Genomic DNA, 111,757 nt, shown 5'->3' on the forward strand with positions numbered 1-111,757 from the left:
CGTTCCCGGTGAAAGAGTGTTCACTTCCGGGGAAGCTCCTGTTCCGCACCTCCGAGGAAAACATGCTCAAGGCCTCTCCGGCCTCCCGGCCCAGCTGGGCGTACCGCTTAACGAACCTGGGCACGAAGCGGTCAAACAGCCCCAGGAGGTCATGGATGACCAGCACCTGGCCGTCACACTCCGGGCCAGCCCCGATGCCGATGGTGGGAACCGGCAGTCTCTCTGTGATGATCTTCCCTAAAGGAGCAGGCACCGCCTCGATTACCACGGAGAAGACACCCGCATCCGCCAGGGCTACCGCATCATGGTAGATGCCCCTTGCAGTCTCCACGTCCTTCCCCTGGACCCTGAAGCCCCCCATGGCCTGGGCTGTCTGGGGTAGGAGTCCTATGTGGCCCATCACGGGAATACCCGCCCGGGTGATCTTCCTCACGGCCTCAGCCTGGTCCTGGCCGCCTTCGAGTTTCACGGCGTCTGCCCCGCCCTCCTTCACGAGGCGCCCGGCGTTCCGCAGCGCCTCCTCCGGGCTGACCTGGTAGGACATGAAGGGAAGGTCCGCCACGATCATGGTGTTCGGGGCACCTCGCCTTACGGCCCGGGTGTGGTAGATGATCTCATCGACTGTTACAGGTGTGGTGTCCGGGTTACCCTGGACCACCATCCCCAGGGAATCCCCCACGAGGATCATCTCAATGTCCACCCTGTCCACCAGGAGGGCAAAGGGGTAGTCGTAGGCAGTCACCATGCAGAGCCTCTTGGAGCCCTTGGATATCCTCACTTCCTGGGCTGATACCTTGCGCTTCTCCATAGTTCCATCTCCTTCAGAGTGACTCATCCCAGGAAAAGAGCCGCTGCCACAGCGAATATCTGGGATGCTTCTACCAGCTCCTGCACATCAACGTACTCGTCGACCTGGTGGGGGATGAGGCGCCCGCCGGCGCCTGTGGTGACGATGGGGATCCCTGCCACATGGAGGAATGTGCCATCGGTGGCTCCGGGCACCCCATTGTAGACGGGCGGCCTGCCCAGGACCCTCCTGGCTGCCTCGGATACTGACTTCACCAGTGGGTGATCCATGGGGGTTTCCGTCCAGGGCCTGCGCTCAATGATCTCCATGGTGGCATTGAACTTGGGGTCCGCGAAGGACTCCTTTTGCAGGATGGACCGGAGTCCGGATTCCAGGACCTCTTCAGACTGACCCGGAATGGTCCTTATGTCCAGCGTGGCGTAGGCCTCAGATGGAACCACGTTGATCTGGGGTTCGCCGGTTTGGGGAGCCTGGAAGATAGTGGGGGTCAGGCTGGGCCAGCCCAGGTGCGGGTGTTCCCCGTGTTCCCTGCACTGCCATTCCTCAATCTTCTCCACAGCCAGGAGGACCCGGGCCATGCGAGGTATGGGATTGATGCCCACCCGGGGGATGGCACCGTGGGCCATCTTCCCCTTTACCGTGATGGTAGCCCTCATGGCTCCCTTTTGTGAGACACAAACTTGGTTCTCCTCAGGCTCACATATGAGGGCGGCATCAACACCCGCCGCATGCCCCGCCTGGAGGAACCGCTTTATCCCCTTCATCATGCCTTCCTCGTCCACAGGGCAGCACAGGATAACCTTGCCCCGCCAGGAGTCCCTGTGGGCCGCCAGGGCCTTCACCGCCATGATGGCCGCGGCCAGGTTTCCCTTGGTATCCGCGGAGCCCCTACCATATATTCGCCCGCTTGCTAGCACCGCCTCAAAGGGAGGGTAGGTCCAGGCCCCGGGGTCTCCCTCGGTGACAACGTCTGTGTGGGCCTCAAGGAGCAGGCATGGGCCGGGAGCGTTTCCCCTAACCTCAGCCCACACATTGGGACGGCCGGGCTCAACCTCCTCCCACTGCGGTTCAAGGCCCATGCCCTTAAGGTAGTCCGCCACGAAACTGGCGACCTCTCCCTCGCCCTCTCCCTCGCCGCTTGCCCCAGGCCGGTAGACGCTGGGGATCCTGACCAGGCGGCGAGTGAGTTCTACCAGTGCCTTCCGGTCAATGGAACCTGCCAGGGAATCCAGGTCCACTTGCCATCACCCTCCATCGCTGCCGTGGAGGCTGGATGCAGAAGGCAGCCCCCCCGCGGGCTCCGCCTTCAGCACTGCCCTCTTCACCGCCTCCGCAACCGCCAGGGCCGCCACGGAACCGATGGTGCTCAGATCTGCCTGGGTTTTTCCCCGGGACATGACGAAGATCGTATCGCCGTCAAACATGGTGTGCACGGGCACAATAGACCGGGCCAGCCCGTCGTGGGCCATCTGGGCCACCTTGTTGGCGCCCTCCTTGTCCAGGACCGCGTTGGTGTACACCACGCCTATCGTGGTGTTGCTGGAAAAACCCAGCGCCCGCTGGCCCAGTTCCGTGGTCATGGCATTGAGGGTGTTGAGGAACCCTCCTACAAGGGGTTTCCTCGCGCCCGCCAGGATCCTCCCGCTGGCGTAGTCCAGGACGTCCCCAAAGGCATTCACCGCCACAATAGCGGCCACCTTCACCCCCCGGGCCAAGCGGGCGCAGGCCATCCCCAAACCTGCCTTCATGGCAAGGCCGGGCCCCGCTACCTTCCCCACGCTGGCCCCAGTACCCGCTCCAACGTTGCCTTCCTCCCCGGGTCTTTCCCGGGCCGCCTCACATGCCCTGTAGCCCATGGCCGCATCAGGCCTTGACTTAGGGCTCCCCAATCCGAGGTCAAAGAGCACCGCAGCAGGGACGATGGGAACCCTGGCAACCTTCGTGTCAAACCCTATGCCTCGCTCTTCCAGGAAACGCACGACCCCGGCGGCAGCGTCCAGCCCGAAGGCGCTCCCCCCTGACAGGAGCACCGCGTGTACCCTCTCCACCAGGTTCATCGGCCTAAGGAGGTCCGTCTCCCGGGTGCCGGGGGCCGCGCCCCGCACGTCCACACCCGCCACGGCTCCCTCGGCACACAGCACAACGCTGCAGCCGGTCAGGCCCTCTGGGTCTGTGGCGTGTCCCACCAGGAAGCCGCCGATCTCAGGCGTCACCCACTCCACGAAAAATCACCCCTTCAGGATGAGGCTGGCAGGTATCCGGCCAGCGAGGATCAGCACTCCAATATCGAAGAGTATGATGAGGAGCAACGCAATATAGTCCGCGGTTCCAAACCTCAGCTGCACCAGCTTGCTGCGACCCTTCCCCCCTGTGTAGCAACGGGCGTCCATGGCCAGGATGAGTTCCTCCGCCCGCTGGAAGGAATTGTAGAACAATGGGATTAAGAGCGGGAGGAGCTTCCGGGTCCGCCCGATGAAGTTGCCTGTCTCCAGGTCTGCACCCCTGGCGATCTGGGCCTTCATGATCCTCTCGAGCTCATCCACCAGTGTGGGCACAAAGCGCAGCGCAATGGTAAATACCATCGCCAGCTCATTGGCCGGCAGGCCCACCTTCTGGAAGGGGCGCATCAGGGCTTCGCCGCCGTCTGTGAGGTCCACAATATCCGTTGCCAGGGTGAGAATGGAGGTAAGCAAAACCAGGATAATCACCCTGAGGATGCTCATGGTCCCCCGGTGAAGGGCATCCAGCGTAGCCGTGATGAAGCTGAACTGGAACAGTATGGGGCTACCCTCGTGGGCGCTCCCGCCGAAGAGCAGCTGGAAGACCCACAGGATCACCAGGACGGGCAGCATGGGCTTCAGCCCCGAAAGGGTGTAGCCCAGGGGGAGCCGGGACGCCCTTATGAGCAGGAACACCAGGACGAAGAAGGTGAAGTAACCCAGGTATGTCTTGGTCATGAAGAGCCCAATTAGGAGAAGTATGAGAGAGACTATCTTCGTGCGAGGGTCCAGCCGGTGGACCTGAGAGTCCCTATCCACGAACTGCCCTATGGTTACGTTCTTCCCCAGTTCCATCCCGGTCCCTCCTAACCCGTCTTAGGTACAGCCCGCTCGATCTCCCGGACCGCCAATCCAGGGTCCAAGATACGGGTTTCCACGGGGTACCCGCCAGACCTCAGGGCCCACAGGACCTCGGTTACCTGCGGGATCCCCAGACTCATGGCCTTGAGCTCCTCTACCTTGGAGAAGATGTCGCCAGGAGGCCCGTCTAGGGCGATCCGCCCGGCCTTCATCACCACAACCCGCTGGGCCATGGCGGCCACATCCTCCATGTTATGGGACACCATGATCACGGTCATCCCGTCCCGGTGCAGGTCCCGGATAATCGAGAGGATCTCACGCCTCCCCCGGGGATCCAGGCCAGCGGTGGGGTCATCAAGGATTAGCACCTTGGGCCCTAGCGCGATTACGCTAGCCAAGGCTACACGGCGCTTCTGCCCCCCGCTCAGGGCGATAATATAGCGGTTTCTGAAGGTCTTGTAGTCAAGCCCGACGGTCTCCAGGGCAGCCTGGATCCTACCGTCCATCTCGTCTCTGGGGATGCCCAGGTTCTTAAGGCCAAAAGCGATATCCTCTCCTACCGTGTCAGCGAAGAGCTGGTGTTCAGGATACTGGAACACCAGGCCTACGGTGCGGCGGATCAACCTGAGATCCAGGTCCCTTCGGGAGGTATCCATCCCGGATACCCAGACCTTGCCACGCTTGGGCACATAGAGTGCGTTGAAGTACTGGATCAGCGTGGACTTCCCTGACCGCGTAGGGCCGATGATGCACACCATCTGCCTTTCCAGGATCTCCAGATGGATGTCAAACAGGACCTCCTGCTGGAAAGGGGTTCCCTCCATGTAGGTGTGACAGAGGTTCTCCGTCTTGATCACGGGGCTATACCTCCCTTCAACGTGCCCACCAGTTCCGGAATGGTGAGAACATCAAGGGGTACACGGTAGCCCTGAGCAGCCAGGCGCTGGCCCAGGTCAGTAACGGGCGGGACGTCCAGATCCAGTTGCCTTAGCCTCTCAGAATCCCGGAAGACTTGCCGGGGGGTTCCCTCCATGACGATCTCGCCCTTCTCCATGACGATTACCCTGTCCGCATTAACCACCTCCTGCATGAGGTGGGTTATGTGGATGACTGTGAGGCCCTCCTGGCGGTTCAGGCGGAGCACCGTCTTCATGACGTCCTCCCGGCCGCTGGGGTCTAGCATGGAGGTGGCCTCATCCAGGATCATGTACTTGGGGCGCATGGCAAACACCCCAGCCACGGCCACCCTCTGCTTCTGCCCGCCGGAGAGGAGATGGGGGGGGCACCTGCCAAACTCCGTCATACCCACTATGTTCAGGGCCTCCTCAAGACGCCTCTGCATCTCCTCCCTGGGAAGCCCGAGGTTCTCCATGCCAAAGGCCACGTCCCTTTCAACTGTGCTGGAGACCAGCTGGTTGTCGGGGTTCTGGAACACCATCCCCACACGCTGTCTCACCTGCTTGATGCTGCCCTTCTCCTTGGTATTCAGTTCATCCACCCATATGTGCCCCGAGGTTGGGGTAAGCAGTGCGTTAAGGCTCTTGGCCAGGGTGGACTTGCCAGAGCCGTTGTGTCCCACAATGCACAGGAACTCCCCTTCCCTCACCTTGAGGCTCACGTGGTTGAGGGCTGTCACCGGCGTTGGGGTGCTGGCCCCGTATTGGAACAACACATCCTCGACCTTGATCATGTCTACTCACCCCCACAAAGCGACGGACGTAGGCCGCGGGGCAAAAGCCCCGCGGCCCACCACTATCTCGGGCTATTGTCAGGACTTCTGCACTTTGCCAGTTGATCCGGTGAATCTCTTGAGGCCTAGGCCCACTGCCAAGACGATGATGGCTGCCACCACGATCTCGGGCACACCGTGGGTAATCCCTAAGGCAACAGACACATTGCCTGGCAGGTAGCCACGGACTGTGGCCATACCAAGCACCAGAATGGTGTTGGTGGCCGTGCCCACGACAGCCGCCACCACCAGGGCCAGCGCCTCATTGACCTTGCGAAGCGGGACGTAGACCAGGAAGGCCGTGATGCCGATGAAGATCCGAGGCAAGATGGCGACGAGCGGGTCTGCGAACAGAGGAGTGGTCGCCCTGAGGAAGCTGAAGAGTCCGAAGATGAAGCCCACTATGGCCCCGACAGCTGGGCCTTCCACCACACCGCCAATGATGGCGGGAACATGCATGATGGTGGCATGGGCTGCTGGCGTCGGCACCGGAATGAAGCCGAGGCCCGTGACACCCAGGAGAATGGCGATGGCTCCGAGAATTCCCGACATGACGATCTTTCTGACGCTGAGGGTCACCAGTTTTCACCTCCTTTTCTTGTTTCGCGATGCCCGTTCCGTATTGTGGTACGCCTTTCCGTATTATCGAGGATTGATTCTACGATACCAGATTAATTCCTCTTTCCCCAGGCAATATCCTTGGGGATTCTCGTGGCTCTTTGCAAGAGGGTTTGGGTGGCCTGTGCCGAATCAGGGAGGGTAACTTCCACAAAGGACGGTGTCGAGCAACTTGGTCCAGTCGGTGAAGCGTGCCCTCTCCATACTGGAAACCCTGGCTCAGAACAGAGCCGACCTGGGGGTTAGTGACCTGGGGAGGGCACTGGGCTTGAGCAAGAGTACCGTCCACCGTTTGCTGGCCACCTTGGAGGAGGGGGGTTACGTGCAGTCCTCCTCTCCAGGCAGGTACGCCTTGGGCATCAAGGCCTTCGAGGTGGGCAGCGCCGTGCTGAACCGGATGGGCCTGAGGAATGTCGCGCTGGGGCCCATGCAGGAACTGGCGGATCTCACCAGGGAGACCGTCAACCTTGCGCTCCTTGACGGCCTGGAGATCGTGTACATTGATCGTATCGAGTGCTCAGAGCCCCTGAGGATGGACCTCCAGATTGGAAGGCGCGTTCCCACGCATTGCAGTGCCCTGGGCAAGGCAATACTGGCCTTCCTTGATCCCCAGGAGTCTCGGGACATCATGAGGCGGCTGAGTTTTTCGCGGTACACAGCCAGGACTATTACCGATAGCGAAGCCCTGCGGAGGGAACTGCCGGTCATTCGTGAGCAGGGCTACTCCGTTGACGATGAGGAGTACATTGAGGGAATCCGCTGCGTGGCAGCACCACTCTTTGACTACCACAGCAGGCCTGTGGCCGCCCTGAGCGTCGCGGGGCCCTCCGTCAGGTTGACACCGGGCCGCATCGAGAGCGTGGCCCAGGTTCTGCTCACCGCGACCCGGAGCATCTCCCGGGGGCTGGGGTTCCGGGATGCGAACCTCAACACCCCCGGGATGGCGGGTTCTCGCTGACCCCTTGCCCCTCTCCCCGCTCATATCACACTGCTTCTCTGCCAGCGCATAACCCCGAAACTCCAGCCGCGTGCCCGCGTGAGCCCTCCCAGCCATTCCCTGAGCGGGTCTGCTGGCCGCACCCTTCCTCCGGCCTCCGGCCTGTACCACAGGGCCGCCAGCATCGCGGTGCGCCCCGGGGGAAAGATGGCCTCCAGCTCCCTGGCAGTGAAGAACCTGGCCTCAGCAAAGAGAGGGGCCTCTCCTGCCTCTGTAAGCCTGCGGTAGTGGACGGCCCAGGGCCCCTCGGCATTGAGGAATCCCACCACAACACGGCCCTGGGGGCGGGTAACCCGGCAGGCCTCCCGGAGAGCCGCCTTGGCATCCCTGGCAAACTCCAGGGACACCAGGGCGGTCACCAGGTCAAAGGCCCCATCCTCAAAGGGCACATCTTCCATGAACCCATGAACCAGTCTAACCCCGGGGTACCCAGCCAGCCTCCTCCAGGCCTGGGCCAGCATGGCTCCTGAGGCGTCGATCCCGGCAACCTCTAGGTCCAATCTGCACAGGACCTCCGTGAGATTGCCTGTGCCGCACCCAAGGTCCAGGGCCTTCTCCCCTCTGTTCGGCCTAGCCATCTTCATCATGGCCCTCTTCTGCACCCGGTCCACGTACCTGCCCATGGGGGTCTCGTACCAGCGGTCATACTCCGACGCAATGGAGTCAAATAGGGACTCCATGGTCAATTCTTCTCACGGACCTTCAGTCGTCTTGCCAGTATCATGCACACAATCGCCGAGAGCGCCGAGGCAGGGAGCAGGTGAGATAGGATGTAGGCCGACACGTAGTGCCACGCCGCCATCCCTTCGGGGGCAAAGTGGGCGAAGTACCACACACCCGAGATGTAGTGGAAAACGAACCGCCCGGCGGAGCCCAGGAGTATGCCCAGGGGGATGCTGCCGGGCAGGAACCCGGCCAAGCCCAGCGCTCCCCAGGCCAGGAAGTAGTCCAGGGTTACCTGGAGGGGGTGGACAAAGAATGGGTCCACCAGCATCTGCAGGGCACCGGCCAGCACACCTGTGGCCACCCCTGCGGCGGGACCCCGCCGGAAAGCAAGGACAAACACGGGAAGCATGGCCAGATTCACTGTTCCTCCCTGGGGCATCCGGTAGAAGTCGAACATGCTCAGCACGATGGAGAGGGCTCCAGCCAACCCTATCTCCGCCAAGACTCTCACGGAAAACCTCTTCATTCCTTTGGCACCTCCTGGCGCCCAGGAGCCGCTGGGTCGTGCCTCGGGCAAAAGGAAAAGCCGCCAGGCACGAGCGGGCGGCGGCCTTGGCCGGTCAATGATGAGACCGGCCGTGACTCACTCTGTCCCACTCCCTACGCTGGTATTACCCAGTTCAGGTTCCTAGGGTCGGGCTCCTTGTGAGCCCGTCTCAGCCTTGGCTCCCCTGTGGGCGCTATGCGTTATATGATACTGCCTCTTTTTATTCTCCATCTTTTCACTGGTTCCTTCGAACAGACTAAGGGTGCGGAAAAGAGCCTTTGCGGGGAACCCCCACGGGAGGCTTCTTGCCCGAAGCGAGGTGACTCGATGCCATACAGACCCAAGCGTCCTTGTTCACACCCTGGCTGTCCGAAGCTGGCAGACGGCAGGTTCTGCGGGGAGCACGCTAAGGAAGAAGCAAAATGATACGACGCTACCAGCGCAACCCTGCGACGCGTAAGCTCTACGGCCGGACGTGGCGAAAGGTGCGCGATTACTACCGCGTAGCGTATCCGCTCTGCGAACGTTGCTTAGAACAGGGGCGAGTTACACCAATTCAGGAAGGCCAACACACTAAGCCACTGGCGCAGGGAGACACCAACGATGACGAAAACCTCATGGCACTGTTACCTCCTGCCACTCCGAGCTTACTGCCCGTGAAAGCGGACGCTGGCAGAGAAAGTAATGACCGTTACAGAATCTGAAGCCAATCGCGCCTTGTGTATAGGATACGCTCAACGTCAACGACTTTGGCCTTTTCGTCAATTGTAAAGAAGGCAATATAGTTTTTTATAATCAGTTTGCGGTAGCCCATTGAGGCCAACCTTTCATCCGTAACAGGAGGGCAACTGTGTGGTATGTCAGCTAAACCTGTGATAGCTTCCTCAATGGTGTTCATTATCTTCAGATCAGTCATCGGAGCCGGCAATTGCGCGGAGATATAGCGGACGATATCTCGCAGGTCATTTTCGGCGGGTTCCGATACATCAACCCTATATTTTGCCATCGGGTATCTCTTGTCGAATGTAAAACTGCCGTTCTAAGCCCGTTCTTTGCGTATCGGGGTTAAGGTGGCATGCACTATATAGTAAACCCCCGCATGATACCGTCATGAGGCGAGCTTCTCCCCCAAAGCATCGTCTATCCCTGCAAGTACCTAGTGGTGCGCGCCCCAAGTACAAGTGCAATGTACTGTCCGTTCCCGCGAAATGCCGCCTGAAGGAGAGCATCTACAAGGTGGCAAAGGAGTGTTGGGCAAGGACCATTGAAATGGAGTATGCCGGACCATGTTCATCCCCTCGTGAGCGTCGATCCTCAGCGTGGCATCCCCGCCTGGTGAAACTGAAGGGGGTATCCCCGGCCCAGGATTTCTCGCCCAAGCTGCAGGCGGAGAAGCAGGGGGCGGCTGTGGCAGTCCTTCCCGGAACTGGTGAGATTCTGGCCATCTAGAGGAAGTGGATACCCCAGGGCGAAACCCTCTGGAGAAAGGGTCCCTGCGCCGGGGCTCTGGCGTTGTCTGCCCGGGTATCATAGACGTAGGATGTGTCTGTGAGGACTTCAAGGCACCCAGCCGCAATCAAGCACAATCAAGGGAGGGCCCAAGATGCTGGCTCCTGTACTCATCGGCCTCTTAATCCTCGCCGGACTCTACGTGATGGTTTCTTACAACGGCCTTGTGACGCTCAGGCAGAGGGTTAAGAACGCCTGGGCGCAGGTGGATGTCCAGCTCAGGAGGCGTTACGACCTCATACTGAACCTGGTGGAAACCGTCAAGGGATACGCCTCTCACGAGCGGGAGGTCTTCGAGAGGGTAACCGAGGCCAGGGCAAAGGCCATAGCCGCCAGCGGGGTGGAGGCGCAGTCTGGCGCTGAGAACATGCTTACCGGCACCTTGAAGAGCCTCTTCGCTGTAGCGGAGAACTACCCGCAGCTCAAGGCAGACGCCAACTTCCATTCCCTCCAGGAGGAACTCGCTAGCACTGAGAGCAAGATTGCCTTCGCCAGGCAGTTCTACAACGACACGGTCCAGAAGATGAATACACGGGTTGAGACCTTCCCCTCCAACCTGGTGGCCAGGGCCTTTGGCTTCGGCATGGCAGAGTACTTCAGCCTCGAATCTGAGCCTGAGGCCCGGGGGCCCGTGAAGGTCAACTTCGGGTAGGGGATATGCTGTGATGAAGGCTGCAATGCGGCTTAGGTGGGCGTTGCTCTTGATTTTGGCGTTCGCCCTGGCGAGTGCGGTGATGCCCGGGGCGGCAGTGTTCGCTGCACCCTCCTACAGGTTTCTCCGCCTGGAGATAGAGGCGGAGGTCCTGGAAGACGGGTCCATGACGGTATTGGAGCGCCGTACCGTCCAGTTCACCGGAAGCGCCCAGGGCATGTACCAGTGGATCAACAAGTCACCGGGCATGGAGGTCCTGGAAGCCCGCGTCGAGGAGGACGGGATCCCCTACGAGTATAACCCGGGATCCACGTACGGGCCTGCCAGAACCTACTTCACGAGGGACGAACCCGGCAGGTTCTACATCGACTGGAGCTTCCAGGCCTACTCTGAGACCCGGACCTTCGTGCTGAGCTACCGGGTGGCCAACGCCGTGCTGGTCCATGAAGACGTGGCGGAGGTCTACTACAAGTTCGTGGGGGACGAGTGGGAGGCCGGGACCGACCAGGTCCGGGTGCGTCTCACCCTTCCGCCAGGGACCCAGGGGGAGGACCTGCGGGCATGGGGACACGGCCCGCTGCACGGCGAGGTCAGCATCGTTGGGTTCCGGGAGGTGGTTTGGGAGGCAAACCCGCTTCCCGCCAACACGTTCCTGGAGGGTCGGGTCACCTTTCCCACCGGGCTGGTCCCCCTGAGCGATCACCATACTGGAGTAATGGCCCTCAATACCATCCTGGATGAGGAGGAAAGGTGGGCCTCCCAGGCCAACCGGCAGCGGCTCCTGGCGCGCTTCGACTGGGTTCTGGGGGCCCTGGCCCTCCTTGCCTGCGCCCTCCTGGCCTTCTATACCTGGCTCCGCTATGGAAAGGAACACACCCCGTGCTTCCAGGGAGACTACTACCGGGAACTCCCCGCCGACTACACCCCGGGTGAGCTGGGGGTGCTCTGGCGCTTCGGCGCTCCAGGTCCAGAGGACTTCACAGCGACCATCGTTGACCTGGCGCGCCGCGGCTGGCTCAGCCTGGAGGAGTTGCAGCCTGAGCCAAAGGGACTCTTCAAGAGAGGACAGGTGGACTACAGGGTTCATAGGCTTAGGAACGATTTTTCCGGGCTGAAGGTCCACGAGGCAGCGGTTATGGGCCTGCTCTTTGACCGGGTGACCCGGACGGATCAGGTGACCTTCGGAGAGATCGAGGGGTTTGCCCGGGCCCGTCACCATGCCTTTTTTGACTTCTGGAAGGGCTGGAGGGCCCTCCTGTCCGACCAGGGGAAGGCTCTAGGATTCTTCGATTCCAGCGTTAAGGCGATTCAGGTGCTCCAGGTGGCCCTGGGCGCGCTCCTGGCGATGCTGGCCTTGGGTGCCTTCGCCCTGGGAAGCCACGCCGCGGGAATAGGGCTGGTGGCGGGAGGCATCCTGCTGGCGGTGAGCGGCCTGTTCCTCCGGAGGCGGTCGGAGAAGGGCGCTGAGGACTTCGCCCGCTGGCGGGCCTTCCGCCGCTTCCTGCTCCATTTCTCTGAGATGAGGCGCCACGAGCTCCCCTCCCTGGTCATCTGGGAGCACTACCTGGTGTACGCTATTACCCTGGGCGTGGCGTCAGAGGTGATAAGGCAGCTAAAGGTAGTCTACCGCGACCTCCAAGATGGCACACATACTTTCGGGTATGGGTGGTACGCGCACGGAGCCGGAGCTGCTGGGGCGCCTGGCATTGGCGCCACGCTGGAGGCCTTGACCCAGCGGATGAACAGCGGCATCCAGCAATCTTTGCGCTTAGCTGCCAGCAAGTCCTCCTCCGGCCCTGGCGGGGGCGGTGGCTTCTCCGGCGGGGGCGGCGGCGGGATGGGTGGCGGCGGGGGCGGTGTAAGGTAGAGTGCCACGGTCCCACCCCTAGGGCCTAGCCATGGGCAGGTGATCCGCTGTGAGACGATGGTACCGGAAGGAACCCTCGGAGGACGACCCTCCACACTGGGATGAGTTGCAGGAGGGAGGGGGCGAAGAGGATGGGCTGCCCCCTCGTTATACCCCTGCCCGGCGAGGGATAGCGGCCCTTGTGGTCCTGGCTCTCGCACTGCTGGCTGCGGCGGGCCTCCTCAGGGCATACCCCTTCACCCTCCCACGCTTCGTCAGGGAGTCAAGGGAACTCGCGGCCGACCCCGTGATCAGGGAGGCCGGGCGTGCTGTGGTGCATGTCCGCGCACTCCCCGAGGGAACCGGCCCTGAGCGCAGGGGGAGCGGGTTCAATGTAGATGAGAGCGGCCTGGTAGTGACGAACCGCCACATCATTGATGGCGCAGCGGCTGTCATCGTCACCTTCCTGGACGGCCGTAGTCTCCCCGCGAGCACCTGGCTGATCCACCCCAGCGCTGACCTGGCCCTTCTTGGCCTGGAAGGCTCATCTCTCCCCACAGCCACCCTCAGCGTTGACCCCCCTTCCCCTGGCGAGGACGTGTTCATCGTTGGGAACCCCCTGGACAGCCGGGGCAGCGTGGTGCGGGGAACCCTGAGTAGCACGGTAACAGCCAGGGACTTCCCGGTAGTGGTCATAGAGACCTCGGTCTACCCTGGAAGCAGCGGGAGCCCCGTCTTCGCGCATGACGGGACAGTGGTAGGGGTGATCTTCGCCTCCAGGAGCGAGCCAGTGGCAGGGTTGGCAGTGCCTGTGGTGTGCGTGTGGGACCTCCTGGAGATGTGGGATGCCCAGTGACAAGCCCATAGAAAGGGCCTTAGCCCAAGCCCCGTGTGTCATCCCCGGCATCACGCGGCCGCACCCCCGCACGAGCGGAGCCCCAGGCTTGTCAAAGAGGCACACCTGGTGTACAGGTGTGCCGGGTTTGCCATGGATCCAGGCTAGCTCAGGTGTCTAGGCCCAACGAGCATCCTGGCACGCGCCTAATCCATCAACAGGCCTCCGTTTACGTTTAGGGTCTCGCCCACTATGTAGCGGGCATCATCCGAGGCCAGGAAGGCCACGGCATCCGCTATCTCCTCGGGCTCAGCCAGGCGTCCCATGGGGATGATCTTGATGGCGTCCTTCCAGCGCTCCCCTGAGAGTATGTTGGGGGTGCCCACCCATCCCGGGGCCACCGCGTTGACCCGGATGCCATATTCCACCATCTCCGCAGCCATGGACCGGGTCATGCTGATCACCACCGCCTTTGAGGCTGAGTAGGCGGTGATCCTTGGTCCTGGCTTCTTGCCGTCGCAGGAGGCGATGTTCACAACGGAACCGTGGATACCCTTGTCTATCATTTCCCGGAGCACCAGCTGGGAACAGTAGAGCACGGCCTTGACATTGACGTCCATGACCCGGTCCCATTCCTCGTCGCTGATGTCCAGGAAGTCTCCGGCAGGATAGATCCCGGCATTGTTCACCAGGATGTGAACGGGCCCCAGGGCCTCCATGGCGCCCTGGATCACCTTTCTTGCGCCTGGCCTAAGGGATATGTCGCCAGGGACCGCAACCGCCTTGCCCCCTAGAGACTGGATTTCCTGGGCAATCGCCGAGGCCCTCTCAGGCACCACGTCCACCACGCTTACCGGGCCTTCCTGGGCCAGACGCAGGGCTATTGCCCTGCCGATCCCGCTCCCAGCCCCTGTCACCAGGGAATGCCTGTCACTCAAGTCAAAGCACCTCCCCTATATACCCACGAACATCTGCCCGCCGCTAGGGCTGATGACCTGGCCGGTCAGGTAGTCGCACTTATCTGAAAGCAAGAACAGGACGTATCCGGCGATCTCCTCTGGTGTGGCGTACCGGCCCCAGGGGTGAGCCTCCATCTTTGCCTGGAGCACCTTGGGGTCCAGGTGATCCTGGAGGGGCGTCATCACGCTCCCCGGCGCCAGGGCGTTCACCCTCACCCTGTCAGGCAGCAACTCCTTGGCCAAGGCCTTGGTGAACCCCATCAGCCCCGCCTTGGCCGCGGAGTAGTGGCAGTATCTTGGGGCACCCACCATGCCGTAGATGGAACTCATGTTGACGATGGAGCCCCGGGTCTTCCTGAGGTGCGGGATGGCGGCCCGGCAACAGTAGAAGGCCCCTGACAGGTGGACAGCGATAAGGTGGTTCCAGTCATCATCACTCATCTCATCCAGGGCACTCTCGTGGCAAAAGCCCGCGTTGTTCACGAGGAAATCCAACCTGCCGCACCGTTTCAGGGCCTCTTCGAAGGCTTGGTCCACGGCAAAGGAGTCCGACACATCCACCTTGAAGGCCCTACCCCCGCGCTCCTCGAGTGGCCCAGCCAGGGCCTTTACCCGTTCATCACTGACGTCCAAGCCCGTTACAAGTGCACCCTCCCCTGCCAGGACCTGGCTCACAGCCTGGCCTATCCCGCTGCCAGCCCCCGTGACCACAGCAACCTTTCCCGCAAAGGACATTCTCTCCACCCTTTCAAGAGGGGGCGCCCACGCGGGGCGCCCCTGTGGCGGCCTGTTACTGTACCCAGGAGGCCAGCTGGCCATCTTTGACCACCAGCACAGCCTGGTCCTTCTCGGATACGTCGCCCCTCTCGTCGAACTTGGTGTAGCCGGTGGCTCCGGTGAACTCGATCCCTCTTAACACCTCGTGGAGGGTCTCCTTGGTGGCGCCCTCCTCAATAGCGGCCTTGAGGATGAAGGGGATCTCGTAGCCGTAGGCCTCACGCTCGTCTGGGATGGTACCGTGCTTGGCCTTGAAGGCATCTACGAAGGCCTTGACCTCGGGCACCGGGCGGAAGGGATCCCAGTAGGCCAGGATCAGCGTGCCCTCGGCAGCGTCAGCCCCTGCCAGCTCGATGAAGGTCTGGCTCTGCACTCCAGCAGCACCTATCCTGTCGATTTCCATGCCAGCCGTCTTCATCTGGCGCACTATCAAGCCAGCCTCGGTGTAGTCGCCCAGGATGAGCAGGGCGTCAGGGCCTGCCGCCTTGATCTTGGTGATCTGAGGGCTGAAGTCCTTGTCCACGTTGGGCACGTACGTCTCGGAGGCAACGAGCTCGGCCCCGTAGGTAGCCAGGGAGGCCTCAACCGACTCCATGAGGCCGCGCCCGTAGTCCGAGTTGGCGTAGATGGCTGCCAGCTTCTTATGTCCCAGGGTCTGGGCAGCCAGTTTCACCATCTGCGGTCCCTGCAGGTAGTCATGGGAGATGGTCCTGAAGAACTTCTGGTATCCTTGCTGGGTAATGGCCATGGCAGTGGAGCTTCCGGACACCACGGTGAGAGAAGCCTCATCGTAGATGGGAAGGCCCGCCAGGGTGCAGGAGCTGTTCACATGGCCTACCACGCAGAAGAGCCTGTCATCCCCGGCAAACTTCTGCGCGACGTTGGCGGCCTCTTTGGGATCACCCTTGTCGTCCTCTATAACGGCTTCAAACATCTTACCGTTCACGCCGCCAGAAGCATTGATCTCCTCTATCGCGAAGAGCACGCCGTTCCTCAGGCCCTCTCCGTAGACGGCACTGTCACCCGTGAGGGGTCCGGCCACACCGATGTAGATCTTCTCCTGAGCCTGCTCGCCGGGCATTTCTTCGGTGCCGCCGTTTTCTCCGGAAGGCTGCCCACCGCAACCTGCCAGGGACACCAGAAGCGATGCGATCAAGACGACTACTATCCATGTAACCTTCTTGTACACTTTCCAAGCCCCCTATCTGTTCTTGTGGATCGGCTCCCCAAGGCTCTCTTGACCCGAGCATCACCCCTTTCATCCTGGGAATCTCACTCTCCTAGGTAGGACTGTCGCACGAAGTCATCACACAGGAGTTCCTTGGCATCCCCTTGCCTGACGATCTCACCTGTCTCCAAGACGTAGGCCCTATCCGCTGTATTCAGGGCCATGAACGCGTTCTGCTCGACCAGGAGAATCGTGGTCCCCTCGTGCCGGATCTCCTCGATGATCTTGAAAACCTCTTTCACTATGGTGGGCGCCAGCCCCATTGAGGGCTCGTCCAGGACTAAGAGGCGCGGCCGGGACATCAGCGCCCGGCTGGTCGCCAGCATCTGCTGTTCTCCCCCGCTCAGGGTTCCTGCGATCTGGGCCTTCCGTTCCCTGAGGATGGGAAAACGGCACATGAACTTCTCGATGTCAGCCTTGACAGCCGTGGCATCGTTCCGGATATAGGCCCCCATGAGGAGGTTTTCGTAGACGGTGGAACGCGGGAAGACCTTTCGCCCCTCGGGGCAGTGACTGATGCCCATCCGGACGATTTCCTCCGGGGACTTCTTCTCAATAGGGCACCCCAGGTACTCTATGCTGCCCTTCCATGGTCTCAAGAGCCCCGAAATGGTCTTGAGGAGGGTGGACTTGCCCGCACCGTTTGAACCGATGAGGGCCACTATCTCTCCCTGCTTCACATCCAGGGAAACGCCCCTCAGGGCCTCGATGTTACCATAGCGGACTGACACGTCTCGTAGGGTAAGCATCGTCACCCCTCCGTCCCTAGGTATGCCTTGATGACCTGTGGATGCCGCTGTATGGTCTGGGGCTCTCCCTCGGCGATCCTCTTTCCCGCCTCCAGCGCTATGACTCTGTCAGATATGCCCATGAGCACCTTCATGTTGTGCTCGATGAGGAATACGGTGATCCCCCTTTGCCTGACACTGCGGATCATCTGCATCATCATGGCGGCCTCGTTTGGGTTCATCCCCGCTGTCGGCTCATCCAGGAGAAGTACCGCGGGCTGGTTCGCCAGGGCCCTGGCCAGCTCCAGCCTGCGCTGCTCGCCGTAGGCCAGGTTGGCCGCAACCTCGTGGGTCCGGTCGCCAAGGCCCATGAAGTCCAGGAGCTCCATGGCCCTCTGGACACCCTGACTCTCGCTCTCACTGTGCCTCTTGTTCCTGGCCAGCGCATCAGCAAGGGTGGCCTTTATCTGGCAGTGCATTCCCACGAGGACATTGTCCAAGACCGTCATGGTCCCAAAGAGCCGGATGTTCTGGAAGGTCCTGTTCATGCCCTTCTGGGTTATGAGGTAGGAGGGCAGGCCCCCTATGCTCTCGCCCTGGAATCTGATGCTCCCGCCAGTGGGTTTGTAGACCCCGGTGATCAGGTTGAACACCGTGGTCTTGCCGGAGCCGTTGGGGCCGATCATCCCAAGGATCTCCCCCTCGTTTAGCTGGAAAGAGACCTCCCACACGGCCTTAAGGCCGCCAAAACACTTGCAGAGACCTTCCACCCGGAGTATCTCCATCACCGTTTCACCTGCCCCGATGCGGCTCCCCCGGAAAACAGGGATGCCACCGTTTTCTGAAGAGCCTTCCCGGCGGAGCCAGCCTTCCTGGCGCCTCCCATGGTGCCCAGGAGGCCCTGGGGCCGCCATATCATCAGCGCCACCATGATCAAGCCATTGATGAGCATCCTGTACTCGTAGATGCCTCGGAAGACCTCGGGGATTACCACCAGGATGGCCGCCCCGAGGATTGAGCCGCTAATACTGCCAAGACCCCCCAGGATTATCATCTGGAACATGAGAAGGGACTCGTCCAGCGTGAAGTTCATGGGACCCACGAACTTGAGGTAGTGGGCAAGGAAACTACCGGCCATACCCGCGAAGAGTGCACCGGTGGCGAAGGCTATCACCTTGTAGTACGTGGTGTGGATCCCCATGGCGCTAGCAGCGGTCTCGTCTTCCCTGATGGCTATGAAGGCCCGCCCAACCTTGGAGTTCACCAGCCGGTGGATGGCCAGGACCGTGATGATGAGGGCCGCAAGGAACAGGTAGTAGTAGTGGGTGCCCGTCCGGAAGGTAAATCCCATTATGCTGACGCCAGGGATACCCGGGAGGCCCATAGGTCCCCTGGTCACTGATACCCAGTTGGTGAATACGATGCGGACGATCTCCGCGAAACCGATGGTGACTATGAGCAGGTAGTCACCGGATACACGCAACGTGGGCACACCCAGTATGAGCCCCCAGAGGCAGGCAAAGAGCGCCGACACCACCAGGGCCGGAAGGAAGGGCCAGCCCAGGTTCATGGTGAGCAGCGCCGAGGTGTAGGCCCCGATGCCGTAGAAGGCTGCGTGGCCCAGGGAGAGCTGCCCACAGTAGCCCCCCACCAGGTTGAGTCCCAGAGCCAGTATGCTGTAGAGCATTATCATGTTGATCACTCGGAGGGTGTAGGCGCTATTCACCACTTGGGGGATGGCGAGCACCAAAAGGAAGCATACAAGATAAGCGACGGTGTGCGCCTTGACCTCATGTCTTGGTGCATGGTCGTTCTGCTTCATTGGCTTCACCTACACCTTTTCCGATATTTGCGTGCCCAGGAGGCCTGACGGCTTGAGGATCAGCACGACGATGAGAACGCCGAAGCTGATGGCATCCCTGTAGGCGGAGGATATGAAGCCGGAGCTCATGGCCTCGATAACCCCCAGGAGGATGCCTCCCAGGCAGGCGCCGTAGATGTTGCCCAGTCCCCCAAGGAGCCCTGCTGTGAAGGCCTTCATGGTCCCCAGGAAGCCCATGCCGATGAACACGCTGTTGTAGTACGTGGCAAAGAGGATGCCTGCGGCGACACCCAGGGAAGCCCCGATGGCGTAGACCACGGTGATGATCTTGCTCACCGGTATACCCATGAGCAAGGCCGTGGGAATGCTCTGGGAGACGCACCTAACAGCCATGCCTATCTTGGTCTTCTGTACCGTGATACCTACAACCGTCATGAGAACCAGGGCTATCACGAAGATGGACACGGATAACGTGGAGACACCCACATCCCCTAGGTGTATGAACCTGGAGGGGAGCAGCGAGGGGAAGTGGTAGGTCTTGGTTCCCCACATCAGCTGGGCGCTGTTCCGCAGGATCAGGGCTGCCCCAACAGCGCTGATCATGGGCGCTGCCCTGTGAGCTGCCCTGAGCGGCCTGTAGGCCACCCTCTCAATGCTGGCGCCGATCATGGCCCCGGCCAGCGAAGCCAGCACCACGGTGACAAAGACACTCTGCGTGGCCACTATGAGGGATAGCGCGATGAAGGTGCCCACCATGTACACGTCCCCATGAGCGAAGTTCATCAGCTGCAGTATGCCGTAGATGATGCTGTACCCCACGGCGATCAGCGCGTACACGCTACCTATGGCCAAGCCGTTCACCAGCTGGCTAAGGAAATACTCCAATGCCTTCACCTCCTGTCCGGCCTAGGCCGGTTAAATGCGCTAGTTCCTGTGCTGGTGGGTGAAGTGTTGAATGGGGCGGGCGGCTCCGCTTCTGAAGCGGCCCGGGTCGAAGTCATCCATGGGCAGGGAGGGCCTCTCACCCATCAAGGCCTGGGCAATAAGCTGGCCAATCATGGGAGATATGGCAAATCCATGACCGGCAAAGCCCGTTGCCAGGAACAGCCCAGGCGCCTCCTCGGGTTCCCCAATGATGGGGATGTCGTCAGGGGTGAGATCGAGCACCCCTGCCCAACTGCGTATTACCCTTACCTTGGCCAGGCCCGGCAATACCTCCAGGATGTTCTTGGCGGACCGGAACATCTCTTTCAGTACCGTTTCTTTACCGAAGCCAGATACACCGGGGGGATCCACGTTGCCGATGTAGGCATTGCCGCGGGCCCCCTGGAGGCACACAGCCAGCCCGGTAAGGACCAAGGGCCGCACCATGTACCCAATGGGCTCGGTCACCATTATCTGGTTGGGCACCGCAGTGAGGGGGAGGTCCAGCCCCACCCACTGGGCCATGGGCTTTGCCCAGGGCCCAGCAGCCAGTATCACCTTCTTGGCTGTGACCCTCCCGCGGTTGGTCTCGGCGCCCTGGATCTCCCCCCCGGACGCGAGGAAGCCGTAGACCGGCGTGTGTTCCCGGATTTCGGCTCCCGCCTCCACCGCCATAGCGGCCAGCGCCCGGGTGGCCTTGATGGGATTGGCCTGGGCATCATCCGGGCAGTGAAGCCCTTGCAGGCTCCTTTCTGAGAGAGCCGGGAAGGTCCGCCTTAACAGGGCCCCGGATAATAGTTCGGATCTTACCCCCATATCCACCTGGAGCCTGTGAGCCTTCTCCTGGAGGCTCATCTCCATCTCCGAAAGGGCCACCCAGAGGTATCCCATGTGTCTCATCTCAATATCGTGGCGGTCCTGGATCTGGGCCCACATGCGCAGGCTCTCCCTGGCTATGGGCACCTCCGAGGGATGGCGTCCCAGCTGCCGGATTCCCCCCAGGTTGCGCCCGGATCCCTCCTGAGCCACCTCCGCCTGGTCTACCACCAGGACAGATTTGCCCCGCCTGGCTAGGTGGTAGGCCACGGAGCAACCGGTGGACCCGGCACCGATTACGAGGAAATCCACCTCGCGCTGGCTCCAGGTGACCCCGTCCCGGGGCGCCTGTGACTGAGGCGGAGCCGGGGGCGCAGGACAAGGGGCATCAATCTGCGGAAACCGTGCAAGGGTCTCCACAGTAACGGGCCTCAGGGGCGGGCGAGGGCTGTCGGGGAAGAGAAGCATTGGATGGACGCCCGAGTGCTTCGCCAGGAGGCGCTGCACCGTCCCCCCGCATACCTTCCCCTGGCAGACTCCCATCCCGGCCCTTGTCAGTCTCTTGACCCAGGGAACGCTGGCGGCCCCTGAAGAGATGGCTTCGAGAACCTCAGCCTCAAGAACCTCTTCACAGCGGCACACCAGGGTGCCCCCTTCCTCCCGCTCCCTCATGAGCGATCCTCCCTGGCAGCCGCACGGATGGCCTTCACCAAGCCCTCGCCGGGGGGCTTGAAGTATCCTGCAGTGCTCTTTCTAAGACCAACGGAAGACTCAAGATCCACGAGACCCTCAATGAGCTTGACGGCGCAAGCTCCAGGATTGACCAGAGGGACCTCGCCATCCATTCGAGTGATGCTGTTGGAGGTGAGGATGAAACCCATGTAGCCACACCCGATGAGGATCACCTCGGCTCCGTCCCTGACACACTCCCTGGCGGTCTCGAAGAAGGCCGGCACCAGCACACCATGGGGGTCTGTCATACCCTTCAGGTAGTGCTCCCGGGTAAAGGGCGGCCTCACCGCGCGTACAGGGCGGTAGATGGCCCTGTCCTCAAGCCCGTACAGCCTCACCTGCATGTCCATGTTGGGCACGATCGCATCGTCCACGGTTACCACAGCGAACCGGTATCCCAGGGCCAGCGCTGTCAACATGGCTGCCTCCCCGATCCCAACTACGGGGATGTTCATGACCTCCCTCAAGGCATAGAGCTGGGGGTCAGGGAAGCACCCGAGTATCACACCGTCATAGCCCTGTTCCTCCGCATCCAGCACCTGCTCCACCAGGCATGAGTTGTTCACGAAGTCCCCGTACCTGGACCTCACGTAGTTGGTGGAATGCCCTAGGTGCCGGACCTCGACCTGCGTCCCAGGCCTGGCTACCTTGTCCAGTTCCTGCTGGAGAAATCCCCAGAAGGGGCTGAAGGCCCGAAATCCTGGAATGTTTTCGCTGGTGTTGTTCTGCCAGAGAATTCTCACCTGAATGCGCCTCCCCAGGTCTAGGCCCCGGCAACCTTGCCGCAGGCAGCCACGATGTCATCCACCGTGGGCATAATGTGGTTCTCCAGGGGTTTGCTGAAAGGGGTGGGCACATCCCTGGTGGCCACCCTCAGCACCGGGGCGTCAAGGTAGTCGAAGGCCTCTTCCATGATGATGGCAGTGACTTCCGCGCCGACGCCTCCAAACTTGCAGTCGTCCTCCGCTATCACAACCTTGCCGGTGGCCTTGACGGATTCCAGCAGTGTCTCCCTGTCCAGGGGTGACAGGGTCCTCAGGTCAACCACCTCTGCCTCCACGCCCCTGGCGGAGAGCAACTCCGCGGCCTCCAGTGCCTTGTACACCATTGCTGAGTAGCTCACTATGGTCACATCGGTTCCGCGGCGCTTGACATCGGCCTTGCCCAGGGGGACGATGTAGTCTTCCTCAGGTACATGCCCCTTTGCGGTGAAGTACAGGAAACACTGTTCAAAGAAGATGACCGGGTTCGGGTCTCTTATGGAGGCCTTCAGGAGGCCTTTGGCATCGTAGGGTGTTGCTGGGGTGACGATCTTCAGGCCCGGGATGTGCATGAACATGGCCTCGGGTCTTTCATTGTGCTGCGCGGCGGTGGAACGCCCCAGGGCATTGACAGTCCTGATGACCAGGGGGACCTCTACCTGCCCGCCGCTCATGTAGCGGATCTTGGATATCTGGTTCCATATCTGTTCCATGCAGCAGCCCATGAAAGAGGAGAACATGACCTCTGCCACCGGGCGCATCCCCGTGATGGCGGCCCCCAGGGAAGCCCCCACAAATCCATCCTCGGATATGGGGGTGTCCAGTACCCTTTCGGAACCAAACTCCTCAAGGAGCCCCCGGGTGATCCCAAAGTTGCCGCCTATGAGTCCAATGTCCTCTCCCAGGACGAAAACCCGCTCGTCCCTGGCCATTTCCTCTTTGAGCGCCTCGTTCAAGGCCTGCTGGTAGTTGATCTCTCTCATCTAGTGCACCTCCGCGAACAGGTCGTCGAGTGCTTCCTCTGGCCGAGGGAAGGGACTTTGCCGGGCAAACCTCTCAGCCTCCATGATCTCCTGGACTATGGCTTTGTCCACGGCCTCGAACTCATCGCCGGTAAGCATGCCGGCCCCCAGCATGTAGGTCTTGAGCCCCTCTATGGGGTCCCGGCGCTTGGCTGCCTCAAGGTCGTCCTTGGGCCTGTAGTCCTGCGGGTCTCCCTCCTCATGCCCGCGAGCCCTGGGCGTATCGCAAACCAGCAGGGTAGGCCCTTCTCCCCGGCGTGCCCTGGCCACGACCGCGGCCGCGGCTTGGTGCACCGCCAGGATGTCGCTGCCGTCAACGCTAACCCCAGGCATGCCGTAGGATGAAGCACGCACACTGAGGTCTTCCAGCTTCGTGGACCGCCGCTTGGGCACGGAAATGGCCCACTTGTTGTCCTCGCACACGAATATGGCCGGGAGATCCCACAAGGCGGCCAGGTTCAGGCCCTCGTGAAACGACCCCCTGTTTGTGGCGCCATCCCCGAAGAAGGCCACTGCCACCTGGTCTGTGCCTCTCATCTTGGCTGACAGTGCCGCCCCCACCACGATGGGGATCCCAGACCCGACGATGCCGTTGGACCCCAGGATACCCTTGGAGAAGTCGATGGTGTGCATGGAACCGCCCTTGCCCTTGTTCAATCCTGTCTTGCGCCCCATGAGTTCCGCCAGCATCCTGTCAGAGGGCGCCCCCTTCGCCAGGCAGTGCCCGTGCCCGCGGTGTGTGCCGGCCACATAGTCATCCACCCTCAGGTTGGAGCACACCCCCACGGCCACCGCTTCCTCGCCGATATAGGTGTGGAGCACGCCCCCCATCAGGCCTTCGCTGAAGACCTCAATGGCCTTCTCCTCGAAGCGCCGTATCCGGAGCATGCTCCTGAGCATTTCGAGGCATTTTTCCTTATCCACTGTGGTCACCTCCGTCTCTCTGCCGCTAATCGGTGATTACTGTCACCCTGTAGGCCTCCAGGACCCTTCGAGCCCTCGCCAGGAAGTCTTCACCTGGAGTGGCCATGCCCTCCAGGGCATACTCCCTGCCGAGCCTGGGATACTTGGCCTCCCCCAACCGGTGATAGGCCAGGGGTTCCACACTGATACCAGGGCGGGCGTCCTCCAGGAAGGCACCGAGGGCCTCGAGATCTGCAGTGCTGTCGTTGCACCCTGGCACCAGGGGCACCCGTACCAGCACCTCAACGCTGGTTGCCAGCAGGGCAAGAAGGTTGTCCCTCACCAGCCTGTTCCGCCTGCCTGTGAGCCTGTGGTGAAGTTCGTCATCTACTGCCTTGAGGTCATAGATGACTAGGTCCGCTCCGGTGGCCACATGCCGGAGGTGTTCCTGAGGGGCATACCCTGATGTCTCTATGGCCGTGTGTACCCGAGCGCGGCGGCACACCTCAAGGAAGGCTCTGGAGAACTCCGGCTGGGCCAGGGGCTCACCCCCTGAGAGGGTGACTCCTCCACCGGACCTGTCCCAAAAGGGCCTGTCAACTACGATTTCCTTGAATAGCTCCTCAGGCTCGACGCGCCTCCCCATGAGTCTCACTCCACCCCGGGGACATTCCCTGGCGCATTCACCGCACCCTCGACACCTGGACCTGTCAAGAAACCGCCTCCCCTTCCTGAAGGACACAGCCCCGCTGGGGCAAGCGGTAACACAGCGCCCGCATAGGATGCATTCACCACTGAATAAGGCCACTTCGGGCTCAAAGCGCTGGGATTCGGGGTTGTCACACCAGATGCACTCCAGGGGACACCCCTTTAAGAACACGGTGGTCCTGATCCCTGGGCCATCGTGTATGGCATAGCGCTTGATGTCAAAGATCAGTCCTGATCCCCCGGCTACACTCATACCTCGTGCCCGGTCCTGGAGATGATCTCGTCCTGCACTTCCCTGCTAAGGCTGGCGAAGTAGTCGCTGTAGCCCGCCACCCGGACTATGAGGGATCTGTGGGCTCCTGGGTTCTTCTGAGCCTCCAGCAGTGTCTCCCGGGAAACCACGTTGAACTGGAGGTGGTGCCCCCCCAGGTCAAAGTAGGTCCGGATGAGGTCGGCGAACTTCCTCAACCCCTCCTCACCCTTGAGGGTGCCGGGAGTGAACTTCATGTTTACCAGGGTGCCTGCGCACCTGGCGTGGTCAATCCTCCCCAGGGATCTGAGGACCGCCGTAGGGCCCGAGGTGTCCTTGCCTTGGACCGGCGATATGCCTTCTGAGAGGGGGTCTCCGCATAGCCTGCCATCGGGCGTGGCGGCGGTCCCAGCCCCAAAGGGAATGTGTGTTGTTGTGGGTATCATGTTGGCAGCGTAGGGCGTACCCTCCTGGTTTTGCAGGGCTGACAGCGCCCGGCAGAACATGGCGACCAGCCTGGCCGCGAGGAGATCCACCCTTTCTATACCATTTCCGAACTTGGGTGCCCTGTTCCAGAGGAGATCCCGGACTTCCTCATGCCCCTGGAAGTTGGACTCTAGCACCGGGACCAACTCCTTGAGGGTGATCCTGCGCTGCTCGAAGACAACCCACTGGAGCGCTGCCATGGCATCTGTCACCGTACCCGTTCCCACCCCGCACATCATGGGCAGGTTATACTTGCAGCCTCCTTGATGGAAGTCCCTACCCTTCTTGATGCAGCCCTCCATGACAAGGGATGTGAAGACCACCGGGCAGTGACGGGCAAAGGCAGCCCTAGAAACCTCGTCGTAGATGTGCTTGAGACCCACAACATGCTGGACCTGGCTTTCCAGGGCAGTCCAAAGGGCCTCCATGTCATCTAGGGAGGACGGGGTACCGGTGGGCGGCCCCAGCCTCTTCCCCGTCGTCATGCTTACACCGTCATTCAAGGCCAGTTCCAGGCACTTGGCCAGGTTTATGTAGCCGGAGGAGGCCATGTGGTCGCAACCCTGGGCTACCGGCTCCACACAGCCATTGATCCCGCCGGTCCTGGCATCCTCCAGGGTCTTGCCCTTATCCAGCAGGCTCACCACCCGCTCGTCTTCATTGAACACCGCTGGCATTCCCGTGCCCATGCGAACGACCTCGGCCGTCCTGAGGAGGAAGTCATGACCGGTCTGCCGGCTGATGAGGGCCGAGAGCTGCGGCTGAGGGAGCCTCAGGTCCGCCAGGGCTTCAAGGCACATGAAGGATACGTCATTGGTCCCGTCACTCCCGTCGGCCCGGAGACCCCCGATGTTAAGGTTCTGGAAATCCACATAGGTGTTGCTAGCCTTGGCGGTGCCGCTCTCCTTCACCACTGTGAGCTCGTTGATCTTTACCCACAGGCAGTTGAGGAGCTCCTGTGCCCCTGGACGGTCCAGGTTCCCCTTCTCCAGGTCATCCTGAAGGTAGGGATTGATGTACTGGCAGAAACGTCCCGGGGAAATGGCGTAGGAGTTGCTCTCCAGGTTCAGAATTAGGTGGACAAACCAGAAGGATTGCAGGGCCTCGTGAAATGTCTCGGCAGGGTACTGGGGTACCCTGCGGCACACCCGGGCTATAGACAGCAGTTCATCCCTGCGCCGGGGGTCTCGGCAGCTGCCTGCTACTTCCTCAGCAAGGCTTGCATACCTGTGGGCGAAGGCCACTGAGGCATCAGCCACGACCAGCAAAGCCTCGTAGAAGGCCTTCTTGTCCAAGACGTCCCAGGCACCGTAGTCCAGGGCCCCAATGGCCTCTGAAACCTGCCGTCTTATGCCGCTCATGCCCAGGCGCAGGACCTTCCCGTAGTCCACGGTCAGGTGGCCGATGCTCCGGTTGAGGTAGTAGTGGAAGAAGAGCGCCTCGTCAACGCCCTCCAGGGCTCTAGGGGGGGTTGCCTCGACGATGGCGTCGTAAACCGTGCGACCCCTCCAGTAGGGGAGAACCTTTTCTCGCAACTCTTTTTTGGTCTCAGGGGAGACGTAGAAGGGCGTTTCGGCCCTGGAGGCCAAGGTGTCCAGCTCATCCTCGATCCACTTGGAGTTGAACTCGGGGTAAAGCGGCGAGCCCTTGGGAGAGGGTGTCTTGCACCCGACGATCAGCTCCCCATCTCTTATGAGGATGCTGCCCTTCCTGAGCACGCTATCCAGTGCTGCTGCTCTCCTGGTGGCAGCTGGCTGGCCCTCCGTGGCCATGTATGCCTCCGTCACCAAGAGCGCCCTCTCGGCAAACACCTCGGGCCTGGCAGATATCACGTGATCCCGCAAGGCCTTAACCCTATCCGTCAGCACTGGGGAACCCCCCTCCAGTTATGGTTGACCTTGGTAAAGACGTTGGTCTGACCATGGTAAGGTTCTACGTAATTGCGCAGATTCCTTTTTGTCTTGGCCGCAAAAATCTGAAATGGGAAAGAGGATTAACGAGAATAAAGGGCGAAGTCTTGCCGCGGTCTGACCACACTTCCCAAGAGGCAGGGGAACCCATGGTTGAGATATCGGACCTGAAGAGCAAGAGAAAGCACATCAGAAGCTACCGGGTCATAGTTGAGGAGATTCGCAAGCTCATACGAGAGGGGCAGCTCTCCCCCGGCGATCACCTGCTGCCCGAACGCCAGCTGGCGGAGAAGCTGCAGGTGAGCCGGCCGACCCTCAGGGAAGCCCTGACAGCCCTGGAGTCCATTGGCCTCGTGGAGATCACCCGGAACGGCGCCAAGATCAGCGAGACCAACATGGAGGACCTGGTGGAACCCCTGGCCCTCAGTATCGTGCGGGAGCGCGATAACGTGTTTCACCTCCTGGAGCTCAGGAAGATCCTTGAGATACAGATGGTTCGCCTTGCGGCGGAAAGGGCAACCGACATCGACCTGCTCCGGCTGCGTGAGCTCAATCTCACCATGAAGCACGATATCGAATCCAAGATGCCCAATGACGATTCGGACGTCGCCTTCCACCTGGCCATTGCGGCCTCTACGCGAAACCCGCTGATAACTGATGTCATGACCATGATCTCGGGATTGATGCGGGACTGCTACGGGCCCAGCCGGAAGAAGCTCGTTTCAGACCCCGGGAGAGCCGGGCTGTACGTGCGCCAGCACCTAGACATCTACGAAGCAATAGCCGCGGGAGACCCAGACTTGGCCGAAGAGATGATGAAGGATCACTTCTTTAGCGTGGACCAAGACCTGACCAAGATCATCGAGGAGGAAACCCTAACCGAGGGCGATGGCAGCGGAGGCGTCACCGTCTCTTGATGCTCCTTGCCTCGGCGGCCAGGGAGGGCGAGACCTCCACACCCACTACTCCGGTCTTATCATATGCCTTGGGCCTCACAGACTTCTTTACTATCCCTTCTCCTATCACCTCGCCCTGGCGGTTCACTACAAAGACACCTTCCCCCACCTCGGGAAGGGGCTGGTACTCGTAGGGGAACTCCACTACTGCCCCTTTTCCGTCTTCCCCTGTCAGATCCACTACGAAGATGGCAAGGCCCGGGCACTTGGCAACGCACAGGCCGCATCCCGTGCACTTGTCCACATCCAAGGAAGGCAGGGAGGTTATGGGGGTGCCTACGGTTATGGCTCCCTGCTTGCAGGCGGTTTCACAAGGATTGCAGGGGATTTCCTGGACGCACTCGATCACCGCGACCCTCCTGCCGGGGACTTTGCCACCCGGAGGGTAACCCGGAGAAGCCTCCAGCTCCTCCCAGGATGCCACCCCGTCAAAGGCTTGCCCCTTTGTCATGCCAAGATCCCCTCTCCCTCTAGGATGGCTGCCTTCGCCTGCCTGCGGGCCGCTCCAAAGGGCCCGCTCCGCAGGGCCTCAAGGCGCCCCTGGATGTCCCTGGCCTCAGCGTGGTAGCAGTCATCGCTGATCAAGCCCAGGGACCAGGCGGCGCTGAGACCTGCCAGGCGTCCTTCCTCCATAGCAGTGGATGCCTCTTCCACCCCGGCTACGTCTCCCGCCACGAAGACCCCGGGCACGCTTGTCTCCATCCTCTCGTTGTGGGCAGGGAAGTGCCCTCCCAGAGCGGGAAACCACGCAGCCCGGGAGCCCGCCATGAGGGCAACCTCTATCAAGGGTCTCAGTCCCACTGCAACACAGATGACATCGACCTCCAGGTCCACCTCTGTTCCGGGCACAGGCTTCCAGTCCTTGTCCACCTGGGCAACGGTGGCTCCCTCCACCTGCCTATCACCCCAGGCCCCCAGGATCGTGTGGGATGTCCTGATGGGCACCCCCGCCCTGGCCAGCTTGGCGGCGTGGACCCCGTAACCCCCGATGCGAGGTGCGGCCTCTATCAGCATCTTGACCTCACCGCCCGCCAGGAGCGCCTGGTAAGCAACGATGAGCCCGACATTTCCGGAACCTACCATAAGCATCCTCTTTCCCGGAAGGACCATGTGGACGTTCATCATGGTCTGGGCAGCGCCAGCCCCCATCACGCCGGGGAGAGTCCACCCGGGGAAGTAGAGGTTGTTCTCGTTTGCCCCGGTAGCCACAATGGCCCGCTGGGCCATGACCAGCAGGGGCTCCCCTCTGGTCACCGCGAAGAGCGTGTTGCCGTCACAGATGCCCTGTACCACCGTGTCCAGGAGGATTTCCACCCCAAGCCCTTGGGCCTCGGCCAGCATCTGCCTGCCGATGTCGAAGCCCCGGACACCAGCCAGGTGCTCCCGCGAGCCGAAGAACTTGTGAATCTGCTTATAGAGCTGCCCGCCGGGTTCCAACTGCTCATCCATGACCAGCACCTGGGCACCCTTGCGGGCAGCTTCGACAGATGCCGCCAGGCCTGCCGGCCCTGCTCCCACTACGGCGATCTGGACTTCACGCATGGTCATCACCGCATTTCTCCAGCCCCATTTGGGTTCTCACATCCATGCCGTCCCTGGCCGGGGTGACACAGGTCCTAACGTTAGAAACCCCGTCAACTATCATCACACAGTCAGTACACCTGCCAATAGCGCAGAAAACACCTCTTGGCTCCCCCCGGAGGGCAGTCTTGCGAAGCGCAAGGAATCCAGCGGCCATGAGGGCGGCTGCCACAGGCTCCCCCTCTAGGGCCGGGATCTCACGGCCGTCCCACCTGATGGTTATGGGTTTGCCCTTCTTGACTTCGAGGATAGGGTGTTGAGAGACTCTCAATTCGGCTCGGCGCCTCCTTATCAACATCAACAGTGAATGGCCTTCCCGTTGAAAAGCCCCATGCACTCCTTCACGGATTCGGAGACTGTAGGATGCGGGTGGATAAGGGTGGCCATTTCCTCGTAGGTAGCCTCCAGGGAAATCGCGGCAGTCACTCCGGCCACCATCTCGGTGACCGCAGGCCCAACCATGTGGACCCCCAGGATCTCGCCGGTCCTGGCCTCGCAGATGACCTTGATGAACCCGTCGGGCAATCCCATGGTCATTGCCCTGCCGTTCCTGCTCAGAGGGAAGCGGGCGACGGATATGTCCCTGCCCTTGGCAGCCGCTTCCTCAGTCAGGCCTACACAAGCCACCTCGGGGTGAAGGAACACACACCTGGGCACTGCCCTGTAGTTCATGCGGCTGGGAAGGCCCAGCGCGTTCTCCGCAGCAACCTGGCCCTCCTCCATGGCGACGTGGGCCAGCATGTAGTTGCCCGCCACATCCCCGACGGCAAAGGCGCCAGGGCGCTCCGTGCGCATGCTCGCATCCACCTTCAAAAAACCCTTGTTGTGGGTGGGTATGCCCTGGGGAGGCCTCGGCCGCCTGCCCACCGCCAGGAGGACGCTCCGGGCGTGCAGCACCTCACTGCCCCCGGTCCCCCCTAGCTCGACAGCAAGGCCCTTTGCCCCTGTCTTGATGCTCAGGAGCTGGGTTTTCGTGCGGACCTCTACCCCCTGTCGTCCTAGCAGGAAGGCAGTGGCATCCCCCACCTCTTTGTCCTCCAGGGGCAGGAGGTGTTCCACAAGTTCCACTACGGTAACCCTTGAGCCCAGGGCCGCGAAGAGCCCCGCATACTCCAGCCCTACCGCCCCGCCCCCCACTACCACGATGCTCTCCGGGATCTCCTCCAGGTCCAGGATATTATCGCTAGTGTATACCCCGGGGAGATTTACCCCTTCCACAGGTGGCACCATTGGCTCGGAGCCTGTGGCTATAATGAGCGAGGTATAGCTGATGGTATCTGTCCCCTGGCCCATTTCCACAGCCACTATGGCTCGCCCTGGCTCCAGGGCTCCCCTGCCCCGCACAAGCACAACGCCCTTTTCCTCCAGGAGCCTCTCCACTCCAGCCTTTAGGGACGACACCACATCATTCTTCCTGGCCACCATCTTCGGGAAGTCCGGGGCAACACCCTGGTTTTTCACACCGTAAGCCTGGGCGGTCCTGGCGATGTCCAGGACGTGAGCGCTCTCCAGCATGGCCTTGGTGGGAATACAGCCCCTGTTGAGGCAGGTCCCGCCGATGTCCCTCTCTTCCACCAGGCAGACACTGGCGCCCAAGGCCCTGGCCCTCAGGGCCGCGCTGTATCCTCCGGGTCCACCCCCAAGTACCACTACGCCTGTGTCCAAGGAGTTCACTCCTTTTCGCTAGAGCATCAAAGCGGGATTCTCCAAGAAGCCCTTGACAGTGCGGAGGAACCGGGCTGCTGTGGCTCCATCCACGCTCCTGTGATCCGCACTTAGGGTAAGCCTCATTGCCGGGACGAACCGCACCCCTTCCGGCGCTGGCCTGGCAACCTGGGCCACACGACCCACCGCCAGGATGGCGCTCTGGGGAGGGTTGAGCACAGCCGTGAAGGCATCGACCCCCAGCATTCCCATGTTCGATACGGTGAAGGTTCCGCCCGCAAAGTCATCAGGCATGAGACGGCCTTCTCGAGCCCTCTCCACCAAGTCCCGGCTGAAGGCGGCTATCTCCCTAAGGGACATGGTCTCGGCCTTGTGTACCACGGGAACCAGGAGTCCTCGTTCCGTATCCACAGCCAGGCCCACGTTGGCGTGCTGGTACACGCGGATCTCCCCGTCCTCGATGGTAGAGTTCACCTCCCTGTGGGCGCACAGGGCCTTGGAGCAGGCCATGACAATCACGTCGGTGATGCTGATCCTGACCGCGCCAGCGCTGGTCTTGAGGTCCTCCCTCAGCTGCAGCGTGTGTGTGGCCTCCACTTCCATCTCAACGTAGTAGTGGGGAGCCGAACGGAAACTCTCCGCCAGCCTTTCCGCGGTAACCCGGCGCGCTGCCGTCATTTCGATCACCTCATAGCCGCTTTCGGGGAACGCCTTTACTGGCTGAACTGTCTCCTCGCCTTGTCTTGCCCTGATAACGTCCTCCTTTGTTATCCGGCCGCCAGGTCCCGTACCCTGGACCCTGCTGAGGTCTACCCCCATCTCATCCGCGATCCTCCTGGCAAGGGGCGATGCCTTGATCTCTTCCCTCACAACCTTCGCCGCGGGGAGCCCAGGGGTCACCGGCCCGGGCTCCGGGGCCTTCTTCCCGCCAGGAACGGGTGGCAGGTCCAGGTTGGAGAGGTCTTCCCCCTCAGTGGCAATAACGGCGATGGTGGTACCCACCGGGACCGTCTCGCCCGCAGGGAACACCACCCTGCCCAGCACGCCAGACACCGGCACCTCGATCTCAATGGTGACCTTCTCCGTCTCTACCACTAGAAGGGGGGCGCCCTTCTCGACAGTGTCCCCCTCCTCTAACAGCCACTTCGCGATCTTCCCTTTTGACATGGTGAGTCCCAGCTGTGGCATTACCACGTTCTTAATCAAGCCTGACCCTCCCATCGCCGCGCATCGGATTCTTACCACTGGTCATTCCGTGGTCTTACCATCCTTCGCCGCAGCCCGCCGTTTTCCTCCTGGCCCAGCCAGTTCGGGAACACAATGGCCCGGCCCCGGCTTCTTTGTGCCTGCCTCCAAGTCTCAGGGCGGGCCTCTAATGGCAGGTAAAGGTCATTTGAGGGGGAAAGCCTGCCTGGCAGTACCCCCCCCGTCTACTACCATTACGCTACTAGGATGTGGGAGGCCTCATCCGAGGCGAGGAAGCCCACGGCCTGGGCCACCTCGGTAGTCATCCCCAACCTCCTGGCGGGTATGTAGCGTGAGGTCTCCTCCAGCATGCCGGCTTTGGTTAAATTGCCCACCACTTGGCCAGTATTCATGACTCAGGTGCTACCGCGTTTACACGGATACCCATGGGTCCGAGTTCAAAGGCCATGGCCCGGGTCAAGAGGTTGACCGCGCCCTTTGAAGCGCAGTATGCGGAGCGGTTCTCGAAACCAAGGGACCCGGAGATGGAACTGGCGTTGATGATGCAACCCCTGCCTCGCCTGGACATTCCCTTTGCTGCTTCCCTGCTCAGGCAGAACACGGCCTTCACGTTGGTCGCCAGGGTCTCCTCCAGGTCCTCGCCGGTGGTCTCCAGGAATGGCTTTCTTAGGACTATGCCCGCGTTGTTCACCAGTACCTCCAGGGTCCCAGCCCTTTTTTGCTTCCTCCACTAGATGCGCCGCCTCCGCCGCTTCGGTGAGATCGGCCTGGAGCACCAGGGCATCCCCTCCCCTCTCCTTTACCATGGCCTTGGTAACTCCAGCCCCTGCTTCATCTCGACAGTAGTGCATGATTACCATGGTCCCGGGCTGGGCCAGGACACCGGCGATGGCTTGGCCCAGGCCCTTGGAGGCCCCCGTTACCAGAAGCACCCTGGACAAGTCTTCTTTCCCCTTCTCCGCCCCTGGACTCCCTCGCCATGCGACAAGCCCCGGGGCGGTGTTCCCGCCTGTGTCCAGTCCCTCCAATAAAGCGTGTTTCCACGGAACCTCACGCAAAACCATCCCAGGGAGTGCCTGTGGGTGGTAAGGATGTGGCACTCCCCCTGACTGCCCGGAGATTCTCCGGACGGCGCCCGGGCCCTCCGGGGGCTCCCGTCCAGGGCCTTGCCACAGGGTCTCCTGAGGACAGAGAATCGCCCCCCTGTCATCCCGGGGGGCAGGTACAAGACCCATCGGGCCTCTTAATCTACTCCGTGCTTAGCCTGACCCCGTAGTGGGCTTCAGCCTCGTTGACGATCCCCCTCATACTCTGGGCAACGCCAGGCTCTATGGGCTCGACCTGGTAGGTCTTGTAGATGCGCTCGGCCTCTTCATAGGCCCTCTCCGTGAAGTCCTTCCCGCCTTCCGCCAGCCAGGACTCGCGGTTCTGCCGGTTAATCAGCTTGTTCATGGATAGCTCTTTCCGGAAGTTCTTGTAGGTGTGCTCATGACTCACGAACTCACCAGCGGCGCCTACCTGCCTGATGACCTCTAGAGCCAGAGTCTCCTCATTCACAGTGATCCCTGTGACGACTTCCTTGATCATGCGAGCTATCTCGTTATCCATTACCAGCTTGGCGTAGTCGAAGGTGATGCCCTGGCCCAACATTCCCAGGCCGTAGACGATGTTTACACCCGCGAGGGCAGCCACTAGGCCTGTGAGGGTCGTCTCGTGAGTTGCCTGGGCATCAGGAATGTGGCTGTCAGCCTACCCGCCCGCGGCCCAGCTGGGCAGGTTATAGTATTGTGCCATCCTCGCAGTGGCGGCGCTAAACAGTGCCAGCTGGGCGCTTCCCACCGGTGAGGTGGTATGCCGCAGGTCGAAGGCCAAGGATGACGAGCCATAGATCACGGGGTGCCCCTTGCGGGCCAGCTGGGCCAGCACTATGCTGGAGAGGAGCTCCGCGTTCTGGATCACGATGCCTCCCGCCAGGGTCACCGGGGCAGTGGCTCCCGTCATGCACATGTCTATGAAGAGGCAGGGGGCGCCCGCCCGGGAAGCCTCGATGATCACCCCGGTCACATCGGGGTTAAGTATCAAGGGGCTGTTAGGGCATATTGTGGCGCTGTAGATGGGCCTTTCAGCGAACTTGTCCCTGCCACCGGCAATCGCTGAGGCCAGTTCGATTATCTTCCGGGCATTATAGGGGTTACCGGAGCCAATGAAGCTATGCTTGGTTGTGTTGTGGAAGATGGCCTCGGCATTGTGTATGTGCTGGACCTCACCTGGCACGTCATTAGCGCCCACTGGTCTCTCCAAAACGGATATCTGGTCCATGGAATCGCACATACGAGTGGCGTTAGCCACGTCTTTCTTGGTTGTCCTCCGGCGCTTCCTCGTGAAGACATCGATAATGTCCACGGCTTCCCCGAAATTGGTGAAGACCACGTTCTTCCCAGACTTCAGCCAGATGTCGTCCTCCGTCTTTCTCCCAGCTAGAAGAATGGCACTGGGAGCATACCGCACTGCGTCCTCCACAAGATATGGCGGGATCTTCACGAGACTGCTCTTTGTGTCGATCCTGCATCCCCCGCCGTGGTAGATCTCCTGGGCCTCCTTATCCAGCACCCTCACTCCCACACCGTTGAGCACCTCCAGGGTGGCACAGTGTATGAGGTGCACCTCGTCATCGGTGAGGAAGTTGAGGGAAATGCCATCCAGGGACCCAAAGCCCGCCCTCATACCGGTTATCATCGCATCCTCTCCTAGTGGCGTATTCTGGGAAGCCTGCCTGGCAAAGACAGCCATCCCATCCGGAGACAGTGGTTACCGTCACGTCACTGGTCCCCTGACCAGAGGGCCATTTCCTGTGGCTCTCACCTCCTTGATGCAGGTATTCTTGGTGGCCCTTCCAGCGTCCTTCAAACCCAGGGTTCTATCCTCAGGGAAACGGCTCTTAGAGAAACCCTTGGAACTCAGGTAGGATTCCCGGGCCTTGGGGAAGGGGCGTGTAGCCTTGGCGCCCAGCCGGTTGACAGGAAAAGGCCTCAAATACCACGGGATGGCGAGCCTTCACCAAGGTCAGAAGGGCCCCTGACCTTCCAGGTGCTCCGGGCGACAGGCGTGCAGGGTTCGAGCTATTGTGTTCGAGAAGGATAGGGAACTGGTGGGGTACGCCCTAATCATCCCTTGCTGGAGCAACGAACGCCAGAAGGACGTCCTCTGGATAGATGAGTTCTATGTGGTCCCCGAGTGGCGGAACAGGGGCACCGGTTCTGCCTTCTTTGAGCACCTGGGCACCAGCGAGGCCGGAAGGGCTTATTCCCTGGAGATTGAGACCTACCCGTGGAACCAGAGGGCCCTGGCCCTCTACAGGAACCTGGGGTTCACAGGCAAAGGGCGGGTTCTTCTCGAAAAGACGCTTTGATAACCCGCCGCCTGGGATTGGCGCAGTCAGTATCACGGCAACCATGGCGTTAACCCGGCGTGGGGTCAGAGGACCCGGCCAGGCGAATTCCCTCAAGGTACCGGCGGAAGGAGGGGCCTATGTCCTCACGGTCCAGGGCCATTTCCACAGTGGCCCTGAGAAGGCCTAAGCGATCTCCTGTGTCGTAGCGACGGGCATCCACCTGTATGGCCCAGAGGGAAAGACCCATCCTCACCATCGACCTGAGGGCGTCGGTGAGTTCGATTTCTCCCCGCACTCCAGGCTCAGCGCCTTGAAGGGCATGGAAGACCTCGGGTTCGAGCACATAGCGGCCTGTTATGGCCAGGTTCGAGGGAGCCTTGCTGGGCCCGGGCTTCTCTATGAGGTCTGTCACCCGGGATACCCCCGGGGAGACCTGGACGGCGTCAACGATCCCATAGCGCCAGGTGTCCTCAGCACATACCTCCTGTACCGCCAGGACGCTGCCCCCCAGGATCGCCTGGGCTTCCATGACCTGCCTGATGCAGGGCACGCGGGAGCGGAATACCTCGTCCCCCAGAAGGAGGGCAAAGGCTTCATGCCCCACGTGGAACCTGGCTTGAAGCACAGCGTGGCCTAACCCAAGAGGCCTTGCCTGGCGGACGAAGTGGATGCAAGCCATCTCACCAAGCACACCGCGGGGACTGCCCTGGAGTGGCCCGGTACCTCCAGCCACAGAATCCAGGTGGTCCTCCAGGGCAGTCTTCCCCCGCCTTGTTACAATGAGAAGATCATCGAGGCCCGCTTCCAGAGACTCCTTTACAACGTACTGGATTACCGGGGTATCCACGAGGGGGAGCATCTCCTTGGGCAGCACCGTTGTGGCGGGAAGAAGCCTCGTTCCCAGGCCGGCCGCAGGTATAACTGCCTTTTTCACTGTCATTGCGCTACCTCCCCGGAAGTATCACAAAGACCTATGTTCCAGGGACCTCTCCTGGAGCACCTTAGCCCTATCCTCCCCGGTTGCCTGCGAGGGCCGAGGCTCGGGCATGACCTCCTCATACATCTGGGACACATCACTTGCCACCCGCCGCCAGCTGTACCTTTCGAGAGCCAATCGCCGCCCGGTCTTTCCCATCTCCCGCATGAGCCCCGGGTCTCCAAGGAGGTACCCCAGTGCGTGGACCCAGGCGGACACGCTGTTGTAGTCGTCCAGCACTATGCCGCAACCGTAGCCGCGCACTACCTCTGGGTTGCCTCCCCGGGCCGTGGTGACAATGGGAAGGCCTGATGCCATCGCCTCGTAGTGAGTGCGGGAGAGCGGCTCAGACCACTGGGAGGCACAGGCGAAGATGTCTGCCGCAGCATAGTAACGATGTATCTCTTGGGGTTTCACAAAACCCGTGAGGATAACGGGAACCGGCGCTTCCCCGGCCATGGCGTGAATCCTCTCCACGTAGCCGTCCTTCTCGTCCTTCCCATACCACTTGCTCCCTAGAACCAGCAAGGCCACGTCCGGGTGGCTGGCCGCCAGTTCGGAGGCGGCCTGGATCAGAAGGTGAGTGCCCTTCTTAGCATTTATCCGGTTGGAGTAGAGGATGACCCTCCGGTCCGGAAGCCCCAGGGCAAGGCGGGTCTCTTCCCTGTCCCGGGCGCCCCCCGGAGCCCAGCCCGGCTTGAAGTGTCCAGTATCAGCGCCCGAGTAGACGGTTCTAACCTTGGGTGCAGCCTGAGGGAAGCGCTGGACGAGGCGGGATGCCACGTACTGGCTCACGGTGTTGATGGCGTCTAGAGCCTCGATACACTCCTCACCCTTCTCTACGGAGATCTTGCCTTCTGCCATCATTTCGTTGTGGAGACTCAGGATCAGGCGGGTCCCAGGGAACTCCTCCCTGAGAGGGAGCACCCACTCCGGCCTGTTGAAGATGTGTATGAGTTCTGTATCCCGGTTTCTCAGGCTGGCCACCACCTGGTCCAGGTAGTGCCTCCGGCTCCGGGCGGGCACTCGGGTGAACTCCACCCCCTTCAGGACCTCGTGGTCAGGGAGCACGGGGTCATCCCGGCAAATGACGCTAATGTCGTACCGGCTTGCCAGGATGGAGCATATGCCCCAGATGTATTGTTGTATGGCCCCCCCCAGAACGGGTGGAACCGGTAGCATTTCCGTGCATATCATAGACACTTCCATGTTGGTACCTCCGGATGGCTGGTTTGTTGTTTCTATCCCAATAAAGGCAGGATTGCCTGGCGCTTGGAACGCTCAAGGGCAAAAGCTTCCTCAATCTTGGAGGCGCTGGTGGCCTTTCCCTTCCTGAAGGGGTTCTTTGCGGTGTCATGAAAGACATGGGGGAACAGCAGGTCCACGAAGAGGACCCGCTTTTCAGAATCTGATAGTGGGCGCTCCCTTTCGTATGCCTCCATCATGGCAAGAAAGAGAGGACCGTCCCAGCCCCCGCGCCGCTCCATTGCCTTGTTCGTGATCTTCCTGAGATCCCGTGCAGGCAGGTCCAGGGTGATGTCATCCAGATCGATGATCCACACACCACCATCTCCCATGATGGCGTTGCCCTGGCCGTAGTCCTGGTGACACAGGTTACCCGTGACCGAAGCCTGCTCTACCCATTGCCCGTAGCCGGAGCCCTCCAGGAGGGCCAGCGCCTCGGTGGCCATGTCCAGCATTTCTGGAGCTAGACGCTGGTAGATATGCCCAAGTGTGCCTCCGCGTTCGCTGGCCACCTGCCTCCACTCGGAGAGACGCTGGATCATGGAGGAGTAGTGATGGGGCCACTTGCCTAGTTTTGTGGACACCTGTACCCCCGCTGGAATCTTGAAGCCCTGGGATGACCTGTGAAAGTGGCCCAGGGCTTCTAAGGCCATGAACAGGTCTTCTTCCCGCTCGAGAACGAGCTGGCGACCCTCCACCCACGAAGAAAGACTGAAGGCCATCCCCTCCTCCTCAACATGCAGGGAATCCCCGTCAGGCCTGAGCAGGCATGGCACGCGGCCGCCTCGGAGTGAGATGTACTCCTGGGCACAAAGGCTGAACACCACCCTCCTGACAGGACGGGCGTGGCGTTTTAGGGCAAGGGCGCCCCTATCCGTGGCCACCAACCATATGGCCTTCTTCGCCTCTCCCTGGATGACCCTGATGTCTCTTACGATAACCGGGTATTGCGCCAGGACACACCGGGCCGTGTCAAGGAACCCGCCGCTCACCTCACATCCCCCTCCACAAGCCGCCTCACAAGGGCGACCTTCTGGTCTTCCAGTGCCACTATGGACTCCAGTTTCTTGAGAAACTTGTGCGCTGACCACTCCTTTTCCCTCTTCTCCAGGTGCTTGGTGGCTATGCCAAAGAAGAGATGAGGAAAGAGGAGGTCCAGGCCAAGCACCTTCAAGTGCTCAGGCATCAGGGGGTTCACTTCCCCGTAAAGCCTGGTCAGTTCAAGGGCAAGGTCTAGATCCCAGGCGCCTCGCTTCTTCATGATCTTGTTCAGGATCTTGCGGATGTCCCTGGCAGGCAGGTCTACAGTTAGTGAATCAGTATCAAGAACGCAGATCTCTCCGGAGGCAGTGAGTACCAGGTTTCCCGCGGCGAAGTCCTGGTGACACAGGTTCCCGGTGGCTGTGACCTGGTCCACCCAGGCACGGTACTCCCCGCCGTCCAGCCCCGCCAGGGCCTCACGGGCCATCTCCATGTGCCTTTCCAGCACTCCCCGCACTCGCCGGGCGAAGGGAGAATCGCCGGCCTCCTCAAGGTATGGATGGAGGCGCCCTACTTGGCATAGGTAGATCTCCGGCCAGGTTCCTAGGTGAGAACGCGCCTTGCTACCCGTGGGCGCTTTGAAACCCTCTGAGGCCTTGTGAAACCTGGCAAGTTCCCTCACCATCATGGCCAGTTCCTTGGGGGAAGAGTAGCTGGGGGTCCTGCCTTTCACGGCCAGTGCCAGCGTGTAACAGGTGCTGTCCACAACTGAGTAGAGTTTCCCGTCATGGGCTTTGACCAGGGTGGCCAGCCTCACTCCTCCCTTTCTCAGGTGCTCTAGCGCCGCTATGAGGAACAAGAGACGCTCCTCACCCATGGGGAGCTTCTTCAGCACCATGAGACCCTCGCTTGCCTCTACCCACCATACGGCCTTCTTTGCCTTCTCGGTCTCCTCCCTCACGTTAAACGTGGTTACAGGGTAGTTTCTGAGAACGGCATCTATAGTGTCACGGCTCGTCACCAGACGGTGCCTCCTTCCTCACATGGGAGAGTATCAGTCCTATGCTATGCAACACATCTGGATGAGGTCCCATAACACCTCGTCCTTCGGCAGGCCCCTGCCGTACCGGATCAGGAGACCTGGAGCCTCGCTGCAGGATCAAGGGCTACAGAACCCCTGGGAACACCTCAGCATATTATGCATTGTCACTTGAAGCGAGCGAGGTGGAGTTCGTGGCTTTGCACTTGGTCACAGGGGTAGCAGGATTCATCGGCTCCCACTTGGCAGAAAGGCTGGTTGGTGAGGGCAACCAGGTAATCGGCATAGACCGCAGGGAGGGAAAGGTCCAAGAGGAGCGGCACCTTGAGTGTCTCAGAAAGACCCCGGCCTTCTGTTTTGTGAGGAAGGACCTGAGGGACCTGGTTCCTCCAGACATTCCAGAGGGGACCGACACGGTTTTTCACCTGGCAGGTCGCGCTGGCGTGCGCTCCAGCTGGGATGATCTTGAGGGCTATCTCACCGATAATGTTATCGCCACCCAGCGGGTGCTGGAGGCCGCCTTGAAGGCATCTCCCAGGAGGGTGGTCCTGGCCTCTTCGTCCTCAGTCTACGGGGATGACACTCCCATGCCCGCTAAGGAGAACGCCTTGCCAGGGCCGCTATCCCCCTATGCCGTGAGCAAGCTGGCTGCGGAGAGCCTGGCCATAGCCCACTGGCGGAACTTCGGCACCCGCGTGGTCATCCTCCGCTACTTCACCGTCTACGGGCCCCGGCAGAGACCCGACATGGCGTTCAGCCAGTTCGCCAAGTGTCTTATGAAGGGGGAGGAGGTGCCGGTCTTTGGTGACGGGCTGCAAAAGAGGGATTTCACCTTCATTGATGATGCTGTAGAGGCTACGGTGCTAGCGGGGGAGCGGGGCAGGCTGGGGGAGGTCTATAACGTTGGGAGCGGGAGAGAGGTCACACTCCTGGAGGCAATCGAACTCCTTGAGGAGTCGAGTGAAGGGAAGGCGGCGATTACCCGGTTGGGCCCTAGACAGGGTGAGTCCCGCAGGACCTGGGCGGATATCTCCAAGGCCGTGATGGAATTGGGATACTCGCCCAGGGTTCATATTACAGAGGGGATAGAGCGGTTCATGGAGTGGTTCAAGGGGTCTGTAGGTCCCGAGCATGCCCTGGCACACGACGGCACTGGGAGAAGAACCCTATGAACCTAGAGGCTACATCGGGGCTCCCCGTCAGCATAGAGGAGGGGCTGCTCGCATTCAAGGAAGGCCTGGCCGGGGTCCGGGCTTCAAGGAGACGGCATCGAGACATGGCCTCCGTCCTCCTGGATCCCCCTGGCGGCCCCGGCACTGTCTACCTGGTCTACAGGGGCATTGCCCAGCCCTGGAACAGGGTCCTTTTCTGCTGGGCAGGTCTGAGGTACGATATGACGCTGGTACACCCCCTTCTCCTCGGCAGGGAGTACGCCAAGACGGTGGGCCACTATCACTCTGCGCCGCCAGGTTCCCGGCTTACCTACCCTGAGGTCTACCAGGTTCTTTCGGGAAGGGCCTGCTTTCTCTTGCAGAGGCAGGGACCAAGGCGCCAGGACACCGCCGATGTGCGGGTGCTTCTGCTGGAGGGAGTAGCCGGTGACATCGTTGTGGTCCCGCCAGGTTACGGGCATGTGACCATTAACCCGTCAGAGGAGGAACCGCTTCTTGTGGCTAATCTTGTGGCCAGCGAGGCCGTGAGCCTGTACGAACCCATGGTTAGGCACAAGGGCGCTGCCTTCTACGTGACCCCGGCCGGTCTTCGGGAGAACCCGAACTACGAGAGTGTGCCAGCGCCGGCCTGGGTTTATCCGCCGGACCCACACCAGGTAGGATTGAAGAAGGGCGTCCCCCTTTATACCCAGTTCATAATGAACCCAGTGGCATTTGACTTCCTTTCCCAGCCGGAACGCCAGGAGGCGTCCCTGGCCGGATACGCGGAGGCGCTCCAGTCTCCCGAAAACCTCGTGCCTCAACTCGCATGGCCTCTTCTGTGCCCCGGGTCTGTAGTGGATGTGCCAGGTTTGCTGTCTTCGGGTTCTGAGCCAGCAGGGTCCTGCAGGGCATAACCACCACCCCCCGGTTGGAGGGCTCCGGCACGTAGCGGCCGGGGCCCGAAAACCGTTTACGGGGAGATGAGGAATCCGGTGAGGCTACTTCGCGTTGCTGGGCTGCTGGGTGCCAGGCCTTCTGCCTTAAGGCCGTGGTTCTCCACCGAGCCGCCCATGCCTCAGAGAGACGGGCAGGTATGCTAGTCCCTCACCCTGGGTGTGCCCACAGGGTTGCGCCCGATCCCCACGTACTGGAATCCCTCCAGCGGGAGGCCTGCCAGGCAGTTCCTGCCATCCACCAGCACAGGCCTCTTCATAACGGAGCGGAGTCTAGGGAAATCCAAGTGGCGGAAGGATGGCCAAGATGTCATCAGGATAAGGGCATCGGCGCCCTCAGCCATGGAATATGGGTCATCGTAGCGCTTCACGGCGGCTACCGGGAAGACACTCGCGACGGGGTCATAACCACGGACCTCAGCCCCCGCAGATGAGAGCAGCGTAGCCACGGCGACAGAGGGGGATCCCCTGGTATCGTCCGTACCTGGCTTGAAGGCCAACCCCAGGATACCCAGGACAGAACCACTCACCCTTCCCAGGCAGCCTTGGACCTTTCTCACCACCAGCTCCCGCTGCCTAGCGTTGACCCTCTGAACCTCCTTCAGGAGCGGGGTCTCACACCCGTGGGACTGAGCCTGGTAGATGATGGCCCAGAGGTCTTTTTCCAGGCATGGGCCGCCATAGCCGGCTCCCGCCTCGAGATAGGCCTGGCCTATCCTGGGGTCGAGCCCGGCACCCCGCATTACCTCCAGGATGTCCGCGCCCAGGGTCTCACAGAGGTTCGCCAGCTCGTTGACGAGAGACACGCGGGCAGCCAGAAGCGCATTGCTGGCGTACTTGATGGCTTCGGCGTTCTCGGGGGTGGTCACCACCCATGGGGCCCTGATACCTGCCAGGGCCTCCTGGAGTACTTGCAGGCCAGCCTTGTCCCGGACTCCCGCCACTATCCTGCTGGGATTGAGAAAGCCCTGGAGTCCTGCGCCCTCCTGCAGGAACTCCGGGCAGCTCAGCACATGAGGTGCCTGGAGGCCTGCCGTGGATACGCAGCGCCGGTTCAGCTCGGCGTTGGTACCCACGGGGACTGTACTCTTCAGTACCAGGGCGGCCCCAGGGGGCAGCCCTGGGATGAGGGGGTCTAGAGCCCTCCAGAAGTGTGACATCTCAGGGGCACCGGAGGAGGACGCTGGCGTGCCCACGCAGACGAAAATAGCCTGGGTTTCCTGGAGACAAGGGATGGTGCCGAGACTAAAGACTAGCCTCCGGGCCTCAAGATGCCTGGACAGCAGTTCTCCGAGGCCAGCCTCGTGGAAGGGAAGACACCCGTGCTGGAGGAGGCCGACGCCTGTGGCATCGATGTCCGAAGAAGTGACATGGTGACCCAATTCAGCCAGTGCAAGGCTGGTAACCAGCCCCACGCGCCCTGCGCCCCCTATGACGGTAATTCTCACCTGCCTGCACCCCCGTATGGCTCTTCTGGGTACTTTATGCCTGGGAACCAGGTGTCATGATACTTTTCGTCTTCTTTGCCTGCACCCTATTTATGCCTCCAACATATAGAGTAGTAGACTGGATGTCATAGGGGGTATGCATATTGAAGTGGGTTGAAAAAGCGGTAGGCACCAAGCAAGATCTCCTAGGGTACCTGACCTCCATTTGCGAACAGTTCGGCACGGAGAGCTTGACTGTGGAAGGTCATCCCGTTGAACTTCCGGATGGGGAAATTGAGTTCAAGATCAAGTTTGAGGAAGAGGAAGAGGGCGGGAAGCTCTCCATAAAAGCCTCCTGGGTGAACTGGGGGTACGAGGAACCGGATGACGAGGAAGAAGATACTGAGGAGTAGCCCCAAAATACATGGCAGGCTGAGGCCTGCCTCTCCTTTTCCAGTGTGACCAAGTCTGGCCGCCAGGCATATGATGACTGGGCAAGGTCTTGGATTTAATACTTGTATGGGGGCAGGGGAGGCATCAACCATGCAGGGTGGCATCAGGAGCAAGGGGTACAGTGAGATAATAACCAAGGCGGTTTGTGGATTGGGCCGGAAGACGTTCAGGCTGGAACGGGTTCTTTTGATCCCCGAGGGACAATCTCCCGAAAGGGTCCTTGGGTCCGTTCTCACGCAGATCTCCAATCTAGAGGCTTCCGTACCGGAGAGGTCGGGCCCGGATGCAGCCATGGTGCCCATCTCAGGGCGATTTGACATCAACGTATGGTACGCCCACAGCGGCCACCGGAGTACCGCACTGGCCAGGGAGACGGTGCGATACACGGAGCTGGTGCCCATTACTGGATGGAGCAGCATCGCCTTGGGCGATCTGGAGGCCTCCGCGACCATGCTGAGAACGCCGGAGTGCGTTGAGTTGGGTTCCACTGGAGATAATCGCATCCGGGTCGCAGTGGAATTCACCATTCAGGCCGAGGTCATTGGGGAGACCAAGGTCCTAGTGGAGGTCTTTGACTTAAGGGACTGAGTCCTTTGCTATCCGGGAAAGGAAGTAGAGAACATGAACCAGGTTGAGGTTGGCACTTTCGGCAGGATCAAGGAGATCCTGGCGAGAGCCGTGTGCGGCGTTGGCGAGGCCAGGATCGCGAGAACCGTTGATATTCCCAGCGAGGGTTCTCCCAGGCAGATCCTGGGCACAATGGCTACCCCCTTGGAGCTGGGTGCCGTGACCGTGGATGTGTCTGGCCCAGGCAGGGTAAGGGTGGAGGGCGTTGTAGGGGTACATGTTTGGTACATGGCAGAGGAGCAAACCCACGTAGTCTCGCACTCTGTTGCCATCTCGGAGGATATACCCTTAACACTCCTGGGAACAGGGTGTTTCGCGTTCTCGGCTCCAACGGTTCAATGCGACCCTGTTTCGGTCTCCGCCCAACCCCGAGGGGCAGCCATAAGGCTCCAGGTGGCGACCAGGGTAAAGGTGGAAGTGGTGGGAGAAGTGAGGGTGGGGGTACGAGCGTTTTCCGGTGGAGCCGTGGCTCCTGCGTTGGAGGCCCCAACGGTTGAATCCGGAATTGAGACGAACTTGCAGGAAGACCTGGACGTTGGTGATTGGGAGGATGAGGACTGAGGCCGCCTGGATGACCTGGCTTGCCCTCGTAATTTTCCATGTCGGAGCTGGCTGAACCCTCACTTGAGCAGCAACGGACGCCAACGCTCGTGACAAGTGTAAACAGGGAGGGTTAGCTCCGTCCTACCCTCCCTGATTTGTTGCCACTGCCCGGGAGCATGTTCCGTTCTCTGCCCACCTGCTGAGCCATGGTCTGAAGCTTATGGTTTTGTCACGCAGCGAGATCCTCAACATCGGTCTCATCAGGCGGGAAATCCATGATGATCCAGTACTTCATCAGCAAGTAGTACGCAATGGCCGCTGACGGGGTTCCAATATACCACGACAATTCGATGTCTATTAGCGCCATGAGAAAGCCTACGACCAGGGCGATTATGGCCGCAGGGTTGAAGCCCTTTACGTACGTGAATGGACCGCCCTTATCATAGAGGGTTGGAAGGTTCAGTCTTCCTTTGCGGATGAGCCAGTAGTCCACAACCATTATGCCGAATATGGGCCCAAGGAAGACCGAGTATATCTGCATGTAAAGAAAGAAACCTTCCGCTGTGACAATGTACCAGGGGAAGGTCAGAAGAACGAGGCCTCCCGCCACGAGGCATGACACTGGCCACTTCCAACCGAAAACTTCCATGAACGCATTGGCCGGGGGCACTACGTTCAACATTAGGTTCGTGGTGAACTGAGCAGCGACTATGAAGAATAGGGAAATAACCAGAACCGATGTGGTTGGCATGTACATCACAAGAACATCGATGGGGTTCCATTCCCCTGTGGCTCCAGCCGCTATAAGGCCGATCCCCGCCATGAAAATGGTGGCTGGCAGGATTCCAAGGAGGTGAGCCCAAAAGAGTCCTTTAGGCCTGATTCTCCGGTCGACGTGCCGGGTGTAGTCGCCTATATTAAGCATGAGCGTTGTGTATATAGCGATGAACGCCATGACACCGACCCAGAAGGGGCGCCCCCAGGTACCAGGGATCCGGATTACCCGCTCCTCCAGCTGCAGGCCAAATTGTCCCACGATCTGGCTCGCCATCCATACGAAGGCGAAGATCAAGAAGATGGCCCCAATTACCTCCACCCACTTGATGGATTGGAAGCCCGCCATCGAAAGAACTATCTGGAATATGAGAAACAGTGCGAAAACCAACACGATATTCTCGAACCCCACCAGCGCCTTCAAAATGCCGTTGAGCGCCAGTGCACCTATCCATGTCTGTATGCCGTACCAGAAGATCGCAGGCGTCGCCCTGATCAGGGCTGGGATCTTGCAACCCGAATAGCCAAAGGAGGCTCTCAGCTGGACTGCCATGGGAATCCCGTACTTGTGCCCTGGCATGCCGTTCAGCGTATACATGGCAGCGACCACTATCATGGAAACCACCATTGCCACAAATGCCTGTGTCAGGTTAAGACGTCCTACCGGCGGAATCAAACTGGCTCCCAGCATGAAGTACCCGATGAACACACAGCCCGCAAGCCACATGAGAATGTACTCCCAGTAGTTGACCTGGCGAGCCTCCGCCGGGATCGGGTTCAGTGTGTCTGAAAGTCTTGTGATCAACTCGCTCTTGGTCTCGGTCGCCTTTGCTGCCATCATTGATTCCTCCTTTCAAGTAAGGGTCAGAGCCTCAGGCGCATTCGCACAGTCTTAAAAGCACCTCAGAGAAAACGTCTATGCCCTGGTAAATATGCTCGTAGGATGTATTTTCCTCTGGGACGTGGCTGCGGCCCACAATGCTTGGCACGAATACCATAGAGGTTTCTACAAGCTGCGCCATGATCGCAGCATCGTGAACGGCCCCGCTTGGCATCCACATGTGCGGGAGTCCTTTCTCCAGCGCCACCTTCTCGGTCAGCTGCCCGATTCTGGAAGATAAGAGTACAGGTTCGGTCCGGGGTTTCAGCGACACTGTAGTATCTAACCCTCGCTCCTGGCCTATCTGCCTGCATGTGGCATCAACCGCAGAGGCAGCCTCTTGAAGCCAGGAAGCTTCCGTATCCCGGACATCTACAGTGAAGTGGCAGTATCCAGGGATTACATTGCTGATGTTAGGTTCGCACTGGATTTTGCCCACGGTACAGACAGTGCGCGGCCCTGATCGGTTGAGGGCGATACCCTCTATACTGGTGATCATGGACGCTGTGCCTGCTAGGGCGTCCTTGCGACGCTTCATTGGAGTGGCTCCCGCATGGTTTGGGATTCCCCGTACCTCCACACTCATCTGCTGTATGCCAGCGACCGCCTCAACAATGCCGATGATCTTGCCTTCCTGCTCGAGAACCACACTCTGCTCTATGTGGATTTCAAGCATGCACTTGATGCTGTTCCGGTCAAATACCTGGCTGTCGCGTGGACGGAGGCTGGCATGAGCGAGTGCCTCAAGGTAGCCTACAGAGTCCGAGTCCTTAAGGGCAAAAACCACCTCCCTGTCTAGAAGGCCGGCCAGGGCCCGGCTTCCAACGAGCACCTGGCCGAACCTGGCGCCTTCTTCCTCGGCGAATACCGTCACGAGGTACGAGTGGTTGGGCCTCAAGCCTTCCTCGCGGATCCGGCGAGCTGTCTCCAGGGCGGCCACCACACCAACCACACCATCGAATTGCCCTCCGCAGGGAACGGTGTCCAGGTGAGAACCCGCCATGACAGCGGGCAGTGACGGGTCACTTCCCTCAAGCCGTGCAAACAGATTACCGAAACCATCACACCACACTGACAGGTCGGCCTTGTGCATCTCTTGTATCAGGTACTGCCTCGCTTTCTCATATTCCGGGGTAAATGTGAGGCGAGTAACCCCTTGACTGGGCGTCGCATTGAACGAGTTTATCTGAGATATGTCACGTACAATGCGGTCATAGTCTACGGGCATAAGCACAACCTCCTCCCATATCTATGCCCCGTTGGCGAGTTAGCGGCAGTGTGAGCCCTCTATTTTCCCATAGGCCGCTCCAAATGGCTCTCCCTTGAGGGGTTTCCCTTGTCCGGGCTCTCCAACGAATTTGCCATCATCCACGGAAAGCCGGCCGCGAAGGAATACCTTTTCCGCCCGTCCTTTTTGCTTCATGCCCTCGTAGGTGCAGTAGTCCCCTCCCTCGAGGCTTGTTTCAATACTCATCACGCCTTCCCACTTCGGGTCAAGGATTACCAGGTCGGCGTCAGAGCCTACAGCGATGTCCCCCTTTTGAGGGAACAGCCCGTTGAACTTGGCAGGTGCGGTGGAGTAGAGGTCCACAAGCTTCTGGCGAGTGATCCTCCCGGCCTCAACCCCATAAGTCCAGAGCACTGCAAGGCGGTACTGGACACCCGGCGCGCCGTTGGGGATCTTGGTGAAGTTCTCCTTCCCCATATGTTTTTGTTCTTTCCAGTCAAAACCGCAATGATCGGACCCGATCACTTGCAGCCAGCCCCGGTCGAGGGCTTGCCATAGCGCCTCGTGATGCTCAGGCGAGCGCAGAGCGGGAGAGCAAACATATTTCGCACCTTCGAAATCAGGTCTCGCCAGGTTGTCGACACTCAGTGTGAGATAGTGTGGACAGGTCTCCCCGTAAGCCCGGATCCCCCGGATATATGCATCCCTTATCGCCTCCATTGCCTCCCGGCAGGTGACGTGTACCACAAAAATGGGCGCTTCGGCCATCTTAGCTATCGCCATTGCGCGGGCCGTAGCTTCAGTCTCTACTGCGGGAGGCCGTGACACCGCATGGTACTTCGGCTCTAACTGGCCCGCGGCAACACACTGTTTTTGGAGGACATCTATGACATCCCCGTTCTCCGCGTGGACCATGATGGTTAGGCCAGCGTTCTTAGATGCCTGGAGGGCCCTGAAAAGGGTCGCATCGTCCACCATAAACGGTGTTCCCTTGTACGCCATAAATAGCTTCAGGGTGGGTACGCCGTCTTCGGGTAGCCTGGGTATTTCTTCAAAGAGGGTCTCGTTAACATCCATGACCATGCCGTGGAAAGCGAAATCCACTACTGCCACGCCTTCGGCCTTTTCTTCGGAGTGCTTGCGGATCGCATCTCTGATGCTCATTCCGGCAGGCTGAGGAGCAAAATCCACAACTGTAGTGGTGCCTCCGACTATGGCTGCGGTGGTTGTCTCAAATCCACGAGTCCAGGTACCGCCAAAGGGCAGGCCAAAATGGCTGTGCTGGTCAATACCGCCCGGCAGAATGTAGCGGTCACTGGCATCAATGATCTCCTCGGCACGCCCCTCCAGGCTTTTTCCAATTGCAGCAATCTTTTCGCCTTCAATAAGTATGTCTGCTTTTTGCTCTCCCACGCTCGTTACGACAGTTCCGTTCTTGATGAGCAGGCTCACTGTCTGTGCACACTCCTTCCAGATGGATTCTAGTTTCCGGCTAGAAGCGCTCAAATGCACGATCCTTCCTTTACGTCACCTCCACTGGCTGTAAAGATCTTGACCTGTGCTGGATCAAGTCCTGGCCTTACGTCGTTTCTCTTCATGAAAATCTGCAAGAAACATACCAGGAAAGGAACAACCGCAGGCAGTCTCTGGCCTGCGGTTGTTTAGAAGAGCATGCACCGAGGGCGATGCTGCCAGGCATCGCATATGGCTACAAGGCATCACCCGGTAGAATGAGGGCGCGTTCTAGGGTGACATGCCGTAACGTCGGAGCTTTCGTACCACGGTGGACTGGTTAATTCCCAGCAAAGCGCTTGCGGACCTCGTGGAATGCCCCGCCTCCATCGCTTTTTTCAGGAGCTGTCTTTCCACAATCTCAATAGCCTCCCTTAAAGGGACCACCTGTTTTACACTAATAGCAGGTGTATCGGAGTCACCGTGCAGCATCTGGTTGACTTGAGAGGCTGTTACAAGGTTGGTGTCAGACATCACAACCAGCCGTTCGACCAGGTTCTCGAGCTCCCGGATATTGCCCGGCCACTGGTGTGCTTTTAGCAGCTTTCGCGCGTCTTCGGACAGCGTGACGGAACGGTTAAGGCGGCTGTTGAAGCGCTCCAGGAAGGTTCGCACTAGTCCCGGCATCTCATCAAGCCTCTCCCTCAATGGCGGGATATCAAGGCGGAGAACGTTAAGCCTGTAAAAGAGGTCTTTCCGGAAGGCGTTCTCCTCAACGAGTCTTCTGAGATCCTGGTTGGTGGATGCAATTATCCTCACATTTGCTTTCAACGGCAGTCTACCGCCTACCGGGATGAACTCTCTGTCTTGCAGGATGTGGAGCAACTTGACCTGCACAAAAGGAGGTATCTCGGCAATCTCGTCAAGAAGAAGCGTACCCCCTTCCGCCCTTTGAATGAGCCCTTCTTTCCGAACTGAGGCTCCTGTAAACGCCCCTCTTTCGTACCCGAAGAGCTCTGATTCAAAGAGGGTCTCCGGGATCGCCGCGCAGTTTATCTTGATAAAAGGCGCCCTGGCCCTTGTACTCTTTTGGTGGATTTCCCGTGCTGCTACTTCCTTGCCCGTGCCGGATTCGCCGGTAATCAGAACCGTCGAATCCACAGCGGCCGCTCTGTCAATTGCCTTCTGCCACGATGCCTTTCCAAGGCAACTGGGGAGGTGCTGCCTTTCGAACGCTTCAAACCTGTAGTTATCCAGCAGCACCTGAGCCTCCGCGATCCTGCGCCGGAGCTGCTCAGGACTGCTGATGTCCCTCGAGAAGTTCACAACCCGGCTGATACGCCCTGCCGCATCCCAGACTGGAATTCCGGTGACAACCAGGAGATGATTGCTCTTAGTTCTCTGGACCAGTGTTCTGGGTGAGCCCGTGTCAAGTACGGCCAGTGTTACCGACCTGCTGAGCACGCGGTTATCTACGAGATCTTTCACATTCCGCCCAATGAAATCTTGCTTAGGAACACCGAAGAGTTCCTCCATCCTTGATGTGGCTCGCACTCCTGTTCCGTGCCCGTCTGTCACCGTGACCAGATCATAGGACAGGGCGAGTATCTCTTCCATTGCCTCGCACATACCTTCCGCAAAAGATAGCGGTGTAGTCTTGCTGGCGCCGAGCACCTCGATAATGGCACAGGTCTCGCGCTTACCTTCCGCGAAGGTGATTCTGAGCCGATGACCGCGGACTGTGGTATAAAAACAGCCTTTCCCAGGGCGCTCGAGCGAGCCCTGGCGGCTAAAATCGGGGAAGAGGCTGTGAAGGGTCTCGCCCAGGGGCGCCCGCCCTGTTTCATGAAGCAGGGCTTTGGCCGCAGGATTAGCCTGAGTAATGGTATTTCCGGAATCTACAAATATCGCGGGAAATGTGGGATGATTCCATACGACCTTTATCAAGTCCATGATGACCATAGAGCTGACAGGCGAAAGACTCGTTATGGATGCCGTTATCGCGGCATAAATCTGCCGGACAGGGTCTATATCCGGTATTACCATTTCGATCACTCTCTTCCTCCAGAGTACCCTTGCCTCGAACGTGGCAAGCGTGCTAGGCGGTGGGAAAAGGAAGAAAGCATCAGGCTAGCTACGTATACTTCTACGAGTACTATGAAACCGAAGCCTTAATCTGGCTTGCCTGTATTGACGCAGGGGGTCTTGACAGGTTCGATTCCGCCATCTACAGGGACCGGCACGAGAAGATGAGAGGGAGCGTGCTTCGCTTGTGTAAGACGGCAAAGTGACGCCGGGCTGGACTACCGAAAGAGCCATGTCGATTTCCACACCTCTAGCCCACGGAGTGGAAACTCACTCGGTCCCCATTCTTACCGCATCGGCAGGTGGTATCAATAGTATCACTGGACGATTGTCACATTTGAGTGGGTCGCACGATGGAGGCCCCTTCCTGATTTGGGGCTTATTTTGGAGCCGATGAAGGGATTTGAACCCTTGGCCTGCTGATTACGAATCAGCTGCTCTGCCACTGAGCTACATCGGCCCATATGTGCAAAAGGCGTCCGCAGACGCCGGTTTAGTAAATATGGAGCGAGAGACGGGATTCGAACCCGCGACCCTCGGCTTGGGAAGCCGATATTCTACCGCTGAACTACTCTCGCTCGTGCCATTATTCTAACCCGTTCTGCAGGGGAATGCAAGAGCAACCCCAAAAACGGGGAGCATCCTCACACACTGCTTCCTCTTGTGGGCAGCCCTTGTTGTGCGCTTGCCCATCTGCTAAACTTCTCTTACAGGAAGGAGCTGGGCGAGCATGAAGGAGCCGGCAAGACACCTGGAAAGTGTCGATGTGGCCCGGGCCGCGGTGGAAATGGCTCTCTCGCGCACCCGCGAGGAGGAGGCCATCCTTAAAGAAGCCCTCAGGAGAGCCGGTATCAGAGCCACTGCCGTTGATATCGGGGGTGACTTCATAGGCCTCATTCGCTTGGCAGTAGAACGCACAATGGTAGCCGCCAAGCGTGAGGGCATCATCCGGGATGTCCATACAGATGAGGGTGCTGTGGCAGGGGCCACCAGAGAGGCCATGAGCCAGATAACCCCCAAGGCCCTGGGCTTGAACGTTGGGGGCAAGATAGGCATCTCCAGGAGGGACGAGCACATCATAGTCGCCGTCTTCCTAGGCGTTGGCCTTGTCCATCTCAACGAGGTAGCCATCGGACTCGGGCATAGGGCCATTCCAGCCGGCTAGAATACGTCCCGGACCCCTACGGTTTGGGCCCTCTCCCTGCCTATGGACACAATCGCCAGGGGAACGCCACTCATCTCCGAGACGGCCTCCAGGTATCTTTGAGCGTTGCGGGGAAGGTCCTCGTAGGATGTAATGGACGTCAAGTCCTCGTCCCATCCCTCGAACTCTTCATACACCGGCCTGCACCTGCCAAGGGCCTTCAACGAGGCAGGCAGATTCCTTACGCGTTCTCCGTCCAGGTCATACTCCGCACATATCTTCACCCGGTCGAAACCGCTCAGTGTGTCAAGCCTTGTCACCGCAAGGCCCGCGAGTCCACTCACCCTAGCGGCATGCCTGATTACCACTGTGTCAAGCCACCCACACCGCCTGGGGCGCCCGGTGGTGGTGCCGTATTCGTGACCCTTCTCCCTTATGGCTTCGCCAACTTCGCCGGTGATCTCCGTGGGGAATGGCCCGTCTCCAACTCGAGAAGTGTAGGCCTTGACCACGCCCACAACCTGCCCTATCCTGGTAGGTCCGACACCAGAGCCGATGCACGCGCCCCCGGCCACAGGGTGGGAAGACGTCACATAGGGATAGGTCCCATGGTCAAGGTCCAATAACGTGCCCTGGGCGCCCTCAAACAGCACCTTCCTGCTGTCGTCCAAAGCCTCATTGATGAGGATGGAGGTATCGCAAACGTAGGGGCGAAGATGCTCAGCATAACCAAGATACTCCTGGAAAACCTGGCCAAACTCCACGCCCTCAACCCCATAGACCTTCTGGAACAGATCGTTCTTCTCGGCGATCCTCTGCTGGAGCATAGGCCTGAGTGTCTCCTCGTCGGTGAGGTCGCACACTCGTATGCCCATCCTCGCGGACTTGTCAGCGTAGCACGGTCCTATGCCCCTTCTTGTGGTGCCGATCTTGTTTTCACCCCTGCGATCCTCCTGAGCATCGTCCATCTTGCTGTGATATGGGAACAGGACGTGGGCTCTATCGCTTATTCGCAAGGCTTCCACGCTTCTTCCCCGGGCCATCAGGTAATCCATCTCCCCCATCAAGACCTTGGGATCAAGCACAACGCCGTTCCCAATGATGCAGGTCTTTCCGGGGTAGAGGATGCCAGACGGAATCAGGTGAAGCCGGAATTCCTCTTCGCGCACCACAACGGTGTGGCCTGCATTGGCCCCTCCCTGGTACCGCACCACCATATCGGCCCTTTCTGCCAGGAAATCGGTGATCTTCCCTTTACCCTCATCTCCCCATTGCGCACCAACCACCACCACGCTTGGCATAGATCCGATCCCTCCGTCTAGAGCCGCTTGAGAATCGCCCGCGCCACGTGAATGCCTGAGGCGGAGGCTTGGGCCAAGCCGCGGGTGATACCAGCCCCATCGCCCGCAACGAAAAGGTTCTCTATTCCCGACTCCAGTTCCTTTGACACTTCCCAACGAGACGAGTAGAACTTAACCTCCACACCGTAAAGGAGAGTTGAGCCTGAGTTAACCCCAGGGGCCAGCTTATCCAGGGCCTCCAGCATTTCCATTATATCCACGAGATGCCGGTAGGGCAGTACAAGACTGAGGTCTCCAGGGGTGGCCTCGGGAAGCGTAGGTTTCACTGCCCGTGCCAGTCGCTTGCGGGTAGAGCGGCGGCCAGCATGAAGGTCGCCCAGCCTCTGCACGATGACCCCTCCCCCCAGGAGGTTGGCCAGGCTGGCAATGTGCTTACCGTAGGCAATGGGTTCCTTGAAGGGTTCGGTAAAACTCTTAGACACCAGTATAGCGAAGTTTGTATTCTCCGTCTTCATGTTACTGAAGCTGTGCCCGTTCACAGTGACTATGCCTTCGTTGTTCTCCAACACCACCTCACCGTGGGGACACATGCAGAAGGTCCGCACGGGATCATCGAAGGACTTGGACTGGTACGTCAGCTTCGACTCGTAGACCCGGTCGGTAATATGCTCCATGATGACGGCAGGCATCTCTACTCTAACGCCGATGTCCACGGGGTTTGAACCCAAACGAAGGCCTAACCTCTTGGCCTCCCCGGAAAACCACTCTGCCCCTCCACGGCCAGGCGCCGCCACCACGAACCTGGCCTCTATCTCCTCGCCATCGGCGGTGATGACACCCGCGACACGCCGCTCGCGATCTTCCTTGGTCCTGATGGAGGAGACCGCGGTGGACAACCGGATGTCTATGCGATCTCTCAGGTATTCATGAAGCCTGGCTGTCACTTCCTGGCAGTTGTCAGTTCCAAGGTGCCTGATGGGGGCGGGTATAAGATTGAGATTGGCAGAAGCCGCCTGCCTCTGGAGGTCCTTAAAGACCTCGTTCCTTGCACCATACACTTCCTCCGTTGCACCAAAGCGCACATATATGTCGTCAACCCTCTTTATAAGGCGGCCAACCTCATCATCACCAGTATAATTGCCTAGGAAGCCTCCGAACTCGCTGGTGAGTGTCAGTTTTCCGTCGCTGAACGCTCCAGCACCACCCCAACCACACAGCAATAGGCACGGCCGGCAGCGAATGCACCCGCTTTCCTTCCGGACGCCCGGACATACTCGCTTGAGCACCTCTGGACCCTTGTCCAGCACAAGAACCCTGGCACTAGGTTCTCTCTCCACTACTTCCATGGCGGCGAAAACACCTGCCGGCCCTGCTCCGATAACCAGCACATCATACATTTCAGAATGGTCCCCCTGTCGATGTCAGCCGCCGTCGGGCCTACGCCTTTCCAGGTCCATGAACCGGCCGCTCTCTTTGAGAAACACAAGCTCCACCGTCTCCGTGGGACCGTTCCTTTGTTTAGCCACGATGATTTCCGCAACGTTTCCCTTGTCGCTGTCTCTGTTGTAGTATGAGTCCCGGTAGATAAAGGCAACCACATCGGCATCCTGTTCAATAGCCCCAGACTCCCTGAGGTCAGAAAGGAGGGGCCGCTTGTCATTCCTGGCTTCAACCGCCCTGGAGAGCTGGGACGCCGCCACCACAGGTACTCTCAGCTCTCGTGCCATTGACTTAAGTGACCTTGATATCTCGGAGATCTCCTGCTGCCTGCTCTCCGATCTGCCCCGCACATGCATGAGCTGGAGATAGTCCACGACTACCAGCCCGAGGTTGCATTCCGCCTTGAGCCGGCGAGACTTGGCCCGCACCTCCATCACCGATTGGGCAGGGGTATCATCTATGAATATGGGGGCTTCGCTCAACTGCCCCAAGGCGGTGGACAACTTGGGCCAGTCGGAATCAGCCAGGAAGCCCGTGCGCAGGCGATGGCCATCTACCCCAGCCTCCAGGCATAGAAGCCGTTGAACCAACTGCTCCTTAGCCATTTCCAGGCTGAAGAGGGCCACAGCAATCTTGTGGTGCACTGCAGCGTTTCTAGCCATATTCAGGCAGAACATGGTCTTGCCCATGGAGGGCCTCGCCGCAATGACTATGAGGTCGGAGGGCTGGAGCCCGGAGGTTAGGCGGTCAAAGTCTAAAAAACCGGTAGGCACCCCAGTTACCCCGCCCTTGTGGGCGTAGAGATACTCTATGCGCTCAAAGGTTTCTTCCAAGATGTCCCTGATGCTCACGTACCCCTGGTACTCCCTGCGCTGTGACACCTGGAATATGAGCTGCTCGGCCTCGTCTAGGATGACCTCGACTTCTTCCTTGCCAGCGTACCCCTTGGCGACGATCTCCGTTGCGGCCCTTATGAGGTTGCGCAAGACCGCCTTTTCTTCCACTATCCGCGCGTAGTACTCCACATTGGCCGCGGTAGGTACAATCGTTGTAAGGCTTGTGATATAGGACAGCCCGCCACTAGGCTCCAGCAAGCCAACCTGCCTCAGCCGGTCGCTTACCGTCACCAGGTCAACGGCCTCTCCCTTTTCGTTAAGGTAGAGAATGGCCTCGAAGACGTAGCGGTGTGCCTCCCGGTAGAAGTCGTCTGGCCTGAGGAGCTCCATAGCCCTGAGTATGGCATCGTCCTCAATGAGCATGGAACCCAGTACAGACTGCTCGGCTTCAAGATTCTGTGGGGGCATCCTTTCCAGCGTAGCCGCCATCTATATCACCTTCTGGGCTAGCGTGTCCTCCAAGACCTCCTTCGCGGTCTCGACCGGCACTATCTCAATACCCTTAAGACCTGCTGGCACATCTTTGAGGTTCTGTGAAGGCAGGAGCACCTTGGTGAGCCCGGCAAGTCTTGCCCCGTAGATCTTCTCAAGGACTCCTCCTACAGCCTTCACCTTGCCCTGGATAGAGATTTCCCCCGTAAGGCCTACATCCTGCCTCACCGGGATCCCCTTTATGGCAGATATCACAGCGACCAGCACCGCAACGCCTGCCGACGGACCGTCAATTCGTCCCCCTCCAACCACGTTCACGTGGATATCGAAGGAGGCAATATCCACCCCGGTCAGGCTACGGATGACTGAAGCAGCGTTAAAGACCGAGTCCTTGGCCATGCTGCCCGCAGTCTCGTTGAATCTCAGCGTCCCCTTGCCTTCCTGCCTGGCCGGGAACGCCACTGCCTCGATCTCCAGCACCGACCCCATGTAACCCGATACAGCCAGTCCGAAGGCCTTTCCCACCTCGCCGCCAGCGTGAGCCTTGGGATACGTGGTAGGAGAAAAGCGCCCTGACTGCAGCACGTCAAAGACGTGTTCTTTGAGAACGGTAACCTCAGGGAGAGGAGCGTTCCGGCCCTTCTTTGTGGTTCTCTTGTCAGCCTCACCGGATTTCGTCTTCTGGTACAGTGCCACGCTGTAGCCGTCAGCCAGGATGCCTATGGCCTTCCTGCCCTCCATGGTGTACTCGGAGATGATCTCTGGTATCTCCGGGGCAAGGTCCGCCGCGAGCTTGCCAGCCGCGTCCAGCACTATTCGCTGGATGTCCAGGGGGCTGAGGGGCTCGAAGAACACCTCCGCGCAACGAGAACGGAGTGCCGGGCTCACCTCTGAGGGGTCCCGGGTAGTGGCGCCGATGAGCACGAAATCAGCGGGAGCACCCTCCTCAAAGAGCTTTCTTATGTACCGGGGAACCCTGGAATCATGTGGATCGTAGTATGAGGAGTCGAAGGTGACCTTCTTATCCTCCAGGACCTTCAGCAGCTTATTCTGGAGCATCGGGTCCAGCTCGGCTATCTCATCGATGAAGAGTACCCCGCCATGCGCTTCGGTGACTAGGCCGGTCTTGGGTTCCGGAACCCCGCCCTCGGCCAGCTCTCGCCTGGCACCCTGGTAAATGGGGTCATGAACCGAACCCAGGAGCGGGTTGGTGGCCTCCCTCGGGTCCCACCTGAGGGTAGCTCCATCAACCTCAACAAAGGGTGTGCCCTTTCCAAACGGGCTCTGGGGAAGACGCTTCGCCTCCTGCAGGGCCAGCCGCGCCACGGTGGTCTTGCCCACACCCGGAGGCCCGTAGAGGATGACGTGCTGAGGGTAGGGAGAGGCGAGCTTGGTAAGAAGCGCGCGTATTGCCCGGTCCTGCCCCACAACTTCCGAGAGGCTGGACGGCCTGAGGACCTCGATGGCGCTCTTGGAAAGCCGGGTCCGGTTGAGCTTCTCGAGTATGGCCAGCTTCTTCAGCGTCTGGGCGCTTTCGGGCCCAGCATCCTCATGTACCACCTGATTCCGGATCTCCCTCATGTACTCGTCGTGTCTCTTCTGCATCCTCTCATTTATCTTTTTCTCTATTGTGTCCTCAACAGTCCTCCGGGCGATGAGATCCGCGATCTCCTCCTCGATCTCGTTGAGGATACGAGGAACATCACCCTTGCTTGGGGGCCCGTCAAGGGTTGGGTCTTCATACACGATCTTTTGCAGGGCTAGGATCTGCTCCTCAAGAGAATCAGACCTCATACCCTTCAGGGCCTCCAACTTGCCAGCCTTCAGGACTAGCTTATCCGCCCCGTAGATGCTTGACAGCATGGAAAACAGGGCAGATACCTGCCTCCGGCACATATCATTGGAGCTGATCCGCTTATTCAGGTACTCGGGCTGTTCTTCCGCCAGCTTCTCCATCAGGCTCTTCAACGGGCGTCGTCTCCTTCATCCCCAACGATCTTTACTTTCAGGTTAGCCGTAACCTCAGGGTGCAGCCTCACAGTGACAGTAAAGGCACCAAGGGATTTGAGGTTCTCCTCCAGGTGGATCTTCCTCCGGTCAATTTGCAGGCCCAGTTGATTTGAAACGGCCTCTGAGAGGTCCTTGCTGGTAACGGAGCCGAACAAGCGCCCGCCCGCACCGGCCTTGGCTGCCACCTTGATCCCCCCCTGGGAGAGTCTCTCTGCCAGCGTCCTGGCTTGAGCCAGCTCCCTGGACGCCTTCTTCTGGTCCCGGCTAGCCCGGGCGTCCCACTCTTTCAGGGCTGCCTGTGTGGCTTCTACGACAAGCCCCTTGGGCAGAAGATAGTTCCTAGCGTAACCCGGGGAGACCACCACGCTATCGCCCTTCTTCCCTAGGCTGGGAACATCTTGCAGCAGAATGACCTTCATGGGGATACCTCCCTGCGGCGGTAATCACTGGCGAGATCATACAAGCCCATCAACATGGCGACGTTTTGGGTGATAGGAAACAGGAAGAGAGCCACTACGACAAATGCCTTGAACGCCTTGGACACGTTGTACTTGCCCATAAGGTAGAATCCGAAGGCCACGCCCTGCACCGTCAGAGCGAGATTCATCAGTGTATAGGCGTTCAGGCCAGCAAGCCTCACGGCCTGTATTCCATGGTAGTTCTCTAGCATGACAGCGAGGAGTCCCACAATGAAGATCCCCAGCGTCCACTTGGGCAGACCCCAGCGCTCGAATGGCGGCAACGCCTGTACGCTGTAGCCCAGCCTGGTCAAGACAGCCTTGAGCACCTGGAAGTTGATGAAGGCATTAAGGGCGGCCGCCCCAACGAGGGCCGCAGGCAGTATGAGGCGAAAGGCCTCGAGGGCACCGGCCCAGAACTCTTCCATTTGCTCAAGCACGTCTGGGGCTACCCCCATGCCTCTGTAGATCTCCATGGAAGCCTCAATGCCTTCGCGGATCTGGCTCTCGAATTCCGCCAGGCCAATACCCAGGAACAGTAGACCCAGGAAGAACCCGGCCAGGAAGGAGATGAGCATGGCGGCGGTTCCCACCACCAGTGTGTAGCTTGGGCTCCAGCCCCTTCGCACTGCGTGCCCGAAGGCGATGCCCACCAGGCCGAAGGTCAATGCCATAGTCAGGGCCTGGAGCGGTCCCACAAAGGCGGTGAGCAGGATCCCCGCAACGGTTACTGTGAGGGTGCCAACCTTCAACCCGTGGCGTAACGCCACCAAGGCGACAGGCACGGGCCACAGGAACGCGATGACCAGCCCCGCCACTGGAATGTAGAAACCAGCCAGGGCCAGCACTACCGTGATGCCCGCTAGCAAGGCCCCTTCCACTAAGGGTTTCGTCATGTTCGAGGCCTGGTCCACTTGGGTTCCTCCTCCTGCCACGCCCGTGGCCGAAACCACGCAAATAGGTACTTCACTGTCGGAGCCTGATATCCTCCCCTTCAGATGCCCGGAAAGTCCCTCCAAGTAGGCAGGTGGGCAGAACAGGGCCTGTTCCATCATGCCAGCAGCTGTCAAGAAGGTCCTCACGCTAAGGGGGCCCCGCTTAGGGCCCCCTGCTGTGCCACGGTTTACTCTGCGCTAAACGGGATCAGCGCCATGTTCCGGGCCCTTTTTATGGCCAGGGTCAGCTGCCGCTGGTGCCCTGCGCAATTCCCGGTAATACGCCTGGGAAGTATCTTGCCCCTTTCCGAAAGATACCTGCGGCATCTTCCTGCATCCTTGTAGTCTACTTGGGCGATCTTGTCCACGCAAAAGTTGCATACCTTGCGCTTCGGTTTACGCCCCCTATCACGCCGAGCCATTGCGCTCCTCCTTCCTAGAACGGGACGTCTCCATCACTGCCTTCATCTGGGGAGCCGTCGTCACTGGCGCCTTCATGGGTTCCCCGGGGATCGAGGAACCGGACGTTCTCGGCCACGACCTCGTATACGCGGCGTCGCTGTCCTTCCTGGGTCTCGTATGACCTGACCTGGAGGCGACCGTCCACCAGAACCAGCCGTCCTTTGTTCAGGTAGTTGGCTACTGTTTCCGCTTGCTTGCGCCATACCACAATATCGATGAAGTCGGTTTCTCGCTCACCCTGCTGGTTGGTGAAGGGCCGGTCCACTGCTATGGCGAACTTGGCCACGGGGACACCACTGGCGGTGTACCGCAGCTCGGGATCCCGTACTAGTCGGCCAACAAGGATTACCTTATTGAGCACAGACTACACCATCCCTTCAAGTCATGTGGATCACTCGTCGGTCCTGATCACCATGAATCGCAGCACCTCATCAGTGATCTTGAGCTGCCTATCCAGCTGCCTGGGGACATCGGGGTTTGAGTGAAGGTTGAAGATGAGGTAGATGCCATCCTTCTGGTCATTGATCTCATAGGCCAGCCGTCGCCGGCCCCACTTGATCACCTCGTCGACTACCCCGTCCCGAGTCTGGATCATCGAGGAAACCTTCTCAATGAAGGCTTCTACTGCCTCGCTCTCCAGATCGGCCTTGAGGATCACCATCATCTCGTAAGGCCTCATTACTATGTACCTCCTCCCTACGGACTGTTCGGCCCCCTTCACGGGGGCAGGGAGGTCCACCGGGCCCATCCGGGAACCCCTGGTCGCGCCGGGACTTGGTTTGGCGCAACCGCTCGTTCATTATAACACTGGCGGCGGGCGCCAGCAAGGATCAGTAGACCCCTTAAGATCCCTTGATTACGCAGGCGGAACAGATATTGTCTATCCACGGGGTCCGGGCATTCATGAGGTGAACCGGAAGAGCATCAGGTCACCGTCCTGCACGGCGTAGTCCCGTCCCTCAAGCTTGATTAGGCCTTGGTCTCTGGCTTGGCCATACGAGGGCACTCCACGCAGGACTTCCGCCGGCACAACCTCGGCGCACACAAAGCCCTTCTCCATGTCGCTGTGGACCTTCCCGGCGGCTCTCTGAGCGGTAGTCCCCCTGGGCACGGTCCAGGCTCTTGCCTCCTTGGAATTGGCGGTGAAGAAGGTGATGAGATCTAGTGCCTGGTAGCATGTACGGATGAGACGGTTTGCCCCAGAGTCGTTAAGTCCCATGTCCTCAAGAAAGGCCTTGGCTTCCTCCGGGGGGAGTTCCTGGATCTCCGCCTCGATCTTGGCGGATATGGCTATCACTTCTGCCCCCTCCCTAATGGCGCGCTCGGCGAGGGCCTGGTAAAAGGGGTTCAGTGTGGGGCTGGAGACCTCTGCCTCTGAGATGTTGCCTACGTAGACCATGGGTTTCGCCGTGAGAAGGAAGAGCTGCTGCAACACAGAGGCTTCTCCGGGTGACAGTTCCAGAAGCCTTGGGGTAATCCCTCGCTCCACGGTCTCCTTGAGGCGTTCCAGCAGCACCATTTCCCTCTTGGCCTCCGGGTCTCCCGCCTTCATCGTCCTGAGGGTCTTCTTAGCCCGGCGGTCGAGGGTCTCGAGGTCTGCCAGGGCAATTTCCACCATGATGGTTTCCGTGTCTCGGAGCGGGTCAAGGACAGGTTCAACATGGCATACCGTATCATCTAAGAAGCAGCGGACAACGTGGACGATGGCGTCCACCTCTCGAATGTGGCCCAGAAACCGGTTGCCCAGGCCTTCACCCTTGCTGGCGCCCTTGACGAGTCCCGCAATGTCTACGAACCGCAGGGTGGTGGCGTATGCACGGGCGGACCCTGCCACCTGAGCCACTCGGTCTAGCCGGGCATCAGGTACGTGCACCACCCCCACATTGCTGTCCACCGTTGTAAAGGGATAGATCCCCACCTCGGCTGATGCGTTTGTGAGGGCGTTGAAGAGTGTTGATTTCCCCACGTTGGGCAGACCTACCAACCCACAGGCGAAACCCACGGTTCAACTCTCCTTTGCTGGCCTGCGGAGCAAGCGCCGCCTAACCTCCTCGGGAAGGTCCTCAGGAGAGAGTACCTCTTTGATCCGCCGTTCCAGGTTCGCCCTGGGAACCATCACCCTGCGCCCGCAGCCAAGACAGTGAATGCCCAGGTCCATTCCAGTCCTGGTGATCTCCCAGTGGTGTCCACCGCAGGGGTGGGGCTTTTTCAGGCGAATTATGTCTCCCACCTTGAGAGGGACGGGCTTGGCACTCACCGTTCACCCTCCACCTTGGGCAACGGGCCGACCTTGGTGATGTCGGAGGGAACAAGGACCCTTCGGGGGTAGGGCATCTCAATCCCCTCTGCGTCGAAGGCCTTCTTGATCCTGAGGCGCATTTCCCTCTCGGCCCCCCACTGCTCCAATGGCTCTGTCCTTGCCAATACCAGGATGCTGACCCCTGATGCCCCAAGGTCGCTTACGCCAAGGACCTTGGGCCCCTCCTTTATGGTGCCGACCTCACGCGATATCTCCTCGCAGACACGCTCTAGCACAGTCATGACGCGGTCCAGGTTCTCCTCATATGCAACGTCCACGGTTATTAGTGCGCGGATGTTGCCCCTGCTCCAGTTGGTCGAGGTAGTGATGGTGCCGTTAGGCACGGCGTGCAGGGCTCCGGTGAAGTCCCGGAACTTGGTAACCCTCAATCCCATTTCCTCAACAACGCCAGTAACGCCTCCTGCCTCCACGAACTCTCCCACCGTAAACTGGTTCTCAAATACGATGAAAAAGCCCGTGATGATGTCCTTGACAAGATTCTGCGCACCGAAACCTACGGCCAAGCCGATAAGGCCCGCCCCGGCCAGAACTGACTTGGTATCAATTCTGAATACCTCCAGAATGGTAACAACGGCAATGAAGTCGATGGCATAGCGGGCAACGCTACGGAGGAGACTGGCCAGGGTCTTCGCCCTCTTGTCATCTACAATGCCGTACTGCCTGTCCTTCACTGCGAAGGTCTTATCTATCAGTGCCGATACCAGCCTCGTGGCTATGTGCGCCACCAGGATGATTACCAGCACCCTGGCACCCGAGGTCACCCACAACACAACATCTCCTTCGGTAAGGAACCTGTCCCACGCTGACGTAACGAACTCCACGGGCAACTCCCTCCATTCAACCCCAGAAACTGCTGGCAAAGGACACTAGCGACGAGAACACCGGCAGGAAGAAGGGAACCAGGCGAGAGGCTGCCATGGCTCCCCATAGACCACTCGAGGGCATTATGGCACCTAGCGCTGTGGCAAAGCCGGCCAGGATCGATATGAGCAGGGTATACTGAGCCAATCCTAGGAGTACCCCCAGGCTTCGGTTTACAGAGCCCAGGAAACTCGCGTTCACGGTGGTTGTGAGACCGCTGGCGAGAAACCATATGGCCAAGCGCACTGCCACGAAGATTAGGAAGAACGCCAAGGATACCAGGACCATATGAGACATCCCCTCCAGGATGAAGGCCCCCAGCGATGGGTGCTCCCCCGGACCTTGCAGGATCCACAGGGCATCAAGAAACTTGTGGAAGGTTCCTGAGAGAATGGAGGGTAGCCCTAGGCCGGAGAGAACCTCGCCAAAGCCCTCTGGGGATGGCGGGAGGGCCCTGATCTCTCCTGCGCTGGCGGGGATGTCCAGGTGACTGGAAATGGCGGAGCTGGTCACGTCGGTGAGCCCCAGCGAGCGTTCAGCCCAAGCGGTGAGCGGGCCGGATCCGAAAACGGCCGCTAGAAGTGCCGCAAAGAGACCGATGATTCCCAAGGCCATCTTGATGAACCCCCGGAACCATCCGATGCCAGCCCCGAAGGCCAGGCAACCCAGGATCGCGGTGTCTATCCAGTTCAACGTGATGACCTCCTTCCTGTTGGGTCTATAGCGGTTTCCCCGACGCAGCCCTTGTCAGGAGGAACACCGCGTGCATGCCCAAGGCCGGAAAGGCCGGGCGCACTGACCCACCTATGAATCTCTCCGCGAGGACAATGGCGGCGACGGACAAAATCCCCCCGGAAATGTATATTGCCGCCTCCTTCAAGAAATCCTCGTAGAAGAAAGTCTGGGCGGTCCTGCGTAGCACGCCGACTGCATCGCCTGCCAGCTTCGCGGCCAGGAAAGCTGCTAGGCTTTCACACCACAGGGGGCCTCCGGCATGCCTCACAAAACCGGTCACCCCGAGAACGCTGGCGGCCGCTACGCCCATTGAGAGAATGACGAACAGGCCTGAGTGCTTCACTGGGACCTCCTTACGGGAACTGGAGCATACCCAACATCACTATACCATATACTTGAAAGGCGGTACACAGGCTCGGGACCAGGAGGATGCCCATGTCCCACGCGGAGAGTACTGGAAAACAGGTAGTTGTTCAGCGTGTTCCAGTAGCCCATCCCCAGGTGGTAAACAGGCTGACAAGGGCCATTAGGATGCTGGCCGAGGACATGCGAGGCCAGTGTTCTCCCTGCGTCGTGTTGTGCATTGGGTCGGACCGCTCCACGGGGGATGCCCTCGGGCCCTTGGTCGGGTCCAGGCTTCAAGCATCTAGACTCCTGGACGAGAGGGTCTGGGGCACCTTGGACGAACCGGTACACGCCATCAACCTGATGGATGTCCTGTCCGGACTCCGCGCCAGGTGGAAGAGCCCTTTTCTCGTAGCGGTTGATGCGTCATTGGGGAGCCCTGAGCATGTCGGGACCGTCGCGGTGGGAAAGGGCCCGTTAAGGCCTGGCGCTGCGGTTAACAAGGACCTGCCCACTGTTGGCCAGATGTTCATCACTGGCACTGTAAACGTGGGAGGCTTCATGGAGTACGCGGTACTGCAGAGCACTCGTCTCAGCTTGGTAGTAAAAATGGCCGAGATCATCTCGGCCTCGCTGGTAATGGCATCCCCGCATCTAGACGGTGCCATGCGGTCTTCCAGATCTAACCGCTAGCCCAGCCGGGTGGAGATCTCGTCCGCGACCTCCTCAGGTGTCTTCCCTGCCGCCAGCACGACTGGACCTGCTATGCTGGCCTCCTGAAAAGACGCGAGGTTGGAGTCGATGCCTCCCACAACGATGGCATCCGCTCGCCTCCAGCCCGGTTCCTCCAGGGTTGTCACGGTAAACCCTCGTTCCTCCAGCTCATCCTTGACGGGCCCGAGCCCAGCCTCAACGGCAACCAGTCTTCGCAGGTTGACCACCCCCCAGGTTAGTCTTGGTATCGCCCGGGGGAGTTATGCAGTGAGAGGAGCCTTATCACCTCTTCGTCAGGGGTCTGGTCAAAGAAACGGTAGAACTGCCCCACGGCGTAGAATCCGGCAGGGGTGAGGGGACACACGGCCCTGTCCACGAAACCCTCTAGATGTCTCAGCGTAGATGGGGGGGCCACCGGCACCGCCAGGACAAGGGAGGCAGGGGACTGCCTCTTCACCCAGCTCAGGGATGCCGCCATGGTGAGGCCGGTGGCTACGCCATCATCCACGACAATGATCGCGCGGTCCTTCAAGGTGATCGCGGGGCGCTTACCCCTGTACAGGGCAAGTCTCCGCTGGATTTCCTGGCGTTCAGTTTCAGCTGCATGTTGCAGGTAGTCTTGGTTTGGCCGGTAGATGCCGCCGAGCCTAGGGTCGGTGAACACATCACCATCGGGGGTTACTGCCGCCACTGCTAGTTCGGGGTTTCCCGGAGCCCCGATCTTCCGCGAAATCACAACATCCATCGGAGCCGTGAGCCTGTGGGCAACGCGGGCTGCGACCACGACTCCACCTCGAGGAACACCCAGTACCACTGGGTTCTGTCTAGATAGGTCCTGCAGGAGCTCCGCGAGTCTTTCACCGGCTTCGTGACGATCGCTGTAGAGCAGGATCACCACCCCCCTGTAGTACCCGCGCTCACTCCTTGCTGCAACCCGTCAAGACGGGGCGGGATCTCAGGACCGCCAGCTGTTTTGGGGCGCGGGTGCCATGCTCACTAATCACTGGGGCCCATGACCCGTGGACGCCACTCTAAGCACCGAAGGGGCAACGCCGAAGGAGACAGGACACCTCCCCACTACCTCTCCATCTGCCTGAACCGTCAGGGGCTGGTTGGAGGTGACCGTGACTTGGGTCGTCTTCATAAAGGAAACCTTTGGGTGCCTTCCGTGTATCCCCAGGTAGACCAAGGGCAGCGACTTTACTGTTTCAAACCTGGTGAGACCTCCGCATAGGCATAGGTCGAGGATACCATCATCGGGCCGGGCACCGGGCACCATCCTCATGCCGCCTGCGTAGTAGGGAGTGTTTCCCACTGCAACGAAGAGGGCAGTCATCTTGACTGGAAGCTGGTCTTCGAGGCCCAGCTCAATTTGGTACGCCTGGTATCGCGCCAAGGTCTTGACGAGACCCGCAAGGTAGGTCAGGGTTCCGCCCAGTCGCTTTGCTCCCCTTGCCACCTCTTGGGCAACCTCAGCATCGAAGCCCACGCTAGCGATGGTGACAAAATACCGCCTTCCGCTACTTGCCTCAACCCATCCCAGGTCAATCTGCCTCGAGGAACCATTCATCCCGGCCTCCAGGGCCCTTACGGGATTAGCTGGCAGGCCCAGCGCCCTGACGAAGTCATTGCCCCTGCCCGCCGGTATGGGTGCCAGGACGGATCTTGAACCCGCGAGGCCGTTAGCGACCTCCTGAACCGTGCCATCTCCCCCGACGGCGAAGACTTTCTTGGCCCCTTCACCAGCGGCGGCCCGGGCGATTTCTGTGGCATGGAGGGGGGCTTGGGTGAATATGGCGTCTCGGGGCAATCCCCTACTCGCAAGAATGCGGTCCAGCAGGGACCACACCTTGACGCTCTTACCCCCATGGGCCGCAGGGTTAACTATGAAGATTGCATTCACTCGGTGGCCTCCTGTGACGGCTCTCCCTGCTTAGTGCGTTGGGGAAAGTCTCTTAGTCTTTATGCCCGCGTGCTACCGCGTGGCTGGCATCTTCTAATTCCTTAGCCATCTTGCTCGAACCGTCGAAAAACCCCCCATCTGCTATGATGAGAGCCGCCACCTTGATATCGCCCTTTAGGCGCCCGGTGCTTTCGATCTCCAGTTTGCCGGACAAGTCTATGTTCCCCTCGACATCACCAGCCAGGGTAAGGTGACGGGCCTTGATAGACGCACGAACACGCGCCCCCTTACCGACAACCACATCCCCTTTGTTGTGGATTTCCCCCTCCATCTTCCCGTCTATCCGAAGACCGGAACTGGCAATAACGGTCCCCTTGATCTCGGTGTCCTTGCCAACGATGGTATCCATCTTGTCTGAGGGGGTACCTTCTTTGCGCCCTAGCATAAACCGCCCTCCAGAGTTCAGGGTGCCTGCAGGTAGGGTTTGGGATTGACCCTTTGCCCCATATAGTGGACCTCATAGTGGACATGGGGGCCCGTGGTTCTCCCCGATCTTCCCATTAGGGCAATGGCTTGTCCACGGGGGACCTGAGCCCCAACACTCACTAGGTTCTGTGCGTTATGGCTATACAGCGTCCTATAACCGTACCCGTGGTCGATGACAATGGTGTTTCCGTACCCCGCCCTGTAGCCGTTGAATACCACTTCGCCATCGGCGGTCGCCACGATGGGAGTCCCGTAGGCGGACGCGATGTCGATGCCACCGTGAAATTCTGTGCCCCAGCCAAAGGGGGAGCGGCGATACCCGAAGCCGGAGGTGACTCTTCCTGGGGCGGGCCATATCGACGGATACGCCCTGAGCTCAGCCTGGAGCTCGGCTAAGCCGTCGCGGGATTCCTGCAAGCCCTGTTCAATCTGGGGAATTCCTCCTCTTAAATCCTCTAAGTGCATTAACGCCATGCTCCCCAAGGCTAGCGAACCGGCCCCCTGGTCCTTGGAAAGGGTCGAGTCAAGTACGGGCGCCTTGGCCAATGATGCCGCCGCGGTGGGGCCACCTACCGAGGCCATCCTCACCTCCGGGGCCTCCTTGCCAGGGGTGAGGCTGACGGTACCCAGGAGGTGTCGTACCTGGCGGTCGAGGGAAGCGATCCCCTCGATCTCCCTCTGGATAGAGTGGGCCTCCATAACCAGCGCGTTGATTTGCTGCCGCTGGCAGGCGGCAACCTCCCGCAAGTATGTAAGCTCGGGCATAAGCCCAAGCATCTGAAGGTAGTTCGAGCCCAAGACGCACAGGGTCAGTGCAAACGCTGCCGTAGCGGCTGCGATACACCCTAGATGGGCCTTACTAAACCTTATCGACCAAACCTTGCTGGATGAGTGGGGGACAATGAACAGGGTGAAACGGCCTTTCTTCCCTGGCATGGCTTGCCCTCCTCAAAATGATACGAAAGCCAGTACTGGGAGGGGCCCCGGCAATGCCTGCCGTCATCAGTCTAGTGGGGTGTATTTATTCAACCCAAAGGGGCGATTTTCCTTCCAGCCTGTCCCTTTTTTTCGCGAAGGCCGCCAGGGGTGCTGCCTACCGCATTGCCGCGCCCCCTTGGGTGCTGTTCCCAGGCCTTCTGTATGGCAGTCCGCTCCTCTTCCGTTAAGTGGTAGGATGAATTGCCCCCTGATACAGGCTTGGCGTAATTCCTTGACTCCTCCCGCCCGTAGAGACTGGACATAACCACGCCATCCCCGGCACCGTTTATCAAGGCCAGGGCAAAGCTGAGGTCGCTCCCGGTATCCGAAAAGGCCTGGAAACGCACCATCCCTAGGCCAAGCAGGTGCCCGGCAACCAGCGCGTCCAGGGAATCCGCACAGGCCTCCAGTCTCTCTATACGATCCCTGGACTGGGCCAGGGAGTTCTGGTTGGACACCAGGAGCTGCTCTAGATCGGCGGGAGCCCCGGAGCCCATGAAGAGCCTGAGTCGCGCCGCCAGGCGGTTCTGCCGCACCAGGAGCGCCAGGAAGCCCACGGATAGGACCGCCGCCGTTGCAGATAGGACGGCGAGGACTTCCATGCCGTAGGTGTTTGTGATGGTCCAGTAAGCCCCCAAGGATTTCCCCCCTAGTCTGAAGCAGGCGTAGCAGGGGACGACCGATCCTGTTTCACGTGAAACAGTTAGCGGTGCTCGACAGGTTTCAATATTGCCTCGAGCAATCGTTCTAGGTCCTCGTTGCCATAGTACTCAATGGTAATGTGTCCCTTGCGCCGCCCGTGCTCTATGCGTACTGGGGCTCCCAGGCACATGCGCAACCTCTCCTCCGCATCCTCAATGAGGGGATCTCGCTTATGCCTGGCTCCTCCCTTCCCTCCTTTAGCAATGCGCTGGCTCAGGCGTTCAGCCTCTCGCACCGACAGCCCGCCCCGGGCTATGGATGCTGCCAGCTCCCTGCGGGCCGCGCCATCAATAGCCAGCAGCGCCCGCGCATGACCATAGGAAATCTCCCTGCCACTCAGCATGTCCTGGATATCGGCCTCAAGGTTGAGAAGCCTCAGCGTGTTGGCCACCTCTGGCCGGCTCTTCCCCATCCGTTGCGCCAGTGTTTCCTGAGTGAAGTTGAACTCATCGATTAGCTGGCGATACGCCCGGGCCTCCTCAATACAGTTCAAGTCCTCTCTCTGCAGGTTCTCGATGAGGGCAATCTCAACCATCTGCGACTCCGAGAACTCCTGAACCACCACTGGTACCGTCTCAAGGCCCGCCATCCTCGCGGCGCGCAGTCTCCTCTCCCCCGCCACCAGCTGGTAGCCATCTCCGAGTCTCCTGACCAGCACGGGTTGAACTACCCCATGCTCCCTGACGGATGCCACGAGTTCCTCCATCTTCTGCGGATCGAAGGTCTGTCGCGGCTGGTAAGGATTCGGCCGTATGCTTTCTACGGCAACCTCACGTACCCCACTGCTACCTGCCGGGTCCAGCCCGAATTCGGGTATTAGTGCGTGAAGCCCCCTACCTAGCCCCCGCTTCGCCACCAGCAATCACTTCCTTGGCGAGTTCTTCATACACCTCGGCGCCCCTGGACTTCGCATCGTAGGTCAAGATGGGCTTTCCATGGCTTGGCGCCTCGCTCAACCGTACGTTCCTAGGCACTATGGTGGAGTACACCTTGCCCTTGAAAAACCTCTTGACCTCTTCAACCACCTGAATAGACAGGTTGGTCCGCCCATCGAACATCGTGAGCAGCACTCCTTCCACCTCCAGGGGGGGATTCAAGTGGTTCTGGACAAGCCTTATGGTGCTCATGAGCTGTCCCAGTCCCTCCAGCGCATAGTACTCGCACTGGATGGGAACCAGTACCGAATCGGCCGCCGTCAGGGCGTTAATGGTCAGAAGGCCAAGCGACGGGGGACAATCGATCAAGATAAAGTCATAATGCCCCATAACTGGGGCTAGCCCTGTCTTCAGCTTTCGTTCTCTTGACATGGCGGGCACGAGCTCGATCTCCGCACCGGCAAGATCTATATTGGCCGGCATGATGAAGAGATTCCGAACCGAGGTAGTCGCTATGGCCTCTTCGGCTGTGGCCTCCCCCAGTATCACGTCATACACAGAGCAGGAAACCTTCCGCTTGTCAAGCCCCAGGCCGCTCGTGGTATTCCCCTGGGGATCGATGTCCACGACCAAAACCTTCTTCCCCAGATCAGCCATGTAGGCTGACAGGTTAACTGCGGTGGTGGTCTTCCCCACTCCGCCCTTCTGGTTCGCTATGGCAATGGTCCTAGCCACCATTTCACCCCACACGTCCGCCCTCGCAGATCTCCCACTCCTGCCCTGCCCATCCCTTGCTACCCTTCAACACCGCGATTCTTGGGTATCCTCACCCTCACATAGACAAAGTCCGCGTCTTCCTCCTCCTCAAGAACAGCCCCCACCCCCGACTTCCTCAAGGTAGTCACCACTTGGCGAAAGGAATTCATAAATATACGGAGATCACGGTATATGCCCAGCCGGCGGCCCCTCCCGTGTGTACCCCCCTGCTCAACGGGGCGCTTCACCAATCCGGAGACCAGCACCTCCGTCTCCTGAACCGTAAGGGACCTTGCCTCTATCTCCCGGAGGACCTCAACCTGCTGTTCCGGGGTGCGCAGCCTCAGGAGTTCCCGGGCATGCCTCTCGGTCAGGGATTCCTTTGCCAGCGCCGTCCTCACTTCTGGCGGCAGCTTCAAGAGCCGGAGCTTGTTCGCCACGGTGGACTGGCTCTTCCCAACCTTCCTAGCCAGCTCCTCCTGGGTCATCGCTATCTCCTGAAGCATTCTGTTGTAGGCCTCAGCCTCATCCAGGGGGTTCAGGTCCTCACGCTGGAGGTTCTCAACCAGAGCCATGAGCGCCTGTTCGCGCTCATCGTAGCACCTTACGATAGCGGGTATGCTCTTAAGACCGGCCTTCCTGGACGCCTTGACCCTCCGCTCCCCAGCCACCAGCTCATAGCCCTTACCCAGCCGCTTAAGGATTACCGGTTGAAGCACTCCGTGCTCCTTAATGGACTTTGCCAAGTCCTCAAGTCCAGACTCGCTGCACTCCTTCCGGGGCTGGTAGGGGTTGAACACAATCTGGTCGATGGGAACCTCGATGACCTCCTCTACCACACCCCTTCCCATCGAACGCAGCCAGTTCCTGGCCACACCCATCACCCTTCCAGCGATCTCTCTGGGTATGTTCGCCAGGTTTATGTCTCGTTCCTTCTATAGTGGCCGCTTTTCCGGGACCCCCGCTCTCCTAGGATACATCTCTGGAGTCACAGCCTCCTTCTGCACCATTACAACGCTGCGACACCCGTACCCCCCCGGCAGCTCATACAGCTGTACCGTGTGCAGCCTCCCTCCCAAGACTTCCAGGGCGCGGGCTGACGCTTTCACCTCCCCGTATGGGTCCGGACCCTTCCAGAGTCCAACCCGGCCTCCCACTCTCACCAGGGGAAGGCACCATTCCAGCACAGCTGGCATTGGGCCGGCAGCCCGGCTGACGCAGCAATCAAAGGCACCACGTAGACCGGCACGGCCAGCATCCTCCGCCCTCCCGCACTCCACCTCAACTCGACCACAGAAGGCGGCACAGGCACGCCTCAGAAAGCCCGCCTTCTTCCTGCTCACCTCCAATAACGTCACCCTAACACCAGGATTAGCCACCGCCAGGGGAACACCCGGGAAACCCCCACCGCTTCCCACGTCTATCACCCGCTCCCCGGGCATGGGGTTAAGCACGGATGTGCCAAGAAGCGCATCCATGACATGCTGGTAAACCAGCTCTCGCCAGCCGACTGGCGCCATCAGTCCCAGGAGATCCCTGTGTTCCATAAACATATCCAGAAACTGCGCGATCTCGGCCGAGACCGGATCCTGGAGGGCCAAACCCACCTCCGACGCCGCCCGGTCCAGCAACTCTCGAACCCCCTTAGCCATCCCTGCCCTCCCTCAGGAGTCCTTCCTCCCACAGTGGCCCAAGGCAGCAAGTACCAAGGCAACGTCGGCAAGAGACACCCCAGAAACCCTTAGGGCCTCCCCTACCGACGCCGGCCTAATAGCAGAGAGTTTCTGTCTTGCCTCATAAGATAATCCCTCTACCGCCCCATAGTCCATATCCGGAGGAATGAGGCGCCCCTCAAGCCTCCGGAACCGGGCCACCTCATCCCTTTGCCTGCCAATGTAACCGGCGTACTTAGTCTCCACAGCAAGCTGGTATAAAACCTCCCCAGGTAGTCGCCCCAGGGAATCGTCCAGGGCGATGAGATCCTCAATCTGGATCTCCGGGCGGCTTAACAGGTCTTTCAGCAATATCCCCCCGTGAACAGGGCTGCTGTCCCTTGCCCTGAGCAGTGCCTCCACATCTGCAGATCTCACCTGTCTCCTGGCCAGCCGTTCCTTTCCCTCGGCAATGAGACGGGATTTCTCCCGGGTCGCCCGCACCCTTTCCTCACTGGCGAGACCTACTTCAAACCCTCTCTCCGTCAACCGCAGATCCGCGTTATCCTGCCGCAGGAGCAGCCTGTACTCAGCCCGGGAAGTCAACATCCTGTAGGGTTCAGCGGTCCCCTTGGACACCAAGTCGTCCACTAGAACCCCAATGAAGGCCTCGGAGCGGTCCAGTACAAAGGCTGGCCTCCCCGCCACTGCCCTCGCCGCGTTAATCCCAGCCAGCAACCCCTGGGCAGCAGCCTCCTCGTACCCCGATGTCCCGTTAATCTGCCCAGCACAATACAACCCATCGAAGCCTTCAACCTCAAGCGCATGGGTCAGCTGGGTGGGCACCAGGCAATCATACTCAATGGCATATCCCGGCTTGGATATCACCGCATCCTCCAATCCCCTGACCGTGCGTACCATTTCCTCCTGGACCTCCACAGGAAGGCTCGTCGACAGCCCAAGAAGGTACATCTCGCCCGACGACTCTCCCTCAGGCTCAAGAAACACCTGGTGTGCAGGCCTGTCTCCGAACCGGACAATCTTATCCTCAATTGAGGGACAGTACCTGGGACCCCTGCCCTTGATCTCACCGGTGAACAGTGGCGCCCTGTGGAGATTGTCTCTTATCTTCCTATGGGTGCGCTCATTCGTGTGGGTAAGCCAACAGGGAAGGTGCGGCCTCAGGATGGCCTGGGACATGAAGGAGAAGGCCACGGGGGGATCGCTTCCCCACTGGGGCATCAGCAGGCTGAAGTCGACACTATCCCGGAGCACCCTGGGGGATGTCCCTGTCTTAAACCGTGCAAGGCCCAAGCCCAGGGACCGCAAGGCACGAGCCAGCTCCTTGCTGGATTTCTCCCCCCCTGGCCCTTCCAGCCGGCTCTCCTCTCCGGCGATTACTCGACTCTCCATGTAGACACCGGTAGTGAGCACCACTTTCGCGCACTGGACCTGTCGGCCTGACGCCAGCATAACGCCGGTCACCCGGCGCCCCTTCACCAGTACCCCCTCCACCGCGTCTTCTTCAATTCCCAGCCTTTCCTGGGCCTCCAGGGTGCTGCGCATCTCCCTGGAATACGCCGCCTTATCACATTGAACCCTTAACGCCTGCACGGCTGGACCTTTCCCGGTATTCAACATCCTGCTCTGCAGTGAGCTCCGGTCTGCGCAGACCGCCATTTGCCCCCCTAGTGCATCCAGTTCCCGTACCAGCTGGGCCTTCCCAGGCCCACCAATGGCAGGATTGCAGGGCATTAATGCTATGGAGTTCCGGTTCATGGTGACGAGAACGGTTTCACGCCCCATGCGACTGGCGGCCAGCGCCGCCTCGCAGCCCGCATGTCCCCCTCCCACGACCACAATCTCACTGTCCATGTATACCCTACTTCCCTACGCAGAACTGTGAAAAGATCCTCTCAAGCACCTCTTGGGTGACGCTTTCCCCAGTAATCTTTCCCAGGACCCTGGCAGCCGCCTCAAGATCCAGTGATGCGATGTCCAGAGGCATGCCACAATCCAGGGCACCCAGGACCCGCTCCAAGCACTCTCCGGCCTTCTCCAGAGCTCTCCCGTGTCTCACATTGGAGACCAAGACCTCCGAGGAGCAGCCCCGAGGCACCGCTGCCTGTTTAATGGCAGTTTCCAGACCCGCAATATTAGTCCCGAGGAGTGCCGATACCTGGATGACTGGCCTTCCCGTCTCCGACCTGAGGGAATCAATGTCCACGCGCTTAGACCCCAGGTCCGCCTTATTCACCACAATCACCCTGTTCATGTCCCTCGTCAGCTCGAGTACCTGGCGATCCTCGCTCTTTATTCCCGTTGAGTCGTCCAGCACCACCAGGGCAACGTCTGCTGACGCCATGGCATCCCTGCTCCTTTGGACCCCCAGGCCTTCTATCTCGTCCGTGGTCTCCCTCAAGCCTGCCGTGTCCAAGAACACCACGGGTATGCCCTTAATGTTCGCTGCGTCTTCGATTACATCCCTGGTCGTGCCCGCCTTTGCCGTGACGATGGCCCTGTCCTTCCGCAGCAAGGCATTCAAGAGGGATGACTTGCCTGTGTTCGGCTTCCCCAGGATCGCAACTCTAACCCCGTCCCTCATTACCCGGCCCGTCGCAAACGTGGACAGCATCCCCTCGATCTCCCCACGGGCCAGTACGCAGCAGGCCTTCACGTCTTGGAGGTCCGGCCCTTCAACGTCATCGCAGAAGTCCGTTCCGGCAGTCACCAGGGCCAGCGCATCTAGAATGATGTCGCGCACCCTCTGCACCTTGCGGGATAGCCCTCCCTCAACCTGCCTAATGGCCACATCAAGGCCCTGGGGCGTCCTGGCGTTCACGATGTCAAGCACCGCCTCCGCCTGGGCCAGGTCAATCCTGCCGTTCAGAAAGGCCCTCCTGGTGAATTCCCCGGGCTGGGCCACCCGCGCGCCTCCACTGGCCAGGGCTTGCAGGACCGCGCCGAGGACGGCGCTGCCCCCGTGACACTGAAACTCCACAACGTCCTCCCCCGTGTAGGTCCGAGGGCCTCTCATCACTGCTAACAGTACCTGATCAATCCTCTTCCCGGTGCCTGGATCCACCACCCATCCCAGGGAAAGGCTGTGCGACGGCGCCTCCCGGGGTGACCTCCTGCCCCTGAAGACCCGGACAGCCAGGGGAATTGCCTCAGGACCGGACACCCTCACAATGCCGATGCCGCCGATCCCGGGCGCAGTGGCTATCGCCGCTATCGTGTCAGGCACGGCCTAACCTCCTCATAATACACATAACCCCGAGCCCACGTCCCTGAGCAAGCAGGATTGGGCTTCGGGGTAGCCTGACTCGTCCGCCCTTAGCTCATTTCTGGGCTGATCACAACCCTGCGGTACGGCTCCTCTCCCTCAGAAGCCGTAGTCACCCTGGAGTTGGACTGCAGCGTCATATGTACTATCTTTCGCTCGTGAGCCGTCATGGGCTCCAGAACCACCCTACGGCCTGTCCGGGCTGCCCTATCCGCCATTTGCTCAGCTAGCCGCTCCAGGCTCCTGGCCCGCCGTTTCCGGTAACCCTCTACATCCAGGATGATCCTGGCCTTCTCTCCACAGGCCCGGCTGGCGGCCACATTCACAAGGTACTGCAAGGCATCCAACGTCTGTCCCCTGCGCCCAATGAGTAAGGCTGCCTCTTCGCCCTCGATATCCACTGCAATCGAATCCTCACCGGCGCTGGCCTTGATAGTTACTTTCACGCCCATGGCCCCAAGGACCTCCTCGATAAAGTCCATGGCGAACCGGTCTTTGTCCTCGCAGCGGGGCACGATCTTCACGACGGCTTCCTTCCCGCCAATGAGCCCGAAGAGCGGCTTCGCCGGTGCCTCGATGACCTCCACATCTACCCGGTCCCTTGGAAGCCCCAACTCGTTTAGACCAGTCTCAATGGCCTCTTCGACCGTCTTTCCCCTGGCCTCAATGGCCTTCATAACCAAAGCCAGCACCTCCCTCTAGTCCGCCTTCTTCATCCCGATCACATACTGCTCGGCCACCCCAAACAAGTTGCCCACCACCCAGTACAGCGAAAGGCCTGCGGCAAAACGCGTGCTGAACCACCCTATCAATAGCGGCATTGCGTAGAGCATCGTCGCCTGCGCGCCCTCTTGCCCACCCATGCTGGACACCTTGGACTGCCAGAAAGTGGTGACCGCTGCAAGTACCGGCAGGATGTAGAAGGGATCAGGAAGACCTAGGTTTGACAGCCACAGGAAGTTCGATGGCCCTTGGTAGGGATAATTCTCCAGCACTCTGAACAGGGCGATTATGAACGGGAATTGCAGGAGCAAGGGGAGACACCCGGCCAGAGGATTAACCTTGTTGGCCTTATACAATTCCATGGTTTCCTTGTTCAGACGCGGCTGGTCGTTCTTATACTTCTTCTTGAGTTCTTCCACCTTGGGGCTGAGATCCCTCATCTTCTTCATCGACCGCACCTGCGACTGCGTAAGAGGCAATAGCAGCGTCCGTATGGCAATGGTAAGCAATATGATAGCGACCCCGTAGTTGCCTGTCCAGCTGTAGAACTGCTCGATCCCCTGCATCAGAACCCTGCCAATTCCATCAAGCAAGGGAAATACCTCCTTTTCCCATCCTCACTACTACTGCCATTATTCCGGGTTCCATATACTCAGGGGACCGGATCATACCCTCCCGGGTTCCACGGACCACACTTCAATAGCCGCATGGCGCTGAGGCCGAGTCCTCGCCGGATCCCGTGTTTCTCCACAGATTCAAGGGCGTACTGTGAACAGCTCGGGTAGAACCGGCAACTCGGCCGCCTGATTGGGGACAAGAAACGCCGGTACAAGCCTATGGCCCCCACCACCAGCGATTTCAATCCGAGCCACCCTCCTTAAGCACCCCGGCCTGCCTAAGCAGCGGGCATAGTCTCTCACGAATTTGACCCGGCTTCAACGCTCTCGCAGCGCCTCTCACTACGACAACAACGTGCACGTTGTCTTCCAGATAATCAACTAGAGGCCGGAAGGCCTCCCGGCAACGCCTCTTCAAGAGGTTCCTGGTCACCGCGCCTCCAAGACGCTTGCCCGCAGCGAAACCTACCTTCGTGCCACCGTGCGGTACACCCCGCACGTACAGCACAAAGGCCGCATCCACGTACCTGTCCCCCGACGAACACGCACTGCGAAACTGGCCGGGCCTCCGCAGGCGCAAGTTCTTCCTTAACATCTTTGACCGCCTACGGTTTCAGGCGGTCAGTCGCTTGCGACCCTTGGCTCTCCTAGCCCTGAGAACCCTTCGCCCGGACGGGGTCCTCATCCTCCTGCGAAAACCGTGAACCCTAGCTCTCTTTCGCCGCTTCGGCTGATATGTCCTTTTCATTCCGGGAACCTCCCAAACCAAGACCTTCAACGTCTTCGAAGATTATATCCCAACCCAATTTTACAGTCAAGAAATCCGCTCGCTATTGCCCACTCTAGCGCGCTTTTCTTGAGCCCTTCTCCCTTCCCCTATCCCTAGGCCGAACCCCTGGCCGTGTTGATATGCCCCGCCGATTCTGCTATCATCTAGATGGCGACAATGACGCCCCCCGGCGATGGCAGCTGGGGTTGCCTCGCCCTACCAGGGGTTTTCTTGTTTCCCAGTTAGGCGCTCCACTTATACACAGCTGTGAATAAACCTGTGAATAACTTGTTGATGGTCTATAAATGTCAAAACCTGACACCAATTCGACGCACTCCAGCATTCTTGGACTATCGCTAAAGGCTATTCACTGGTTACCGGATCCGTATCACTTGTGTAGCAGGAGCTTTTCCGAGCCTTTCGCTTCTAACCACGGACTTGAATAGTGATCATGAAAGCCGCCGAGCGAATCCTGCTATTTCCCGTATGCGCAAACGAGGCTGCACATTCAATGGCAAGGGGGGCTCGGACTCTTGAACCCAGACCTCACGGAAATGTGGGACAGAACCCTGCAAGTCATGGAGAAGGAACTCCTGAAGCCCAGTTTCGAGACCTGGTTAAAGAATACCAAGCCGCTAGCGTTCTACGGTGACACCATTGTGCTCGGCGTCGCCAACGAGTTTGCCAAGGACTGGATGGAATCGCGCTATTCTCCCTTGATTCGACGTGTGCTGCACGAGATAACTCATAAGGAGATCAACCTCAAGTTTGTTGTTCCTCCCTCCATGGAGATATCCGCAACCCAGGATGTAGATGCCCCTCCACTAAATCACCACACAAATCTGAACTCTACCGTTGTTAGGCCCTTGAACCCTAAGTACACTTTTGACAGCTTTGTTGTGGGCAACTCTAACCGATTTGCCCACGCAGCCGCGCTGGCTGTGGCGGAAGCCCCAGCCAAGGCCTATAACCCCCTTTTTCTCTATGGAGGTGTCGGGCTTGGCAAGACCCATCTTATGCATGCCATCGGTCACTTCGTCTTCCGGCAGCAACCTTCTGCCAGCGTAGTCTACGCTTCCTCCGAGACCTTCACAAATGAACTAATAAATGCAATCAGGGACCACAGGACCATAGACTTCAGGGCACGTTATCGCAGCGTTGACGTGCTCCTAGTGGATGACATCCAGTTCCTTGCTGGGAAGGAGACTACGCAGGAGGAGTTCTTCCATACCTTTGATGCGCTGCATGCCGCCAACAAGCAAATCGTAATCTCTAGTGACCGCCCTCCTAAAGAAATCTCCACTCTTGAGGACCGACTTCGCTCCCGGTTCGAGTGGGGACTAACATCGGATATCCAGCCTCCAGACCTGGAAACCCGGATAGCGATTCTCAGAAAGAAGGCTAAGGCAGAAGGGCTTGCCATGCCTCATGACGTTATGGGCTTCGTTGCCTCCCAGTTCGACTCGAATATCCGGGAACTGGAGGGTGCATTCATCAGGATCGTTGCCTATGCCTCTCTTAGTAAACAAGAGATCTCGCTAGAACTCGCCCATACCGCTCTGAAGGACATGCTCCCATCAGGTGCCGACCGCAGCATTACCATCACCCTGATCCAGCAGGTTGTGGCTGATCACTATGGCCTGGACGTCGCTGAGTTGAAGGTTAAGAAACGCACCAGAGCAGTGGCCTTTCCACGCCAGGTTGCTATGTATCTATCCCGTGAACTCACCAACTGCTCGCTTCCCCGCATTGGAGAGGAATTTGGGGGCCGTGACCATACCACCGTCATGCACGCCTGCGAGAAGATCTCCTCTGACATGAAGGGCGATCCTTCCCTCCAGTCCACTCTCTCCCGCCTCGTGATGCGGATCCGGGGGGCATGACCTGTTGATAACGCGGTGGATATCCTGGGTGTTTCCTGGGGACTTTCCTGTTAATAACTGCCGCGGTCCTGACTTTCCCACATCACAGCATTCTAATACTGGAACTTCCCACAGCATTGTGCACAAGCATCTAGGTGTTCCATACAGCATCTCATGGGGTTATACACACAATCCACAGGCCCTACGACTACTACTACTTCTAGCTATTAAGAATATCATTAGTAGCTTAAGACCCTGTCCCCCTAGACCTAGAAAGGAACTAACCCCGTGGCAATCGAATTAAGGACTCCATGGCTTCCCTAAGGGGGGTTCACGCGTGCGCTTTCACGTGTCTCAGTCCGACATCCTCACCGGTGTCCAGACAGTGCAGCGGGCTGTGTCAACACAGACTATTGTCCCAGTCCTTTCCGGCATCCTCCTCGATGCTGAGGAAGAACACGTGCGACTGTCCGGAACAGACACACAGATCCGTATTGAATGGAAAACACCGGCCCGAGTAGAGGAGCCAGGCAAGGTCGTGCTACCAGTCAAGTATCTCGCGGAAATGCTGCGCAGGACGCCGGATACCGAGGTATCGATAGCAGTGGGCGAGGCTTCCCTAGCTGAGATCACATGGGGAGGGGCTCACTACGTGGTACACGGCCTTCCCGCGGAAGGGTTCCCCGAGTTAAAGACACCACAGAACCTAACCCAGATTGAGACAACTCAAGGGGTCATACGGTCCCTCATAAGGCGAACGGTGTTTGCCAGCGCCCGGGATGAATCGAGGATACTCCTCACGGGTGTTCTGTTCAAGGCATCTAGGGGAAAGATAGACATGGTGGCGACGGACGGTGTCAGGCTCAGCAAGGTGAGCGCTCGGTTTGGAGGTGACCTCGGAGATGTGGAGGCAATAATACCCTCGAGGGCGCTAGGAGAAATGGCAAGACTCTGTTCGGGCCATGAAGATGAGCCGGGGATCCTCTCCATAGGCCCAAAGAATGTTTTATTAGAGGTAGGAGGAGCAAGGCTCGCATCCAGCCTGATTGAGGGTCAGTACCCGGAGTATGAGAGGGTTATGCCGAGGGACTTTGCCAGCGTTCTCACGGTAGAGAGAAATGCACTTCATGATGCGCTGGACAGGGCTGGTCTGGTCTCCCAGTCCTCCAACGCTGTGAGGCTCCGAGCGAGGGATGGGCGCATAAACATCTCAGCGCATGCCCCGGCGGTGGGACAGGGGGTCGAGGAGATAGAGGGGCTTATACAAGGTTCGGATATGGAGATTTCCTTCAACGCGCGATACGTTACTGAGGGACTGAAGGCCTTTGACTCCGGCGACATCCTCGTCCAGGTGCCTGGCCCCGACAAGGCAACGGTTATAAAGGCACCGGGGGATGATGACTTTGTCTACCTTGTGCTGCCTCTGAAGATAGGATGAGTCTACCTGGAAAGAAGTGAAAAATCGCATTGCGGGAAGAAGAGGTATTCATCAGGGGTGATCACATAGCCCTGGACGCCTTGCTGAAGTGGTCCGGAGCGGTTGACACTGGCGGAAGGGCAAAAACGCTGATCCAGTCAGGCATGATAAAGCTCAACGGGGTCGTTGAAACACGCAGATCGAGTAAGGTGAGCGTTGGCTCCGTGGTGGATGCCGGAGGACTGGGAGTCTTCAGAGTGTGCAGTGAGGATAAAAGGAAGTGAAGATAGAAAGCCTTTACCTCCAGGACTTTCGCAACTACGAAACCTTACGCTTGGACCTGGCTCCAGGCCTTAATGTTTTCGTTGGGGAAAACGCGGCAGGAAAGACTAACATTCTTGAGGCCGCCTACCTTCTATCCACCGCCAGGTCCCACCGTGGTAGCCACGATGCCGAAATGGTCCGGTGGGGACAGCTTGGCTATTCAGCCGGCGCCACGGTGATTAGGGAAGCACTCTGCAGTGTCAAGGTAGGGTTACGCTACAGCGGTGAGAAGAGACGCAAGACAGCAGTAGTGGAGGGCTTAGCCCAGCCCAGCATCGGAGCCATGCTGGGGAAGCTAAACACTGTAGTGTTCTCCCCTGACGATATGGACCTCTTCAAGGGAGGGCCTTCAACCCGCAGGCGCTACATAGATCGCCAGATCTCCCAGATCGATACCGTCTACTACAGGTACCTCGTAACCTACCACAGGGTCCTGGCACAGAGAAACGCCCTTCTGCGTGATCGTAAGAGCGCTACTGATGAGGCACTTGAGACTTGGGACGAGCAGTTGGCCGAGGCTGGGGCGAAGATCATTCACAGGAGACAGAGGGTTATATCTGACCTTGATCAGCGAGCCAGAGAGTTCCACTATGAGCTTGCAGGGACGCCCGAGAAACTCACCTTGGCATATTCACCCTCCGTCAAGGCCGGGTACCACCAAGAGCCGGGGATGATCCGGAGTACGATGGCGAAGGCCTTGAATGCTTTCAGGAGACGGGAGATTGCCCGGGGGGTAACCCTCATTGGTCCTCACAGGGACGACATCCGGTTCTGCCTTGAAGGGTCGCTGGTGGAGGATTTTGGCTCACAGGGGCAGCGAAGGACCACTGTGCTAAGCCTTAAGCTCGCAGAGGTTGATCTGATGGAGGCGGAGACTGGAGAAAGACCAGTGCTACTTCTTGATGATGTTGCCTCAGAACTGGACCCCACGCGCCGGGAGTTCCTGGTGAGGTCTATCAGCGGCAGATCCCAGGTGGTGCTCACCACAACAAGCCTGGAGGACCTCGGGGACCTTGGGAATGATGCGAATCTCTTCTCCGTAAGGCGAGGCCAGGTTAGCGCCCTGTAGACAGCAGCCTTGCCTCGGACAAGGGGCCTGCCCGTGAGGCATTGACTGGAGGAATAGCCTTGGCTTCCCGCTCAGGCAGAGCACCCTCGAGGGGCCGGGTCAAGCATGGCATGACCCGGCTTGGGGATATGCTTGGCCCTGTAGTGGACTCCCTTGGGATCGGTCCAAACCTCAAGACCCAGCGCGCGATATCCCTGTGGGCCGAGGTCGCTGGCAGCACCGTATCGAAGAAATCCAGGGCCATCAGGGTGAGCGAGGGCATCCTGTTCGTATCAGTCGAGAGCGCTGCCTGGGCTCACCAGCTCACACTATTCCGTACCCGTTTTCTGAAGAAGTTCGCTGAACAACTGGGCCCTGGGATCATTAGAGACATTCACTTCTCCCCGGCCAGGTACGTCCCGGTGGTCCAGGAGGACACCTCTAAGCACGAGGAGGCTTTACCCGTTACCAGAGAGGACCTTGAGGTTGCGGAGAAGGCTGCCGGTACGCTGGCCCAACCCCCCCTCAGGCGGGCATTTACCAGGGCATTGATTAAGGCCCTACAGGCTACCAGGAGACAAGAACGAGCAGGTTGCCCGAGGTGTACCGCATGCGGTATACACCATCCCGAGGTCATGCAAGGCCAGTGCCCGTTTTGCCAGCAGAACCTTGTGCAATCTACTAGAGGGATGATCCGGAGGCTTGTCATGGAGCCCTGGCTGAGCGCTGATGCGCTGGGGACCCCCTCACCGGAGAGGGACGCAGCTTACCGGTGCGCCAAGGAAACACTCAAAAAGGCATGGGAAGAAGAAGCAAGAGCTAGGTTCCAGGCTGGAGAGGTGTCCAAGGCCAGGAACTCTGCCCTGGGACTCGCTCTTCTGGCTTCGGGCAAGGCTCCAGGGGACTTGACCGAGGAAGATCTGAGAAGGCATCTGGCGGGAACACTAGTGGAAATCTGGTTGTCGCGCCCGCGGGATACGGGGAAGGGGAGGGTTTCCAGTTGAGGACAGCGAAGATAACCCGTGAAAACAAGAACGGCATTCCCGGAGGATTCCGGCTTACCCTCAGGCCCGAGGCAAGCCCCACGCTGGTTCACGTTGGAGGAGACGAGATCATATACTCCGAGTCCATTGTGGCTATTCTCCACAAGTCAGCGGTGGAGACCTCCCGAGACACACAAGAGGCTGTCGAGGTAGTAGCAAGCGAGGGGAGGGCTACGGATGTCTCCAGCGGCACCCCTGAAGCATTCATCTTCACCTCCGCCGGAGTCATCCTATGTCCGGTTACACCTCCGACACTGAGGAAGAGGATAACTGGGACTGAGTAGGTGTTCCGGGGGAATGGGAGGTTAGAACCTTGCCGGAGAACGACAAATCTCTAGGCGAAGAACTCAAAGAGAACTACGATGAGACACAGATCCAAGTACTAGAGGGGCTTGAGGCGGTCCGGAAGAGGCCTGGAATGTACGTGGGAAGCACCGGCCCCAGGGGACTTCACCATCTCGTATTTGAGGTGGTGGACAACAGCATTGACGAGGCTCTTGCCGGCTTCTGTACAGACATCAAGGTCGTTCTCCACAAGGACAACTCGGTGACCGTCGTTGACAACGGGCGGGGAATACCAGTGAAGATCCAGCCCAAGGTGGGAAGGCCCGCGGTGGAAGTGGCGCTTACAATGCTCCATGCTGGAGGGAAGTTTGGCGGAGGGGGCTACAAGGTTAGCGGAGGCCTCCATGGTGTGGGCGTATCTGTGGTCAACGCACTCTCCGAGTGGCTGCAGGTGGAGGTCAAGCGGGACGGTGGTGTGTTCTGCCAGCGTTACAGCAGGGGCCATCCCGTAACCGATCTCGAGAGGACTGGGGCCTCCCAGACCACTGGGACAAAGGTAACCTTCAAGCCGGACCCCGAAGTATTTGAGACCATAGAATTCAACGCAGACATCATTGCCCAGAGACTGAGGGAACTGGCATTCTTGAACCAAGGCCTAAGAATCTCCCTCCACGATGAGAGGGATGGGGAGAAGACACAGTACCGCTACGAGGGTGGTATTACCGCCTTTGTTCAGAACCTTGGCAAGAACAAGGATGTCCTGCATAGCAAGCCCATCTACCTAAAGACGCAGAAGAACGGGCTGGAAATAGAGTGCGCCCTGCAGTACAACCAAGGCTACGTGGAGAACATCCTATCCTACGCCAACACCATCAGAACCCATGAGGGTGGCACCCACGAGGCCGGCTTCAAGACGGCACTTACCAGGGTAATCAACGACTACGCCAGGCGTACCGGAGCCCTGAAGGAGTCGGAGCCCAACCTCTCCGGAGACGACATCAGGGAAGGTCTCACTGCGGTGATCCATGTGAAAATGGAGAACGCGCAATTTGAGGGCCAGACCAAGACCAAACTGGGCAACAGCGAGGTTGCTGGTCTGGTCAACTCCGTAACGGGCGAAGGCGTGGCTACATTCCTGGAGGAGCACCCGTCTGTGGTCAAGCGCATCGTGGAGAAGGCGGTGAGTGCCGCCCGGGCACGGGAGGCCGCCAGGAAAGCCAGGGACCTGGTGAGGAGAAAGAATGCCCTGGAGGTGACGTCTCTCCCTGGAAAACTCACCGACTGCAGTGTCAAGGACCCCGCTCTGGCTGAACTCTTTCTCGTTGAGGGGGATTCAGCCGGAGGCTCCGCCAAGCAAGGCCGGGATAGGCGCTTCCAGGCTATCTTGCCGCTTAGGGGCAAGATCCTCAACGTCGAGAAGTCCCGCATGGACAAGATCCTGAGCCACGAGGAGATCAGGGCGCTCATCACCGCTCTCGGTACAGGCATCGGGGAGGAGCTTGACATCAGCAAGGCCCGCTACCACCGGGTGATAATCATGAGCGTGGACGGGGACGAGTGCTGTCTTGTCAAGAAGGCAGAGCGGGTGGAGTCGGTCCGCGCTGGCGCTTTCATTGACGAATGCCTGGATGGCCTCAGGAGCATCCAAGACTACGAGGTGGCCTGTTTCTGCCCTGAGACACTCCAGTCTGTATTCAAGCCCATTTGCTCCGTTATCAGGCACCCCATCCACGAGCCGCTGCACGAGGTCTCAACGGCATGCGGAAGGTCGGTCCGGATCACGTCCTCCCACAGTGTCTTCGTTTACCGGGGGGGCATGGTACAGCTGGCCAAGGGAAGCGAGATACGCCCCGGTGACCTCCTGGTCGCCCCGGGCCGGTTAGACTTTCAAGGAACGCCAGGCGGAACCCCTGGGAGCCTTAAAGGCCTGGCAGCGGGATTTGGCGGAAAGGACAGCGGCTATCTCCCCGCCGCTGCCCTATCTAGCCAGGAGGGGAGACGCGCTTTCCTCAGGGGACTCTTCCAGGCCTCCGGTTCCGTCAACTGCGGGGGTATCGACTTTCCGGCAAGATCCAGGGAAATGGCTTCGCACCTTGCCTATCTTATGCTTGGAGAAGGGATCAGCCCCCTTATCAGTGAGAACGGCAGCAGGCTGAGCATTCGTGGCAGGGATTCCCTGGCCTCCCTTAGGACCGTATGGGCGGGACACCCAGACCAGGGGAGGGTGGAAGACATCCTGTCGGGAGCCGAGACCGAGCCGCCGCACGTCACCGCCATCGGCGGGGACCTCATCGCAACACCTGTGGTATCGTCAAGGCAGGTACACGGAACAAGCCAGGTCTACGACTTCTCCGTAGAGGGCCACGAGAACTTCTTCGCGGGTCTGGGTGGCATATGCTGCCACAATACCGACGCTGACGTCGATGGTGCCCACATAAGAACCCTTCTCCTGACCTTCTTCTTCCGCCATATGGCTCCCCTCATCGAGGCGGGTTACGTGTACGCGGCGCAGCCCCCACTCTTCCTCGCAAAGAAGGGGAAAGAGGAGAAGTATCTCTACTCTGAACAGGCCCTCCAACAGCACTTGAATGACTCTGGGCATGACGGGGCAACCATCCAGCGATACAAGGGCCTGGGAGAGATGAACCCAGAGCAGCTGTGGAGCACCACCATGAACCCGGAGACTCGCACGCTGCTCCAGGTGACGGTACGAGACGCGCTACACGCGGACCAGATCTTCACCATTCTCATGGGTGACAAGGTAGAGCCGCGGAGAGAGTTCATCCAAGCCCACGCCGATAAGGTGAGGTTCCTGGATACCATAGGTTAAGTAGAGGCTCAGGTGAAAGTGAGGAGGTCATATTGTTCAGCCGGGGTAGGGTCCTGGATGTAAGCATTGAAGAGGAGATGCAGAAGTCCTACATCGACTACGCCATGAGCGTGATCGTGGCCAGGGCGCTACCAGATGTACGCGACGGCCTCAAGCCAGTCCACAGGCGGATCCTCTGGGCTATGCAGGAGATGGGCATGACCCACGATAAGCCATACAAGAAGGCGGCGAGGGTCGTGGGGGAGGTCCTGGGCAAGTACCACCCCCACGGAGACCTCTCGGTATATGATGCCGTGGTCCGGATGGTCCAGGCCTTTTCCAGCAGGTATCCCCTCCTGGATGGCCATGGGAACTTCGGCTCGGTTGACGGGGACTCGCCCGCAGCCATGCGTTACACTGAAGTGAGGATGAGCAGGTTAGCCTCGGAGATGCTTCGGGATATAGATAAAGACACCATTGACGTTGGCCCCAACTTTGATGACTCCCTGCAGGAACCGCTGGTTCTCCCATCACGCATCCCTAACCTGCTATGTAACGGGTCCTCGGGCATAGCCGTGGGCATGGCAACCAACATCCCGCCCCATAACATCTCGGAGGTCCTGGATGCAGTAATCGCCCTCATAGATAACCCTGAGATCTCTACCGAAGAGCTTATGGGACTGGTGAAAGGGCCTGACTTCCCCACAGGCGGCCTTATCCTCGGAAGCGAGGGCATCAGGGAGGCCTACGAAACCGGGAGGGGCATTGTAACCATGCGCGCGCAGGTGAGGATAGAGGAGAGCGAAAATGGCAAGCACCAGATACTTGTCACTGAGCTGCCCTACCAGGTCAACAAGGCACGCCTCCTGGAGCGCATCGCAGAGCTGGCCAGGGAGCGAAGGATTGAAGGAATAGCCGACCTCCGGGACGAGTCAGACCGGAGCGGGCTCAGGGTTGTCATCGAGCTCAAGCGGGATGCAAACGCCAACGTCATCCTGAACCAGTTGCTGAAACACACCCAGCTGCAGCAGACCTTTGGCATTATCATGCTGGCACTGGTCTCAGGCCGCCCAGCCGTGCTAAGGCTCAGAGACCTCCTGTGGCACTACCTGCAACACCAGAAGGACATAGTCACCAGGAGGAGCCGGTTCGAACTGGCCAAGACCGAGGCTAGGGCCCATATTCTCGAGGGGCTCAGGATTGCCTTGGACAACTTGGATGCTGTCATCAGCCTGATCCGGGCTTCACACACGGTGGACGAGGCTCGCCAAGGCCTTATGTCATCCTTTGCCCTCTCAGAGAAGCAGGCCCAGGCAATCCTTGAAATGAGGCTCCAGCGCCTAACCGGACTTGAGCGCTCCAAGATTGAGGAAGAGTACCAGGAGCTCCTCAAGACCATCGAATACCTCAGGGCGGTACTCTCCAGCGAGACCATGGTCTACCGCATTGTGAAAAAGGAGCTCTCGGAGATAAAAGACCGGTACGGGGATGAGAGGCGCACCATCATAGCCCCGGAAGAGGGGATTTTCGCTGTGGAGGACCTCATTGCCGAGGAAGATACCGTCATAGCCATTACCCACGGAGGTTACATCAAGCGTGCCCCTGTCACTGCCTACAGGAGCCAGCACAGGGGAGGCAGGGGAGTAACTGCCATACAGACCAAGGAAGAGGACTTCGTTGAACACCTTTTCGTTACTACCACGCACCACTACATGCTCATCTTCACCAGCTTGGGCCGGGTGTTCCGCCTCAAGGTACACGAGATCCCGGAGATGGGACGCCAGGCAAGAGGCATGGCGATGGTCAACCTTTTCCCAGTGGATCCCGGAGAATCCGTCACCGCAGTCATCCCCGTGAAAGACTTCGAAGGCAAGGGCTACCTGTTCATGTCGACAAGGAAGGGCTTTGCGAAGAAGACGCCGGTACAAGAGTTCGTCCACCTGAGGCGAGCCGGGCTTGCAGCCCTCACCCTATCGGAGGGGGATGAGCTTATATCTGTGCGAGCCACTGACGGTTCATCCGAGATGGTCCTGGCCACCGCCTCCGGCATGTGTCTAAGGTTCTCCGAGGATGATGTCCGGCCCATGGGCCGGACGGCCCGGGGGGTGAGAGGCATTCGCCTCAAGGCCGGCGATGAGGTCGTGGGCATGGAGCGAGTGGTTGAGGGCCGCGATGTGCTGGTGGTGGCCAGTGACGGCTTGGGCAAGTGCACTGCCCTGTCAGAGTACAGGCCTCGTTCTAGGGGAACACGAGGCATCAAGACGATGGAACTGTCTCGCCCAACCGGAAGTGCCCGGATGGTAGGCTTCCGGGTTGTAAGTGATACAGACGAGGTAATGCTGATATCGAACCAGGGCATTGCCATAAGGCTTCCGGTGAGCGACATCCGGAAGACCGGTCGCGTTGCCCGGGGCGTTACCTTGATTCGACTTGGCGAGGGTCAAGTGGTTGTGGCGTTGGCCACCGTTGCAGGCCAAAACGGTGGGAACTAGAAACGATGGGCGTTTATCTCCTGGATAGAGGGGCCGACCTGAGGCTGAAGTCAACCGGGGGCTCGCTCGCTGAGGCCCTCGCCCACCTTGTGCTCGGCATGTATGCCTTAATGGTGAAAGGGCCCGTCAAGCCCGTCCAGGAGTGGGTGGCCGAGGCTTCAGGCCCACGCTGCCTCGCGGTCCCAGACCTTCTCAACGAAGTTCTCTTCCTTTACGAGACGGAGGGGGCAATCGCCTCGTGTGTTGACATAAGGCTTGGCGAAGAAGGTATATCAGCCGTCCTTGCCGGAGAAACCTTTCAGCAGCATCGCCACCTGGCCATCAGAAACATCAAGGCCGCTACCTACCAAGACGTAATCGCGACGGACACCTCTGTTGAGGTTACCCTGGATGTGTAAGGAGTGATACAGCCTTGACCAGTGACTATAAGGGACCACTCACCCAGCGGGACGAGACAACCTGGGTAATCCCCGCCGACCCGGAGAGAGGCATGCGGGTCCCGGGGGTCATCTACGCTACTAGAGAGATGATCCAGGACATCCTGAGGGATCAAGCTCCCGAACAGGTTGCGAATGTAGCATGCCTGCCGGGAATAGTTAAGGCATCCCTAGCCATGCCCGATATCCACTGGGGGTATGGGTTCCCCATTGGCGGGGTGGCCGCGATGTCAATGGACCAGGGGGTGATAGCCCCAGGAGGCATCGGCTATGACATCAACTGCGGTGTCAGGCTGGTGTGTTCCAGCCTCAACAGGGCAGAGATCCAGCCCAGGCTGCACCGGGTGCTCGAGGAGATGTTCCGGAGCATTCCCTCGGGTGTGGGTTCAAAGGGAGCCATTTCCCTGAGCAAGCGGGACCTAGAGGAGGTGCTTCTAGGCGGGGCGCCATGGGCGGTCAAGCACGGTTACGGGGTAGACCGGGACGTCGAGTTTTGCGAAGAGCGAGGCCAGATGAGAGAAGCAGACCCGGAGCATGTAAGCGACAAGGCTCGGAAACGGGGACTTGATCAGCTGGGTACGCTCGGATCCGGCAATCACTTCATCGAAGTGGACGTGGTTGCCGAGATTCACGAGAGGGAACTGGCGGACGCCTTCGGGCTCAGTCCTGGGATGGTTGTATTCCAGGTACACTCAGGTTCCCGGGGCCTGGGACACCAGGTGTGTACAGATCACCTTAAAGTGATGTCCCGGGCTCTGGTGGATTATGGCGTACGCGTTCCGGATGCCCAGCTGGCCTGTGCCCCACTAGGGTCCCCGGAGGGACAGGCATACTACAAGGCCATGGCTTGCGCCGCAAACTTCGCCTGGGCGAACCGTCAATGCCTGACCCACTTCCTGAGGCAGGCTGTCGCCACGGCCCTGGGTTCCAGCCCAGGCGGGTTGGGGCTACACCTCGTGTATGATGTTGCCCACAATATTGCCAGGACCGAGGACCACCGGCTGGAGGGCAACCCCGTCATCTTGTGTGTCCACAGGAAGGGGGCCACCCGGTCCTTCGGCCCTGGGCATCCCTCGCTGCCTGCTGCATATCAATCATCCGGCCAGCCCGTACTGGTACCAGGGGACATGGGAAGGAAGTCCTGGGTACTGGCGGGAACCCAGGAATCCATGGGAAAGACCTTCGGCTCGACGTGTCACGGCTCAGGCAGGCTGCTCTCCAGGGCAGCCGCGAAGAAGGCCATAAAGGGTGCCTCCCTACGTAGCCGCCTCAAGGCAGAGGGGATCCTCGTAAGGGCCGGGAGCGATACAGCCTTGGCTGAGGAGGCCCCTGAGGCATACAAGGACGTGGATGACGTTGTGGGCGTAGTTGCCCGCGCCAACCTATCCCGGCTGGTGGCAGTCTTGAAGCCCCTGGCGGTTATGAAGGGATAGCCCGGCCCTGTCTTCGTGCGCTGCAAGGCGTTGCGGCGGGCGCTTCCTCTGTGATATATTGAAACCAATCTGAAAATGGCCAAAGGCGTGAAGAAGAGAGGACCAGTAGGCGTGCTCTCCGGGCAGAGAGCCGGCGGTTGGTGAAAGCCGGTCGAGGGGGTGTGCTGAATCCGCCTCTACAGCCCCGGGCGGACACAATCCAAGTCCGGCGGAGCCACCGTTAACGGCATTTAAGCGGGCCTTTTGGCCAAGTGGGGTGGCAACGCGGGAGGAACCTCTCGCCCCGATAGGGATATCGTGGGACGAGGGGTTAGTTTTCTAGAGGGGAGATGTGAAGATGTCCAGTGTGGAAGAACTAAGGGCATGGTACAGAGAGGCAAGGGCCAGTAGAGTGGTAGATGCCCTCAAGCGCCGGGGGTATTCAGCGTGTTACGTACCCGATGCGGCTGCAGCCCGGAAGAAGACCCTGGAGATAGTGCCACCCGGTTCATTGCTGGCCACTGGCGGCTCAATGACTCTTCGCCAGGCTGGCATCCTTGATGCCCTCCTGGACCGGGGCGACCACTTCATTACAGATCCATCCTTGCCCTACGGAGCTGAGCTCCTGGAACAGAGAAGGAAGGCCTTGAACTGCGACGTCTACCTCACCAGCACCAACGCGCTAACCGAGGACGGAGTGCTTGTCAACATCGATGGCACCGGCAACAGGGTGGCCTCCATGGTGTTTGGTCCCAGGACTGTGGTGATAATTGCGGGTGTGAACAAGATCACCGCAGACCTCGACGAGGCTATGCTGAGGGCGCGGCACTACGCCGCGGTGCTGAATGCAAAGAGGCTCAATTGCGACACACCCTGTGCCACTAAGGGCGAATGTTTGGATTGCCGGTCCCCCGGGCGGATCTGCAGGGTGCTGACCATCATGGAGAGATGTCCAGCGGAAACCGCTGTACAGGTAGTCCTGGTAGGAGAGGAACTAGGTTTCTAAGACTCACGGTGAAATGTCAAGGGGACCAAATTGGAAGATTTGAGACTTGCAGTCGTAGAAGGCAGCAAGAAGCCTTTCAGGCTACGGGTGCAGCTGGTGATCAAATGGTCGTCTTAACCGGTCACCTGCTTTTTGAAGTAGACTTGGCCCTTGCCGAGCAGTGCGTAGGCCAGACGGACAAACTTTCTAGCAGTCAAGACCAGGGCCCGCTTGTGCTGGTGCTTGGGAACCCGAGCGTACTTTGACTGGTAGAAGGCCCGGTATTCCTCGTTGTGCACCCGCAACGAGTTAGCCGCTTTTCCAGGTAGTAGCTGAGGTAACGGTTCCCGGTTTTTGTGAGTCTTCTTTCCTGGGCATCGAAGTCGCCGGATTGGTAGCGGGTCCAGGTAAGGCCGGCATACTGGGCAAGAGCCGCCTGGTCATGGAAACGGCGGATATCTCGAGCGCCGGGCCCGGTTCATAGACATTAGCGTTAAAAGGGCTCGAGTCGTTGGATGTAACAAGGAAATCACGCAGGTGGGCCCCATATACGGAGGTGGATTCAAGGCCGATCTCCAAGCGCGAAGCCTGCCTCTGTCTGGCCAGGTCAATCAGGAATGCCACGAGGCTACCTGCACCCACCAGGTCGTTATCGAAAGACCTCGCGGGACCGAGGCGGTTTCCGTCCTGGTCAATGCACAAAGCCACGAAGGAGTTAGCGCTAACATCGATGCCACAAAACACCGGAGACATTCTCTCTAGCCTCCTTCGGGTGGCAAAGTCTTGGGTCGTATCCCTGAGGGCTCGCTGTGCCTTCAACCTCGCGGGCCATGAGAACTCGGGTGCCTGTGCGCGGGTGCACCCTGAACCTGCTGACATCCAGGGGCACAAGGCCGCCGGCTCAGCTCACGGTCAGAAACGACCACCGAGTTTCGGGTCTCACTCTTTTTTGAGAAGTCACCGGCCATGCCAGGCTACAGGAGGGACCAAGAGTGACCCTGGCCAGCGCAGCTTGATTGTCTCAGGGGTACGCCCTCAAGATCAAGATCTGTCCCTATGTTGCATCTCAGTTTCCAACTCAAACTATACGAGGGGGACGGAGGATGGAATCAGCGGAGATCGGGGTCTTCGGCGGATCAGGGTTCTATGGTTTCCTGGAGGATTTCGAGGAACTCAAGGTAAACACGCCCTACGGAGCACCTAGTTCGAAGGTGGCGCTGGGGAAGGTCGGAACCAAGAACGTGGCGTTCCTGCCAAGGCACGGTGCGGACCACCAGTACCCGCCTCATGCCATCAACTACCGGGCTAACATCTGGGCCTTCCGGGAAGTGGGGGTCAAACGGGTCATCGGCCCCTGCGCAGCGGGAAGCCTCCAGCCCCATGTGAAGCCTGGTGAGTTCGTCATATGCGATCAGATGGTCGACAGGACCTGGGGCAGGAAAGACACCTTCTATGATGGACCCGTGACCACCCACGTGAGCTTCGCGGATCCCTATTGCCCCGAATGCCGGCAGGCAGCGGGTCGAGCAGCCTCACACTTGCGTATACCGTGCCACGACCGGGGAACAGTGGTGGTAATACAGGGCCCTCGGTTCTCCACCAAGGCCGAGAGCAAGTGGTTTGGTCAGATGGGCTGGGAGGTCATCAACATGACCCAGTATCCCGAGGCAATTCTCGCCCGGGAACTGGGCATGTGTTACGTGAACATCAGCCTCATAACCGACTACGATGTGGGGCTAGAGGGCTCCCCGGAGATCAAGCCCGTCACCCACGAGGAGGTCATTAGGGTCTTCCGCGAAAACAACCACCGGCTGAGGGGACTGCTCTTCCGAATGGTGGAGGAACTGGCGGATGACAGGACCTGTGAGTGTGAAGCCATAGCCAAGGCGGGAGGCATGGGATGAAAGACATATCACCGGTGGAGTACCGGGACGGCACCGTTGTACTCCTTGACCAGAGGGCCCTGCCGGGTGAGGTCCGCTACGTCCAGTGCAGAACGGTAACGGAAATGGCCGAGGCCATACGGAACCTTACGGTAAGGGGAGCCCCTGCCATAGGGGTGAGCGCCGCCTACGGCATGGCCATGGCGGCTCGGCAGGCTCCCGGCGACCTTCAGGTCGCACTGGACGAGGCTGCCAGCATGCTGGCAGGCACACGCCCCACCGCAGTGAACCTGTTCTGGGCTATCAACAGGATGCAGGCGAAGGCGCGAGGCCTCGTGGGCATGCCCAGGGAGGAGGTGGTAGCTGTTCTGGAGAACGAGGCCAAGGCTATCCACGACGAGGATGTCTCAATGAACCGGCGGATTGGACATCACGGCGCAGGCCTTATTCGAGAAGGGGCAGGTGTCCTCACGCACTGCAACGCTGGGGCCCTGGCAACAGGGGGGTTCGGGACCGCGCTGGGTGTGGTGCGGGCGGCCTTTGAGGCTGGGACCAGGTTCAGGGTGTTGGCCACGGAGACCAGGCCTGTGCTCCAGGGGGCGAGGCTGACTACCTGGGAACTCACACAGGACGGGATTCCTGTGACACTTATCACCGACAGCATGGCGGCGCACTTCATGGCGGTTGGGCAGGTGGATCTAGTGGTAGTTGGAGCTGACCGGATTGCGGCAAACGGGGATGTGGCAAACAAGATCGGTACCTACGGCCTGTCGGTGCTAGCTCGCGCACATGGCATACCCCTCTACGTCGCGGCGCCGTGTTCTACCATGGACCTGTCCATTCCAGACGGAACCTCAATAGCCATTGAGGAGAGAGACCCAGAAGAGGTAAGAAGCATAGGAGGGAAGAGCGTTGCTCCCAGGGAGGTTCCCGTGCTTAACCCAGCCTTTGACATTACGCCGGCCCGTTACATCACTGGCATCATCAGTGAGCGAGGGGTCTTGAGGCCGCCATACGAGATGAGCCTCAAAGCGGCCATGCTAGACTAGGAGGTAGTATCGGCATGCTGGATATCAAGTTCATCAGGCAGAACCCGGATACGGTGAAGGATGCGATCGGGAAGAAGGGTATGGGCAGCGAGATAGATGTGGATGCCCTCCTTGCCCTGGATGAGAACAGGCGCTCCCTCCTTCTGGAGGTTGAGGAGCTCAAGAGCCTCAGGAACCGCGTATCCGAAGAGGTGGGTCACAAAAGGAAGTGCGGCGAAGACATCAAGGACCTGACCGAGAACATGAGATTTGTGTCTCAGAAGATCAAGGATCTGGATGCGAATCTTGCGGAGGTCCAAGCCGAAATTGACGAGAGGCTTCTATGGATTCCCAATGTGCCGCACCCCTCCGCGCCAGTGGGTCCCGACGAAACCTGCAACGTTGAAGTGAAAAAGTGGGGGACCCCTAGACACTTCCAGTTTGCTCCCAAAGGCCACTGGGAACTCGGAACTGATCTGGGCATACTGGATTTCGAGCGTGCCGCCAAGATCACGGGAGCCCGGTTCACCGTGTTCCAGGGCATGGGCGCCCGGCTCGTCAGGGCTATCATAGCGTTCATGATAGACCTGCACACGACTGAACACGGTTACCAGGAGGTTCTGCCCCCATTCATGGTCAACCGGGATTCAATGATTGGTACTGGGCAGCTACCCAAGTTCGAGGAGGATACCTTTAAGCTTAGGGAACAGGACTACTACCTTGTTCCCACAGCCGAGGTCCCGGTCACGAACCTTCATCGCGATGAGATCCTGAATGCAGAGGACCTTCCCATCTACTACGTGGCCTACACTCCCTGCTTCCGGTCTGAGGCTGGCTCGCACGGGAGAGATACCCGGGGGCTCATCCGCCAGCACCAGTTTGACAAGGTAGAAATGGTGAAGTTCGTGACTCCCGAGACCTCCTATGACGAGCTTGAGGCCCTGACAGACAACGCTGCCGAGGTTCTCAGGAGGTTACATCTTCCATATAGGATAATTGAAATGTGCACGGGAGACATGGGGTTCACCCAGACAAAGAAGTATGATGTTGAGGTATGGATGCCTAGCTATAAGCGGTATGTAGAGATCTCGTCTTGCAGCAACTTCACAGATTTCCAGGCGCGCAGGGCAGGTATTCGCTATAGGCCAGCCCAGGGAGCTAAGCCTGAATTCGTGCACACGCTTAATGGATCGGGCCTGGCGGTGGGGCGTACGCTCGCTGCCATTATTGAGAACTGCCAGACTGCAGATGGCACTGTGGATATACCAGAAGCCCTCCAGCCCTACATGGGCGGGCTTCAGGTCGTGACCGGAGCCAGCCAGAGACCTATTGGCTTGTTGGGGTGAACTGCCTGTAAGACAAGGGTTTTCGGGCTCCTAGACGGATTGACACTGCCATGATGCTGTGTTAGATTGGGGCTGATAAGTAACGGGGCGTAACCAGGCTGGCCCAGAGCGTGCCGCCAGTCCTGGTGGGCGGACCGCTGAATGCCTGTGTCCCCAGTGTCCCGCTGAGTTCATAATAAGGGCTGGTTAACCGGAGGGGTGGCGGAGCGGTTGAACGCGGCGGTCTTGAAAACCGTTGTGGGTGCAAGCCCACCGTGGGTTCGAATCCCACCCCCTCCGCCATGAGAACTTGGCGAGTACCTACCTTTTAGTGCTGCTCCACCCGGGGCGTCGTGTGATGCCAGATTACAAGAGACCTGCCGGGACGAGCCAGCATGAGCCTGGAAAACCCTGTTTACCAGCGGTGTAGCCAGAATTGCCGGCATTATCGAAAAGACGCCAGGCCCGAGTTCGTTGTGTTTCCCATCGCTGTGTGATATTATATCTAGGCAGTGGAGAGAGCGATCTGGAGGGGTGGCTGAGCGGCCGAAAGCAGCCGCCTGCTAAGCGGTTGAGGGGATGATGATCTCCTCCGTGGGTTCGAATCCCACCCCCTCCGCCATAGTGCGCCCGTAGCTCAGCTGGACAGAGTAACGGACTACGAATCCGGGGGCCGCAGGTTCGAATCCTGCCGGGCGCACCATCTAACTATGCAGAGTCTCGCTACCGTTTTGCGCCCGTAGCTCAGGCGGACAGAGCAGGGGTTTCCTAAACCCCGTGCCGGGGGTTCGAGTCCTCCCGGGCGCACCATGCTTTTTCGCAGGGGAACTGTGGTTTATGGAGCATGAAGCCTTCATGAGCATGGCTCTTGCGGAGGCCCGGAAGGCCTTCGAGGCCAGGGAGGTACCTATCGGTGCCGTCGTGGTCCTGGATGGCCAGGTTATAGGCCGGGGCCACAACCTCAGGGAGAGACTGCAAGACCCCACGGCCCACGCAGAGATCCTAGCGATTCGCGAGGCAGGCTTGAGGGCTAGGGGCTGGAGACTCACCGGCAGCACGCTCTACGTCACAGTGGAGCCCTGTCCTATGTGTTTCGGCGCCGCATTGCAGGCGCGAGTGGAGAGGTTAGTGTACGGGGCGAAGGATCCGAAGGCAGGGGCTTGCGGGTCAGTCGTGGATCTGGCTCTGGCTGAGGGTTTCAACCATAAGGTCGAGGTCATACCCGGTATCTTGGAGTCAGAATGCAGATCTCTCCTAAGGGAGTTCTTCCAAAGGCTCCGGGTTGTTTCTGGAGGGATGCCGGAGCTGGCTGAACGGGCCCGTCTCGAAAACGGGTAGGCGGTTAGAAGCCGTCTCGTGGGTTCAAATCCCACTCCCTCCGCCATCTAACAACAGTCAAGCAGTGGAAGGGTGCCGGAGAGGCCGAACGGGCTCGCCTGGAGAGCGAGTAGACGGGCCAAATCCTGTCTCGTGGGTTCGAATCCCACCCCTTCCGCCATTGTTTTCGTATTGGCCGTGCTAGACGGGGAGGTAGCGGTGCCCTGTAACCCGCAACCCGCTACAGCGGGGTCGATGCCTGGCCGAGGCCGTATCCCTTCAGGGCTGGCCTGAAAAAGGAGCAAGGAAGATCGGGTCCTGCGCAACGGAAGACCGTAAACCCCGCCAGGCCTGGAAGGGAGCAGCGGTAAGCGGAGTCTTGCGTGTGCCGCAGGCGCGCCTGATCGGAGCCACCTGCTCAGGTAACGCCTGGAGAGTGAGGTCGGAGCCAGGTGCACGGCCAGAAGACCACAGGGTGCGAAGTCATTCGCACCCTTCTTGATGTCTTCTGTTGCGCGAGCCCAGGAAATCGATGTGAAGGGAAAGCCCCTTGAGGGGTAGAAGACTCCAATAGGGAGGGGCACATCTTGACATATACAGCCTTGTACCGCGAGTGGAGACCCAAGACCTTCAAGGAGGTCGTGGGTCAGGAACACATAACGCGTACACTGAGAAACGCACTTGCCGCTGATCGTGCGGCTCACGCCTACATCTTCACGGGACCCCGGGGTACAGGTAAAACCAGTGTTGCCAAGATACTGGCAAGGGCAGTCAACTGCGAGAAGGGCGCAGCCCAGGAGCCCTGCTCCACATGTAGCGTCTGCCACGCCATAGCCAACGGTACCTGTATGGACGTAATTGAGATTGATGCGGCCTCGAACCGGGGGATAGGAGAAATCCGCGACCTGAGAGAGAAGGTCAAGTACTCCCCCATAGACTGCCGGATGAAGGTTTATATCATTGACGAGGTTCACATGCTAACACCAGAGGCCTTTAATGCCCTCCTGAAGACCCTCGAGGAGCCTCCCGAGCACGCCATGTTCGTCCTTGCCACCACAGAGCCCCACAGGGTGCCCCCGACTATACTATCCCGGTGCCAGCGGTTTGACTTTCACCGTCTCTCAGAAGCGGAAATCAGGCAGCGCCTTGCAGACGTTGCGGCAAGGATCGGGGTCAGTGTATCTGATGGCGCGATGGAGACCATAGCAAGAAGGGCCGAGGGTTCTCTCAGGGATGCCCTTGGGCTCCTTGACCAGTGCGCTGTGTACGCAGAGGGGGACGTAAAAAGAGACGACGTTCTGGAAGTGCTGGGGCGGGTCGGGCGCAACGTTGTGTACCAGTTGGCTGAGGCAATAGGAAGAGGGGATGTGGCGTCTGCGCTAGGCCAGATCGATCTCTTCGCCCGCCAGGGGGTAGATCTTGGGCAGTTTCTCGAGGATCTGAGAGACCATTTCCGGGACCTCCTCGTACTACTCTCCGTCAGGGATCCGGCAGGCCTCGTAGACCTGAGTTCTGAGGACGACGCGCTCTATCGCGAACAGGCCAGGGTTTTCGGGAAGGAGCGCATATTGAGCGCGCTTGACCTGCTCTCCAAGGCTGGCGGTGAGATACGGTTTTCTGGTCGGCCGCAGTTGTGGCTTGAACTGTTTGCGGTGAGATTGTGCCATGCTCGTGGATATGAAGAAGAGACGGCTTGCGCTGCGATGCCGTGCCAGGAGAAGCCCAAGAAGGCTGGACCGGCCAAGGCACGGGCGGCCGGGTCCTCCCCCGGGGGTGTGACCTTGGACACGGTGGAGGGCGTGTGGCAGGAGGTAATGCTCCAAGCCAGGAAACTACACGCGCCCTTGCAGGCCCTGCTTCTTGATGCCAAGCCCACGGCCGTGGAAGGGGAGACCCTCGTTCTCTGCTTTCGCACCGCGTTCCACAAAGGGGCTATGGAGAGGGCATCCAACGCGCGAATGCTGGGCGACATCTTGGAGAGCATGGTGGGACAGCGGCTGAAGATATCTTGCCAGCTACGCGGGGACTCCCAGGCAGTCCAGAGCCCTTCGCCACCTGCAGGTGATCCCCTGGATGTGGTGGCAGAGGTTTTTGGCGGAGCTCTTGTAGACCTCGAGGATAATGAAGAGGGGAGTTAATATAAAATGGGACTTGATATGGGCAAGATGCTCAAGCAGATCCAGCGGATGCAATCAGACATGGCGAAGATGCAGGCTGAGCTAGGTGAGAAAACAGTGGAGGCCTCAGCTGGCGGCGGCATGATAGCCGCCACCTTTAATGGTAACCTGGAACTCAAGGACATCAAGATTGCCCGGGATGTCATAGACCCGGATGATCCCGAAATGCTCCAAGACCTGGTTCTGGCATGCGTCAATGACGGATTGAAGCAGGCCAGGGAAATGGTGAACAGAGAGATGTCGAAGATTACCGGGGGCTTGAACATTCCCGGATTGATGTAAACGGGAGGGTGTCTATGTACTATCCCCGCCCCATGGCAAAGCTTATAGAGGAGCTCAGCCGGTTACCGGGTATAGGCCCCAAGACCGCCCAGCGCCTAGCGTTTCACCTCCTCAACCGGCCACCGGACGATGTGAGGCGACTGGCGACAGCCCTGACCGATGCCAGAGAGAGGCTGAGGTACTGTTCTATTTGCTTCAACCTGACGGATACCGACTCCTGCGCCATGTGCACCGGCGGGCGTGACGAGACCGTGATCTGTGTAGTGGAGGAGCCTAGGGATGTGGCTGCAATGGAGAGGACTCGGGAGTTCCGAGGCCTTTACCATGTGCTGCATGGTGCCATATCCCCCATGGACGGGATAGGTCCGGAGAACCTAAAGGTAAAGGAACTGCTTTCCCGCCTTGATGCTTCTCAGGTGCAGGAGGTAATCATTGCTACCAATCCCAACATTGAAGGGGAAGCCACCGCTATGTACTTGGCCAGGCTGATCAAGCCCCTGGGCATCAGGATTACCAGGATCGCCCACGGAATCCCTGTCGGGGGCGACCTGGAGTATGCTGATGAAGTCACGCTTACTAAGGCGCTGGAAGGCCGCCGTTCCCTATAGGGGCATAGGCACCTGCCTTGTGACCCTGCCTCTGTTCCCGCCAGCCAGGGACCTTATCGAATCGCTCCCAGTTCCTGAATAGAATACCCAGTTTTTGGCTATCCTTGCTTCTGGGGAGAATCCGTGAACCCTTGCGTATCTTAGGGTAGAGGGTCTTCCTGGAGGGATGGAAGATGCACAGGATCCTATCCTTTTTCTCGGGTTTGGCCGCCCGGCTGGTACCCCATGATGAGGAAGTGGTCCAGGCCGAGGCTCCAGGACTGCTTCGAGCAGTGGAAGAAGCCCGGAGAGAGTGGATGGTAGCCAAGGCTCACTTCGAGAACGTCTCAGACCCAGAACTAGTCGACCATGCCATTTACTTGATGGAGGCTGCCCAGCGAAAATACATGTGTGTGCTCAGGCAAGCCCGGGAGGAAAATGTGACCCACCCGCTAGAGCCATAGCATAAGTTTGTCCCCGAACCATACCATGAAGTAGACAGTGCCTTCGTGGGAGGCAAGGGGACATCATGGATAATAGCATGCTACTGGCCTACGGAGCTGGACTTGTTCTGCTCTACTTCCTTATCCGGGTGCTTTGGATACCCGCCAAGTTACTGGTTTCCCTAGCCTATCACATGGCCCTTGGCGGGTTAGGCCTCTTCGTTTTCAATCTAGTAGCCTCTTACTTTGGAGCCCACCTACCCATCAACCTCGCTACGGCTGCCATTGCCGGTTACCTTGGCGTTCCCGGTGTTGCTCTCCTCGTCATCGTCCAGCGGATTGTCTAGAGCGTTGACCGGGCATATTCTCTAGTGCTATCATTCTAGCGGATACCATAATAAGATTGGGAACAAGCAAAGTGGGTCATACCCATACGACGAGATGGCCGAGTGCGCCCTGGGACTGTTTCGAGAGATGCCTTATGACGCCCTCGGCGGCAACCTGGGTGTGCGGTTGCGAGCGGCGTCTCCTTTCTTGATTGCACCTTCAGGGTCCACAAGGCTAGCCTAAGGCCGGAGGACATGGTGGAGGTGGACACAAGAGGGCCGATCCTTTGGAGGAAGGCCTTCGGAAGAATGGCGCATGCACATGGCTGTGTACCGGACAAGCTCCCCTGTAAGTGCCATCATCCATACCCACTTCCCCCATTCCTTGGCCTGTACTGCCTTGGGCGTCCCAATAATGATTGTTGCCATAAGCAGCGAGTCGCTGTCTTCTATCCGCCGGATACCAAGAGTGCCTCGGGCTCCCAAGACCTGGCCTTCACTGAGAACCTGGACAGCGCGGAAGAGGTTGTGTTCTGCCTGGAAAATGCGGCAAGAATGTCGCTAGTGCCCGCCTCCTTGGGACGGGATGGGTCTATTGCGATTCCGGCGCTGCTCCAGAGCGTATCATTGACTGTAGATGGGTAGTTTGCTACACTCTTATAGGACTGCGGCAAACCGCAAATCCGGCGGAGAAGGCAAATGATTGGCTTTGAGCCCTGGGCTGGGGCTTCACGATAGCCGATCCTGGTGGATCGCAATTTGCTTTTTGCGACGCCCCGGGGAGAGAGTCGAATAGGAGTCCCATCGGAATTCGATGCACGGGGAGGTAGAGGAGTTGCCGGAGCTCATCGAGATTCGATGGCATGCCAGGGGCGGTCAAGGTGCGAAGACCGCCGCTGTCATGCTGGCGGAGGCAGCATCGGCCGCAGGCAGGTACATCCAAGGGTTTCCCGAATACGGGCCAGAGCGAATGGGAGCACCCATACTGGCCTTTAACAGGATAAGCGAGGCACCCATCACCCTTCACTGCAATGTGGCGAACCCGAAGCTCGTTGTTGTACTGGACCCCACGCTCATCGGGTCAACAGACGTCACGCGTGGGCTTGAACCGGGAGGCACCGTGATTGTCAACACCCCGCATGGCCCGGAGGAGATGAGACAAAGACTCGGGCTTGATGAGGCTTACCACGTTTATACGCTGGATGCCAGTCGCATATCCTTACAGACCATCGGGAGAGACATACCCAACACACCAATGATGGGGGCGCTGATGAGGGTCACCGGAATGCTGTCCCGGGAGGATTTCTTGAACCTGATGAAGCATGAGCTGCACAAGAAGTTCAAGGCGAGGGAAGAGATCGTGAAAGGCAATCTTGAAGCCATGGACCGGGCGTTCCAGGAGGTGAAGGGCGAATGACCGCGAAGCGGGAGCGGGTGTTGCCTGAGAACACTGGGTGGAAGGACTTGCCCAGGGGGGCCGTTATACTGCAGGCTGGCAATGCTGAGGCCTATGAGACAGGCGCATGGAGGACATACAAGCCCATCTGGCACAAAGACAAGTGCATCCAGTGCCTGAGGTGCTGGATATTCTGCCCGGATTCCTCCATCATCGTGTCCGATGGGAAGGTAACAGGCATCGACTACCAGCACTGCAAGGGGTGCGGCATATGTGAGATGGAATGCCCCGAGAAGGTGCACGCCATAGACATGCTCAGTGAGAGTGAGTCTGCCATGGGAGAGGGGGCCTAAAGATGGGGAACAGGGTGGCCCTGACTGGCAATGAAGCTGTAGCCTTGGCCATGAAGCAGATCGATCCTGATGTGGTGGCTGCGTATCCCATCACACCTCAGACTGACATAGTCCAGTACTTTTCAAGCTTCGTGAGCGATGGCAAGGTAAGGACGGAATTCGTTACCGTGGAGAGCGAGCACAGCGCAATGAGCGCCACCATAGCTGCGAGCTCGGCGGGTGCCAGGGCCATGACGGCCACATCCTCCCAGGGCCTCGCGCTGATGTGGGAAATGCTGTACATAGCGGCATCTTACAGGAATCCCATCGTGATGCCAGTGGTGAACAGGGCACTCTCCGGTCCAATCAACATACACTGCGACCATAGTGATACCATGGGTGCCCGGGACTCTGGGTGGCTCCAGCTGTATTCGGAGAACGCCCAGGAGGTCTATGACAACATGATACAGGCCGTTCGCATATCGGAGCACCCCGATGTGCTCTTGCCGGCTATGGTATGCCAGGATGGCTTTATCACTAGTCACGGGCTGGAGAACCTTGTGGTTGAGGACGATGCGCTGGTGCGTGGTTTTGTCGGGGAGTACAAGCCAGAACATAGCCTCCTTGAGCCCAAACGGCCCATGACAGTAGGGCCGCTGGCGCTTCAGAACTACTACTTCGAGTTCCGGAAGCAACAGGCTGAAGCCATGCACCGAGCCAAGCCAATCATCTTGGACATTGCCCGGGAGTACGAGAGGCTGACCGGGAGGAGATATGGCCTGTTCGAAGCGTACCAGATGGACCAGGCGGAAGTGGCAGTGGTGGTCCTGAATTCCACAGCTGGCACAGCCAAGGTCGTGGTGAACGAGTTCCGCAAGAGGGGAGTCAAGGCCGGCCTTCTCAAGCTCCGCGTGCTGCGCCCATTCCCCCGGGAGGAACTCATTGAGTCACTCAGGGGCCTGAAGGCCTTCTCAGTGATGGACAGGGCCGACAGCTACTCCTGCCTTGGCGGTCCCCTGTTCACGGAGATCCGTTCAATAATGTACGAGGAAGCCACCAAGCCAATAGCCCAGGGTTTTGTATACGGCCTGGGTGGTAGGGATGTGGGGCTTGACGATATCAGGGCAGTCTACCAGTCCACCGTTGAGGCTGCAGAGGCAGGCAAGGGACAATCCGACGTCGCCTATATCGGCGTTAGAGAGTGAGGGATTTCTATGGCGACCCTTAAAGAGCTTACAAGGAAGCCCGAGCTCCTGACAGGGGGACATCGCCTCTGCGCAGGTTGCGGTGCTTCCATCGTTGTGAGGCAATTGCTCAAGGCAGCGGACACTCCGCTGGTACTCGCCAATGCCACAGGATGCCTTGAGGTTGCCACGACCATCTACCCCTATACGGCTTGGCGTGCATCATGGATGCACTCAGCCTTTGAGAATGCGGCGGCCACCATCTCCGGTATTGAGGCAGCGTACAAGTCACTGAAGAGGCAGGGGAAGATCCAGGAAGACATCAAGTTCGTTGCCTTCGCAGGAGACGGAGGAACCTACGACATAGGGTTCCAGGCTCTCTCCGGGGCCGCTGAACGAGGCCACAAGATGGTGTACGTCTGCTATGACAACGGCGCCTACATGAACACTGGGATCCAGCGCTCCAGCTCCACTCCCTTAGGGGCTGACACCACAACAAGCCCCGCGGGAAGCAAGGTGCCGGGTAAGACAATGCATAGGAAGGACCTGTCAGCCATAATGGCTGCTCACAACATACCTTACGTGGCCCAGGTGTCTCCCAGCCACTGGTCAGATGCGGTGAAGAAGATGGAGAAGGCCCTGGCGGCCGATGGCCCCGCATTCATAAACGCGCTGGCGCCCTGCCCAAGGGGCTGGCGCACTCAGACCAGTGAGACCATAGACCTGTGCCGGCTGGCAGTAGACACCTGTTACTGGCCCCTTTATGAAGTAGAGGACGGTGTATGGAGGCTAACGCAGAAACCAAAGGAGAAGAAGCCCCTGGAAGAGTGGCTAAAGAGGCAAGGGCGGTTCCGGCACCTGTTCAAGGGAAATAATAAGGCTATCCTGGATGAGCTGCAGGGATGGGTTGACAGGAACTGGGAGAGTCTGCTGAAGCGCTGCGAGACAGGCTAGGAGGTACACCTGTGACTGTTAGGGTGCGATTTGCTCCTTCCCCAACGGGATACCTGCATATCGGAGGAGCGAGAACAGTCCTTTTCAACTGGCTATTTGCACGCAAGCACGGTGGCACCTTGGTGCTGAGGGTGGAAGACACCGACACGGAACGCACTCTGGAGGATTCCTGCCGCCAGATCCTGGATAGCCTAAAGTGGCTGGGACTAAACTGGGACGAGGGGCCCGAGGTGGGGGGCCCCTACGGGCCCTACTGGCAGTCACAGCGCAAGGACCTTTACCGGGAAGCCGCCATGGAACTGCTAGAGACAGGCTTAGCGTATCACTGTTACTGTTCCCCACAGGAACTAGAGCAACGCAGGAATGAAGCAAGGAAGAGAGGGGATCTATCGAGATACGATGGGCGTTGCCGGGAGATTACCTCCTTGGAGAGACAGGCCTTGGAGGCCCAGGGAAGGTCATGGGTGTTGAGACTTCGGACCCCGGACAGCGGTGCCACTATCGTTAGCGACTTGATCGGGGGTAACGTGACCTTTGACAATCTAGTCATTGGTGACTTCGTCATCATGAAGTCTGACGGCATGCCCACCTACAACTTCGCTTGTGTAGTGGATGACGTCGGTATGAAGATTACCCACGTTATCAGGGGTGACGAGCATGTCTCCAATACACCCCGCCAAGTCATGATCTACCAAGCCCTGGACCTTCCGGTTCCCGCATTTGCTCACGTGCCTATGATACTGGCGGCAGACCGGAGCAAGCTCAGCAAGCGACACGGGGCCACCAGCGTCGAGGAGTTTCGCGAGGCAGGCTTCCTTCCTGAGGCCATCCTGAACTACCTGGTTCTCCTTGGCTGGTCCCCTGGGGATGATCAGGAATTCATGGACATACCTGAGATGGTCGATAAGTTTTCCCTCGACAGGATATCGTCCACGCCGGCCATTTATGACGTTACCAAGCTGGCGTGGATGAACGGGCACTATCTAAGGCAGGCAGACCCAGAGCGCCTGGCCCAGCTGAGCATCCCTCACCTACAGAAGACTGGGTTGGTCCCGGCGGACATCACCGCGGAGGAGAGGGCTCAGGTCAAGGAACTGGTGTCTGTGGTTTCCGAGAGAGTCCGGACGCTCGAAGAGGTGCCCGACGCCATATCCTACTTCCTTTCAGAGGATTGGGACTATGACCAAGGGGGCGTGGTAAAGCACTTTGCCCGGGAGGGTGTCTTAGATCTCCTGGAAAAGGCGTACGATGTTCTTAAGCAATTGCCCGATTTCTCACTAGAGACGGTGGAAAGCGCCTACAGGGGCCTCATAGATACCCTGGGAATCTCCGGCGGTTTCCTTATACACCCGACACGGCTCGCCCTTACTGGCAGGACCGTTGGCCCAGGCCTATTCCACATCATGTCTCTCCTCGGAAAGGATACTACACTTAGAAGGCTGAAACGAGCCATTGAATGGGTCAGGAGGACTGTGGCTGAGAACAACAGCGCCCAGGCATCTGCCCAAGATGACCCTGGCAAGGTTGATGCGAGGCGACCAACATGATATAATTAGCCATACGCTGGGGAGTGGTCTAGTGGTAGTGACGCCAGACTCTGGATCTGGCTGCGGTGGTTCGAATCCACCCTCCCCAGCCAAGTAAACGAGAGCATAGCGGCTTAGTGAACCCGCCTGTCCGGGCGGGTTTTTGCTTCGCGGTTGCCCAATGGTTGCCCAAATGCGGAATCGAGCTTGCACGCGGCCTCTTCCTGCAGGCCTGGGAGGACGTGGGAATAGGTGTCCATGGTGATGCTGATGGTGCTGTGCCCGAGGCGCTCCTGGACCACTTTGGGATGCACGCCCTGGGCAAGCAGTACCGTGGCGTGACTGTGCCGGAGCGCGTGGAAGGTAACGTCAGGGAAGCCCGCCCGGGCGGCCAGGGTCTTGAAGCGGCGCGTCACGCCGCAACGGTCAAGGGGCTTACCATCGGAATTGCAGAAGACCAGTCCATGGTCATGGTAAGGGTATCCGATCTCCGCAATCATTTTCCGGTTCTGTGGCTGTTCTGCCTGGACGGCCAGGAGTGTCTCAACGAGCAAGGTCGGCATGGCGGTCGCCCGCCGCCCTTTCTCGGTCTTAGGTTCTTTGAACGAGTGGCCTTCCCCCGGAATCCGCTGCAGCGCCTGGCGCACATAGATGGTGCCGGCTTCCAGGCCCACATCGTCCCGCCGGAGGGCCAGCAGCTCGCCCTGGCGCATGCCCGTATATACAGCGGCGCGAATAAGGTACCGGTCCCGGTGGTGCAAGGCGTCGGCTGTCTCCAGGATGCGTGCAATGTCATGCGGCCCCAGGGCTTTGACCTGGGGGCGTTTCGGCTTCGGGGGTTCGGCGGCGTCCGCCGGGTTTACCGGGATCAGGCGCCATTTGACGGCATGCTTGAGCGCTTCCCGCAAGACCGCATGGTGGTACCGCACGGACCGCGGGGAGAGGCCACCCTTTCCGTCACGGCGGCCTGCCTCCAGCGCCCTGGCGTAGTAGCGCTGGATGAACATGGGCTGGATCCTGGACAACTGCAGGGAACCAAGCGCGGGTAGAAGGTGCTTCATGACGACATCCCTGTAGCCGTTAAACGTGAGGGGGGCCAGGTTGGGCTTCGCGTACGCCTCCAGCCAGTGTTCCAGGTACTCCCCCAACGTGACCTTAGCCGGGTCAATGTACGTCCCTGTCTCGATCTCCGCGATGAGCTGGTGGAGGACCCGCTCCGCCTCCCGCTTCGGGCCCTTCACTGCCTTGGTGACGCGGACCCGCTTCCCCGTGAGGGGGTCGCAGCCGCCTTCTACTATCACCAGATATGAGGACTTGCGGCGCTTCTCAATGTGGCCGGGCATGACTACGCCTCCTTGGGGAGGAGGGCCCCATGCGACGTTGAAGGTGGCATCATCATACTGAATGACGGCCCAGGTGTCCTCAACCTCACCTAGTATCGGCTCTATCAGCCGAAATGTCTCACAAACGCGGTTCGCGCGAACCATCTTCCGTGAAACAGAAACACCTCTCCTGCCCATACGCGATCCACAGATAATCCATTAACTCTTGTACGATGGACAGGGTGTTGTACCTTAAATCGTCCACATAGGTATTCATTGAGTGGCTAAAAGCCGTTTCAGGAAAAGGTTGCTCATCAACCAACCATGACCCTGGATTTACGCTTAGTACAGTACCCTTGGTGTTTTCTAGAGTGAGGTATACCTGGACTGGCCCATGGTATCCGACAAAACTGTAGACTTCTCCAAAATACTGTAGGTACATGTGACAGATGTCTATCAATAATTTAGCCGGCAGTCGGATTTTCCCTTCATCGGGTTTAACTAAATGAAGGGGATGAATGTGCTCCAAGAACCCGGAAACCAAGATGCATGTTGCCCGGGTTGTTCTCTCGGATTGATGCGACAACTGTTCTTCGTAACCCCCGGGATATCGCTCTAGCCTACTCACCGCCTGAGTGAGCGTGCTATATGGCGAAGTCCCATTCAGTTTTGAGAGATCTCCAGGAGCAACCCGACGTGGGTCAATTAGATATTCTGAACCGAACAGCGGTATGACGGCCAAGGACGTAATACAAGTGCCTTCCCATATGGGGAATCGTAGAGAGCGATATATCTCATCCGCCATCTTTTTCGCTCGTGAAACACGAGAATAGGCCGTACGGACTTCGTCCTCTGTCATGGGCTCAGATTGAAAGTTCCTGCGTATATAGTAGCGACAGTCTTTTCCTAGAGTCACCATATGTGGTCCTGAGAAACTCTGTGGCACCTCTACGGCCAAAAAACCTGACTTTTGCAGCAACCGGAGCAGTAGAGCCGCCGAGGCCCTGTGTAGTAAGCACTCGGCGGCATTTTTATGTTACATAGAGTGGTTGCGTATTCAGGTTTTCTTGGTGGCCCCCAGGATTTTTTTAATGTCCCCTAGTCTAAGATACTTGCGGCTGAGATCTACGCCGAGTTTTTCGGTGATTGCTTTTGTGATCTCATCGGCGTGGTCGAAGACATACCAGTTTTCTTCGAGATGGCTTCCTGATGATTTGTTCAGGCTTTCCACGATCCTTGGGATGGAATATTTGTTTCCGAGGCACTGTGCCAACAGGCGGGCGATAACAAGAGCAACGAAACAGATAAGGAAATGCGCCTGTATGTGGTCATTGCGCGAAAGATAAACAGGGCGGGCTTCAAGGTCGCTTTTCGTGACTTTGAACGCCTCTTCGATACGCCATAGCCCGCGATAGATTTCGATGATCTCCTCGTCGCTCTTTTTCCACTCGCTGGTGACGATGGCGTAGTAGCCATCGAATTTTTCTTCCTCGCGCAATTTCTTCTCATCGAATACGGGCTTTTGCTTTGTAGTCATGATCTCGCCCGTATCCGGGTCGAAAACAAGATTCTTCACGTATTTCGCAGCACCGTAGGAGGTGGCCTTGTTGTATTTTGCAGGGTTGTTTGCCAGGTCCCGGGCTTTTAAGAGGACAGGTTCACGGTCAGCCTTTGCCTTGCGATCGTACTCGGAGCTGTAGAACACGACCTGTTTTTCGTCAATGCGGACTTTGCTTTTGCCTCCTCTGGCATTGCTGACGGCAATTTCGCGTGGATACAGCCTGGACTTGATTCTGTAATCATCGCCGATCTGCCTGTACCCGGAGCCGTCCAGGACGTAATCTTTGAGTTCCTTGTTTCCGCCGCGCACAGTTTGCGAATAGACATACCCATCACCTCGGACAAGGTTGAACGCGATGTTGTCCGCCGTGTTGACCCCCTTGTCCGCGACGACGATGGTGCGGCCGATCTCGTAATCCTTTTTCACTTTATCCAAGATTGGCATCAGGGTCTCGCAGTCATTGGTGTTGCCCGGGAAAAGATCATATAAGACAGGGATACCTTTTGTGTCCATGAGCAGCCCCATCTGCACGATCGGGTCCGGGCGGTGCTCTTTGGACACGCCCTTTCTTTTCATCTCGTCCTGCCTGTCGGTCTCGAAGTAGTAATTCGTGACGTCGTAATAAACCAGGTCGGTGCTTCTCCCGAATCTATTCTTCATCTGCCGGTGTAGATGCATCTGCAGGCCGTCGTTAAAAGTGACGGCCTGCGTAAGGCAGCGGTAGACATCGTCCAATGAGAACTTTGTGTTCTCAAAGTAGCGGTCTTTGTCCTCGTAGGTTTTTTTCTTGGACGCGGGGTCAAGGATCCGGGAGAAGACCAGGAGCTTCATGATGTTATTTGTGTTGAAGTCCGACTTAAACGATCTGGAGTTATTGTAGAAGAAAGTATTGAGGCCAAGTTCGTGGTAGAGTTTGCTGAGCGCAGCGTAGCCTATATTCTTCCGGTTGGCTTGGCTTTGGGTCAGAGTCTCTTTGGGATCGAGGCTGATTGCGACCGGCTGCTTTTCCAAAGCCGCTTTCTTGTTCATGTCCTCGACGACGCCCCTGAAATGGGCGATGGGGTCCGGGTACTCCTTTGCGAGATCATCGAGATACCCGAGGGATTTAACCGTTTTGTGCCTGACCTTTTTTGTCACAGGATCTCTATAGCCCTGAACGATTGAAAGATAACGACGGCCGTTGCTTTTGCCCACTTGCAGATTCATGGCAACACCTCCATATATAAGGCATTATACCATAATACTCAACGATTGGCAACTAGATATATCGT

At 59.1% G+C, this 111,757-nt stretch carries 109 protein-coding genes, 9 tRNA genes, 1 other RNA gene, 5 pseudogenes and 1 riboswitch (1 of these 125 running past the window's edge); of the genes and pseudogenes, 48 read left to right on the forward strand and 76 right to left on the reverse strand.

Annotated features, from left to right (window positions below):
• From panB to AB1576_02735, 7 genes are all read right to left on the reverse strand, one after another.
• On the reverse strand, positions 1 to 808 hold the 5' portion of the coding sequence (gene panB, locus AB1576_02705) for a 3-methyl-2-oxobutanoate hydroxymethyltransferase (GenBank protein ID MEW6080703.1). Its footprint begins 32 nt before the window's first position; 808 of the gene's 840 nt are visible here — the first part of the coding sequence; the start codon lies at positions 806 to 808; its stop codon lies beyond the left edge, outside the window.
• A gap of 23 nt (positions 809 to 831) precedes the next feature.
• Entirely contained in the window at positions 832 to 2,046 is a 1,215-nt protein-coding gene (locus AB1576_02710) for a M20 family metallopeptidase (protein ID MEW6080704.1), read from the reverse strand.
• 6 nt (positions 2,047 to 2,052) lie between these two features.
• Complete coding sequence (locus tag AB1576_02715) at positions 2,053 to 3,030, reverse strand: P1 family peptidase (protein ID MEW6080705.1); 978 nt, start codon at positions 3,028 to 3,030, stop codon at positions 2,053 to 2,055.
• A 6-nt stretch (positions 3,031 to 3,036) separates the two neighbouring features.
• Positions 3,037 to 3,882: an energy-coupling factor transporter transmembrane component T gene (locus AB1576_02720; GenBank protein ID MEW6080706.1), complete on the reverse strand. Its 846-nt coding sequence runs from the start codon at positions 3,880 to 3,882 to the stop codon at positions 3,037 to 3,039.
• A gap of 11 nt (positions 3,883 to 3,893) precedes the next feature.
• Positions 3,894 to 4,745: an energy-coupling factor transporter ATPase gene (locus tag AB1576_02725; protein ID MEW6080707.1), complete on the reverse strand. Its 852-nt coding sequence runs from the start codon at positions 4,743 to 4,745 to the stop codon at positions 3,894 to 3,896.
• On the reverse strand, positions 4,742 to 5,578 hold the full coding sequence (locus AB1576_02730) for an energy-coupling factor transporter ATPase (GenBank protein MEW6080708.1): 837 nt from the start codon (positions 5,576 to 5,578) through the stop codon (positions 4,742 to 4,744). Before AB1576_02730 ends, AB1576_02725 begins: the two co-directional genes overlap by 4 nt.
• A 78-nt stretch (positions 5,579 to 5,656) precedes the next feature.
• Positions 5,657 to 6,169: an ECF transporter S component gene (locus AB1576_02735; GenBank protein ID MEW6080709.1), complete on the reverse strand. Its 513-nt coding sequence runs from the start codon at positions 6,167 to 6,169 to the stop codon at positions 5,657 to 5,659.
• A 226-nt stretch (positions 6,170 to 6,395) separates the two neighbouring features.
• Here AB1576_02735 and AB1576_02740 point away from each other — a divergent pair, with 226 nt between their 5' ends.
• Positions 6,396 to 7,193, forward strand: coding sequence for an IclR family transcriptional regulator (locus AB1576_02740; protein MEW6080710.1), 798 nt, complete (start codon positions 6,396 to 6,398; stop codon positions 7,191 to 7,193).
• Between the two features lie 20 nt (positions 7,194 to 7,213).
• Here AB1576_02740 and AB1576_02745 read toward each other — a convergent pair whose 3' ends face one another.
• Both AB1576_02745 and thiT read right to left on the reverse strand, forming a co-directional pair.
• The gene (locus tag AB1576_02745; GenBank protein ID MEW6080711.1) at positions 7,214 to 7,912 is read right to left on the reverse strand and encodes a methyltransferase domain-containing protein; all 699 of its coding nucleotides are present in this window, start codon (positions 7,910 to 7,912) and stop codon (positions 7,214 to 7,216) included.
• Positions 7,913 to 7,914: 2 nt separating this feature from the next.
• Positions 7,915 to 8,424 carry an energy-coupled thiamine transporter ThiT gene (gene thiT, locus AB1576_02750; protein MEW6080712.1) on the reverse strand — a complete coding sequence of 170 codons (510 nt, stop codon included), beginning with the start codon at positions 8,422 to 8,424 and terminating at the stop codon, positions 7,915 to 7,917.
• Between the two features lie 114 nt (positions 8,425 to 8,538).
• Positions 8,539 to 8,641, reverse strand: a riboswitch (TPP riboswitch).
• Positions 8,642 to 8,772: 131 nt separating this feature from the next.
• On the opposite strand from thiT, the pseudogene AB1576_02755 reads away from it, so the two are divergent.
• A pseudogene (locus tag AB1576_02755) lies at positions 8,773 to 9,130 on the forward strand (HNH endonuclease signature motif containing protein).
• Positions 9,131 to 9,136: 6 nt separating this feature from the next.
• On the opposite strand, the gene AB1576_02760 reads toward AB1576_02755, so the two are convergent.
• Positions 9,137 to 9,451 carry a type II toxin-antitoxin system RelE/ParE family toxin gene (locus tag AB1576_02760; protein ID MEW6080713.1) on the reverse strand — a complete coding sequence of 105 codons (315 nt, stop codon included), beginning with the start codon at positions 9,449 to 9,451 and terminating at the stop codon, positions 9,137 to 9,139.
• Between the two features lie 597 nt (positions 9,452 to 10,048).
• Between AB1576_02760 and AB1576_02765 the strand changes: the two genes are divergently transcribed.
• From AB1576_02765 to AB1576_02775, 3 genes are read left to right on the forward strand one after another with little or no spacing between them, the layout of a single operon-like run.
• Entirely contained in the window at positions 10,049 to 10,606 is a 558-nt protein-coding gene (locus AB1576_02765; GenBank protein ID MEW6080714.1) for a LemA family protein, read from the forward strand.
• 49 nt (positions 10,607 to 10,655) lie between these two features.
• On the forward strand, positions 10,656 to 12,473 hold the full coding sequence (locus AB1576_02770; GenBank protein MEW6080715.1) for a DUF2207 domain-containing protein: 1,818 nt from the start codon (positions 10,656 to 10,658) through the stop codon (positions 12,471 to 12,473).
• Between the two features lie 49 nt (positions 12,474 to 12,522).
• Positions 12,523 to 13,308: a serine protease gene (locus AB1576_02775; GenBank protein MEW6080716.1), complete on the forward strand. Its 786-nt coding sequence runs from the start codon at positions 12,523 to 12,525 to the stop codon at positions 13,306 to 13,308.
• 185 nt (positions 13,309 to 13,493) lie between these two features.
• Here AB1576_02775 and AB1576_02780 read toward each other — a convergent pair whose 3' ends face one another.
• The 13 genes from AB1576_02780 to AB1576_02840 form a co-directional block, all read right to left on the reverse strand.
• A complete protein-coding gene (locus tag AB1576_02780) occupies positions 13,494 to 14,225 on the reverse strand; it encodes an SDR family NAD(P)-dependent oxidoreductase (GenBank protein ID MEW6080717.1) in 732 nt (243 codons plus the stop codon).
• 15 nt (positions 14,226 to 14,240) lie between these two features.
• Positions 14,241 to 14,981, reverse strand: a complete 741-nt coding sequence (locus AB1576_02785; GenBank protein ID MEW6080718.1) for an SDR family NAD(P)-dependent oxidoreductase — start codon at positions 14,979 to 14,981, stop codon at positions 14,241 to 14,243.
• Positions 14,982 to 15,036: 55 nt separating this feature from the next.
• Positions 15,037 to 16,212 carry an ABC transporter substrate-binding protein gene (locus tag AB1576_02790; GenBank protein MEW6080719.1) on the reverse strand — a complete coding sequence of 392 codons (1,176 nt, stop codon included), beginning with the start codon at positions 16,210 to 16,212 and terminating at the stop codon, positions 15,037 to 15,039.
• Positions 16,213 to 16,295: 83 nt separating this feature from the next.
• Positions 16,296 to 17,000, reverse strand: coding sequence for an ABC transporter ATP-binding protein (locus tag AB1576_02795; GenBank protein MEW6080720.1), 705 nt, complete (start codon positions 16,998 to 17,000; stop codon positions 16,296 to 16,298).
• A 2-nt stretch (positions 17,001 to 17,002) separates the two neighbouring features.
• Positions 17,003 to 17,764 carry an ABC transporter ATP-binding protein gene (locus AB1576_02800; protein ID MEW6080721.1) on the reverse strand — a complete coding sequence of 254 codons (762 nt, stop codon included), beginning with the start codon at positions 17,762 to 17,764 and terminating at the stop codon, positions 17,003 to 17,005.
• Entirely contained in the window at positions 17,764 to 18,801 is a 1,038-nt protein-coding gene (locus AB1576_02805; protein MEW6080722.1) for a branched-chain amino acid ABC transporter permease, read from the reverse strand. The genes AB1576_02800 and AB1576_02805 overlap by 1 nt, the downstream gene beginning before the upstream one ends.
• Positions 18,802 to 18,810: 9 nt before the next feature.
• Entirely contained in the window at positions 18,811 to 19,686 is an 876-nt protein-coding gene (locus AB1576_02810; protein MEW6080723.1) for a branched-chain amino acid ABC transporter permease, read from the reverse strand.
• Between the two features lie 39 nt (positions 19,687 to 19,725).
• Positions 19,726 to 21,213, reverse strand: a complete 1,488-nt coding sequence (locus tag AB1576_02815) for an FAD-dependent oxidoreductase (GenBank protein ID MEW6080724.1) — start codon at positions 21,211 to 21,213, stop codon at positions 19,726 to 19,728.
• Entirely contained in the window at positions 21,210 to 22,016 is an 807-nt protein-coding gene (locus AB1576_02820; GenBank protein MEW6080725.1) for an aspartate/glutamate racemase family protein, read from the reverse strand. The genes AB1576_02815 and AB1576_02820 overlap by 4 nt, the downstream gene beginning before the upstream one ends.
• Positions 22,017 to 22,036: 20 nt before the next feature.
• Positions 22,037 to 23,017, reverse strand: coding sequence for an alpha-ketoacid dehydrogenase subunit beta (locus tag AB1576_02825; protein MEW6080726.1), 981 nt, complete (start codon positions 23,015 to 23,017; stop codon positions 22,037 to 22,039).
• Positions 23,018 to 23,956, reverse strand: a complete 939-nt coding sequence (locus AB1576_02830; protein ID MEW6080727.1) for a thiamine pyrophosphate-dependent dehydrogenase E1 component subunit alpha — start codon at positions 23,954 to 23,956, stop codon at positions 23,018 to 23,020.
• A 49-nt stretch (positions 23,957 to 24,005) separates the two neighbouring features.
• Positions 24,006 to 24,920 carry a glycyl-radical enzyme activating protein gene (locus AB1576_02835; GenBank protein MEW6080728.1) on the reverse strand — a complete coding sequence of 305 codons (915 nt, stop codon included), beginning with the start codon at positions 24,918 to 24,920 and terminating at the stop codon, positions 24,006 to 24,008.
• The gene (locus tag AB1576_02840; protein MEW6080729.1) at positions 24,917 to 27,271 is read right to left on the reverse strand and encodes a glycyl radical protein; all 2,355 of its coding nucleotides are present in this window, start codon (positions 27,269 to 27,271) and stop codon (positions 24,917 to 24,919) included. The genes AB1576_02835 and AB1576_02840 overlap by 4 nt, the downstream gene beginning before the upstream one ends.
• 191 nt (positions 27,272 to 27,462) lie before the next feature.
• On the opposite strand from AB1576_02840, the gene AB1576_02845 reads away from it, so the two are divergent.
• Positions 27,463 to 28,230, forward strand: a complete 768-nt coding sequence (locus AB1576_02845) for a FadR/GntR family transcriptional regulator (GenBank protein MEW6080730.1) — start codon at positions 27,463 to 27,465, stop codon at positions 28,228 to 28,230.
• Here AB1576_02845 and AB1576_02850 read toward each other — a convergent pair.
• From AB1576_02850 to AB1576_02885, 8 genes and pseudogenes are all read right to left on the reverse strand, one after another.
• A complete protein-coding gene (locus AB1576_02850) occupies positions 28,217 to 28,720 on the reverse strand; it encodes a 4Fe-4S binding protein (protein MEW6080731.1) in 504 nt (167 codons plus the stop codon). The two genes, AB1576_02845 and AB1576_02850, sit on opposite strands and share 14 nt — an antisense overlap.
• On the reverse strand, positions 28,717 to 29,817 hold the full coding sequence (locus tag AB1576_02855) for an NAD(P)/FAD-dependent oxidoreductase (protein ID MEW6080732.1): 1,101 nt from the start codon (positions 29,815 to 29,817) through the stop codon (positions 28,717 to 28,719). Before AB1576_02855 ends, AB1576_02850 begins: the two co-directional genes overlap by 4 nt.
• Entirely contained in the window at positions 29,804 to 30,121 is a 318-nt protein-coding gene (locus tag AB1576_02860; GenBank protein ID MEW6080733.1) for a (2Fe-2S)-binding protein, read from the reverse strand. The genes AB1576_02855 and AB1576_02860 overlap by 14 nt, the downstream gene beginning before the upstream one ends.
• 26 nt (positions 30,122 to 30,147) lie before the next feature.
• Positions 30,148 to 31,515: a dihydrolipoyl dehydrogenase gene (gene lpdA, locus AB1576_02865; GenBank protein ID MEW6080734.1), complete on the reverse strand. Its 1,368-nt coding sequence runs from the start codon at positions 31,513 to 31,515 to the stop codon at positions 30,148 to 30,150.
• Between the two features lie 18 nt (positions 31,516 to 31,533).
• Positions 31,534 to 32,721, reverse strand: a complete 1,188-nt coding sequence (locus AB1576_02870; GenBank protein ID MEW6080735.1) for a dihydrolipoamide acetyltransferase family protein — start codon at positions 32,719 to 32,721, stop codon at positions 31,534 to 31,536.
• A gap of 233 nt (positions 32,722 to 32,954) precedes the next feature.
• A complete protein-coding gene (locus tag AB1576_02875; GenBank protein MEW6080736.1) occupies positions 32,955 to 33,113 on the reverse strand; it encodes a hypothetical protein in 159 nt (52 codons plus the stop codon).
• Positions 33,110 to 33,956: pseudogene (locus AB1576_02880) on the reverse strand (SDR family NAD(P)-dependent oxidoreductase). The gene AB1576_02875 and the pseudogene AB1576_02880 overlap by 4 nt, the downstream one beginning before the upstream one ends.
• A 13-nt stretch (positions 33,957 to 33,969) precedes the next feature.
• Positions 33,970 to 35,511, reverse strand: a pseudogene (locus AB1576_02885) (trimethylamine methyltransferase family protein).
• A 334-nt stretch (positions 35,512 to 35,845) separates the two neighbouring features.
• On the opposite strand from AB1576_02885, the gene AB1576_02890 reads away from it, so the two are divergent.
• Positions 35,846 to 36,130 carry a GNAT family N-acetyltransferase gene (locus AB1576_02890; protein ID MEW6080737.1) on the forward strand — a complete coding sequence of 95 codons (285 nt, stop codon included), beginning with the start codon at positions 35,846 to 35,848 and terminating at the stop codon, positions 36,128 to 36,130.
• A 49-nt stretch (positions 36,131 to 36,179) separates the two neighbouring features.
• Here the strand turns inward: AB1576_02890 and AB1576_02895 are convergent, their stop codons facing one another.
• From AB1576_02895 to AB1576_02910, 4 genes are read right to left on the reverse strand one after another with little or no spacing between them, the layout of a single operon-like run.
• On the reverse strand, positions 36,180 to 37,052 hold the full coding sequence (locus AB1576_02895; GenBank protein ID MEW6080738.1) for a UTP--glucose-1-phosphate uridylyltransferase: 873 nt from the start codon (positions 37,050 to 37,052) through the stop codon (positions 36,180 to 36,182).
• 21 nt (positions 37,053 to 37,073) lie between these two features.
• Positions 37,074 to 38,297 (reverse strand): glycosyltransferase family 4 protein, encoded by a 1,224-nt coding sequence (locus AB1576_02900; GenBank protein ID MEW6080739.1) that lies wholly within the window; start codon positions 38,295 to 38,297, stop codon positions 37,074 to 37,076.
• Positions 38,298 to 38,329: 32 nt separating this feature from the next.
• Positions 38,330 to 39,325: a CotS family spore coat protein gene (locus AB1576_02905; protein MEW6080740.1), complete on the reverse strand. Its 996-nt coding sequence runs from the start codon at positions 39,323 to 39,325 to the stop codon at positions 38,330 to 38,332.
• The gene (locus AB1576_02910; protein MEW6080741.1) at positions 39,322 to 40,335 is read right to left on the reverse strand and encodes a CotS family spore coat protein; all 1,014 of its coding nucleotides are present in this window, start codon (positions 40,333 to 40,335) and stop codon (positions 39,322 to 39,324) included. The genes AB1576_02905 and AB1576_02910 overlap by 4 nt, the downstream gene beginning before the upstream one ends.
• A 212-nt stretch (positions 40,336 to 40,547) precedes the next feature.
• On the opposite strand from AB1576_02910, the gene AB1576_02915 reads away from it, so the two are divergent.
• Positions 40,548 to 41,525, forward strand: a complete 978-nt coding sequence (locus tag AB1576_02915) for an NAD-dependent epimerase/dehydratase family protein (GenBank protein MEW6080742.1) — start codon at positions 40,548 to 40,550, stop codon at positions 41,523 to 41,525.
• Positions 41,522 to 42,421, forward strand: coding sequence for a glucose-6-phosphate isomerase family protein (locus tag AB1576_02920; protein ID MEW6080743.1), 900 nt, complete (start codon positions 41,522 to 41,524; stop codon positions 42,419 to 42,421). The genes AB1576_02915 and AB1576_02920 overlap by 4 nt, the downstream gene beginning before the upstream one ends.
• A 182-nt stretch (positions 42,422 to 42,603) precedes the next feature.
• Here the strand turns inward: AB1576_02920 and AB1576_02925 are convergent, their stop codons facing one another.
• The gene (locus tag AB1576_02925; GenBank protein MEW6080744.1) at positions 42,604 to 43,908 is read right to left on the reverse strand and encodes a UDP-glucose/GDP-mannose dehydrogenase family protein; all 1,305 of its coding nucleotides are present in this window, start codon (positions 43,906 to 43,908) and stop codon (positions 42,604 to 42,606) included.
• Positions 43,909 to 44,051: 143 nt separating this feature from the next.
• Between AB1576_02925 and AB1576_02930 the strand changes: the two genes are divergently transcribed.
• The 3 genes from AB1576_02930 (at position 44,052) to cotE (AB1576_02940) (ending at position 45,528) form a co-directional block, all read left to right on the forward strand.
• Complete coding sequence (locus AB1576_02930) at positions 44,052 to 44,300, forward strand: amphi-Trp domain-containing protein (protein MEW6080745.1); 249 nt, start codon at positions 44,052 to 44,054, stop codon at positions 44,298 to 44,300.
• A 130-nt stretch (positions 44,301 to 44,430) separates the two neighbouring features.
• The gene (gene cotE, locus AB1576_02935; protein MEW6080746.1) at positions 44,431 to 44,928 is read left to right on the forward strand and encodes an outer spore coat protein CotE; all 498 of its coding nucleotides are present in this window, start codon (positions 44,431 to 44,433) and stop codon (positions 44,926 to 44,928) included.
• A 33-nt stretch (positions 44,929 to 44,961) separates the two neighbouring features.
• Positions 44,962 to 45,528: an outer spore coat protein CotE gene (cotE, locus tag AB1576_02940; GenBank protein MEW6080747.1), complete on the forward strand. Its 567-nt coding sequence runs from the start codon at positions 44,962 to 44,964 to the stop codon at positions 45,526 to 45,528.
• A 211-nt stretch (positions 45,529 to 45,739) separates the two neighbouring features.
• Here the strand turns inward: cotE (AB1576_02940) and AB1576_02945 are convergent, their stop codons facing one another.
• From AB1576_02945 to AB1576_02970, 6 genes are all read right to left on the reverse strand, one after another.
• Positions 45,740 to 47,122 (reverse strand): NCS1 family transporter, encoded by a 1,383-nt coding sequence (locus tag AB1576_02945; protein ID MEW6080748.1) that lies wholly within the window; start codon positions 47,120 to 47,122, stop codon positions 45,740 to 45,742.
• 34 nt (positions 47,123 to 47,156) lie between these two features.
• Positions 47,157 to 48,392 carry a M20 family metallo-hydrolase gene (locus AB1576_02950; protein MEW6080749.1) on the reverse strand — a complete coding sequence of 412 codons (1,236 nt, stop codon included), beginning with the start codon at positions 48,390 to 48,392 and terminating at the stop codon, positions 47,157 to 47,159.
• A 39-nt stretch (positions 48,393 to 48,431) separates the two neighbouring features.
• Complete coding sequence (gene hydA / locus AB1576_02955; protein ID MEW6080750.1) at positions 48,432 to 49,844, reverse strand: dihydropyrimidinase; 1,413 nt, start codon at positions 49,842 to 49,844, stop codon at positions 48,432 to 48,434.
• A 291-nt stretch (positions 49,845 to 50,135) separates the two neighbouring features.
• The gene (locus tag AB1576_02960) at positions 50,136 to 51,890 is read right to left on the reverse strand and encodes a sigma 54-interacting transcriptional regulator (GenBank protein MEW6080751.1); all 1,755 of its coding nucleotides are present in this window, start codon (positions 51,888 to 51,890) and stop codon (positions 50,136 to 50,138) included.
• Between the two features lie 424 nt (positions 51,891 to 52,314).
• A tRNA-Thr gene (locus tag AB1576_02965) sits at positions 52,315 to 52,389 on the reverse strand.
• Positions 52,390 to 52,432: 43 nt separating this feature from the next.
• Positions 52,433 to 52,507, reverse strand: a tRNA-Gly gene (locus AB1576_02970).
• Between the two features lie 152 nt (positions 52,508 to 52,659).
• On the opposite strand from AB1576_02970, the gene AB1576_02975 reads away from it, so the two are divergent.
• Entirely contained in the window at positions 52,660 to 53,094 is a 435-nt protein-coding gene (locus tag AB1576_02975; protein ID MEW6080752.1) for a HutP family protein, read from the forward strand.
• Here AB1576_02975 and AB1576_02980 read toward each other — a convergent pair.
• The 14 genes from AB1576_02980 to AB1576_03045 form a co-directional block, all read right to left on the reverse strand.
• Entirely contained in the window at positions 53,091 to 54,374 is a 1,284-nt protein-coding gene (locus AB1576_02980) for an adenylosuccinate synthase (protein ID MEW6080753.1), read from the reverse strand. The genes AB1576_02975 and AB1576_02980 overlap by 4 nt on opposite strands.
• Before the next feature lie 17 nt (positions 54,375 to 54,391).
• Positions 54,392 to 55,771, reverse strand: coding sequence for an NAD(P)/FAD-dependent oxidoreductase (locus AB1576_02985; protein ID MEW6080754.1), 1,380 nt, complete (start codon positions 55,769 to 55,771; stop codon positions 54,392 to 54,394).
• A 24-nt stretch (positions 55,772 to 55,795) separates the two neighbouring features.
• Positions 55,796 to 57,139, reverse strand: a complete 1,344-nt coding sequence (gene dnaB, locus AB1576_02990) for a replicative DNA helicase (GenBank protein MEW6080755.1) — start codon at positions 57,137 to 57,139, stop codon at positions 55,796 to 55,798.
• A complete protein-coding gene (gene lonC / locus AB1576_02995; GenBank protein MEW6080756.1) occupies positions 57,140 to 59,098 on the reverse strand; it encodes a Lon family ATP-dependent protease in 1,959 nt (652 codons plus the stop codon). It abuts the gene before it with no gap.
• Between the two features lie 8 nt (positions 59,099 to 59,106).
• Entirely contained in the window at positions 59,107 to 59,571 is a 465-nt protein-coding gene (rplI, locus tag AB1576_03000; GenBank protein MEW6080757.1) for a 50S ribosomal protein L9, read from the reverse strand.
• A complete protein-coding gene (locus tag AB1576_03005) occupies positions 59,568 to 60,524 on the reverse strand; it encodes a YybS family protein (protein ID MEW6080758.1) in 957 nt (318 codons plus the stop codon). Before AB1576_03005 ends, rplI begins: the two co-directional genes overlap by 4 nt.
• A 209-nt stretch (positions 60,525 to 60,733) precedes the next feature.
• Positions 60,734 to 60,967 (reverse strand): 30S ribosomal protein S18, encoded by a 234-nt coding sequence (gene rpsR, locus AB1576_03010; protein ID MEW6080759.1) that lies wholly within the window; start codon positions 60,965 to 60,967, stop codon positions 60,734 to 60,736.
• Positions 60,968 to 60,981: 14 nt separating this feature from the next.
• The gene (gene ssb, locus AB1576_03015; protein ID MEW6080760.1) at positions 60,982 to 61,368 is read right to left on the reverse strand and encodes a single-stranded DNA-binding protein; all 387 of its coding nucleotides are present in this window, start codon (positions 61,366 to 61,368) and stop codon (positions 60,982 to 60,984) included.
• 30 nt (positions 61,369 to 61,398) lie between these two features.
• A complete protein-coding gene (gene rpsF, locus AB1576_03020; GenBank protein MEW6080761.1) occupies positions 61,399 to 61,686 on the reverse strand; it encodes a 30S ribosomal protein S6 in 288 nt (95 codons plus the stop codon).
• 222 nt (positions 61,687 to 61,908) lie between these two features.
• Positions 61,909 to 63,009 carry a redox-regulated ATPase YchF gene (ychF, locus tag AB1576_03025; GenBank protein MEW6080762.1) on the reverse strand — a complete coding sequence of 367 codons (1,101 nt, stop codon included), beginning with the start codon at positions 63,007 to 63,009 and terminating at the stop codon, positions 61,909 to 61,911.
• Positions 63,010 to 63,012: 3 nt separating this feature from the next.
• On the reverse strand, positions 63,013 to 63,264 hold the full coding sequence (locus AB1576_03030; GenBank protein MEW6080763.1) for a DUF951 domain-containing protein: 252 nt from the start codon (positions 63,262 to 63,264) through the stop codon (positions 63,013 to 63,015).
• Positions 63,261 to 64,148, reverse strand: a complete 888-nt coding sequence (locus tag AB1576_03035; GenBank protein ID MEW6080764.1) for a mechanosensitive ion channel family protein — start codon at positions 64,146 to 64,148, stop codon at positions 63,261 to 63,263. Before AB1576_03035 ends, AB1576_03030 begins: the two co-directional genes overlap by 4 nt.
• Positions 64,149 to 64,164: 16 nt before the next feature.
• Entirely contained in the window at positions 64,165 to 64,881 is a 717-nt protein-coding gene (locus AB1576_03040) for a CvpA family protein (protein ID MEW6080765.1), read from the reverse strand.
• A gap of 25 nt (positions 64,882 to 64,906) precedes the next feature.
• Positions 64,907 to 65,266 (reverse strand): hypothetical protein, encoded by a 360-nt coding sequence (locus tag AB1576_03045; GenBank protein ID MEW6080766.1) that lies wholly within the window; start codon positions 65,264 to 65,266, stop codon positions 64,907 to 64,909.
• A 92-nt stretch (positions 65,267 to 65,358) separates the two neighbouring features.
• On the opposite strand from AB1576_03045, the gene yyaC reads away from it, so the two are divergent.
• Positions 65,359 to 65,961: a spore protease YyaC gene (gene yyaC / locus AB1576_03050; GenBank protein MEW6080767.1), complete on the forward strand. Its 603-nt coding sequence runs from the start codon at positions 65,359 to 65,361 to the stop codon at positions 65,959 to 65,961.
• On the opposite strand, the gene AB1576_03055 is transcribed toward yyaC, so the two are convergent.
• From AB1576_03055 to rpmH, 17 genes are all read right to left on the reverse strand, one after another.
• Positions 65,958 to 66,209 (reverse strand): YkuS family protein, encoded by a 252-nt coding sequence (locus AB1576_03055; GenBank protein MEW6080768.1) that lies wholly within the window; start codon positions 66,207 to 66,209, stop codon positions 65,958 to 65,960. The genes yyaC and AB1576_03055 overlap by 4 nt on opposite strands.
• An 8-nt stretch (positions 66,210 to 66,217) precedes the next feature.
• Positions 66,218 to 66,877: a phosphoribosyltransferase family protein gene (locus tag AB1576_03060; protein ID MEW6080769.1), complete on the reverse strand. Its 660-nt coding sequence runs from the start codon at positions 66,875 to 66,877 to the stop codon at positions 66,218 to 66,220.
• Positions 66,878 to 66,982: 105 nt separating this feature from the next.
• Entirely contained in the window at positions 66,983 to 67,885 is a 903-nt protein-coding gene (locus AB1576_03065) for a diacylglycerol kinase family protein (GenBank protein ID MEW6080770.1), read from the reverse strand.
• Between the two features lie 52 nt (positions 67,886 to 67,937).
• Positions 67,938 to 68,330 (reverse strand): polymer-forming cytoskeletal protein, encoded by a 393-nt coding sequence (locus AB1576_03070; protein ID MEW6080771.1) that lies wholly within the window; start codon positions 68,328 to 68,330, stop codon positions 67,938 to 67,940.
• Between the two features lie 17 nt (positions 68,331 to 68,347).
• Positions 68,348 to 69,307 carry a M23 family metallopeptidase gene (locus AB1576_03075; protein MEW6080772.1) on the reverse strand — a complete coding sequence of 320 codons (960 nt, stop codon included), beginning with the start codon at positions 69,305 to 69,307 and terminating at the stop codon, positions 68,348 to 68,350.
• An 89-nt stretch (positions 69,308 to 69,396) separates the two neighbouring features.
• The gene (locus AB1576_03080) at positions 69,397 to 69,987 is read right to left on the reverse strand and encodes a DUF4446 family protein (GenBank protein MEW6080773.1); all 591 of its coding nucleotides are present in this window, start codon (positions 69,985 to 69,987) and stop codon (positions 69,397 to 69,399) included.
• Positions 69,988 to 70,052: 65 nt separating this feature from the next.
• The gene (locus AB1576_03085) at positions 70,053 to 70,907 is read right to left on the reverse strand and encodes a ParB/RepB/Spo0J family partition protein (protein ID MEW6080774.1); all 855 of its coding nucleotides are present in this window, start codon (positions 70,905 to 70,907) and stop codon (positions 70,053 to 70,055) included.
• Positions 70,885 to 71,661, reverse strand: a complete 777-nt coding sequence (locus AB1576_03090) for an AAA family ATPase (GenBank protein ID MEW6080775.1) — start codon at positions 71,659 to 71,661, stop codon at positions 70,885 to 70,887. The genes AB1576_03085 and AB1576_03090 overlap by 23 nt, the downstream gene beginning before the upstream one ends.
• A 59-nt stretch (positions 71,662 to 71,720) precedes the next feature.
• Positions 71,721 to 72,557 carry a ParB/RepB/Spo0J family partition protein gene (locus AB1576_03095; protein MEW6080776.1) on the reverse strand — a complete coding sequence of 279 codons (837 nt, stop codon included), beginning with the start codon at positions 72,555 to 72,557 and terminating at the stop codon, positions 71,721 to 71,723.
• Positions 72,558 to 72,617: 60 nt separating this feature from the next.
• Positions 72,618 to 73,334, reverse strand: a complete 717-nt coding sequence (gene rsmG, locus AB1576_03100) for a 16S rRNA (guanine(527)-N(7))-methyltransferase RsmG (protein ID MEW6080777.1) — start codon at positions 73,332 to 73,334, stop codon at positions 72,618 to 72,620.
• 12 nt (positions 73,335 to 73,346) lie between these two features.
• Positions 73,347 to 75,209, reverse strand: a complete 1,863-nt coding sequence (gene mnmG, locus AB1576_03105) for a tRNA uridine-5-carboxymethylaminomethyl(34) synthesis enzyme MnmG (GenBank protein ID MEW6080778.1) — start codon at positions 75,207 to 75,209, stop codon at positions 73,347 to 73,349.
• Between the two features lie 7 nt (positions 75,210 to 75,216).
• Positions 75,217 to 76,581: a tRNA uridine-5-carboxymethylaminomethyl(34) synthesis GTPase MnmE gene (mnmE, locus tag AB1576_03110; GenBank protein ID MEW6080779.1), complete on the reverse strand. Its 1,365-nt coding sequence runs from the start codon at positions 76,579 to 76,581 to the stop codon at positions 75,217 to 75,219.
• A gap of 89 nt (positions 76,582 to 76,670) precedes the next feature.
• Positions 76,671 to 77,297: an RNA-binding cell elongation regulator Jag/EloR gene (gene jag, locus AB1576_03115; GenBank protein MEW6080780.1), complete on the reverse strand. Its 627-nt coding sequence runs from the start codon at positions 77,295 to 77,297 to the stop codon at positions 76,671 to 76,673.
• Positions 77,298 to 77,318: 21 nt separating this feature from the next.
• The gene (locus tag AB1576_03120) at positions 77,319 to 77,936 is read right to left on the reverse strand and encodes a YidC/Oxa1 family membrane protein insertase (GenBank protein MEW6080781.1); all 618 of its coding nucleotides are present in this window, start codon (positions 77,934 to 77,936) and stop codon (positions 77,319 to 77,321) included.
• Between the two features lie 59 nt (positions 77,937 to 77,995).
• The gene (gene yidD, locus AB1576_03125; protein MEW6080782.1) at positions 77,996 to 78,205 is read right to left on the reverse strand and encodes a membrane protein insertion efficiency factor YidD; all 210 of its coding nucleotides are present in this window, start codon (positions 78,203 to 78,205) and stop codon (positions 77,996 to 77,998) included.
• Complete coding sequence (gene rnpA / locus AB1576_03130; GenBank protein ID MEW6080783.1) at positions 78,202 to 78,555, reverse strand: ribonuclease P protein component; 354 nt, start codon at positions 78,553 to 78,555, stop codon at positions 78,202 to 78,204. The genes yidD and rnpA overlap by 4 nt, the downstream gene beginning before the upstream one ends.
• Before the next feature lie 18 nt (positions 78,556 to 78,573).
• Positions 78,574 to 78,708: a 50S ribosomal protein L34 gene (gene rpmH, locus AB1576_03135; protein ID MEW6080784.1), complete on the reverse strand. Its 135-nt coding sequence runs from the start codon at positions 78,706 to 78,708 to the stop codon at positions 78,574 to 78,576.
• 575 nt (positions 78,709 to 79,283) lie between these two features.
• On the opposite strand from rpmH, the gene dnaA reads away from it, so the two are divergent.
• The 11 genes from dnaA to AB1576_03190 all read left to right on the forward strand — a co-directional run bounded on the left by dnaA (position 79,284) and on the right by AB1576_03190 (position 92,864).
• Entirely contained in the window at positions 79,284 to 80,612 is a 1,329-nt protein-coding gene (gene dnaA, locus AB1576_03140) for a chromosomal replication initiator protein DnaA (GenBank protein ID MEW6080785.1), read from the forward strand.
• A 316-nt stretch (positions 80,613 to 80,928) separates the two neighbouring features.
• Positions 80,929 to 82,029, forward strand: coding sequence for a DNA polymerase III subunit beta (gene dnaN, locus AB1576_03145; protein MEW6080786.1), 1,101 nt, complete (start codon positions 80,929 to 80,931; stop codon positions 82,027 to 82,029).
• Between the two features lie 29 nt (positions 82,030 to 82,058).
• Positions 82,059 to 82,292 (forward strand): RNA-binding S4 domain-containing protein, encoded by a 234-nt coding sequence (locus AB1576_03150; GenBank protein ID MEW6080787.1) that lies wholly within the window; start codon positions 82,059 to 82,061, stop codon positions 82,290 to 82,292.
• A complete protein-coding gene (recF, locus tag AB1576_03155; GenBank protein MEW6080788.1) occupies positions 82,289 to 83,401 on the forward strand; it encodes a DNA replication/repair protein RecF in 1,113 nt (370 codons plus the stop codon). Before AB1576_03150 ends, recF begins: the two co-directional genes overlap by 4 nt.
• A gap of 59 nt (positions 83,402 to 83,460) precedes the next feature.
• The gene (locus AB1576_03160; protein ID MEW6080789.1) at positions 83,461 to 84,384 is read left to right on the forward strand and encodes a DUF721 domain-containing protein; all 924 of its coding nucleotides are present in this window, start codon (positions 83,461 to 83,463) and stop codon (positions 84,382 to 84,384) included.
• Positions 84,381 to 84,707 carry an extracellular matrix/biofilm biosynthesis regulator RemA family protein gene (locus tag AB1576_03165; protein ID MEW6080790.1) on the forward strand — a complete coding sequence of 109 codons (327 nt, stop codon included), beginning with the start codon at positions 84,381 to 84,383 and terminating at the stop codon, positions 84,705 to 84,707. The genes AB1576_03160 and AB1576_03165 overlap by 4 nt, the downstream gene beginning before the upstream one ends.
• 29 nt (positions 84,708 to 84,736) lie before the next feature.
• A complete protein-coding gene (locus AB1576_03170) occupies positions 84,737 to 87,538 on the forward strand; it encodes a DNA gyrase subunit B (GenBank protein MEW6080791.1) in 2,802 nt (933 codons plus the stop codon).
• A 29-nt stretch (positions 87,539 to 87,567) separates the two neighbouring features.
• Positions 87,568 to 90,009, forward strand: a complete 2,442-nt coding sequence (gene gyrA / locus AB1576_03175; GenBank protein ID MEW6080792.1) for a DNA gyrase subunit A — start codon at positions 87,568 to 87,570, stop codon at positions 90,007 to 90,009.
• A gap of 5 nt (positions 90,010 to 90,014) precedes the next feature.
• Positions 90,015 to 90,407 carry an archease gene (locus tag AB1576_03180; GenBank protein MEW6080793.1) on the forward strand — a complete coding sequence of 131 codons (393 nt, stop codon included), beginning with the start codon at positions 90,015 to 90,017 and terminating at the stop codon, positions 90,405 to 90,407.
• Between the two features lie 14 nt (positions 90,408 to 90,421).
• A complete protein-coding gene (locus AB1576_03185) occupies positions 90,422 to 91,879 on the forward strand; it encodes an RtcB family protein (GenBank protein ID MEW6080794.1) in 1,458 nt (485 codons plus the stop codon).
• Positions 91,880 to 92,216: 337 nt separating this feature from the next.
• On the forward strand, positions 92,217 to 92,864 hold the full coding sequence (locus tag AB1576_03190) for a lactate utilization protein (protein ID MEW6080795.1): 648 nt from the start codon (positions 92,217 to 92,219) through the stop codon (positions 92,862 to 92,864).
• A gap of 113 nt (positions 92,865 to 92,977) precedes the next feature.
• Here the strand turns inward: AB1576_03190 and AB1576_03195 are convergent.
• Positions 92,978 to 93,596: pseudogene (locus tag AB1576_03195) on the reverse strand (transposase).
• Between the two features lie 350 nt (positions 93,597 to 93,946).
• Between AB1576_03195 and AB1576_03200 the strand changes: the two are divergent.
• From AB1576_03200 to AB1576_03310, 23 genes and pseudogenes are all read left to right on the forward strand, one after another.
• A complete protein-coding gene (locus AB1576_03200; GenBank protein MEW6080796.1) occupies positions 93,947 to 94,747 on the forward strand; it encodes an S-methyl-5'-thioadenosine phosphorylase in 801 nt (266 codons plus the stop codon).
• Positions 94,744 to 95,775, forward strand: a complete 1,032-nt coding sequence (mtnA, locus tag AB1576_03205; GenBank protein ID MEW6080797.1) for an S-methyl-5-thioribose-1-phosphate isomerase — start codon at positions 94,744 to 94,746, stop codon at positions 95,773 to 95,775. Before AB1576_03200 ends, mtnA begins: the two co-directional genes overlap by 4 nt.
• Before the next feature lie 14 nt (positions 95,776 to 95,789).
• A complete protein-coding gene (gene serS / locus AB1576_03210) occupies positions 95,790 to 97,100 on the forward strand; it encodes a serine--tRNA ligase (protein ID MEW6080798.1) in 1,311 nt (436 codons plus the stop codon).
• A gap of 192 nt (positions 97,101 to 97,292) precedes the next feature.
• Positions 97,293 to 97,382: transfer RNA gene (locus tag AB1576_03215), tRNA-Ser, on the forward strand.
• Positions 97,383 to 97,607: 225 nt separating this feature from the next.
• Positions 97,608 to 97,701, forward strand: a tRNA-Ser gene (locus AB1576_03220).
• Between the two features lie 4 nt (positions 97,702 to 97,705).
• Positions 97,706 to 97,782 (forward strand) — tRNA-Arg (locus tag AB1576_03225).
• 30 nt (positions 97,783 to 97,812) lie between these two features.
• A tRNA-Arg gene (locus AB1576_03230) sits at positions 97,813 to 97,889 on the forward strand.
• Positions 97,890 to 97,916: 27 nt separating this feature from the next.
• Positions 97,917 to 98,417 carry a tRNA adenosine(34) deaminase TadA gene (tadA, locus tag AB1576_03235; GenBank protein ID MEW6080799.1) on the forward strand — a complete coding sequence of 167 codons (501 nt, stop codon included), beginning with the start codon at positions 97,917 to 97,919 and terminating at the stop codon, positions 98,415 to 98,417.
• Positions 98,370 to 98,463, forward strand: a tRNA-Ser gene (locus AB1576_03240). Before tadA ends, AB1576_03240 begins: the two co-directional genes overlap by 48 nt.
• A 20-nt stretch (positions 98,464 to 98,483) precedes the next feature.
• A tRNA-Ser gene (locus AB1576_03245) sits at positions 98,484 to 98,577 on the forward strand.
• A gap of 15 nt (positions 98,578 to 98,592) precedes the next feature.
• An RNA gene (gene ffs / locus AB1576_03250) (signal recognition particle sRNA large type) lies at positions 98,593 to 98,856 on the forward strand.
• A gap of 127 nt (positions 98,857 to 98,983) precedes the next feature.
• Positions 98,984 to 100,534, forward strand: a complete 1,551-nt coding sequence (dnaX, locus tag AB1576_03255; protein ID MEW6080800.1) for a DNA polymerase III subunit gamma/tau — start codon at positions 98,984 to 98,986, stop codon at positions 100,532 to 100,534.
• 6 nt (positions 100,535 to 100,540) lie between these two features.
• The gene (locus AB1576_03260; GenBank protein ID MEW6080801.1) at positions 100,541 to 100,855 is read left to right on the forward strand and encodes a YbaB/EbfC family nucleoid-associated protein; all 315 of its coding nucleotides are present in this window, start codon (positions 100,541 to 100,543) and stop codon (positions 100,853 to 100,855) included.
• A 14-nt stretch (positions 100,856 to 100,869) separates the two neighbouring features.
• Positions 100,870 to 101,463, forward strand: a complete 594-nt coding sequence (recR, locus tag AB1576_03265; protein ID MEW6080802.1) for a recombination mediator RecR — start codon at positions 100,870 to 100,872, stop codon at positions 101,461 to 101,463.
• A 173-nt stretch (positions 101,464 to 101,636) separates the two neighbouring features.
• A complete protein-coding gene (locus AB1576_03270; protein ID MEW6080803.1) occupies positions 101,637 to 101,906 on the forward strand; it encodes a YaaL family protein in 270 nt (89 codons plus the stop codon).
• Positions 101,907 to 101,971: 65 nt separating this feature from the next.
• A complete protein-coding gene (locus tag AB1576_03275; protein ID MEW6080804.1) occupies positions 101,972 to 102,232 on the forward strand; it encodes a pro-sigmaK processing inhibitor BofA family protein in 261 nt (86 codons plus the stop codon).
• Between the two features lie 280 nt (positions 102,233 to 102,512).
• A pseudogene (locus AB1576_03280) lies at positions 102,513 to 102,776 on the forward strand (class II aldolase/adducin family protein).
• A gap of 270 nt (positions 102,777 to 103,046) precedes the next feature.
• Positions 103,047 to 103,628: a 2-oxoacid:acceptor oxidoreductase family protein gene (locus AB1576_03285; protein ID MEW6080805.1), complete on the forward strand. Its 582-nt coding sequence runs from the start codon at positions 103,047 to 103,049 to the stop codon at positions 103,626 to 103,628.
• Positions 103,625 to 103,960, forward strand: coding sequence for a 4Fe-4S binding protein (locus AB1576_03290; protein ID MEW6080806.1), 336 nt, complete (start codon positions 103,625 to 103,627; stop codon positions 103,958 to 103,960). Before AB1576_03285 ends, AB1576_03290 begins: the two co-directional genes overlap by 4 nt.
• 2 nt (positions 103,961 to 103,962) lie before the next feature.
• The gene (porA, locus tag AB1576_03295) at positions 103,963 to 105,144 is read left to right on the forward strand and encodes a pyruvate ferredoxin oxidoreductase (GenBank protein ID MEW6080807.1); all 1,182 of its coding nucleotides are present in this window, start codon (positions 103,963 to 103,965) and stop codon (positions 105,142 to 105,144) included.
• A 9-nt stretch (positions 105,145 to 105,153) separates the two neighbouring features.
• Complete coding sequence (locus tag AB1576_03300) at positions 105,154 to 106,077, forward strand: thiamine pyrophosphate-dependent enzyme (protein ID MEW6080808.1); 924 nt, start codon at positions 105,154 to 105,156, stop codon at positions 106,075 to 106,077.
• 23 nt (positions 106,078 to 106,100) lie between these two features.
• Complete coding sequence (gene gltX, locus AB1576_03305) at positions 106,101 to 107,624, forward strand: glutamate--tRNA ligase (GenBank protein ID MEW6080809.1); 1,524 nt, start codon at positions 106,101 to 106,103, stop codon at positions 107,622 to 107,624.
• 17 nt (positions 107,625 to 107,641) lie between these two features.
• Positions 107,642 to 107,716 (forward strand) — tRNA-Gln (locus AB1576_03310).
• A 21-nt stretch (positions 107,717 to 107,737) separates the two neighbouring features.
• On the opposite strand, the gene AB1576_03315 is transcribed toward AB1576_03310, so the two are convergent.
• Entirely contained in the window at positions 107,738 to 108,946 is a 1,209-nt protein-coding gene (locus AB1576_03315) for a tyrosine-type recombinase/integrase (GenBank protein MEW6080810.1), read from the reverse strand.
• A gap of 1,036 nt (positions 108,947 to 109,982) precedes the next feature.
• The gene (locus AB1576_03320; GenBank protein MEW6080811.1) at positions 109,983 to 111,692 is read right to left on the reverse strand and encodes an IS1634 family transposase; all 1,710 of its coding nucleotides are present in this window, start codon (positions 111,690 to 111,692) and stop codon (positions 109,983 to 109,985) included.
• Positions 111,693 to 111,757: the final 65 nt, after the last annotated feature.

The sequence above is a fragment of the Bacillota bacterium genome (genome assembly GCA_040754315.1).
Lineage (GTDB): Bacteria > Bacillota > Sulfobacillia > DUSP01 > JBFMCS01 > JBFMCS01.

Excerpts from the sequence above, each read along its gene's own strand:
- rpmH (MEW6080784.1), bottom strand. The coding sequence starts at position 78,708 with ATGAAAAGGACATATCAGCCGAAGCGGCGAAAGAGAGCTAGGGTTCAC.
- AB1576_02875 (MEW6080736.1), bottom strand. The coding sequence starts at position 33,113 with ATGAATACTGGCCAAGTGGTGGGCAATTTAACCAAAGCCGGCATGCTG.
- AB1576_03300 (MEW6080808.1), top strand. The coding sequence starts at position 105,154 with ATGGCGACCCTTAAAGAGCTTACAAGGAAGCCCGAGCTCCTGACAGGG.
- porA (MEW6080807.1), top strand. The coding sequence starts at position 103,963 with ATGGGGAACAGGGTGGCCCTGACTGGCAATGAAGCTGTAGCCTTGGCC.
- AB1576_03275 (MEW6080804.1), top strand. The coding sequence starts at position 101,972 with ATGGATAATAGCATGCTACTGGCCTACGGAGCTGGACTTGTTCTGCTC.
- AB1576_02900 (MEW6080739.1), bottom strand. The coding sequence starts at position 38,297 with ATGGAAGTGTCTATGATATGCACGGAAATGCTACCGGTTCCACCCGTT.
- AB1576_02835 (MEW6080728.1), bottom strand. The coding sequence starts at position 24,920 with ATGAGTGTAGCCGGGGGATCAGGACTGATCTTTGACATCAAGCGCTAT.
- tadA (MEW6080799.1), top strand. The coding sequence starts at position 97,917 with ATGGAGCATGAAGCCTTCATGAGCATGGCTCTTGCGGAGGCCCGGAAG.
- cotE (MEW6080747.1), top strand. The coding sequence starts at position 44,962 with ATGAACCAGGTTGAGGTTGGCACTTTCGGCAGGATCAAGGAGATCCTG.
- rpsF (MEW6080761.1), bottom strand. The coding sequence starts at position 61,686 with ATGAGGCCTTACGAGATGATGGTGATCCTCAAGGCCGATCTGGAGAGC.
- AB1576_02720 (MEW6080706.1), bottom strand. The coding sequence starts at position 3,882 with ATGGAACTGGGGAAGAACGTAACCATAGGGCAGTTCGTGGATAGGGAC.
- AB1576_02815 (MEW6080724.1), bottom strand. The coding sequence starts at position 21,213 with ATGAGGGAGCGGGAGGAAGGGGGCACCCTGGTGTGCCGCTGTGAAGAG.
- rnpA (MEW6080783.1), bottom strand. The coding sequence starts at position 78,555 with ATGTTAAGGAAGAACTTGCGCCTGCGGAGGCCCGGCCAGTTTCGCAGT.
- AB1576_02800 (MEW6080721.1), bottom strand. The coding sequence starts at position 17,764 with ATGGAGATACTCCGGGTGGAAGGTCTCTGCAAGTGTTTTGGCGGCCTT.
- mnmG (MEW6080778.1), bottom strand. The coding sequence starts at position 75,209 with ATGGACAGTGAGATTGTGGTCGTGGGAGGGGGACATGCGGGCTGCGAG.
- AB1576_02745 (MEW6080711.1), bottom strand. The coding sequence starts at position 7,912 with ATGGAGTCCCTATTTGACTCCATTGCGTCGGAGTATGACCGCTGGTAC.
- AB1576_02850 (MEW6080731.1), bottom strand. The coding sequence starts at position 28,720 with ATGACAAAGGGGCAAGCCTTTGACGGGGTGGCATCCTGGGAGGAGCTG.
- lonC (MEW6080756.1), bottom strand. The coding sequence starts at position 59,098 with ATGGAGAAGCTGGCGGAAGAACAGCCCGAGTACCTGAATAAGCGGATC.
- jag (MEW6080780.1), bottom strand. The coding sequence starts at position 77,297 with ATGAAGGCCATTGAGGCCAGGGGAAAGACGGTCGAAGAGGCCATTGAG.
- AB1576_02950 (MEW6080749.1), bottom strand. The coding sequence starts at position 48,392 with ATGCCCGTAGACTATGACCGCATTGTACGTGACATATCTCAGATAAAC.
- AB1576_02920 (MEW6080743.1), top strand. The coding sequence starts at position 41,522 with ATGAACCTAGAGGCTACATCGGGGCTCCCCGTCAGCATAGAGGAGGGG.
- rpsR (MEW6080759.1), bottom strand. The coding sequence starts at position 60,967 with ATGGCTCGGCGTGATAGGGGGCGTAAACCGAAGCGCAAGGTATGCAAC.
- serS (MEW6080798.1), top strand. The coding sequence starts at position 95,790 with ATGCTGGATATCAAGTTCATCAGGCAGAACCCGGATACGGTGAAGGAT.
- AB1576_02855 (MEW6080732.1), bottom strand. The coding sequence starts at position 29,817 with ATGACCATGCGTGAAGTCCAGATCGCCGTAGTGGGAGCAGGGCCGGCA.
- AB1576_02975 (MEW6080752.1), top strand. The coding sequence starts at position 52,660 with ATGAAGGAGCCGGCAAGACACCTGGAAAGTGTCGATGTGGCCCGGGCC.
- AB1576_02830 (MEW6080727.1), bottom strand. The coding sequence starts at position 23,956 with ATGCTCAGGAGCATGCTCCGGATACGGCGCTTCGAGGAGAAGGCCATT.
- AB1576_03290 (MEW6080806.1), top strand. The coding sequence starts at position 103,625 with ATGACCGCGAAGCGGGAGCGGGTGTTGCCTGAGAACACTGGGTGGAAG.
- AB1576_02985 (MEW6080754.1), bottom strand. The coding sequence starts at position 55,771 with ATGTATGATGTGCTGGTTATCGGAGCAGGGCCGGCAGGTGTTTTCGCC.
- rplI (MEW6080757.1), bottom strand. The coding sequence starts at position 59,571 with ATGAAGGTCATTCTGCTGCAAGATGTTCCCAGCCTAGGGAAGAAGGGC.
- AB1576_02895 (MEW6080738.1), bottom strand. The coding sequence starts at position 37,052 with ATGACAGTGAAAAAGGCAGTTATACCTGCGGCCGGCCTGGGAACGAGG.
- AB1576_03315 (MEW6080810.1), bottom strand. The coding sequence starts at position 108,946 with ATGCCCGGCCACATTGAGAAGCGCCGCAAGTCCTCATATCTGGTGATA.
- mtnA (MEW6080797.1), top strand. The coding sequence starts at position 94,744 with ATGAAAGACATATCACCGGTGGAGTACCGGGACGGCACCGTTGTACTC.
- yyaC (MEW6080767.1), top strand. The coding sequence starts at position 65,359 with ATGTCCCACGCGGAGAGTACTGGAAAACAGGTAGTTGTTCAGCGTGTT.
- AB1576_02945 (MEW6080748.1), bottom strand. The coding sequence starts at position 47,122 with ATGGCAGCAAAGGCGACCGAGACCAAGAGCGAGTTGATCACAAGACTT.
- AB1576_03070 (MEW6080771.1), bottom strand. The coding sequence starts at position 68,330 with ATGCTAGGGCGCAAAGAAGGTACCCCCTCAGACAAGATGGATACCATC.
- AB1576_02845 (MEW6080730.1), top strand. The coding sequence starts at position 27,463 with ATGGTTGAGATATCGGACCTGAAGAGCAAGAGAAAGCACATCAGAAGC.
- AB1576_03075 (MEW6080772.1), bottom strand. The coding sequence starts at position 69,307 with ATGCCAGGGAAGAAAGGCCGTTTCACCCTGTTCATTGTCCCCCACTCA.
- cotE (MEW6080746.1), top strand. The coding sequence starts at position 44,431 with ATGCAGGGTGGCATCAGGAGCAAGGGGTACAGTGAGATAATAACCAAG.
- dnaB (MEW6080755.1), bottom strand. The coding sequence starts at position 57,139 with ATGGCGGCTACGCTGGAAAGGATGCCCCCACAGAATCTTGAAGCCGAG.
- AB1576_02785 (MEW6080718.1), bottom strand. The coding sequence starts at position 14,981 with ATGTCCTTTGCGGGAAAGGTTGCTGTGGTCACGGGGGCTGGCAGCGGG.
- AB1576_03200 (MEW6080796.1), top strand. The coding sequence starts at position 93,947 with ATGGAATCAGCGGAGATCGGGGTCTTCGGCGGATCAGGGTTCTATGGT.
- AB1576_02760 (MEW6080713.1), bottom strand. The coding sequence starts at position 9,451 with ATGGCAAAATATAGGGTTGATGTATCGGAACCCGCCGAAAATGACCTG.
- AB1576_02765 (MEW6080714.1), top strand. The coding sequence starts at position 10,049 with ATGCTGGCTCCTGTACTCATCGGCCTCTTAATCCTCGCCGGACTCTAC.
- dnaA (MEW6080785.1), top strand. The coding sequence starts at position 79,284 with ATGTGGGACAGAACCCTGCAAGTCATGGAGAAGGAACTCCTGAAGCCC.
- recR (MEW6080802.1), top strand. The coding sequence starts at position 100,870 with ATGTACTATCCCCGCCCCATGGCAAAGCTTATAGAGGAGCTCAGCCGG.
- AB1576_03180 (MEW6080793.1), top strand. The coding sequence starts at position 90,015 with ATGGGCGTTTATCTCCTGGATAGAGGGGCCGACCTGAGGCTGAAGTCA.
- AB1576_02795 (MEW6080720.1), bottom strand. The coding sequence starts at position 17,000 with ATGCTTACCCTACGAGACGTGTCAGTCCGCTATGGTAACATCGAGGCC.
- AB1576_03320 (MEW6080811.1), bottom strand. The coding sequence starts at position 111,692 with ATGAATCTGCAAGTGGGCAAAAGCAACGGCCGTCGTTATCTTTCAATC.
- AB1576_03260 (MEW6080801.1), top strand. The coding sequence starts at position 100,541 with ATGGGACTTGATATGGGCAAGATGCTCAAGCAGATCCAGCGGATGCAA.
- thiT (MEW6080712.1), bottom strand. The coding sequence starts at position 8,424 with ATGAAGAGGTTTTCCGTGAGAGTCTTGGCGGAGATAGGGTTGGCTGGA.
- AB1576_02980 (MEW6080753.1), bottom strand. The coding sequence starts at position 54,374 with ATGCCAAGCGTGGTGGTGGTTGGTGCGCAATGGGGAGATGAGGGTAAA.
- rsmG (MEW6080777.1), bottom strand. The coding sequence starts at position 73,334 with ATGGCTAAGGGGGTTCGAGAGTTGCTGGACCGGGCGGCGTCGGAGGTG.
- AB1576_02730 (MEW6080708.1), bottom strand. The coding sequence starts at position 5,578 with ATGATCAAGGTCGAGGATGTGTTGTTCCAATACGGGGCCAGCACCCCA.
- AB1576_03270 (MEW6080803.1), top strand. The coding sequence starts at position 101,637 with ATGCACAGGATCCTATCCTTTTTCTCGGGTTTGGCCGCCCGGCTGGTA.
- AB1576_02805 (MEW6080722.1), bottom strand. The coding sequence starts at position 18,801 with ATGAAGCAGAACGACCATGCACCAAGACATGAGGTCAAGGCGCACACC.
- AB1576_02960 (MEW6080751.1), bottom strand. The coding sequence starts at position 51,890 with ATGGTAATACCGGATATAGACCCTGTCCGGCAGATTTATGCCGCGATA.
- AB1576_03190 (MEW6080795.1), top strand. The coding sequence starts at position 92,217 with ATGTCCAGTGTGGAAGAACTAAGGGCATGGTACAGAGAGGCAAGGGCC.
- AB1576_02735 (MEW6080709.1), bottom strand. The coding sequence starts at position 6,169 with ATGTCGGGAATTCTCGGAGCCATCGCCATTCTCCTGGGTGTCACGGGC.
- AB1576_02825 (MEW6080726.1), bottom strand. The coding sequence starts at position 23,017 with ATGAGAGAGATCAACTACCAGCAGGCCTTGAACGAGGCGCTCAAAGAG.